Origin of the sequence: Pseudomonas sp. KSR10, assembly GCF_022355455.1 — a bacterium.
Classification (GTDB): Bacteria; Pseudomonadota; Gammaproteobacteria; order Pseudomonadales; family Pseudomonadaceae; genus Stutzerimonas; species Stutzerimonas stutzeri_E.
In genome coordinates this window covers 189-92,912 of the sequence record NZ_JAKOEN010000020.1, presented here as the reverse complement: position 1 = coordinate 92,912, position 92,724 = coordinate 189, and the positions used below count along the sequence as shown (strand labels likewise).

General features: G+C 61.3%; 81 protein-coding genes. 43 read left to right on the top strand and 38 right to left on the bottom strand.

Translation table 11 applies throughout. The features are described 5' to 3' along the window. Nucleotides 1–124: 124 nt before the first annotated feature. Nucleotides 125–3,610, bottom strand: coding sequence for an indolepyruvate ferredoxin oxidoreductase family protein (locus MCB86_RS17315; protein ID WP_045160706.1), 3,486 nt, complete (start codon nt 3,608–3,610; stop codon nt 125–127). A 239-nt stretch (nt 3,611–3,849) separates the two neighbouring features. Here MCB86_RS17315 and MCB86_RS17310 point away from each other — a divergent pair, with 239 nt between their 5' ends. Then, the gene (locus MCB86_RS17310; protein ID WP_019340442.1) at nt 3,850–4,317 is read left to right on the top strand and encodes an Lrp/AsnC family transcriptional regulator; all 468 of its coding nucleotides are present in this window, start codon (nt 3,850–3,852) and stop codon (nt 4,315–4,317) included. A 36-nt stretch (nt 4,318–4,353) separates the two neighbouring features. Here MCB86_RS17310 and phnN read toward each other — a convergent pair whose 3' ends face one another. The 6 genes from phnN to thiO form a co-directional block, all read right to left on the bottom strand. Beyond that, nucleotides 4,354–4,914, bottom strand: coding sequence for a phosphonate metabolism protein/1,5-bisphosphokinase (PRPP-forming) PhnN (gene phnN / locus MCB86_RS17305; protein WP_045160705.1), 561 nt, complete (start codon nt 4,912–4,914; stop codon nt 4,354–4,356). Between the two features lie 57 nt (nt 4,915–4,971). Further along, entirely contained in the window at nt 4,972–5,400 is a 429-nt protein-coding gene (locus MCB86_RS17300; RefSeq protein WP_045160704.1) for a DUF192 domain-containing protein, read from the bottom strand. A gap of 56 nt (nt 5,401–5,456) precedes the next feature. Then, nucleotides 5,457–6,233, bottom strand: coding sequence for a DNA-formamidopyrimidine glycosylase family protein (locus tag MCB86_RS17295; protein WP_045160703.1), 777 nt, complete (start codon nt 6,231–6,233; stop codon nt 5,457–5,459). Nucleotides 6,234–6,462: 229 nt separating this feature from the next. After that, nucleotides 6,463–8,376, bottom strand: coding sequence for an arginine decarboxylase (gene speA / locus MCB86_RS17290; protein ID WP_045160702.1), 1,914 nt, complete (start codon nt 8,374–8,376; stop codon nt 6,463–6,465). Nucleotides 8,377–8,497: 121 nt separating this feature from the next. Further along, nucleotides 8,498–8,869: a translation initiation factor Sui1 gene (locus MCB86_RS17285; protein WP_045160718.1), complete on the bottom strand. Its 372-nt coding sequence runs from the start codon at nt 8,867–8,869 to the stop codon at nt 8,498–8,500. Between the two features lie 134 nt (nt 8,870–9,003). After that, entirely contained in the window at nt 9,004–10,098 is a 1,095-nt protein-coding gene (gene thiO / locus MCB86_RS17280) for a glycine oxidase ThiO (RefSeq protein WP_239611643.1), read from the bottom strand. Between the two features lie 167 nt (nt 10,099–10,265). On the opposite strand from thiO, the gene MCB86_RS17275 reads away from it, so the two are divergent. From MCB86_RS17275 to MCB86_RS17240, 8 genes are all read left to right on the top strand, one after another. Then, nucleotides 10,266–10,775: a GspH/FimT family pseudopilin gene (locus MCB86_RS17275; RefSeq protein ID WP_239611642.1), complete on the top strand. Its 510-nt coding sequence runs from the start codon at nt 10,266–10,268 to the stop codon at nt 10,773–10,775. A gap of 79 nt (nt 10,776–10,854) precedes the next feature. Next, the gene (locus MCB86_RS17270; RefSeq protein WP_239611641.1) at nt 10,855–11,427 is read left to right on the top strand and encodes a GspH/FimT family pseudopilin; all 573 of its coding nucleotides are present in this window, start codon (nt 10,855–10,857) and stop codon (nt 11,425–11,427) included. Next, complete coding sequence (pilV, locus tag MCB86_RS17265) at nt 11,328–12,017, top strand: type IV pilus modification protein PilV (protein ID WP_345772245.1); 690 nt, start codon at nt 11,328–11,330, stop codon at nt 12,015–12,017. The genes MCB86_RS17270 and pilV overlap by 100 nt, the downstream gene beginning before the upstream one ends. Nucleotides 12,018–12,025: 8 nt before the next feature. After that, nucleotides 12,026–12,772: a PilW family protein gene (locus MCB86_RS17260; RefSeq protein WP_239611639.1), complete on the top strand. Its 747-nt coding sequence runs from the start codon at nt 12,026–12,028 to the stop codon at nt 12,770–12,772. Further along, nucleotides 12,769–13,323, top strand: coding sequence for a PilX N-terminal domain-containing pilus assembly protein (locus MCB86_RS17255; protein WP_239611638.1), 555 nt, complete (start codon nt 12,769–12,771; stop codon nt 13,321–13,323). Before MCB86_RS17260 ends, MCB86_RS17255 begins: the two co-directional genes overlap by 4 nt. 15 nt (nt 13,324–13,338) lie before the next feature. Further along, a complete protein-coding gene (locus MCB86_RS17250; RefSeq protein ID WP_239611637.1) occupies nt 13,339–16,848 on the top strand; it encodes a PilC/PilY family type IV pilus protein in 3,510 nt (1,169 codons plus the stop codon). A gap of 2 nt (nt 16,849–16,850) precedes the next feature. After that, nucleotides 16,851–17,189 carry a PilY2 family type 4a fimbrial biogenesis protein gene (locus tag MCB86_RS17245; RefSeq protein WP_239611636.1) on the top strand — a complete coding sequence of 113 codons (339 nt, stop codon included), beginning with the start codon at nt 16,851–16,853 and terminating at the stop codon, nt 17,187–17,189. Further along, nucleotides 17,176–17,592 (top strand): type IV pilin protein, encoded by a 417-nt coding sequence (locus MCB86_RS17240; RefSeq protein ID WP_239611635.1) that lies wholly within the window; start codon nt 17,176–17,178, stop codon nt 17,590–17,592. The genes MCB86_RS17245 and MCB86_RS17240 overlap by 14 nt, the downstream gene beginning before the upstream one ends. A gap of 239 nt (nt 17,593–17,831) precedes the next feature. On the opposite strand, the gene ispH is transcribed toward MCB86_RS17240, so the two are convergent. The 6 genes from ispH to murJ all read right to left on the bottom strand — a co-directional run bounded on the left by ispH (nt 17,832) and on the right by murJ (nt 25,369). Beyond that, a complete protein-coding gene (gene ispH / locus MCB86_RS17235; protein ID WP_239611634.1) occupies nt 17,832–18,776 on the bottom strand; it encodes a 4-hydroxy-3-methylbut-2-enyl diphosphate reductase in 945 nt (314 codons plus the stop codon). A 138-nt stretch (nt 18,777–18,914) separates the two neighbouring features. Continuing rightward, nucleotides 18,915–19,352 (bottom strand): FKBP-type peptidyl-prolyl cis-trans isomerase, encoded by a 438-nt coding sequence (fkpB, locus tag MCB86_RS17230; protein ID WP_239611633.1) that lies wholly within the window; start codon nt 19,350–19,352, stop codon nt 18,915–18,917. Further along, nucleotides 19,345–19,848, bottom strand: coding sequence for a signal peptidase II (lspA, locus tag MCB86_RS17225; protein WP_239611632.1), 504 nt, complete (start codon nt 19,846–19,848; stop codon nt 19,345–19,347). Before lspA ends, fkpB begins: the two co-directional genes overlap by 8 nt. Nucleotides 19,849–19,953: 105 nt before the next feature. After that, a complete protein-coding gene (gene ileS, locus MCB86_RS17220) occupies nt 19,954–22,785 on the bottom strand; it encodes an isoleucine--tRNA ligase (protein WP_239611631.1) in 2,832 nt (943 codons plus the stop codon). Between the two features lies 1 nt (nt 22,786). Next, complete coding sequence (gene ribF / locus MCB86_RS17215) at nt 22,787–23,737, bottom strand: bifunctional riboflavin kinase/FAD synthetase (RefSeq protein WP_045160689.1); 951 nt, start codon at nt 23,735–23,737, stop codon at nt 22,787–22,789. A gap of 84 nt (nt 23,738–23,821) precedes the next feature. After that, nucleotides 23,822–25,369: a murein biosynthesis integral membrane protein MurJ gene (gene murJ, locus MCB86_RS17210; protein WP_045160688.1), complete on the bottom strand. Its 1,548-nt coding sequence runs from the start codon at nt 25,367–25,369 to the stop codon at nt 23,822–23,824. Between the two features lie 216 nt (nt 25,370–25,585). Here murJ and rpsT point away from each other — a divergent pair, with 216 nt between their 5' ends. Continuing rightward, nucleotides 25,586–25,861, top strand: a complete 276-nt coding sequence (gene rpsT / locus MCB86_RS17205) for a 30S ribosomal protein S20 (RefSeq protein ID WP_025240452.1) — start codon at nt 25,586–25,588, stop codon at nt 25,859–25,861. Nucleotides 25,862–25,958: 97 nt separating this feature from the next. Here rpsT and MCB86_RS17200 read toward each other — a convergent pair whose 3' ends face one another. From MCB86_RS17200 to rplU, 5 genes are all read right to left on the bottom strand, one after another. After that, nucleotides 25,959–26,417, bottom strand: coding sequence for a CreA family protein (locus MCB86_RS17200; RefSeq protein ID WP_045160687.1), 459 nt, complete (start codon nt 26,415–26,417; stop codon nt 25,959–25,961). Nucleotides 26,418–26,425: 8 nt separating this feature from the next. Then, a complete protein-coding gene (gene proB, locus MCB86_RS17195) occupies nt 26,426–27,544 on the bottom strand; it encodes a glutamate 5-kinase (RefSeq protein ID WP_045160686.1) in 1,119 nt (372 codons plus the stop codon). A 105-nt stretch (nt 27,545–27,649) separates the two neighbouring features. Then, the gene (cgtA, locus tag MCB86_RS17190; RefSeq protein ID WP_045160685.1) at nt 27,650–28,867 is read right to left on the bottom strand and encodes an Obg family GTPase CgtA; all 1,218 of its coding nucleotides are present in this window, start codon (nt 28,865–28,867) and stop codon (nt 27,650–27,652) included. A 169-nt stretch (nt 28,868–29,036) separates the two neighbouring features. Continuing rightward, a complete protein-coding gene (gene rpmA, locus MCB86_RS17185; protein ID WP_003281574.1) occupies nt 29,037–29,294 on the bottom strand; it encodes a 50S ribosomal protein L27 in 258 nt (85 codons plus the stop codon). A 35-nt stretch (nt 29,295–29,329) separates the two neighbouring features. Beyond that, the gene (gene rplU, locus MCB86_RS17180; protein WP_003302133.1) at nt 29,330–29,641 is read right to left on the bottom strand and encodes a 50S ribosomal protein L21; all 312 of its coding nucleotides are present in this window, start codon (nt 29,639–29,641) and stop codon (nt 29,330–29,332) included. Between the two features lie 248 nt (nt 29,642–29,889). On the opposite strand from rplU, the gene MCB86_RS17175 reads away from it, so the two are divergent. Together MCB86_RS17175 and MCB86_RS17170 are read left to right on the top strand one after the other, a co-directional pair. Beyond that, nucleotides 29,890–30,858, top strand: a complete 969-nt coding sequence (locus MCB86_RS17175) for a polyprenyl synthetase family protein (RefSeq protein WP_239611630.1) — start codon at nt 29,890–29,892, stop codon at nt 30,856–30,858. A gap of 159 nt (nt 30,859–31,017) precedes the next feature. Continuing rightward, the gene (locus MCB86_RS17170) at nt 31,018–31,245 is read left to right on the top strand and encodes a hypothetical protein (protein ID WP_045160683.1); all 228 of its coding nucleotides are present in this window, start codon (nt 31,018–31,020) and stop codon (nt 31,243–31,245) included. Between the two features lie 8 nt (nt 31,246–31,253). Here the strand turns inward: MCB86_RS17170 and MCB86_RS17165 are convergent, their stop codons facing one another. The 5 genes from MCB86_RS17165 to mscL all read right to left on the bottom strand — a co-directional run bounded on the left by MCB86_RS17165 (nt 31,254) and on the right by mscL (nt 36,288). Continuing rightward, nucleotides 31,254–31,871 (bottom strand): FKBP-type peptidyl-prolyl cis-trans isomerase, encoded by a 618-nt coding sequence (locus MCB86_RS17165; protein WP_045160682.1) that lies wholly within the window; start codon nt 31,869–31,871, stop codon nt 31,254–31,256. Between the two features lie 146 nt (nt 31,872–32,017). Next, a complete protein-coding gene (locus tag MCB86_RS17160) occupies nt 32,018–32,506 on the bottom strand; it encodes a TIGR00645 family protein (protein ID WP_019339708.1) in 489 nt (162 codons plus the stop codon). Nucleotides 32,507–32,669: 163 nt separating this feature from the next. Then, nucleotides 32,670–33,005: a hypothetical protein gene (locus MCB86_RS17155; protein WP_239611629.1), complete on the bottom strand. Its 336-nt coding sequence runs from the start codon at nt 33,003–33,005 to the stop codon at nt 32,670–32,672. A 173-nt stretch (nt 33,006–33,178) separates the two neighbouring features. Then, nucleotides 33,179–35,632, bottom strand: coding sequence for an ATP-binding protein (locus tag MCB86_RS17150; protein WP_045160678.1), 2,454 nt, complete (start codon nt 35,630–35,632; stop codon nt 33,179–33,181). Between the two features lie 245 nt (nt 35,633–35,877). Then, nucleotides 35,878–36,288, bottom strand: a complete 411-nt coding sequence (mscL, locus tag MCB86_RS17145; RefSeq protein WP_045160677.1) for a large-conductance mechanosensitive channel protein MscL — start codon at nt 36,286–36,288, stop codon at nt 35,878–35,880. Nucleotides 36,289–36,499: 211 nt separating this feature from the next. Between mscL and MCB86_RS17140 the strand changes: the two genes are divergently transcribed. Then, entirely contained in the window at nt 36,500–36,769 is a 270-nt protein-coding gene (locus MCB86_RS17140; RefSeq protein ID WP_239611628.1) for a DUF465 domain-containing protein, read from the top strand. Between the two features lie 140 nt (nt 36,770–36,909). Here MCB86_RS17140 and MCB86_RS17135 read toward each other — a convergent pair whose 3' ends face one another. Further along, nucleotides 36,910–37,344: a CopD family protein gene (locus tag MCB86_RS17135; protein WP_045160675.1), complete on the bottom strand. Its 435-nt coding sequence runs from the start codon at nt 37,342–37,344 to the stop codon at nt 36,910–36,912. 116 nt (nt 37,345–37,460) lie between these two features. On the opposite strand from MCB86_RS17135, the gene radA reads away from it, so the two are divergent. Continuing rightward, nucleotides 37,461–38,822 (top strand): DNA repair protein RadA, encoded by a 1,362-nt coding sequence (radA, locus tag MCB86_RS17130; RefSeq protein WP_045160674.1) that lies wholly within the window; start codon nt 37,461–37,463, stop codon nt 38,820–38,822. Between the two features lie 10 nt (nt 38,823–38,832). Here the strand turns inward: radA and MCB86_RS17125 are convergent, their stop codons facing one another. The 6 genes from MCB86_RS17125 to MCB86_RS17100 all read right to left on the bottom strand — a co-directional run bounded on the left by MCB86_RS17125 (nt 38,833) and on the right by MCB86_RS17100 (nt 46,367). Beyond that, nucleotides 38,833–39,201 (bottom strand): PilZ domain-containing protein, encoded by a 369-nt coding sequence (locus MCB86_RS17125; protein WP_239611627.1) that lies wholly within the window; start codon nt 39,199–39,201, stop codon nt 38,833–38,835. 62 nt (nt 39,202–39,263) lie between these two features. Then, nucleotides 39,264–39,725 (bottom strand): isoprenylcysteine carboxylmethyltransferase family protein, encoded by a 462-nt coding sequence (locus tag MCB86_RS17120; protein WP_239611626.1) that lies wholly within the window; start codon nt 39,723–39,725, stop codon nt 39,264–39,266. A 123-nt stretch (nt 39,726–39,848) separates the two neighbouring features. Then, nucleotides 39,849–40,487 (bottom strand): response regulator transcription factor, encoded by a 639-nt coding sequence (locus MCB86_RS17115; protein WP_239611625.1) that lies wholly within the window; start codon nt 40,485–40,487, stop codon nt 39,849–39,851. 35 nt (nt 40,488–40,522) lie between these two features. Further along, complete coding sequence (locus tag MCB86_RS17110) at nt 40,523–41,875, bottom strand: cache domain-containing protein (protein WP_239611624.1); 1,353 nt, start codon at nt 41,873–41,875, stop codon at nt 40,523–40,525. 166 nt (nt 41,876–42,041) lie between these two features. Next, a complete protein-coding gene (glyA, locus tag MCB86_RS17105) occupies nt 42,042–43,295 on the bottom strand; it encodes a serine hydroxymethyltransferase (protein WP_045160669.1) in 1,254 nt (417 codons plus the stop codon). Between the two features lie 84 nt (nt 43,296–43,379). Continuing rightward, the gene (locus tag MCB86_RS17100) at nt 43,380–46,367 is read right to left on the bottom strand and encodes an EAL domain-containing protein (RefSeq protein ID WP_239611623.1); all 2,988 of its coding nucleotides are present in this window, start codon (nt 46,365–46,367) and stop codon (nt 43,380–43,382) included. Nucleotides 46,368–46,572: 205 nt separating this feature from the next. On the opposite strand from MCB86_RS17100, the gene ettA reads away from it, so the two are divergent. From ettA to siaD, 5 genes are all read left to right on the top strand, one after another. After that, complete coding sequence (gene ettA, locus MCB86_RS17095; protein WP_239611622.1) at nt 46,573–48,240, top strand: energy-dependent translational throttle protein EttA; 1,668 nt, start codon at nt 46,573–46,575, stop codon at nt 48,238–48,240. Nucleotides 48,241–48,398: 158 nt separating this feature from the next. Continuing rightward, a complete protein-coding gene (gene siaA / locus MCB86_RS17090; RefSeq protein ID WP_239611621.1) occupies nt 48,399–50,390 on the top strand; it encodes a biofilm regulation protein phosphatase SiaA in 1,992 nt (663 codons plus the stop codon). 28 nt (nt 50,391–50,418) lie between these two features. Beyond that, on the top strand, nt 50,419–50,964 hold the full coding sequence (siaB, locus tag MCB86_RS17085) for a biofilm regulation protein kinase SiaB (RefSeq protein ID WP_045160665.1): 546 nt from the start codon (nt 50,419–50,421) through the stop codon (nt 50,962–50,964). A gap of 20 nt (nt 50,965–50,984) precedes the next feature. After that, nucleotides 50,985–51,362, top strand: a complete 378-nt coding sequence (gene siaC, locus MCB86_RS17080) for a biofilm regulation phosphoprotein SiaC (protein ID WP_045160664.1) — start codon at nt 50,985–50,987, stop codon at nt 51,360–51,362. A gap of 9 nt (nt 51,363–51,371) precedes the next feature. Further along, a complete protein-coding gene (siaD, locus tag MCB86_RS17075) occupies nt 51,372–52,160 on the top strand; it encodes a biofilm regulation diguanylate cyclase SiaD (RefSeq protein WP_045160663.1) in 789 nt (262 codons plus the stop codon). Nucleotides 52,161–52,171: 11 nt separating this feature from the next. Here the strand turns inward: siaD and MCB86_RS17070 are convergent, their stop codons facing one another. Both MCB86_RS17070 and gbcA read right to left on the bottom strand, forming a co-directional pair. Continuing rightward, the gene (locus MCB86_RS17070) at nt 52,172–52,684 is read right to left on the bottom strand and encodes a gluconokinase (protein WP_345772244.1); all 513 of its coding nucleotides are present in this window, start codon (nt 52,682–52,684) and stop codon (nt 52,172–52,174) included. 261 nt (nt 52,685–52,945) lie between these two features. Then, on the bottom strand, nt 52,946–54,235 hold the full coding sequence (gbcA, locus tag MCB86_RS17065; RefSeq protein ID WP_045160662.1) for a glycine-betaine demethylase subunit GbcA: 1,290 nt from the start codon (nt 54,233–54,235) through the stop codon (nt 52,946–52,948). Between the two features lie 401 nt (nt 54,236–54,636). Here gbcA and gbcB point away from each other — a divergent pair, with 401 nt between their 5' ends. The 8 genes from gbcB to fdhA all read left to right on the top strand — a co-directional run bounded on the left by gbcB (nt 54,637) and on the right by fdhA (nt 65,302). Continuing rightward, nucleotides 54,637–55,737: a glycine-betaine demethylase subunit GbcB gene (gene gbcB / locus MCB86_RS17060; RefSeq protein ID WP_239611620.1), complete on the top strand. Its 1,101-nt coding sequence runs from the start codon at nt 54,637–54,639 to the stop codon at nt 55,735–55,737. 494 nt (nt 55,738–56,231) lie between these two features. Further along, a complete protein-coding gene (gene glyA / locus MCB86_RS17055) occupies nt 56,232–57,485 on the top strand; it encodes a serine hydroxymethyltransferase (RefSeq protein ID WP_045160659.1) in 1,254 nt (417 codons plus the stop codon). A 121-nt stretch (nt 57,486–57,606) separates the two neighbouring features. Continuing rightward, nucleotides 57,607–58,857, top strand: a complete 1,251-nt coding sequence (locus tag MCB86_RS17050) for a sarcosine oxidase subunit beta family protein (protein ID WP_045160658.1) — start codon at nt 57,607–57,609, stop codon at nt 58,855–58,857. Nucleotides 58,858–58,913: 56 nt separating this feature from the next. Next, a complete protein-coding gene (locus tag MCB86_RS17045; protein ID WP_045160657.1) occupies nt 58,914–59,240 on the top strand; it encodes a sarcosine oxidase subunit delta in 327 nt (108 codons plus the stop codon). Then, complete coding sequence (locus MCB86_RS17040; RefSeq protein ID WP_239611619.1) at nt 59,237–62,269, top strand: sarcosine oxidase subunit alpha; 3,033 nt, start codon at nt 59,237–59,239, stop codon at nt 62,267–62,269. The genes MCB86_RS17045 and MCB86_RS17040 overlap by 4 nt, the downstream gene beginning before the upstream one ends. A gap of 72 nt (nt 62,270–62,341) precedes the next feature. Further along, nucleotides 62,342–62,971: a sarcosine oxidase subunit gamma family protein gene (soxG, locus tag MCB86_RS17035; protein ID WP_045160655.1), complete on the top strand. Its 630-nt coding sequence runs from the start codon at nt 62,342–62,344 to the stop codon at nt 62,969–62,971. A 117-nt stretch (nt 62,972–63,088) separates the two neighbouring features. Next, nucleotides 63,089–63,946, top strand: coding sequence for a formyltetrahydrofolate deformylase (purU, locus tag MCB86_RS17030; protein ID WP_045160654.1), 858 nt, complete (start codon nt 63,089–63,091; stop codon nt 63,944–63,946). Nucleotides 63,947–64,102: 156 nt separating this feature from the next. After that, the gene (gene fdhA / locus MCB86_RS17025) at nt 64,103–65,302 is read left to right on the top strand and encodes a formaldehyde dehydrogenase, glutathione-independent (protein ID WP_239611618.1); all 1,200 of its coding nucleotides are present in this window, start codon (nt 64,103–64,105) and stop codon (nt 65,300–65,302) included. A gap of 224 nt (nt 65,303–65,526) precedes the next feature. Here the strand turns inward: fdhA and MCB86_RS17020 are convergent, their stop codons facing one another. From MCB86_RS17020 to choX, 4 genes are all read right to left on the bottom strand, one after another. Continuing rightward, nucleotides 65,527–65,994: a thioesterase family protein gene (locus MCB86_RS17020; RefSeq protein ID WP_045160653.1), complete on the bottom strand. Its 468-nt coding sequence runs from the start codon at nt 65,992–65,994 to the stop codon at nt 65,527–65,529. A 152-nt stretch (nt 65,995–66,146) separates the two neighbouring features. Further along, nucleotides 66,147–67,112, bottom strand: coding sequence for an L-carnitine dehydrogenase (locus tag MCB86_RS17015; RefSeq protein WP_045160652.1), 966 nt, complete (start codon nt 67,110–67,112; stop codon nt 66,147–66,149). Between the two features lie 109 nt (nt 67,113–67,221). Next, entirely contained in the window at nt 67,222–68,109 is an 888-nt protein-coding gene (locus MCB86_RS17010; protein ID WP_045160651.1) for a 3-keto-5-aminohexanoate cleavage protein, read from the bottom strand. Between the two features lie 83 nt (nt 68,110–68,192). After that, nucleotides 68,193–69,131 (bottom strand): choline ABC transporter substrate-binding protein, encoded by a 939-nt coding sequence (gene choX, locus MCB86_RS17005; protein ID WP_045160650.1) that lies wholly within the window; start codon nt 69,129–69,131, stop codon nt 68,193–68,195. A 290-nt stretch (nt 69,132–69,421) separates the two neighbouring features. Between choX and MCB86_RS17000 the strand changes: the two genes are divergently transcribed. The 8 genes from MCB86_RS17000 (at nt 69,422) to MCB86_RS16965 (ending at nt 78,898) form a co-directional block, all read left to right on the top strand. Next, nucleotides 69,422–70,375: a GlxA family transcriptional regulator gene (locus MCB86_RS17000; RefSeq protein WP_045160649.1), complete on the top strand. Its 954-nt coding sequence runs from the start codon at nt 69,422–69,424 to the stop codon at nt 70,373–70,375. A 190-nt stretch (nt 70,376–70,565) separates the two neighbouring features. Then, a complete protein-coding gene (locus MCB86_RS16995; protein ID WP_045160647.1) occupies nt 70,566–71,543 on the top strand; it encodes a dipeptidase in 978 nt (325 codons plus the stop codon). A gap of 122 nt (nt 71,544–71,665) precedes the next feature. Further along, nucleotides 71,666–72,196 carry a 4-vinyl reductase gene (locus MCB86_RS16990; RefSeq protein ID WP_045160646.1) on the top strand — a complete coding sequence of 177 codons (531 nt, stop codon included), beginning with the start codon at nt 71,666–71,668 and terminating at the stop codon, nt 72,194–72,196. Nucleotides 72,197–72,351: 155 nt separating this feature from the next. Then, nucleotides 72,352–74,412 (top strand): dimethylglycine demethylation protein DgcA, encoded by a 2,061-nt coding sequence (dgcA, locus tag MCB86_RS16985; protein WP_239611617.1) that lies wholly within the window; start codon nt 72,352–72,354, stop codon nt 74,410–74,412. 103 nt (nt 74,413–74,515) lie between these two features. After that, nucleotides 74,516–76,495 (top strand): dimethylglycine demethylation protein DgcB, encoded by a 1,980-nt coding sequence (gene dgcB, locus MCB86_RS16980; RefSeq protein WP_239611616.1) that lies wholly within the window; start codon nt 74,516–74,518, stop codon nt 76,493–76,495. Next, entirely contained in the window at nt 76,495–77,718 is a 1,224-nt protein-coding gene (locus tag MCB86_RS16975; RefSeq protein WP_239611615.1) for an electron transfer flavoprotein subunit alpha/FixB family protein, read from the top strand. The genes dgcB and MCB86_RS16975 overlap by 1 nt, the downstream gene beginning before the upstream one ends. A 113-nt stretch (nt 77,719–77,831) precedes the next feature. Continuing rightward, a complete protein-coding gene (locus MCB86_RS16970; RefSeq protein WP_045160642.1) occupies nt 77,832–78,605 on the top strand; it encodes an electron transfer flavoprotein subunit beta in 774 nt (257 codons plus the stop codon). A 44-nt stretch (nt 78,606–78,649) separates the two neighbouring features. After that, a complete protein-coding gene (locus MCB86_RS16965) occupies nt 78,650–78,898 on the top strand; it encodes a hypothetical protein (protein ID WP_045160641.1) in 249 nt (82 codons plus the stop codon). 150 nt (nt 78,899–79,048) lie between these two features. On the opposite strand, the gene MCB86_RS16960 is transcribed toward MCB86_RS16965, so the two are convergent. Together MCB86_RS16960 and MCB86_RS16955 are read right to left on the bottom strand one after the other, a co-directional pair. After that, nucleotides 79,049–80,146: a GlxA family transcriptional regulator gene (locus MCB86_RS16960; RefSeq protein WP_045160640.1), complete on the bottom strand. Its 1,098-nt coding sequence runs from the start codon at nt 80,144–80,146 to the stop codon at nt 79,049–79,051. Nucleotides 80,147–80,539: 393 nt separating this feature from the next. Further along, complete coding sequence (locus MCB86_RS16955) at nt 80,540–81,916, bottom strand: L-serine ammonia-lyase (protein ID WP_239611614.1); 1,377 nt, start codon at nt 81,914–81,916, stop codon at nt 80,540–80,542. 1,036 nt (nt 81,917–82,952) lie between these two features. On the opposite strand from MCB86_RS16955, the gene MCB86_RS16950 reads away from it, so the two are divergent. The 8 genes from MCB86_RS16950 (at nt 82,953) to betA (ending at nt 92,714) form a co-directional block, all read left to right on the top strand. Further along, nucleotides 82,953–84,149 carry a glycine betaine/L-proline ABC transporter ATP-binding protein gene (locus MCB86_RS16950; RefSeq protein WP_045160638.1) on the top strand — a complete coding sequence of 399 codons (1,197 nt, stop codon included), beginning with the start codon at nt 82,953–82,955 and terminating at the stop codon, nt 84,147–84,149. Nucleotides 84,150–84,151: 2 nt separating this feature from the next. Continuing rightward, nucleotides 84,152–85,039 (top strand): proline/glycine betaine ABC transporter permease, encoded by an 888-nt coding sequence (locus tag MCB86_RS16945; RefSeq protein ID WP_045160637.1) that lies wholly within the window; start codon nt 84,152–84,154, stop codon nt 85,037–85,039. A gap of 30 nt (nt 85,040–85,069) precedes the next feature. Continuing rightward, nucleotides 85,070–86,017 carry a choline ABC transporter substrate-binding protein gene (locus MCB86_RS16940; RefSeq protein WP_239611613.1) on the top strand — a complete coding sequence of 316 codons (948 nt, stop codon included), beginning with the start codon at nt 85,070–85,072 and terminating at the stop codon, nt 86,015–86,017. Nucleotides 86,018–86,279: 262 nt separating this feature from the next. Continuing rightward, nucleotides 86,280–87,134 carry a glycine betaine ABC transporter substrate-binding protein gene (locus MCB86_RS16935; RefSeq protein ID WP_239611612.1) on the top strand — a complete coding sequence of 285 codons (855 nt, stop codon included), beginning with the start codon at nt 86,280–86,282 and terminating at the stop codon, nt 87,132–87,134. Between the two features lie 78 nt (nt 87,135–87,212). Further along, nucleotides 87,213–88,523, top strand: coding sequence for an OprD family porin (locus tag MCB86_RS16930; protein ID WP_239611611.1), 1,311 nt, complete (start codon nt 87,213–87,215; stop codon nt 88,521–88,523). Nucleotides 88,524–88,790: 267 nt separating this feature from the next. Next, nucleotides 88,791–89,384, top strand: coding sequence for a transcriptional regulator BetI (gene betI, locus MCB86_RS16925; RefSeq protein WP_045160633.1), 594 nt, complete (start codon nt 88,791–88,793; stop codon nt 89,382–89,384). 34 nt (nt 89,385–89,418) lie between these two features. Beyond that, complete coding sequence (betB, locus tag MCB86_RS16920; protein ID WP_239611610.1) at nt 89,419–90,891, top strand: betaine-aldehyde dehydrogenase; 1,473 nt, start codon at nt 89,419–89,421, stop codon at nt 90,889–90,891. 83 nt (nt 90,892–90,974) lie between these two features. After that, nucleotides 90,975–92,714: a choline dehydrogenase gene (betA, locus tag MCB86_RS16915; protein ID WP_239611644.1), complete on the top strand. Its 1,740-nt coding sequence runs from the start codon at nt 90,975–90,977 to the stop codon at nt 92,712–92,714. Nucleotides 92,715–92,724: the final 10 nt, after the last annotated feature.

The following is a 92,724-nucleotide window of genomic DNA, read 5'->3' as shown; positions in this document are numbered from 1 at the left end:
TCTGTGCACGACGCTCCCCTTGTGGGAGGCGCGACCCGCGGCGAACGGCGACGGCTCGGCGCCCGAGAAGCTTCGCCCCGAGGGCGGGCCTCCCACGAAAGCAGACCGGACATGGCGGTCAACCTCAAGCCGCCGGCTCGAACAGCCGCACGGTCTGCACCTCGTCGCCGCGATTCAGCTGCTCCTTGAGCAACTTCTCCTGCTGGCGAGCCTTGGCGATGGAGCGCTCCTTCACCGGGCCGTAGCCACGGATCTGTTCCGGCAGCGCGGCTATCGCCACGGCGGTGCGGTAGTTGCTTGGCTTGAGTTGCGCCAGAAGCTCAGCGAGGTTGCGTTCGTACTCGCCGATCAGCTCGCGCTCGACCCGCCGATCATGGCCGTAACCGAATACGTCCAGCGGCGTCCCACGCAGGAACTTCAGCTTCGCGAGCACATTGAAGGCATTCAGCACCCATGGTCCGAGTTCACGCTTGCGCGGCTCGCCAGTGGCGCTGTCACGCTTGGCCAGCCAGGCGGGCGCCAGGTGGAACTGCAGTTTGTAGTCGCCTTCGAACTGGGCTTCGAGCTGCTGACGGAACTCGGGCTCGCTGTACAGTCGCGCCACCTCGTATTCATCCTTGTAAGCCAAAAGCTTGAAGTAGTAGCGCGCCACCGCTTTGGACAGGGCCAGGTCATCGGCCGTATCCACCTCACGCACGCGCTCGACCATCGCCCGATAGCGCTCGGCGTACGCCGCGTTCTGGTACTGGGTGAGGAAGTCCACCCGCCAGTCGACGATCTCTTCCAGGGTCTGGCAGATCGGTCCGGCCAGGCTTGGCTCGGCCACCTCGGCCGGGCGCGCCAGTTGCTCCACCACCTCGCGTTCGAGTACTGCACGACGGCCCCAGCGAAACGCCTGCAGGTTCAGCTCGGTGGATACGCCATTGATGGTGATGGCCTTTTCGATGGCCTCAGCCGACAGTGGCAGCAATCCCTGCTGGTACGCGAAACCGAGTAGGAAAAGATTGGTGGCGATGCTGTCGCCCAGCAGTCGGGTCGCCAGCCGCGTGGCGTCGATGAAGTGGGTCTTCTCCGCGCCCACCGCGTCGATCAGTGCCTCACGCATGGCCTTCCCTGGCACTTGGGCGTCGGGGTTGCGGGTGAATTCGGCGGTCGCCGACTCGTGACTGTTGATTACCGCATGGCTGATCTGGTCGTTGAGGCGGGTCAGCGAATCGTCGCCGGCCGCGACCACCAGATCGCAGCCCAGCAGCAAATCCGTTTCACCGGCGGCGATGCGCACGGCATAGATGTCGTCCTGCTTGGCGGCGATGCGGATGTGTGTCACCACCGGGCCGAACTTCTGCGCCAGCCCGGCCTGATCGAGCACCGTGCAGCCCTTGCCTTCCAGGTGCGCGGCCATGCCCAGCAGCGCGCCGAGGGTGGTCACGCCGCTGCCACCGACACCAGGAATCAGCACATTCCAGGGGCGCTCGAGGGTCGGATGCTGCGGCTCGGGCAGCTGCGCCGGATCGAGGCTGGCGCCAACGGCTTCCGGCTTGCGCAGTCCGCCGCCGTGCACGGTGACGAAGCTCGGGCAGAAGCCTTCGACGCAGGAGAAATCCTTGTTGCAGGCGTTCTGGTCGATCTCGCGCTTGCGCCCCAGCTCGGTTTCCAGCGGCAGGACCGCCAGGCAGTTGGACTTCTCGCCGCAGTCGCCGCAACCCTCGCACACAGCGGGGTTGATGAAGGCGCGCTTGGCCGGATCTTCCAGCTTGCCGCGCTTGCGCCGACGGCGCTTCTCGGTGGCGCAGGTCTGATCGTAGATGATCACCGAGACGCCCTTGAACTCACGCAGCTCGCGCTGCACGGCATCCAGATCACGGCGATGATGGAAACTGGTGATCGGCGCGAAGGTGTCGCGGGTCGGGTATTTGTCCGGCTCGTCGCTGACCAGGGCGATGCGCTTCACGCCTTCATCGGCGATCTGCCGGCTCAGTTGGTCGACGCGCAGCTCGCCATCGATGGGCTGGCCACCGGTCATGGCCACCGCATCGTTGTAGAGGATCTTGAAGGTGATGTTCACGCCCGCCGCCACCGCGGCACGCACGGCCAAACTGCCGGAGTGGAAATAGGTGCCGTCGCCGAGGTTCTGGAACATGTGCGGCGTGTCGGTGAACGGCGCCTGGCCGATCCAGTTGACGCCCTCGCCGCCCATCTGAGTGAAGGTCTCGGTACGCCGATCCATCCACTGCACCATGTAATGACAGCCGATGCCGGCGGCCGCGCGGCTGCCTTCGGGGACCTTGGTTGAGGTGTTGTGCGGGCAGCCAGAGCAGTAATGCGGCGTGCGCACCGTGTCGTAATTGCGTGCCGCCAGAGCCTTTTCCTTCGCGGCGAGAAAGGCCAGACGCGCCTGTATGCTGTCGCTGGTGTAGATCGGTGCGAGGCGCTTGGCGATCACTCGCGCGATCATCGCCGGGGTCAATTCGGACAGGTTCGGCAACAGCGAATTACCCTGTTCGTCGAACTCGCCGACTACCCGCGGTCGCTTGCTGACCGGCCAGTTATAGAGCTGCCCGGTGAGTTGATCTTCGAGAATGCTGCGCTTTTCCTCGACCACCAGGATCTCGTCCAGGCCCTGGGCGAACTCATGCACCGAGACCGGTTCGAGCGGCCAGCTCATGCCGACCTTGAGCACCCGCAAGCCGACCGATGCGCACAGCGCCTCGTCCAGGCCGAGATCGTCCAGCGCCTGGCGCACGTCGAGATAGGACTTACCGGTGGTGATGATGCCCAAGCGCGGATTTGGCGAGTCGAGCATCACCTGATTCAGGTTGTTGGCCCGGGCGAAGGCCCGCGCGGCGTAGATCTTGTAGAGGTTGAGACGTTTTTCCTGGGCCAATGGCGGGTCTGGCCAGCGGATGTGCACGCCGTCTTCGGGCAGCTCGAAATCATCGGGGATGCGCGTCTTGACGCGTAGCGGATCGACTTCCACCACAGCCGACGAATCGACGTTCTCGGCGATGGTCTTGAGCGCCACCCAGCAACCGGAATAGCGCGACAGCTCCCAGCCGATGATGCCGTAGTCGAGAATTTCCTGGACGTTGGCCGGATTCAACACCGGGATCGACGCGGCGATGAACGCGTGCTCGCTCTGGTGCGGCAAGGTCGATGACTTGCAGCCGTGGTCATCTCCAGCCAGCAGCAGCACGCCGCCATGGGGCGAGACACCCGCCGCGTTGCCGTGCTTGAAGACATCGCCTGAGCGGTCCACACCCGGGCCCTTGCCGTACCACATGGCGAATACGCCATCGTACTTGGCACCGGGAAACAGGTTGGTTTGCTGGCTGCCCCAGACCGCCGTCGCCGCCAGTTCCTCGTTGAGGCCCGGCTGAAAGTGGATGGCGTTCTGCTTGAGGAAATCGCGCGCCTCCCAGAGGCTCTTATCCAAGCCTCCCAGTGGCGAGCCGCGGTAGCCGGAAATGAAGCAACCGGTGCTTAACCCCTGCGCCTGGTCGCGCTGGTGCTGCAGCATGGGCAGACGGGTCAGCGCCTGGGTGCCGGTAAGGTACAGATGTCCGGTTGCGAGCCGGTACTTGTCATCCAGGCGGATCTCGGCCAGTGACATGTGGCGCTCCTATTTGTTTTTATCGGAGTCTGGACAGTGTTGTTCACTGTCCGCCTAAAAAGTCGTGGGCGGCTGCACGGCAAGCCGTCCCACGCCAGCGACCGGCAGGGGATCACCCCACCGTTGCGCGTTGGATAAGAGTCTGGCCGTGCCGAGGAGAGATTTTCTTTCTACTTTTGCGGTGTAAACGCCTTCAGGTGCATGATTCATCCACTTACAACAACAAAATAGGCACAACCATGCAGACCCCGCTGAGCAGCATCGACCGCAAGATTTTGCTGCTGCTGCAACACAACGCCGATTTGTCTGCTGCAGAGATCGCGGAAAAGGTGGAGCTATCGCAATCCCCCTGCTGGCGCCGCATCAACCGCATGCAGGAGGAAGGGCTGATCGAACGCAAGGTCGCCTTGCTCAATCCCAAGAAGCTCGGGCTGAACATGACGGTGTTCGTCAACATCAAGCTCTCCGCTCACGGGCGCAGCAACCTGGACGAATTCGAGCGCGCCGTGGTGGGTTATCCCGAAGTGCTGGAATGCCACACCATGGCCGGCGAGTCGGACTATCTGCTCAAGGTGGTGGCCAAGGACATCGACAGTTACGAACGCTTTCTGCGCGATCAGCTGTTGCAGCGCCCCCATGTGCAGGAAGCGCACAGTCATATCGCCATGAGTGAAGTGAAGCGGACGACCGAGCTGCCGCTGGATTAACGGCGTGGCAAGGGGATTTGGAGTGAACGAGGGCCGTCAAGAGCGCTCGCGACCCTCGTGGATCAGCTGCAACAGGCGCCGTACGGTCTGCTCCAGAGGGCCGGAATTGTCCAGTAGCAGCGCCTCATTCTGCTCCGCCGTCGAGCGAAACTGCTCATTTCGCGCCAAACGGGCTTCGATTTCCTCCAGCGGCTCACGCCCCCGAGCCAGCAACCGCTCACGCAGCACAGGCAATGCCACCGTAAGCAGCACCGCCTGTAGCTGTGGATAGCGTCTACGCGCTTCGGTCAGATAACCCCGCGACCCGTTGACCAGCACGTCCTCGCCAGCCGCCAGCCAGTCGTCGATCTGCGTGGAAATACCGTAATGCAGCCCGTGGGCTTGCCAATGCAGAGAGAAGGCACCGCGATGACGCAACTGCTCGAACTCCGCCTCGGTCACGGCGATGGCATCTTCCCCTGTGGCTTCGGCGGAACGGGTGATGACGCGTCGGGCGATTCGGCATCCGCGTGCCAGCAACGGCTCGCGGGCGGCTTGTAGCAGGCTGTCCTTGCCCACGCCGGAAGGGCCCATCAGATAGATCAATCGTCCCGTCATAAGAATTCCCTTCGTCATCGTCGCTGGGCCGGTCGGCTCATCGAATGGGTCTGTCCGTCAATCGAGCCCCGGGATACCCGTCACCCGGTCGCCCACCTCGAGCTGATGCTCGCGATACCAGCCCTGGTTGACCTCGAGCGCATAGCGCGCCGGCTCTTGCGAACAACGGATGGTCTTATCCAGCGGCGTCAGGTCGACGAGATCGACAATGCGCCCGTGTTCATCCATGAAGGCGGCCGACAGCGGCAGCGGCGTGTCCTTCATCCACAGGCAATGCCGGCGAAAATCGTCGAAGCGGAACAACATGCCGCGGTCCGCCGCCAACTCTGCGCGCCCCATCAGCCCACGCTCACGCTCGGCGGGGGAGCGCGCGTACTCCGCCTGCAAAGGTGCAACACCCACGCGTAAGTCGAGCAGCACCTCGCTGGCAGTAGCGGAGCCAATGCAAGCCAGGCTGGCCAGCGCTAACAGCAAAGCGGTGCGCATTGAAGGTTCGCCCTCAACCGGAAATTCAGGTCGGCGAAGCATACAACGTGGCGGCGTTATTCTTCGACGATCGATGCCTCGACCACCGCCCGGTCGCTGTCGCCGTACCGCTTCTGGCAACCCTCGCAATAGAAGCTGCGGCGTTTGCTGCGACCCAGCGACTTGGCTTTGACGAAGGGGACCTTGCAACGCGGGCAGATGGATTTGGTATGCGCCAGCCAGTGCGCTTTGAGCGTACCCTCGCGCTTCCATTGAAGAAATTCGAAGCTGTAGGTGCGAACCTCCCTGGCGAGCTCGCGCAGCTTGGTCGCCGGCAAATCACCAATAAGTGACAGCGGATGGATCCGGGTACGAAACAGCACTTCATTCTTGATGATGTTGCCAGAACCGGAGAACAGCGTCTGATCCAGCAGCGCGTCGCAGGCCAACAGGCGTGGCCGCGCGCGCAGCTTTTTCAACGTCGCGCGGCCATCCCAGGCGTCGCTCATGACGTCCGCGCTCCAGTCGTAGGCCTCGTCGAGCGAACCTTCGATGGGCTGCACCGAGCAGCCGTAGAAATTCAGCTCGCCATCGGCAAAACCCAGGCTCAGGCGCGGTGTGGAGTCCTTGCGCTCGTTGATCCGATAGCTGCCGAACAGAAGCAGATGAATGCGCAGCGAGACCTCGTCCAGCTCGATGAGAAAATGCTTGCCCCAGCTGCGAAACGATCGAACCGTCTGGCCCACCAGCCGCGCCTTGTCGAGCTTGGCGCTGCCCTCGGCGCGGTCGATGGTTTTGCCTTCAAATTCGGCGACTTCTTCTCGAAGAATGACGATGGATGGGCCTTCTGGCATGGCGATATCGCTTCGGCTGGTCGTTACCTATATCGACTGGAGCCCGGCGTGAAGGTGCGGCTGGAGCGACCAGGGGTGGGCTCATGAACGCTATTACCAGCGCAGGCCCCGCGCGACCGGAGGACGTTAAGGCTCCCGCGTGCCCGCTCGTGCGTGCGTACGGGAACGATCATTGCGCCCAAAACTGCTGCCCAGCCTAATCAACCAGCCCACCGGCGATGTCGCGCGATCAGGGCGTGAGATACGAGGAGCGAGTCAGCCCCAGCCGCAGCGCGTCGATGTACTGGGTGCGTTCTTTGGCGCTGAGCCGCGCACTGGACACTTTGTCGCGGTAGTAGGTCATCAGCTCCTCGGGCGACAGATGCACGTAGCGCAGCATGTCCTCGATAGTGTCGTGGGTTTCGATGCCCGCGTGGTAGAAGCTGCCGTCCTCGCGCTGATAGACGTTGACCGAATCGGTATCGCCGAACAGGTTGTGCATGTCGCCGAGGATTTCCTGGTAGGCACCCACCAGGAACACACCGAGGAAGTATTCCTCCCCCGCCTGGATCTCATGCACCGGCATGCTGTTCTCGATGCTCTGCTCGTCGACGTAGTGCTTGATCTTGCCATCGGAGTCGCAGGTCAGGTCCTGCAGCACGGCACGGCGCACCGGCTCTTCGGTCAGCCGTTGCAACGGCACGATTGGCAGAATCTGGTCGATCGCCCAAGTATCCGGCAGGCTCTGGAACACCGAGAAGTTGCAGATGTACTTGTCCGCAAGCTTGTCGTTGAGCTCGTCAAGCACAGCGCGGTGCGAGCGCTGGCGCGCCTTAAGCTGGTTATAGAGGCGACGACAAATGGCAAAGTAGCTCTGCTCGGACAGCGCCTTTTGCGCCAGACTCAGCTTGCCTGAGGCGTACTGGGCAGCGGCCTCGCTCATGTAGTGTGTCGCGCGCCAGTAGGTTTCGGTAACCATTTCAGGATCTGACGGCCCCAGCAAGTCGGCCAGCGACTGCACGATTTCGGGCAGCTCGTCATAGTTCTCTATCGTCGGCGCCTCGTCGTTGTGGCGCTCGAAATCGGTGACCTGCATCACCAGCACCGCATGGTGCGCCGTCATGGCCCGACCGCTCTCGGAGAAGATATGCGGGTGCGGCAATTCCTGCCGGTCGCAGAACTCCTTGAGCATGCCAACCACGGTGCCGGCATACTCATCGATGTCGTAGTTGATCGAACTGGCATTGCGCGAATGCGTGCCGTCGTAGTCCACACCCAATCCACCGCCCACATCGATGTGATCGACGGGCAAACCGAGCGCGCGCAATTCGGCGTAATAACGGATGGCTTCGCGAAAGCCGTCGCGATAGTCGGCCAGGTTGGCGATCTGCGAACCCATGTGGAAGTGCAGCAGCCGCACGCCCTGCTCCACGCCTGCCGCACGGAAGCGTTCGATGACGGTGAGCAGCTGAGCAGCTGACAGGCCGAACTTGGATTTCTCGCCGCCCGTGTCGGCCCACTTGCTCGATGCCAGGGAGGACAACCGTACGCGCAGTCCAACCTGCGGGAGGATCTTCAGCTCCGCGGCTTCTTCGATGACCATGCCCACTTCGGACATTTTCTCGATGACGATGAAAACGTTATGGCCGAGCTTCTGCCCCATCAGTGCCAGGCGGATGAACTCACGATCCTTGTAGCCGTTACAGACGATGGTGCCGCCCTTCGGCGCTAGTGCCAGCACGGCCATCAACTCGGGCTTGGAGCCGGCCTCGAGGCCAATGGCGACGTTCTGCGTGGCGATGATGTTCTCCACCACCGCTTCCTGCTGATTGACCTTGATCGGATACAGCGCAGTGTATTTGCTCTGATATTCGAGGCGCTCGATGTTGGCATCGAACGCGCCGGTCAGACGACGCACGCGGTCCTGCAAGATGTCCGGGAAGCGCACCAGCAACGGCAGCGTCAGTCCGGCATCACGCAACTGTTCGATCAGTCCGGTGAACTCGATCGCCTCGCCCGCGGGCCCCTGCGGGCGCACCTCGACATGGCCGTCGTCGCTGATCGAAAAGTAACCGGCGCCCCAGTGGCGAATGCCGTAAACGCTACGGCTGTCCGCTGCGGTCCATTGGCTGCCGTCATCTTTACGTGTGCGTCGTACGGGCATTTAAGCCTCCTGAGAAAAGGGTGAGTCTGCCGAGCCTAGAACACGACAGAAAGGCTATCCCGGTTGGACAGCCTGTGCGCAAAGAAATAAGCGCAAAACGTGATTGGGTAAGGTACTGACCTCAACCGCCGGATTTTTTTGCCTTGAATCCACGCTTGGTCAGTTCATCCAGTAGCAGCTGAACATGATCGCCCTGGATTTCTATGATCCCATCCTTGAGCGCGCCGCCCGTCCCGCAACGGCGCTTGAGCGCACCGGCAAGCTCCTTGAGCTCGGTTTCGGCAAGCGGTACGCCTGCAATGGTTGTCACGGTCTTGCCACCGCGGCCCTTACTCTCCCGGCGGACCCGGGCGATGCCGTCGCCTTGCGCAATGACCGACTGCTTGCAGATACAGGCGTCCAGCGGCTGGCTGCAATCGGGGCAGTGCCGCCCGGCATCGGTGGAAAACACCAGCCCACCAAGGCCTGAAAAGGAAGTGGTTTTCTTGGCCACATGAACCTCTTGAGCGAAGAAATCGGCGCGGTTATCCAGGCGCCGCAAAGCCGCGCAATTTAACAGCAAAACAGGCGGACTCGAAGGGTTGCGCACGCCATGGCCGCGAACGGGTTCCGAAACCGGTACGGATATCAGAGCCGGCCACTAGGCGCGTACGGTTGAGGATCGACGCATGGTCTGTTGCCAGTCATCAGATCGGCAAGCAGCTGGCACGAAGCGGGCGCCACCACCAGGCCGTTACGAAAGTGTCCGCAATTGAGCCAGAGCCCGTCATGACCAGGCACCGGGCCGATGTAAGGAACCCCCTCCGGCGATGCGGGCCGCAGCCCGGCCCAGTGCTTGATCACCTCAGCATCTGCCAGAGCAGGCAGCAAATCGATAGCGGTCGCTCTGAGGCTATCCAGAGCCTCTTCGGTAGGCGTTTTGTCGAAACCGACGTCTTCCAGCGTGCTGCCTACGAGGATATGACCGTCACGGCGCGGAATCGCATAACGCCGCTTGGCCAGCACCATGCTCGGCAGGAAGTCCTCGGCGCACTTGAAAAGGATCATCTGCCCTTTCATGGGCCTAACCGGCAGCTCCAACCCAAGCGTCGCCAGCAACTTGCCACTCCAGGCTCCAGCCGCGACGACGACGCGATCGGCACGCATTTCTCCTTGGGCCGTTCGCACACCTACGACCCTCTGCCCTTCACGAAGGAATCCAGTGACGGGGCAATGCTCAACGATGTCTACGTTTGGCAGCTGGCTCAGCGCCGCCCGCAATGCCTGTAGCAGCCGAGGGTTACGCACGTTGGCGACACCCGGCATGAACACGGCTTTTGAGAATCCTTCACCAAGCGAAGGAACCGCTGCATGCACCGCATCCATGTCAACGCGATGCAGCGAACGCCCTTCGCGCTCGGCCCAGGCCAGTGCATCGTCCTCATCCTCCAGGTCCAGCCAGTACAGCCCCGTCTCGTGAACCTCAGGATCGATGCCCGCCTGCTGCAGAAGCGTATTACCCAACTGCGGATAGTAATCCTGCGACCAATGCGCCAACGCCGTCACCGCCGAGGTGTAACGCCACGGGTACAACGGCGAAACGATACCGCCACCAGCCCAGGAGGCTTCGGTGCCCGTTTCGGACGCTTCTACCAACGTTACCGATGTGCCTGCAGCAGCCAGCTTGTAAGCCGTCAGCAGGCCGATAACGCCTCCCCCCACCACAATCACATGTTGCTTCACTCAGCCTCCCGGCACTCAGGTTCACATTTTTAGCCTTTCATCCTTGGACTCAGTCCAAGGGTGGATTAAAACGTCTTGGGTTGTGGTGCCTCGGGCCTAAAAAGCTTTGACACTCAATCAATAGAGGCCAGGACGGCCGCCAACATACATGCAAAGGGAATCGCATCATGCATCGTTCTTTCAGGCAGCACGCCTTCAGTCTAATTGACCTTCTCTGCTCACTCATCTTATTGAGCATACTTCTGGCTGTTGCCATCCCGAACTTACAGTTGCTCATTAAACGCCATGAGGAACGCTCAGTGCGCGAGATGTTAACGGCTTACCTGAATGACACTAGGGCTCGTGCAATCATCAGTCGTCGCGGGCATACGCTCTGCGGCTCAAGCGACGGCTCGACCTGCAATGGCGATTGGGCGAGTAATTGGCTAGTAACTGCAGCTGATGGCGAATTGCTTCAGCGCTACCAGCTGGCATCGTCCGCAGATCTTTGCTGGCGCGGCGCAAGGGAAAGCATCGAGTTCCACCCAAACGGCACTACCCTGCTGGGCAATGGTCGGTTCTCGTTTTGTCGAAGTGATGGGGTCGCTTGGCAGCTTGTGCTGAATCGCCAGGGCCGGCTGCGCCTCGCTGACAACGAAGGCAGTGGCTGCTGCTCGACCGGCGATACCACCACTTAGACCGGTCATCTCCGCGCTCGCGACAAGCGCAACGTCGGCAGGCACGATTTTCATTGCCTAACTGTAGGAAGACAGGGACATGATTGGCGACACGAATGAACCAGGGGAAAAGACGCTTGCATTGGCCTCACCTCCGTCGGGTTTCTCCCTGATCGAACTGTTGATCGTACTGGCACTGCTCGGCATCTTCGCAGCGATTGCCATGCCTAACTTTCAACGGTTGATCGCAAGCAACCGATTGGAAAGCGCAACTGACGAATTGATTAGCCAGCTCCAGTTTGCCAGGAGCGAGGCGGTGGTAAACAACCGTCTCGTCACGGTCGAGAACACATCGGGGCAAAGTCAGCGGTGGGATCTTGGCCTGCGCATCTATACGGCTGGTGACTTCACCGCTAACCGAACTTACAACGCCAGTACCGACACGCTAATTCGTGCGCACACCGGGTTCAACCAGCCCAAAGTGACCGCGAAAGCTTCCGGCGGCGCGACAAGCTGGTTGTCGTTCCGACCAAACGGGACCCTTGCCGTGACCAATACGCAGACGATCATAGTATGCGAAGACGACGACGCCACTCTCGCGCGTACTATCGAATTGCAAGCCAGCGGTCGGATCAGCAAATCCTCCACCGCGCCGACGACATGCTCGCCGTAAGGACAACCATGCGTAGAAAATCAAAGCAAAGCGGCTTCAGCATGATCGAAGTGCTAGTGGCGGTCATCATAATTAGCATCGGAGTGCTGGGCCTCGTCGCCATGCAGGGCAAAACAATCCAGTACACTCAGGATGCTTCGCAGCGAAACGTTGCCGCCATGCTGGCGAGCGACTTGATGGAACTGATACGCAGCAACCGAGACGCCGTGCTCGCTGCAAGTGGCGAGCTAAGCAGCACCTCGAACTATTATAAGGCGCTGAGCGGCTCATTCCCAACGGCTGGTGTCGCAGCATGCCGAACAGCAGCCGGCTGCACCTCTGCCCAAATGGCGACCGACCATCTGTTCCTTTGGACCCAGCAGGTGCGCAACAGCCTACCGATCGACAACAACACGTTAGCGACCTATCTCATCTGCCGAGACAGCACGCCAGAGTCGGAGGCCTGCGACAACGTTGGTTCGGCAATAAAGATCCGCACTGCTTGGTTAAGCCGAAACAGCGACTGCCCGGCCAACACACCATGTGCCGACGCTGGCGCCGTCGATAGTACTAATCGGCGTGAATTCTACCAGATCAGTTTCGAGCCATGAGGAACATCATGAAACGTTCGCCGTCATTGCAAGCGGGCCTCTCGATGATTGAATTGCTGATCGCCATGGCCATCAGCAGTTTTCTGATCCTTGGGATTACCCAGATCTTCATCGACAATAAACGCAACTATGCCTATCAGCAGAACCAGTCAGCAAATCAGGAGACGTCGCGCTTTGCTCAGCTGATGTTCGAACAGCAACTTTACAAGGCCGGCTATCGGCAGCAACCACAGGACGCCATGGTGGTTGCGTTCCCAGCCACAACCGTCACTGGTTGTCCAGCCTTTGCGGCCGGTGATGTAATCAAGCCAACAACCGATGGCCAAGGGGTCTGCTTCCGCTATCAGCGCGCGGCTGCAACCGAGCGGGATTGCCAAGGCAACTTGATTCCAAGCAGCGCTCCTATCACCGTTCGGATGCAGCGCTCGTCAACCGGAGATATTCAATGTGCCGTGAACGGCGGTGCGGCGACATCGCTGTTGTCGGGCGTCAATCAGATCCAGTTCCAGTACGGCGTCGACATTAATGCTGATCGCGCTGCAGACGCCTACGTTGCCTACAACGCTATCCCGACTAGCACCAGCGTCGTTTCCGTGCGCTATGCGACGCTGGTGGAGAGCACGTCCTCTTCCGTGGCGCTGGGTTCAGACGGCTACTACTTCCCCCTGTCGAGCACAACCGCCACTACCCCAACCGATAAGAAACTCTATCTCTCTGTGCAAGGCACAACGACGTTGAGGAATATTGCGCCATGAAACGCTTGCAGCCCTATCGAGAGCGTGGTGCCACATTAATTATTGCGCTAATCCTCCTGCTAGTCATTACGGTGCTGGCGATATCCAGCATTCGGGAAGCTGCGCTTGAAGAGCGGATCGTTGGCAATGTTCGCGACCAACAAGCTGCTTTCAAAGGAGCCGAATCAGCTCTGCGCGAAGCCGAAACGCGCCTTGCGAACAACGCGGGACCGCCATCCCCAGCGACACCCTGTGCGGCAACTCTGTGTGTGCTTCCAAGTCCGCCTACCTTCATAAGTTTTATGGACTGGCGCTGGTGGCAAAGCAACGCAATTACCTATCAGGGCGCAACAACTGACAGTACCGCCTTGGGTGTCGCATCAACGCCTCGCTGGCAGTCGGCGTTTATCGGGTTCGACCCGGCAGACAGCAACGGAACAGTTGAAGTGACCGACCCGGACCTGCGCAGCAAAGGCGTCGGACCTTATTACTACCAGGTAAACGCGGCCTCACAGGGCCGCTCGACACGGACGATGACCAGCCTGCAGTCCGTAACCGTGCAGCGCTACTGAGTCGGGAATAGACCAATGAATATTGCAAACATGAGCAAGACTGCATTGAGCAGCGCACTGGTATTAGGCATCGGTGCAACCGCTCAAATATCCTACGGAGCGGGCCTGACAATTGGCCAGGAACCGCTGTTTCTCACCGAGGGTGTCGCGCCCAACCTTTTCGTGACATTGGATGACTCGGGCTCGATGGAGCGCGCCTATGCGCCGGACAATATAGGCAACTTTGATGGACGCCGATATAAGTCAGCACATTACAATCCGCTCTACTACAATCCGAGCGCGACCTACACGCTACCTAAAAAAGTCACCTACAGTAGCTCCACTGGGCTAATAACCCTGAGCGAATATAGCACGAGCTATACCCAAGCCTATATCAACGGCTATCGGACAGACCGTGGAAGCGTCAATCTATCGAACAACTACCGACCCACGGAAACCTATGTAACGACCAGCACATCGCAGGGTTTTGCCAACAATCCATCGCTAGATTTCTCAAGGAACGATAGAACTAGCGGCGTCGCTGCCTATTACTACGTTTTCGATACTACGCAACAAGGTTGTACATCGACCACTGACGACCAACTCGAAGACGATGATTGCTATCGCAAGGTAAATGTCAGTAGTAGCGAACAGCAAAATTTCGCTAATTGGTATTCGTTCTATCGCACAAGAGCACTGGCAACGCAGTCAGCGGCCAATCTTGCGTTTCTCTCTCTACCAGAGAACGTACGCGTCACCTGGCAGATGCTGAACTCTTGCTACCTCGCGGGGAATGGTACGTGCTCAGGCGGATCAGGAACGACGTATGCCAATCCGCTTCGAAACTTTGCGGGCACTCATCGTCAACAATTCTTCGACTGGCTAGCGGATACACGAGTTAACGGGGGTACTCCGCTCAAAGCGGCAACTCAGCGAGTGGGGACTTTCTTGACCACCACCGGTCAAAATAGCCCTTGGGCATACAACCCTGGCGTAGCCTCCACGCCAGCCTATTCTTGCCGCCCCTCGTATCACATACTTATGACCGACGGCGTCTGGAATGAGACTACCAATTTAGGCATTGGCAATGTGGACGGCACAAATCGTACGCTGCCAGATGGCACGACGTACACAGCACAAACACCGTACCGCGATGGCGCCAATCGTAACTACGGCAGCACGCTCGCTGACTTGGCTTTCAAGTACTGGGCGGAAGACGCCAACAGTTCGCTATCAAATGACCAGAAGCCATTCATTCCCTACGCCAACTCGAATGCCAACACTCAATATTGGGATCCGCGAAATGATCCGGCAACGTGGCAGCATTTAGTTACGTTCACCCTAGGCCTTGGACTAACGCGCAGCCTTACCTCCCCTCAGTGGAGCGGGGATACTTACAGCGGTGATTACTCTAGGCTAATAAGCGGTGAAATCGAGTGGCCGGAACCTGGCAGCAACCAGTCCCAAAACGTTTACGAACTTTGGCACGCAGCTTTGAACTCTCGCGGAGAATTCTTCAGCGTCGACTCGCCCGAAGATATGGTTACTGCATTCAAAACCATTCTGAGCCGTATCGCTGATCGCGAGACATCAGCGTCCGCCGTATCTTTGGAATCGGCGGTCACCTCTTCTGGCAACGAAGCCTATTACGCTCGTTTTTCCAGCGATAATTGGAGCGGAGAGCTGCTCAAGTACGACGTAGATAGCAATGGCGCACTTACTCTTAGCTGGAATGCCCGAGATATCCTCGCGACGCAAGGCACCGCACGCACTATTAAATATAATCGGAACGGAGCGTTGGCCGACTTTACCTGGGCCAACTTGGATACGACTCAGCAGGCGCTCTTGAATAAGACGGCAGCAGGGGTTGCGGACACCCTCGGTAGCTCCCGAGTCGACTTCATACGTGGGAGTAGAGCCCAGGAAGGCACCACATTTCGGGAGCGAAGCTATGTACTCGGGGACATCGTCCACTCGAGCCCTGTGGTCGTGGGCGCGCCAGACCGCCTGGCCTACATGATGGATCAAGCCGCAAACCCTGGTAATGCCAGTGGTTATTCGAACTACGCGGCATTCCGAGCTGCCAACATCTCGCGAGCTAAGCGCATTTATGTTGGCGCGAACGACGGCATGCTGCATGCGTTCAATGAGAACGGAAGTGAGGTCTTTGCTTATATTCCTACTGCCGTCATTAGCAAACTGAACCAACTGACCGACAAGAGCTACAAGACTAGCCATCAATACTATGTCGACGGAACGCCGATCGTTAACGATGTATACGATAGCGTTGCAGGTCAATGGAAAACGATTCTGATCGGAACCTTGCGTGGCGGAGGCCGCTCACTATTCGCTCTCGATATTACCGATCCCAACACGCCATCGCTTCTCTGGGAGTTCAGTTCGACGACTGACCAAGATCTTGGATATACATTTCCCGAGCCAGTCATTACCAAACTGCATAATGGTAAATGGGGCGTGCTCGTGGCCAATGGTTATAACAGTACGAACGACAAAGCCGCTTTGTTCGTGCTCGACGCACTGGACGGCAGTGTGATTCGCAAGCTGGAAGTGGGCCAGACGGGCACTGTCAATGGTCTTTCCGCCCCCAAAGCGGTCGATATTAACGGCGACCTAGTGACCGACTACGTCTATGCAGGTGACCTGCTTGGCAATGTCTGGCGCTTCGATCTGTTTGATGCAAGCACCACGCCACGTTTCAACAATACCGGCACCGTGAGTGCCAGTACGTTCAGAGTGGCATTCAATGGCAACCCGCTCTATACGGCCATTGCCTCGAACGGAACGACTCGCCAGGCAATCACATCCGCTCCGGCCTTGATCCGCCACCCTAGCGGCACTGGCTATATCGTCAGCTTCGGCACGGGCAAATATATCGAGACGACTGACGCCCAGGCCAACACTACCGTTGCCCAATCAATGTATGGAATCTGGGATAGGCAGACGGCAGGCGAAAGCGCTACCAGTACGCCAAGCCTCAGCCGTAGCCAGCTCGTTCAGCAGACAATGGGAGCTGCACAGACCGATACGTTTAGCGAGTCGGATAATTCTGCTGCAAGAAGTCGAGAGTTCCGCCTGATCAGCCGCAATACAGTCCAGTGGATCGCCAATGACGGCAGCGTCAATAAATACGGCTGGTATCTCGATCTTCAGGAAGGAAACACGAGAAAAGGCGAGCTGATCGCAACAGCTATGACGTCTCGTGCCAATGTCCTGATCGCGGCGACAACCACGCCTAACTCAGACCCATGCAGCTCGGGTATCGATCGCTGGTTTATTGCAATCGACGGCTACACGGGAGGCGCCACTCTTTTCAACGTCCTGGATATGACTGGAAATAATTACGTTACCGCCATGGACGCGAAAAATGGCTCTGTAGTATCGAGTGTTCGCATCCCAGGCTTCGGCGCCCCCGCCCTAGTCGGTACCGACGCATTCTTTAACACTGAAACGGGCATCCAGAAGGAGGTCCTTGACTTCGGCCCAACGTCTCGAGGCCGGCAAACATGGCGCATGATGGGAGAATGACCATGATCAGGACAACAGGCGCAATCATGATCGCCCTAGCTATCGCCAGCTCGGCCGTCGCCGCCCCTTACGAAACAATAGGCATGGTTCAGTCGGTCGATTTAGGCGGCTCCATCATCCGCGTCAACGGAAATTTTTACCGGCTGCCCAATAGGGTTACCGAAAGCCTGCATCCTAATGGCGGGCCGGTGATCCACCAGCTTCAGCCAGGCACGACGGTGTCGTTCTCTGGGGACGACGCTGGCTCACCTCCGCTAATCGAATCTATGGCGATTTTGCGGCAACCAACCGTCGAAGATTTGGAAACACTGCAGCGAGCGATGACAGATGAAGAGCAATAAAAGCGGGGGCTTCACCCTTATCGAACTGATGATCGTGGTCATCATCGTTGGTGTGCTGGCGGCAATAGCGATTCCTAGCTACCAGAACTACGTAGTACGCTCGAACCGCACGGAAGGCCTTGCACTACTCAACGAAGCGGCTGCCCGCCAGGAACGCTTCTTTTCGCAAAACAACCGCTATGCAACGACTACCGCGGAACTGGGCTATACGAGCAATGCCTCAGCCAACAACCTGTATCAGCTGGCAATCGGTAACAGCGCGACGACAGTTCAGTACAGCATGACCGCTGTGCCTCAAGGTGCCCAGGCGAGCCGCGACACATTATGCGGCACGCTCGGCATCGATAATACCGGCGCCAAGTCCGAAACAGGTACGGGCACGATCACTGATTGCTGGAAATAGGATCAAGGATAACGGACTGCCTGGGAATCTAGCATATGGGTATCCCAAAGTAAGCCCGTCAGCAGAGCAGCCCGTTCACCGACAATTGGGATTCTGGTGCTGGCTATCCAGCCTCACGTGACTCGGCTGAACCTTCAGGCTTACCCCTTTGCGACGTGCGACTGGGTCGACTCATGATTCGCAGACTTGCACAAGCCCTGTGCTGGTAGGACTTATTTGCTTTCGACTAATCCCAGACATCAGACAGTCTTCACCCGCAACTCCTTCGGCATCGAGAACGTCACGTTCTCGGGCCGGCCATCCAGCTCGTCCATACCGGTCGCGCCCCATTCGCGCAGCCGATCTATTACACCGCGCACCAGCACCTCGGGTGCCGAGGCGCCGGCCGTAATGCCGATACGGTCGATGTTTTCGAACCACTCTTGCTTGAGGTCTTCCGCGCCATCAATTAAGTAGGCGGGCGTATCCATGCGCTCGGCCAGCTCGCGTAGGCGATTGGAGTTGGAGCTATTGGGACTGCCGACCACCAGTACCACATCGCACTCGCCGGCCAGCTGCTTGACGGCATCCTGACGATTTTGGGTGGCGTAGCAGATATCGTCCTTGCGTGGGCCGCCAATGCTGGGGAAGCGCGCGCGCAGCGCATCGATGACGCGACTGGTGTCGTCCATCGAAAGGGTCGTCTGGGTAACGAAGGCCAGTGCTTCCGGGTTCCGCACCTGTAGCTTGGCGACATCCTCCTCGTCTTCCACCAGATAGATCGAGCCGCCATTGGCCGTGTCGTATTGCCCCATAGTGCCTTCGACTTCGGGATGCCCTTGGTGGCCGATGAGGATGCATTCACGCCCTTCCCGGCTGTATTTGGTCACTTCCAGATGGACCTTGGTCACCAACGGGCAGGTAGCGTCGAATACCTTGAGGCCCCGCCTTTCCCCTTCCATCCGCACGGCCTGGGACACGCCATGGGCACTGAAAATGACGATGAAGCCATCCGGTACTTGGTCCAGCTCATCGACGAAAATCGCGCCCCGCTCCCGCAGGTCTTCCACCACGAACTTGTTATGTACGACCTCGTGACGCACGTAGATCGGAGGCCCGAATACCTCCAGCGCACGATTGACGATCTCAATGGCGCGATCGACACCGGCACAGAAGCCACGCGGATTAGCGAGTTTGATTTGCATGTGAATTCTCGGCACTCGAGGCGGTGGGTTGTGAGTGTAACGCCTGGTCAGCGCTATGACGCAAGGCCCGCCGCGGCGTGAAGCCCATCATCTAAGCGGGGGCTATGTGCTGTTGGTGGATGTACGCCGCTGGGTCTTTCAGACCGGCTTGACGTCAAATATCTCTACGTCGAAGGTCAGTGCCTTGCCGGCCAGAGGATGGTTGAAGTCAACGGTAACCTGCCGGTCGTCAAAGGCTTTGACGATGCCTGGCAGCTCCGTCTTGGCGGCATCGTTGAAAATCACCAGCAAGCCTTCAGACAGCTCCATATTTTCGAACTGACTGCGCGGCAAGGTTTGCACGTTCTGCGGGTTGTGCTGGCCGAAACCCTGTTCTGGCGCCATCTGGAAGGTGCGCTTGTCACCGGCCTTGAGCCCGAACAGCTGCTGTTCGAACCCTGGCAGCAGATTTCCGTCGCCAACCTTGAACGTCGCCGGCTGCTTGTCGAACGTGGTGTCGACCTGTTCTCCGTTTTCCAGACTTAGCGCGAAGTGCAAGGTGACCTGCATGTCCGGCCCGATGCGTTGTTCAGTCATTTACCGTTTCTCCCGTTTTACTGCTACGGAACATATCCAACGCCAGCATCACGGCGCCTATGGTGATGGCACTGTCGGCGATGTTGAATGCCGGGAAATACCAGCGGTTCTGCCAATGCACCAGAATGAAGTCGACGACATGACCCAACACCACGCGATCGTAAAGATTACCGAGCGCGCCACCCAGGACCAGTGCCAGAGCCACTGCGAGCCAGGTCTCGGCTGACTTCAAGCGTTTCATCCAAACCACCAGCACCGCGCTGACGCCGATGGCGATCACCGCGAACAGCCAGCGCTGCCAGCCGGAATGGTCGGCCAGGAAGCTGAAGGCGGCACCCGTGTTGTAGGCCAGCGTCCAGGCGAAGTAGTTCGGGATCACCTCGACCTTCTGGTACAGACTGAAGTTGGCCTCGAAGTAGTGCTTGGTCGCCTGATCCAGCGCAATGACCAGCACGCTGAGCCAAAGCCACGAGAGCTTGCCAAGGCGACCGGTCATGCTGCTGCCCTCGAATGACGGCGGCGAGCCGAAGCCCACCCTACGAGGCCGGCACTCGCAACAGACGGCAGAAATGCACGGAGGGTCGCGCAATCAGATGCGCTATCACGCATAGCGGCGAACCTCTCCAGCGCCTTCGATATTCTCAACACAGCGACCGCAGATTTCAGGATGCTCGGCGTGAGTGCCTACGTCGGGCAGATGGTGCCAGCAACGCCCACACTTCGGATTGGAAGTTTTTCCGACCTGCAGCTTGAGACCCGGCAGCTCGCTTTCAACCGCATCGGCGGGCGCCGCGGAGAGCGGAACGACCCGCACAGCCGACGTGATCAGCACGAAGCGCAGCTCATTATCCAGTTTGGCCAGATCGCTCACCAGTTCGTCTTCGGCGTAAAGCACGACCTCGGCTTGCAGGTTGCCGCCGATGGTCTTGGCGGCGCGCTGAGTTTCTAGCTCCTTGTTTACGGCAGCCTTGACTGCCATGACCTTATCCCAGAACTCCCGCCCCAGCTCGACATTCTCTGGCAGTTCGCTAAGCCCCTCGTACCAGGTGTTGAGCATCACCGATTCGTTCCGCTTGCCTGGCAGGTACTGCCAGATCTCATCGGCGGTGAACGACAGTATCGGTGCGATCCAGCGCACCAGTGCCTCGACGATGTGATACAGCGCGGTTTGGCAGGATCGCCGCGGCAGACTGTCGGCACCGGTGGTGTACTGACGATCCTTGATGATGTCGAGGTAGAAGCCGCCCAGTTCCTGCACGCAGAAGTTATGCACTTTCTGATACACGTTCCAGAATTTGTAGGTGCGGTAGGCTTCCTCGATTTCCCTCTGCAGCAGCAGGGCACGATCGATGGCCCAGCGGTCGAGTGCAATCAGCTGATCGACTGGAACCAGATGCTGTGCCGGGTCGAAACCGTCGAGGTTGCTCAGCAGGAAGCGCGCGGTGTTGCGGATGCGCCGATAGGAGTCCGCACTGCGCTGCAGGATGACCTTGGAAACCGCCATCTCGCCTGAGTAATCGGTGGAAGCGACCCACAGACGCAGAATGTCTGCACCCAGGCTATCGGTGACTTCCTGCGGCGCGACAACGTTGCCCAGCGACTTGGACATTTTGCGGCCGTTCTCGTCGACCACGAAACCGTGCGTCAGAAGCCCCTTGTACGGCGCATGGCCGTCGATAGCCGAACCGGTCAACAGCGATGAATGGAACCAGCCACGGTGCTGATCGGAGCCCTCCAGGTACAGATCAGCGCGAGGGCCGTTTTCATGCCCCATCGGATGCGAACCGCGCATCACATGCCAATGGGTGGTGCCTGAGTCGAACCAGACGTCCAGGGTGTCGCTGATTTTTTCGTATTGCGCCGCTTCCTCACCCAGCAACTCGGCTGCATCCAGCTTCGACCAAGCTTCGATGCCGCCCTGCTCCACGCGTTGCGCAACCGCCTCCATCAGTTCGACGGTGCGAGGATGCAGGTCGCCACTTTCTTTGTGCAGGAAGAACGGAATCGGCACGCCCCAGGTGCGCTGGCGCGAGATGCACCAGTCCGGACGCCCGGCGATCATGCCATGCAAACGCGCCTGCCCCCAGGCCGGAACGAATTCGGTCTGTTCAATGGCATCTAGCGCGCGCCGGCGCAGCGAGCTGCCATCGTGGGCGACCTTGTCCATTCCGACGAACCACTGAGCCGTGGCGCGGTAAATAAGTGGGGTTTTGTGCCGCCAGCAGTGCATGTAGCTGTGCTGGATCGCCTCGTGCTTGAGCAGCGCGCCGACTTCACGCAGCTTCTCGACGATGGCCGGATTGGCCTTCCAGATGAACTGACCGCCGAAAAACGGTAGGTCGGAGACGTAGACACCGTTGCTCTGCACCGGGCCGAGAATGTCATCGTTCTCCATGCCGTAATGCTTGCAGGAGCGGAAGTCGTCTTCACCATATGCTGGCGCGGAATGGACGATACCGGTACCGGCGCCGGTTTCGACATATTCGGCCAGATACACTGGAGCGAAGCGTTCGTAGAACGGATGGCGGAAGCGGATCAGCTCCAACGCCTTGCCTTCGCAACGGGCGATGATTTCACCCGATAGGCCGTAGCGCTGCAGGCAGGACTCGACCAGCTCCTCTGCCAGCACCAGTAGACGCTCGCCGGTATCGACCAGCGCATAGACGAATTCGGGATGGACATTGAGCGCCTGGTTGGCCGGAATGGTCCAGGGCGTGGTGGTCCAGATCACGATGCTGGCGGACTTGGCCAGATTCGGCAGGCCGAACGCAGCAGCCAGCTTGTCGGCGTCCTCGACCTCGAAGGCGACGTCGATGGCATCCGATTTCTTGTCCTGATACTCCACTTCCGCCTCGGCCAGCGCCGAGCCACAGTCGAAGCACCAGTTCACCGGCTTCAGGCCTTTGAAGACGAAACCGCCTTCGACCATTTTCGCCAACGCGCGGATTTCGCCGGCTTCGTTGGCGAAATCCATGGTGCGATAAGGGTTGCTCCAATCACCTAGAACGCCAAGACGGATGAAGTCGGCCTTCTGCCCCTCGATCTGCTCGGCCGCATAGGCACGGCAGCGCTCGCGGGTCAGGTCGGCCGGCTGGTTCTTGCCGTAGGTGATCTCGACCTTGTGCTCGATCGGCAAGCCATGGCAATCCCACCCGGGTACGTAAGGCGCGTCGAAACCAGCCAGGGTCTTGGAGCGAACGATGAAATCCTTGATGACCTTGTTGACCGCATGACCGATATGAATGCTGCCGTTGGCATAGGGCGGGCCGTCGTGCAGGACGAACTTCGGGCGACCTTCGCCGATCTGCCGCAGCTTCCCGTACAGGTCAATGCTGTTCCAGCGCTGCAGGGTCTCCGGCTCGCGCTGTGGCAGACCGGCCTTCATCGGAAATGCCGTGGACGGCAGATTGAGGGTCGCTTTGTAATCGGTCATTTCAGTCCTGACTCGTGGTAAAGGGTGAAGCCCGCCAGTATTCGCGAGCCGCGGCGATATCCGTTTCAATCGCCGTCTTGAGCGCCTCCAGCGAGGCGAAGCGCTGCTCATCACGCAGCTTGTGGTGGAAAGTTACGCGCAACAGACGACCATAGAGGTCACCCTTGTAATTGAGCAAATGCACTTCCAGATGCGGCTGGCCGTCGCTTTTGACCGACGGCCGCATGCCGATGTTGGCCACCGCTGGCTGTACAACGCCGTCAACATCCGTGCTGACCATGAACACACCGCTGAGCGGTGTGTTTCTGCGCTTGAGCTGAATGTTGGCAGTCGGTGCGCCAAGCTGACGCCCGAGCGCCTGTCCGTGCATGACTCGCCCGGTAATGCTGAACGGCCGCCCGAGCAGCTTCTGTGCCAATGCCAGATCGCCATCGGCGAGGACCTGGCGCAGCCGTGTACTGCTGACACGTTCACCACCCACCTCGATAGTGGTGGCAGCCTCGACCGTAAACCCTTCCGCGGCGCCCGCCTTCAATAGAAAATTGAAATCGCCGGCACGGTCACAACCGAAACGAAAATCGTCGCCCACTTCCAAGTGTCGGACGCCGAGACCTTCGACCAGCGTCGCGTGGACGAACTCGGCGGCGCTCAATTCGCGCAAACGGCGATTGAAGGCCAGGCACAGCACCAAGTCGACGCCATGCTCATCGAGCAACTGGAGCTTTTCACGCAGCCGGGTCAGCCGTGCTGGCGCTTTGTCCGGTGCAAAGTATTCGCGCGGCTGCGGTTCGAATATCACCACACAGCTGGGCAACCCGAGCTCGGCGGCACGCTCGCGCAGACGCGCCAGGATGGCTTGATGCCCCCGGTGAACCCCGTCGAAATTGCCGATGGTGGCGACGCAACCCCGATGCCGGGGCCGCAGGTTATGAAGACCTCGAACCAGCTGCATACCGCACTTCTTGCTTGAAAAGTCGTCGATTATACGCATGAGCCGGCGGTCCCGGACAGGTTTGCGGCGTACGCGAACTGCTGATCAGTGACGAAGATGGCGCGGCCGCAAACCGAGCAATACCAGCCCGGCTGCGAAAGCGCCTAGTCCCGCCGCCACCAGCAACCCCAACTGCAATGCGCGCCGTTGCCAATCCCAGGCGAACCACTCGACCGATGGCGCGTTGAGCCACCAGACCACCGCCACCATGGCGGCACAACCGCCGGTCAAACGCAGCAGGAAAAGCCCCCAGCCCGGCGCCAGCTGAAACACGCCGATCCGGTATAGCCCCCAGAACAGCAAACCGGCATTGAGCATCGACGACAGCGAGGTTGCCAGCGCCAGTCCGACATGTTTGAGCGGCCAGATGAGTATCAAATTCATGACCATGTTGGCGATCATGCAGGTGATTGCGACCCGCACCGGCGTCTTCAAATCCTGCCGCGCGAAGAAACCCGGCGCCAACACCTTGATCAGCATGAATGCCAGCACGCCCAGCGAGTAGGCCTCGAGCGCATTGGCCGACTGCACCACCGCTTCCTCGCTCATCGCGCCGTAAAAGAACAAGCTGGCGATTAGCGGCTCGGCCAGAATCCCCAAGGCCAGCGCTGCGGGTACCCCAACCAGTAGCACCATGCGCAGCGCCCAATTAAGTGTATTGGAAAAGGCCTTCGGGTCTTCGCCGGCGTGCTGACGCGACAGACTCGGAAGGATCACCGTACCGATGGCGATGCCAAACGCCCCGAGCGGCAATTCCGAAAGTCGGTCCGCATAGTAAAGCCACGACACACTACCGGTCTGCAGGAATGAAGCGAGCACCGTATCGAGCAGAAGGTTGATCTGACTCACCGACACGCCGAACAGGGCAGGAACCATCAGTAGCATGATCCGCCGCACGCCCTCGTCACCGAACTTTACCCGCGGCCGCGGCAACAACCCCAGCTTGGCAACATAGGGAAGCTGGAAGGCCAACTGAGCGAAGCCAGCGATGAACACGCCCCAGGCCAGGGCCATGATGGGCTGATCGAAATAGGGCGTAAGGAATATCGCCGAGGTGATCATGCAGACGTTGAGCAGCACCGGGGTAAAGCCCGGCACCGCGAAGTGCCCATAGGTATTGAGCACGCCGGAGGTAAATGCCGTCAGGGAAATCAACAACAGATAGGGAAAGGTGATCCGCAGCAGCTCGCCAGCCAGTTGCATCTTCGCCGGCTCGTCATGAAAACCCGGCGCGAACAACATCACCACGTAAGGCGAAGCCAGCACCCCGATGGCGGTAATACCCGTCAGAATCAACCCAAGCATGCCCGCCGTGCGATCGACCAGCAGTTTGACCTCAACCAATGTCCGTTTGGTTCGGTATTCCGATAGCACCGGCACGAACGCTTGGGCGAATGCGCCTTCGGCAAACAGACGGCGCAGGAAATTCGGGATTTTGAAGGCAATGAAAAAGGCGTCAGCCGACGCGCCGGAACCGAAGTAGCTCGCCACGACCATATCGCGTACCATGCCCAGCACCCGGGACAGCAGCGTCATCACACTGACTACCGCACTGGACCGCAGCAAGCCGCCTTTGCCGGATGTTTCGGACATTTGTCTTCCTAGAGTTGCAGCAGTTTGATTCCGACCAGGTACTGGTCAGCGAATCGATGGCCAGTTACGACAGTGGAAGAGGTCGCGAGTTTAGCGACACCCCATCTGTCCGGCCAGCGCCTTGAATGATCATGCACGCTTGACAAGACAACGCCGCATCGGCATGATTCGCGGCCTTATTTGCTTTGTAATCCCACGTTTTCGAGGAGTTCGACGGTGGCCAACAGCCCTTCCGCCAAAAAACGCGCAATTCAGGCTGAGAAGCGTCGCAGCCACAACGCCAGCTTGCGCTCCATGGTTCGTACCTACATCAAGAATGTGGTCAAAGCCATTGACGCAAAAGATCTGGATAAAGCTCGTACTGCTTACACCGCAGCCGTGCCTGTCATCGACCGCATGGCCGACAAAGGCATCATCCACAAGAACAAAGCCGCTCGTCACAAGAGCCGTCTGAACGGCCATATCAAGGCCCTCGGCGCTGTTGCTGCCTGAGCTGCACGTTCTTGAAAAAACCGGCCTTGAGCCGGTTTTTTTATGCCTGCGATCCACTGCTACCGATGAAAAGCTTAACGAGCATCGCCGCTCCTGATTACGGCTGCGCCCATGGCAGGATTGGAATAGCCGTCACTGCATTCTGCGGACTGCCTTCGATCACGCGATCGCTATAGACCAGATAGACAAGGGTGTTGCGCGCCTCGTCGAAAAAGCGCACCACCTGCATGGTTTTAAAAACCAGAGAAGTGCGCTCTTTGAACACAACCTCGCCGTCTTTGAACTTGTCGTTCATGCGAATAGGCCCGACCTGACGACAGGCAATCGACGCCTCGGCGCGATCTTCCGCCAACCCGAGCCCACCCTTGATGCCACCGGTTTTGGCCCTCGACAGATAACAGGTCACACCCTCGACCTTGGGGTCATCGAAGGCTTCCACCACGATTTTGTGGTTCGGCCCGAGCCACTTGAAAACCGTGTCGACCTCGCCCACTTCGCGCGCCACACCTATCGCCGGCCAAGCCAGCAGCACTACCAGCGCCTGCGCCAACCGCATCGAACACCTCATACCAGAATCATATTGTCACGATGGATGAGCTCAGGCTCGTCGACGTAACCGAGCAGCTTCTCGATTTCGTCCGAAGCATGCCCGAGAATCCGCTGAGTTTCAGCCGCACTGTAATTGACCAAACCTCGAGCGATTTCCCGCCCGTCCGGCCCCACGCAGACCACCATCTCTCCACGCCGGAACCCGCCCTGCGCCGCCTTGACACCGACCGGCAGCAAACTGCGATTACCTTGCTTGAGCGCATGCACCGCCCCAGCGTCCAACGTGACCGAGCCCCGAGTCTGAAGATGCCCCGCAAGCCATTGCTTGCGCGCCGCATGACGACTGCGCTCGGGCGCCAGCAAGGTCCCCAGCTGCTCACCGGCTTTCAACCGCGCCAGGACCTGCTCGATACGCCCACCGATGATCACCGTATGCGCGCCCGAGCGCGCCGCCAGACGCGCCGCACGCAGCTTGGTCTGCATGCCGCCACGCCCGAGCGCGCCACCCGTCGCGCCGGCCACGGCATCCAGAGCCGGGTCATCGGCACGCGCCTCGCTAATCAGGTTGGCGTCGGGATTGCTACGCGGATCCGCATCGAACATGCCATCGCGGTCCGTGAGGATCACCAGCAAGTCAGCCTCAACCAGATTGGCGACCAGGGCCGCAAGGGTATCGTTGTCACCGAATCGGATCTCATCGGTAACCACGGTGTCGTTTTCATTGATGACCGGCACCACGCCGAGATCGATCAACGTGCGCAGCGTGCTTCGCGCGTTGAGATAACGCTTGCGGTCAGACAGGTCGTCATGAGTCACCAGCACCTGCGCGGTCTGCTGATCACAGCGACCGAAGCTGGCCTCCCACGCGCGAATGAGCCCCATCTGCCCCACCGCAGCGGCTGCCTGCAATTCATGAACAGCCTTGGGCCGCACCGTCCAGCCGAGACGACTCATGCCAGCAGCCACCGCACCGGACGACACCAGCACCAGCTCAACCCCAGCCTGGCGCAGCGCAACCATCTGATCGACCCAGACCGCCATGGCATCCTGATCGAGGCCACGCCCATCGGCCGTCAGCAGTGCGCTGCCAATCTTCACCACCCAGCGCCGCGCGCCGCTCACCTTGTCCCGCATGGATCCCGCCTTCTATCCAGTATCCGGCCAAACCATTCGATGAGCTGCAGACGAAGCAGCCCAACGACCACCCAGCTATAGATGCGCAACTACGCGAACCAACGCTTAGCGTACGTAGAAGATTTCCGCACCGCCTTCGTCGTCATCGTCATCATCGAAGTCGTCGTCATCCGCATCGACCGCCGCCTTGACCCCGGTACGACGCAGCGCCCGCTGGTCATCCAGTTCCTGTAGGCGCGCCCGCGCCTCGTCCTCGATCTGCTGATCGAGCGCTGCGAGCGCTTCGGCGTATGCAGGCTCTTCGGCGATGCGCACGGTGCGCTCGTCCAAATAACGCATGATGGCCTGGCTCAGCGCCTCAGTGCCCTCACTCTCCAGCGCAGATATAACGAACACCGGCCCCGTCCACTCGAGACGCTCGACGACTTGACGAACCCGCTCCTCGCGATCCTCCTCAAGCAGCTGATCCGCCTTGTTCAGCACCAGCCAGCGATCACGCTGAGCCAGCGCTGGGCTGAATTTCTCCAGCTCGTTGAGAATGACCTCGGCCGCATCGGCTGGATCGCTCTCATCGAGCGGCGCCATGTCCACCAAATGCAGCAACAGACGCGTACGCGCCAGATGCTTGAGGAAGCGAATCCCCAGGCCGGCACCCTCGGATGCACCCTCGATCAGACCTGGGATATCCGCGATCACGAAGCTCTTGTAGCGCCCGACACTGACCACGCCAAGGTTCGGCACCAGCGTAGTGAAGGGGTAATCGGCGACTTTCGGCTTGGCCGCCGAGACCGAGCGGATGAAGGTGCTCTTGCCCGCGTTGGGCAATCCCAGCAGACCGACGTCAGCCAGCACCTTCAGCTCCAGCTTCAGATCACGTGCATCTCCCGGCTTGCCGGGCGTCGTCTGCCGCGGCGCACGGTTGGTACTGGACTTGAAGCGGGTATTACCCAGACCGTGCCAGCCGCCCTGAGCAACCAGCAAACGCTGACCGGCCTTGGTCAGATCACCTATTACATCCTGGGTGGCTGCATCGATTACGGTGGTGCCGACCGGCACCGGCAGAATCAGGTCTTCGCCCTTGGCACCGGTGCACTCGGTGCTGCCGCCCTTTTGGCCATTAGGTGCATTGAAGCGGCGGGTATAGCGATAGTCGACCAGTGTGTTGAGGTTTTCGTCAGCCTCCAGATAAACGGAGCCGCCATCTCCGCCGTCGCCACCATTGGGGCCGCCTTTCTCGATGAACTTCTCGCGACGAAAGCTCATCATGCCGTTGCCGCCGTCGCCGGCCTTTACAAAAATCGATACTTCATCGACGAATTTCATGGGAACGCCTCCCGTCGCAGGACGGGCTTAAGAAACAAGAAACGTAAGGGTCTTGCAAAAAACCCAGCGAAAACTGAATGAGCACCGAGCAGTTCTTTGCAAGAGCCTCACAGGATACAGAAACAAAAAAGCCCCGTCGCATGACAGGGCTTTTCCAGCAACGCCGCAGTTAAGCTGCGACGACGCTCACGTAGCGACGGCCGAAAGCGCCCTTCACTTCGAACTTGATCACGCCTTCCACTTTCGCGAACAGGGTGTGATCCTTGCCCATGCCAACGCCGTAACCGGCATGGAACTGGGTGCCGCGCTGACGCACGATGATGTTACCGGCCTTGATGGCCTGGCCGCCGTACATCTTCACGCCAAGACGTTTGGCTTCTGAGTCGCGGCCGTTGCGGGTAGAACCGCCAGCTTTTTTGTGTGCCATGAGTTCAATACTCCTATAAGGGGATTCAGGCCCGATTAGCCCTGAATACCGGTGATTTTGACCTCAGTGAACCACTGACGGTGGCCCTGACGCTTCATGTGGTGCTTACGACGGCGGAATTTGATGATGGTGACCTTGTCGTGACGACCTTGGGCAATCACTTCAGCTGTGACCTTGGCACCATCAACCACCGGAGCGCCGATTTTGACATCGTCGCCGTTGCCGATCAGCAGAACGCGGTCAAAAGTGACTGCTTCACCAGTGGCAACTTCGAGTTTTTCAATCTTGAGGTATTCGCCTTCGGCGACCTTGTATTGCTTGCCGCCGGTAACGATAACTGCGTACATCTGTGTATCTCCGTTAATCCTGCTCACCCAGCGCTTAAGTGAAATAGTTGGTGGCTGGCATGGCTGCTCGGGGCCGGAAGGGACGCCCTTGCAATTGCGTAAGGCAGGGAAATGCCCAGGGGGAAAGTTCAGGGTCCGCGATTGTACGCATCCACCCATGCCGGCGCAATAGCCGGCGGGCCTTGCCTTGACAGTGTCTGACCTGCCCCATAGCATGCCGCGCAATCTCCGAGGAGTACTCGTCCCCGATGCAACCCCAGTCCTTTTACCAAGTAGTGGCTGAAGATTTTGCCGCCGTTGACGGCATCATCCGCAACCAACTGACTTCCCGCGTACCGCTGGTGGAAAAGATCGGGGACTACATCACCTCGGCCGGCGGTAAACGCCTGCGCCCCCTGCTGGTTCTGCTAAGCGGTAACGCACTGGGACTCAAGGGCGAGCAGCTGCGCCTGCTGGCCGCCATCATCGAATTCCTGCACACCTCGACGCTGCTGCATGACGACGTGGTCGACATGTCGGGCATGCGCCGTGGCCGCTCCACGGCCAACGCCCTGTGGGGCAACGCCCCCAGCGTGCTGGTCGGCGATTTTCTTTATGCACGCTCGTTCGAAATGATGGTTGACCTGGGCTCGATGCCGGTCATGCGCATCATTTCCCAGGCCACGCGGGTGATCGCCGAAGGCGAAGTGCTGCAACTGTCCAAGGTGCGCGACGCTAGCACCACGGAAGAGATTTACATGGAGGTCATCCGCGGCAAGACAGCCATGCTTTTCGAAGCCTCTGCGCATAGCGCCGCCACCCTGGCGGGCGCCAGTGACAAGCAGCGCGAGGCGCTCCGCACCTTCGGCGACTACCTGGGCATCGCCTTTCAGCTCGTCGACGATCTGCTGGATTACCAAGGGGACGCTGAAACCCTGGGCAAGAACGTCGGTGATGACCTGGCCGAAGGCAAACCGACCTTGCCGCTGATCTACACCATGCGCGAGGGCACCACAGAACAGGCCGCACTGGTGCGCAAGGCTATTCAGAAGGGCGGCATCGAAGATCTCGAAAGCATTCGTAACGCGGTGGAAACCTCGGGCGCCCTTGCGTACACCGCCCGCCTGGCGCGTGACTATGCTGATCGGGCCATTGCCTGCCTCGAAATTCTCCCCGCCAGCGACTATCGGGACGCCTTGGTGGAACTCAGCCGCTTCGCTGTCGCCCGCACCCACTGAATCAGCCCATCAGCGAGCGCGTCTGGGCACCCTTTTCAAACGCCCCGCCCCTCGATCTGCACGAATACCAGCCCACCATTGATCGACGCTGAGGATTTTTGCGCTTGCATGTTTGCAAATAGCAATTATTCTCATTAAGGAAATCAACTGGAGGTGAACATGACTTATCTGATCGATGCCTGGCTGGACCGACCACACCCCTACCTGAGGATTCTCGACCGCCACACCGGAGCGATATGCGTTTCACTGGAGGGAGACGCCCTGGAGGAGCTTCGTGACCAGGGCGATCTTGACCTGCAGGAGTTGAGCACCAGCGAACCCTGTGTGCTCAAGGAGCAGGTGCGCAACCTGTTCCTGTTCTCCTACGCCCGGGCGTTGCGCCCGTAGCCTTTGGTCTACAGAACGGCCAGCAACTCGACGTCAAATACCAGCACGCTGTGCGGAGGAATGCTGCCGACACCCTGGGCGCCGTAAGCCAGGTCGCTCGGCACATAGAGACGCCACTTGCTGCCAACGCCCATCAGTTGCAGCGCTTCGGTCCAACCGGCGATCACACCGCCAACCGGAAACTCGGCCGGCTGACCGCGTTGGTAGGAACTGTCGAATACGGTGCCGTCGATCAGGGTGCCATGGTAATGAGTACGCACCTGATCTGCAGCACTGGGTTTGGCGCCTTCGCCTGCAGTCAGCACTTCGTACTGCAGACCCGACGCCAGCGTGGTAACGCCGTCGCGCTTGGCATTCTCGGCCAGGAAAGCCTTTCCTTCACCCGCAGCAGCTTCTGCCTTGCGCTGTGCTTCGGCCTGCATGCGCTCGCGAATCACAGCAAAGCTGGCGTTCAGATCTTCCGGGCTGACCTGACTGGCGGCCCCGCCAAAGGCGTCACGAATGCCAGCGATCACCGCATCCAGACTGATGCCCGGCGGCGGGTTCTCGCGCAACTGGTCGCCCAGCTGACGACCGATGCCGTAGCTCACGCGCGTTTCGTCGGTGGTAAGGTTGAGATCGGTCATGCCTGGGCTCCGCAGAAAAAAGGGCCGACAGCCTAGCACAGCTCGCGGCCGGGCTTTGTCTTGGCAGCATTGGCGCGCTCACGGCGTCTGCCGCTTAAATCCGGGTGCGAAGCCAAAGCGCATCGCTTCGCGGAGCCGCATGGGCGTCAGTGTTTGGTGAGCTTGTCCAGATAGCCCATGGCGAAGGCGGAAAAGACAAACGTCAGGTGAATGATCACGTACCACATCAACTGCTCGCTCTCGAGCTGCTGGGCGTCCATGAACATACGCAACAGATGGATCGACGAAATCGCTACGATCGAGGCGGCGACTTTCATCTTCAGCGATCCGGAGTCCATCTTGCCCAGCCAATCGAGCTTCTCCTTGCCTTCGTCGACATTCAGCTGCGAGACGAAGTTTTCGTAGCCGGAAAGCATCACCATCACCAGCAAGCCGCCGACCAGTGCCATGTCGATCAACGAGAGCAGTTTGAGAATCAGATCGCCTTCGCTCAGCGATAGCACGGCCGGGAGGATGTGCCAGATTTCCTGAAAGAACTTGATCGCCAGTGCGAGCAGGGCGAACGCCAGGCCAAAGTAGATAGGCGCCAGCAACCAGCGGGCGGCGTACATGGTGTTCTCGATCAATCGTTCCATCTGTTCTCACTGCGGGCAGATACCGGCAAGCGAGTATACGCAGCGCGACAGAGTCTTCAAGAAGGCGCTGTGCCCAGGTATTTCTCTTGTGGATAGAAATCCAACAAAGTGGCGTTCTATCGAAAACGCCGCTTGCCAAGACACGGACTAGCCGGACCGAAAATCAGGTCCTGGATTCCCAACCGCCCAGATAGCGGGCCTGATTGGCGTTGATCTTGCGCAGCTCCGCGTGCATGTGCAGTTGCCAGATGGAGGGCGAAACGGATTCGCTATAACCCTGCCCATGGAGATTGCTCGCAATCGCCTTTAGCACCGATTCAGCCTCGCGAGGGCCATGGAATGGGCCTTGCGCCTTGATCGCGGTAGGTTGACCGGCATCGATGCCGGCCGCACAAAGCAACGTCCACAAGCCGTTGCCTCCAGCCAGTGGGCGGATAATGCATTCGATACGGGTAACCAGGCCCAGGCACTGGCGATTCAGACAGAGCGTGTGAGACATGACGGCGATCCTCGCGCTAGGTTGCGCGCCGCCATCCTGGACGAATGGGCGGCCAACCTGTTTATCCCCAAAAGTTGTGGATAACCATGTGGACAGAGAGTGGGAACTCTCCTCCACTGCAGACCCGTCGCCGCCCGTATCGTTCCGTCCAGTTATTAGCCAAATCGCGAGGCTTACTCGCTCCGCTCAGTTCCCTTCGCCTGTGCCGTCGCCAGAGCCGGCTCCGAGGCGGCCGCGTCGCCCTTGTTGTCGTCTTCCAACTCGATTTCGGCGATATCGCGCAGACGCTCCACCACCCGGGCGTTGACACTGCCTTTTGGAAACTGCCCGTCCTCGTCTGCGGCACCTACCGGCTCGCCCACCAGCAGCGATAGCGCCTCGTCCACATGACGGACCGCATAAATATGGAACCGCTCCTGGCGCACCGCCTCCAGCACGCGCTCATCGAGCATCAACGTGGTGACGTTGGCGAAGGGAATGATCGCGCCCTGCTCACCGGTCAATCCACGCGCCTCGCAAAGACGGAAGAACCCCTCGATCTTTTCGTTGACGCCGCCAACCGCCTGCACCTCGCCGAACTGGTTGATCGATCCGGTGATGGCGAAACACTGCTTGAGCGGCGTACGCGAGATGGCCGAGATCAGCGCGCAGCACTCGCCGAGCGAAGCGCTGTCGCCGTCGACATAGCCGTAGGATTGTTCCAGAGCGATGCTGGCGGAAATCTCCAAAGGGAATTCCTGCGCATAGCGACTGCCGAGAAAACCGGTCAGGATCATCACACCCTTGGAGTGAATCGGCTGGCCGAGATTGACCTCGCGCTCGATGTCGACGATACCCGAGCCACCCGGATAGACGGTGGCGGAAATGCGCGCCGGCATGCCGAACGCCGAATCGCCGACTTCCAGTACGGTCAGGCCGTTGCACTTGCCGATCGCCGCGCCTTCGCTGTCGATCAGAATGACGCCTGCAAGTATGTCTTCGAGGATGCGCGCCGATACGCGGCCAGTGCGGGTGGCCTTAGCCTTCAGAGCACGCTCGATGTGTCCGACATCGGTCACCTCATCTTTGGCCAGCTGGCGGATGAAATCGGCCTCGCTGACCAACTGGAACAAATCGCCGATGCGCGCCGACAAGCGCCCCTGATGTTCAGCCAGCCGCGCACTGTAAGTGGCCAGGCGCGCCACCGCAGCCGCCGTCAGCGGCGCCATGCCCTCTTCCGAAGTCCGCGTCTTCATCAACTGCGCGAACTGCTCGAGGCTGTCCTCGGCCAGGGGAATCTCCTCATCGAAGTCCACCAGCACGCGGAACATTTCTTGAAAGTCCGGATCGAGATCCTGCAGCGTGTAGTACAGCTGCCTCGAACCGATGATCACCACCTTGACGTTGAGCGGGATGACCGCTGGATTCAATGTCACCGTAGCCAGACGCCCCAGCTCAGCCAGTGGCGACTCCATCTTCAGCTTGCGCGACTGCAAGGCACGCTTGAGCGCCTCCCAGACGAAGGGCTCGCTGAGCATTTTTTCCGCTTCAAGCATCAGGAACCCGCCATTGGCGCGGTGCAGTGCCCCGGGCCGCAGCTGGCGATAGCTGGTGTAGAGCGCGCCCTGATCAGTGCTGTACTCGATCCGGCCGAACAGATTGTCGTAGGTCGGATGTGGTTCGAATACTACCGGTGCACCGCCGTCCAGCGGATGTCCGACCACTAGGCTCGGACTGTATTGTTCCTCTAGCAACTGACGGGTCTGCGCGTCGGGACGATTCTCGTCGACCAGTTGCTCGACCACGGTCTTCAGCAGGTTGACCTGCACGGCCTGCAAATAGGACTCGATGCCGGCGTTTTCGCTGTACTTCTCCGACAGTGGTGCGAGCAGCGGCTGCAGGGCCTGACTGATAGTCTCGTCGTTGAGCTGACGCAGCTGATTGCTCGATTCACGTTTCCACTGCGGCAGGCTGGCAAGCCCTTCGTTCAGATGGACTTCCAGCGCGGAAATGTCTTCGTGGTAGCGTTCGCGCTCAGCTTCAGGCAGCTGGGCAAATTCCGCCTCGTCCATCGATTTGCCGTCTTTCATCGGCGTGAAGGCGATGTTGCTACTGTCGCGGTAGAGCGCGATTTCCTTTTCCAGCGCGAGCTTCTCGATGACGTCCAGCGCCTTGTCGTAGCGCTGATTGAACGCACGATCGATGGCGCTCTTCTTTTGCTGAAAGCTCGGGTGCTCGAACACCGCCGGAAACGTCGCCATCAGATTGTCGATCAACTGTCCGATGTCGGCGATGAACTCCGCGGCACCGCCCTGCGGCAGCTCCACCACGCGCGGCTCGCGTGGCTCATCGAAATTGTTCACATAGACCCAGTCCGAAGGCGTATCCAGACGCTTGCCCTCAGCCTTGAGATAGCGCCGCACGAATGAGAAGCGCCCCGTGCCCGGCTCGCCCATCACATAGACGTTGTAGCCAGGGCGCGGCATCGCCACCCCGAATTGCAGGGCCTCGACCGCACGCTCCTGGCCGAGCACGCCGAGAAAAGGCTCCAGCTCATCGGTAGTCTTGAAGTCGAATTGGCTGGGTTCGAAGGGACGGGTCAGCGCTTCGGGCGCCAGGCGCAGGCCGGCAGCGACAGTTTCGGGCATTGGGAATCCTTGCTGGAGGTGACCTGATGGCCACGATTGATGCCGCCATTCTGGCGATGCCTCCGGCTGGCCGCAAGGTTCAGCAGCGCTTGTTAGGTGATGTCTGCCTGCCGGCACATGCGCCGTATGTGCGCCTCAGTCCTGGGCAACCTTTTCACTCCGGCACAAGCGACACTCCGACCCTGCCAGCACTATCGGGCCGGCACACCGGAGCCCGGTGAGCGGCCGCGTACTGGCTTCCGTGCTCAGGTGCGGTTCTGCGCACGCAACGCATCGCGAATTTCGGTCAGCAAGATCTCTTCCTTGCTCGGTGCCGGCGGGGCAGAAGGCGCTTCCGCCTCCTTGCGCTTGAGATGATTGATTCCCTTGACCGCCAGGAAGATCGCGAAGGCCACGATCGTGAAGTCGAATACCGTCTGGATGAAACGCCCATAGCTCAGAGTGACCGCCGGCGTATCGCCTACGGCCTGCTTGAGCACGATTGCCAGATCGGAAAAATCCACACCGCCAATCAACATGCCCAATGGAGGCGTCACCACATCGGCGACGAACGACGAGACGATCTTGGTAAACGCCGCGCCGATGATGATGCCCACCGCCATGTCGATGACGTTGCCCCTGACTGCAAACGCTTTGAATTCGCTGATCATGCCCATCTGAATCTGTCCCGTTCGAGTGAGAATATGCCGTCGGTACGACCGCCGTAGCGCTTCGACCCTTTGCAGCATAGGTTGGGTTCAACCGCCGGGCCAGACAGTTTCACGACAAACGGAAACGAGGCATTGACCGCGTCTTGATCGCCGTCAAAAGCGATGCGAAGGGGCACAGCTAATGTACGAGCCCTCAGACACGACCCGGAGCGGCACCATGCACATCGAACATCACCCACTGATCAAGGATTTTCCCGAGAAGCGCGAGCAGCTGCACCAGCTGCGCCAGCAAGACCCTGCGTTCGCTCGCAAAGCAGACACCTACGAGGCTCTGGACAAGCAGATCTGCCGCGTCGAAGGCGGTGCGGAAACCCTGGATGACGAGGTGCTCAACGCACTCAAGCAGGAGCGTGTAGCACTCAAGGACGACATCGCCCGCGACCTGAAGCGTGCCAGCGGCAGCTGCTGTGGCGGCTGCTGCGGTTGATCGATGCGTCTCGCTACCGCACCCGTGCGCTCAGGCCCGCCTGACGCGACGGGTGCGGCCATGAACTACCGCGCCGCACGGCCTTGCCGGCAATCTCGCCCTCACCCTTCCTCCCACCAACCGGCCGACCATTCGTTCGACTAGAACAGCCCACCAAATCTGAAGCCTGACCCGACCCACACGAACGCTACGGCTGTGAGCGTGATAAGGACGATATGCACGCCCAGCTGCGGCAGGCGCTGCGCGTCCAGTTTGGGTATCAGCGCCAGTCGCGCATGCACGCCCAGCACGGCAGTGAAGCCCAGTAGCACCAGCTTGGCCTGGACCAGATGAGCGATGGGCGAGTCACCCAGCCATTGGGAGTATGGCAACCATGATCCGGCCAACCAGATGCCGGTGACGATCTGCAACAGTAAGGCCGGAATGCCGACCCGCTCGTAGAGCTGCTCGAATGCGCGCACTGGCTGCACATCGCGACCACGCAGTGCGCCGGGCAATACGCTGCACAACAACACCAGATGGCCACCTACCCAGACGCTGGCACCCAGCAAATGCAGAAATAACAGATGGCGCATGGCGCTGACTCCTGTTCGATTTGTTTACAGTCTGGCGGCTATGACGGCACTTGTGGCTGATGGCGATCAAGTCAGTCGCTATCATGCGACTCCATTCATCCGACGCGGAGTTTCCCATGGCAAAGGCCAAGCGCATGTATGGCTGCACCGAATGCGGCTCGACCTTCCCCAAATGGGCCGGCCAGTGCGGTGACTGTGGCGCCTGGAATACCTTGGTGGAAACCGTCATCGACGGCGCCGCACCACCCTCGGGTCGCGCTGGCTGGGCGGGTGATCAGGCCAATATCAAGACGCTGGCCGAAGTCAGCGTCGAGGAAGTGCCGCGTTTCTCCACGGCTTCCGGCGAGCTGGACCGCGTACTCGGCGGCGGCCTGGTCGACGGTTCGGTGGTGCTCATCGGTGGTGACCCCGGCATCGGCAAGTCGACCATCCTGCTGCAGACGCTGTGCAATATCGCCCGACAATTCCCGGCCTTGTATGTCACGGGCGAGGAATCGCAGCAGCAGGTGGCCATGCGCGCGCGTCGCCTGGACCTGCCGCAGGACCGGCTCAAGGTGATGACCGAGACTTGCATCGAATCGATCATCGCCACCGCGCGGCTGGAGAAGCCCAAGGTGATGGTGATCGACTCGATCCAGACGATCTTCACCGAGCAATTGCAGTCGGCCCCCGGCGGGGTCGCCCAGGTGCGTGAGAGCGCGGCGTTGTTGGTGCGTTTCGCCAAGCAAAGCGGCACCGCGATCTTTCTGGTCGGCCACGTCACCAAGGAGGGGGCGCTGGCCGGCCCGCGCGTATTGGAGCACATGGTCGACACCGTGCTGTATTTCGAAGGCGAATCGGATGGTCGCCTGCGTCTGCTGCGCGCAGTGAAGAACCGCTTCGGCGCGATCAACGAACTGGGTGTGTTCGGCATGACCGACAAGGGCCTCAAGGAAGTCACCAACCCCTCGGCGATCTTCCTTACTCGCGCCCAGGAAGCGGTGCCCGGCAGCGTGGTCATGGCCACCTGGGAAGGCACTCGACCGATGCTGGTGGAAGTCCAGGCGCTGGTCGACACCAGCCATATGGCCAACCCACGCCGCGTCACGCTGGGCCTCGACCAGAATCGTCTGGCCATGCTGCTGGCGGTGCTGCACCGCCACGGCGGCATTCCTACCTACGACCAGGACGTGTTCATCAATGTGGTCGGTGGCGTCAAGGTGCTGGAGACCGCATCGGATCTGGCGCTGATGGCTGCAGTGATCTCCAGCCTGCGCAACCGCCCGCTGGACACTGACCTACTGGTATTCGGTGAGGTGGGGTTATCCGGTGAGATCAGACCGGTGCCGAGCGGCCAGGAACGATTGAAAGAGGCCGCCAAGCACGGGTTCAAGCGTGCCATAGTGCCCAAGGGCAACGCGCCGAAGGAGGCGCCCGCCGGGCTGCAGGTCATCGCCGTGACACGGCTCGAACAGGCGCTGGACGCCTTGTTCGAATAAGACCAACGCCTCAGGACTCGCCGAGCGCCGCCAGTTCACGTTCCAGCAGCGCTTCGTCACCCAGATTGAGCTCCACCAGCCGCCGCAGATGGCTGATGGAATCGACGTCGATGTGCCGGCAGACCAGGCCAATCAGCTCACCCTCGTCATGAGTCGTCTCCACCTCCATGCGCACCTCGGCGTCATCGGCGAGCCGTATCCGTGCCTCGAACGGCTGGGCGGGATCGGCATCCCAACCCGCTGGTCGATGCACCAGCAAGCCCTTCAGCGAAAGGTCATGCAACTCGACCGACCAGCGGCGCTGTCCCTGCACCAGCTCCGTTTCGGCATCGAAGGCGAAGCGCTGAAAGCGCCGACGGTCGCTGCTTGTTTCATTCATCAGAACCACTCCCGAGAATTCTCGTTTAACTATAGGTCAGCCTCACGGCCTTGAGGTCATGCTCAGAGCCAGCGTCGCACGCGCCGCCGATAGGCCCGATACTCATCGCCGAAGGTTCGCGTCAGCAGATGTTCTTCGTGAACGATCACGGTGCGCTGCATGCAGCGAATCAGCAAGGGCAGCAGCAACCAGGGCCAGAGGCTGTTGAGCAATAGGCCGATCCCACAATAGATCAGCGTATCGGCGAGATAGATGGGATTGCGCGAAAGGCGAAACGGGCCGATCTGCAGCAGGCTGCTGGGTTTACCGTAAGGATTGATGGTGGTGCGCTGACGAAACATCGTCAGCGCCGCCCAGAGCATCAGGACGATGCCGACGGCAATCGAAACCCAACCGGCGTAACGCGACAGCTCATGCTCCGGTAGCGCCAGCGGCATCCATTGCGCCAATCCCCAAGCGCAAGCTACGAAGAACAGATAAATCAGCGGCGGCGGCAACATCACGCCAGAAGGGATGACAGTCATGGGGCGCCCAAAGGTATTCGATGGCGCCATCCTACAGAACAGGGAGGCACAGCGCCCGCGCTGGCCAGGGTATCGGCCGAGCGGCGTTGCGCTCATCGCCTCGGTGGACGCTCGGAGGAAGCGCTAGTGCTGACCCGGTAGCCAGCCATGCACCATGGCGTGCTTCATCAGGTCCGCGGGGCGATCGATATCGAGCTTGCGGCGGATGCTCAGCCGATGGGTTTCCACCGTCCGCACGCTGATCTGCAGCGCACGCGCCATGGTCTTGTTGTTGTGCCCCTGAGCCAGCATCAGCAGTACCTCCCGCTCACGCGGGGTGAGCTCCCGCTCCTCGGCGCCGCTGCTGGCCAGCTTCTCGGCGATGCCTCTGCTGTAGTAAGTGCCACCTGCGGCAATCGCCTCGATGGCGACGATGATTTCCCGCGACGGCGCATCCTTGAGCACATAACCACTGGCACCGACTTTCACCGAGGTGTTCACGTACTCCTGATTGTCGTACATGCTCAGGATTAGCACGCGAATGTCGGGAAATTCGTTGCGTAGCGATTGAGTCAGCTCGAGTCCGTTGATGTCCTTCAGACCGATATCCATCAACACCACATCCGCCGGAACCCGACGCAGCAGCTCGATCGCCTCGGTGCCGGAGCCGGCTTCCCCGACGACATCCAGTTCGGGCACGGCCATCAGCAATGCGCGGATGCCGTCCCGAACCAAGACATGGTCGTCGATCAGTACCACCTTGATGCAAGCTTGCGGGTTCATTGAGCGAGCCTCTTATTATTCGAGAAGTCGAGGATTCAACCGGCCCGAGCCGGCAAGGTCACGTCCAGCTCGGTGCCGCCGGCGGCCGATAGCAGGCTGAAACGCCCACCGAAGTGTTCCACCCGTTCGCGGATGTTACGCAAACCGATACCGCCGCCTTTGATGCTGTCGAGCCGACGTGGATTGAAACCAACACCGTCGTCCCGCACCCGCAGGCGCACCGACGCGTCATCGCCGTCCAGGCTGATATGCACTGATTGCGCTGCAGCATGACGTTCGATGTTGGTCAGCGCCTCCTGCAGCACTCTGAACAACGCGACCGCTACCGAATCATCCGGATCGCTGTCGCCGAGGCCGTTGTTGTATAGCATTTTCAACCCACTGCGCTGTTCGAACTCTGCCACAAGCTGGCCAATCGCCGCCGGCAAACCCAGGGTATCCAGTAATGACGGGTGTAGATCGTGAGAGATGCGCCGTACTTCACCGATCGCCCCGGCTAGCCGCTCGACGCCGGCATCCAGCGTGATCAGCGCCTTGGGGCTGTTGATGGAGAACTCATGACTGGCCAGCTCGAACTGAAACTTGATAGATACCAGCAACTGACTGATGCCGTCGTGCAATTCACGAGACACCCGCGAGCGCTCCTCCTCCTGCAGGCTGACTATGCGCTGAGTCAGCGCCTGCAGTTTGCGGTCGGCCAACCGCCGTTCGCTGACGTTTAGCGTCAGCCCGCTGGCAAAAACCAGCAGCACCGCCACCAGCGCGACCCCGGCGATCGCCAGCATGGTGGTATGAATACCGGCCGACACCTCGGTACGCACCGTCTGGATGGCTTGCTCGACATCTTCGAGATAGATGCCGGTGCCGAGCATCCAGCCCCAGCGCTCGAGCATTACCACGTAGGCAAGCTTGTCGGCGAACTGGCCGGTGGAAGGCTTCTGCCAGGCATAGCGCTGAAAGCCATTGCCAGTTTCCGCGCTGCGCATCAGCGCCTGGATCACCTTCAGGCCGTTGGGGTCGGTCATCTCCCATAGATCCTGGCCGACCAGCTCGCGTTGGCGAGGATGCATCAGGTTAAGGCCGCTGCGGTCGTAGACGAAGAAGTAACCATCGCTGCCGAAACTGAATCGCCCCAGCGCCGCGAGCACCTTCTGCTTGGTCTCTGCATCATCCAGGCCGCCGTCGTAGAGCGGCGCAATGGTGCTCAGTGCCATCTCTACGTAGTTCTTCAGCTCAGCCTGCTTGCTGGCCAGAATGCTGCTTTCGATGAGCTGCGCCTGCTGCTCGCCGAGACGCTGGTTCTGTACCAGCACTAGCGCGCAGACCACCGCCACGGCCAGCAGCAGCGGCAGGATGCTCAGCGCGGCGATCTTGTGCTTGAGCTGCATCACACCTCTCCGAGGACCCGAATCCGGGCGTTGGGGACTGCACGTTAACCCAGCCGGTGCGTGACGCCCAGGGCCGACTGGCACTTCGCTACCGGTGGCTTGGCGGACGGACGGCCCCGAACAAAAAAGCCCGGCAATAGCCGGGCTTTCGCTGCAACTGTCGTGCTTAGTTACCGTAGACCGGGAACTTGGCGCAGACCGCTTCGACCTTGCCGCGCACGGTCTCGATCACCGACTCGTCGCCCATGTTGTCGAGGATGTCGCAGATCCAGCCGGCCAGATCGCGACATTCGGTCTCGCCGAAGCCACGGGTGGTTACCGCTGGCGTACCGATACGCAGACCAGAGGTAACGAACGGCGAGCGCGGATCGTTCGGCACGCTGTTCTTGTTCACAGTGATATGAGCGCGACCCAAAGCGGCGTCGGCGTCTTTACCGGTGACGTCCTGCTTGATCAGGCTAAGCAGGAACAGGTGATTCTGGGTACCGCCGGAAACCACGTCGAAGCCGCGCTGGATGAACACCTCGGCCATCGCCTGGGCGTTTTTCACCACCTGCTGCTGGTATGCCTTGAACTCGGGCTGCAGCGCTTCCTTGAAGCACACCGCCTTGGCGGCGATCACGTGCTCCAGCGGGCCACCCTGGGCGCCTGGGAATACGGCGGAGTTGAGCTTCTTCTCGATCTCGGCGTTGGCACGCGCCAGGATCAGGCCACCGCGCGGGCCGCGCAGGGTCTTATGAGTGGTGGTGGTCACCACGTCGGCGAACGGCACCGGGTTCGGATAGACACCCGCGGCGACCAAACCGGCCACGTGAGCCATGTCGACAAACAGGTAGGCACCGACCTTGTCGGCGATTTCGCGGAAACGGGCGAAATCGAGTTGTTGAGAATAGGCGGAGAAGCCTGCGACGACCATCTTCGGCTTGTGTTCGAGGGCCAGACGCTCGACTTCGTCGTAATCGATGAGCCCCTGGTCGTTGATGCCGTACTGCACGGCGTTGTACAGCTTGCCGGAGGAGGAAACGCTGGCGCCGTGAGTCAGGTGGCCGCCGTGGGCCAGGCTCATACCGAGAATGGTGTCACCGGCGTTGAGCAGCGCCAGGTAGACGGCGCTGTTGGCCTGGGAGCCGGCGTGCGGCTGGACGTTGGCGTAGTCGGCGCCGAACAGCTCCTTGGCGCGGTCGATGGCCAGCTGCTCCACCACGTCGACGTACTCGCAGCCACCGTAGTAGCGCTTGCCCGGATAGCCTTCGGCGTACTTGTTGGTGAGCACCGAACCCTGGGCTTCCATCACCGCCGGGCTGGTGTAGTTCTCCGAGGCGATCAGCTCGATGTGGTCTTCCTGACGCTTGGCTTCCTGCTGCATGGCAGCGAAGAGATCGGCGTCGAAACGGGCGAGGGTCAAATCACGGCTGAACATGGCAGTCCTCTGAGAATCAGCTGGCGGTAGTAAAGAGAGGCGCGGATTCTAACCCATCCGCCGGAGCGCGGGTATGAGCCTTGATCATGTGCAACATGAATCGGCCCAGCCTTGATGCTCGGCCAGGACGCTGGCGGAAACAGGTCTGCCGAGGAAGAACCCCTGCACCTCATCGCAGCCGTGCTCACGCAGGAAATCCAGCTGGGCCTGGTTCTCAACGCCTTCGGCAATCACCGACATGCCCAGGCTGTGCGCCATGGCGATGATGGCTCGGGCGATCTGGCCATCCTGCTCGCCCTCTGGCAGACCATCGACGAAGCTGCGGTCGATCTTGAGCACATCAATGGGGAACTGCTTCAGGTAGTTAAGCGAGGAGTACCCCGTACCGAAATCGTCGATGGCAATGGAAGGCCCGAGCTGCTTCAACGAGTCGAGCATGCGCATGGCCTCGCCCACGTCCTGCATCAGGATGCTCTCGGTCAACTCCAGCTCAAGGCAACCCGGGGCGATGCCGCTCGCCTCCAATAGCGTGGCGATCCGCTGCGCGAGCTTGCCGTCGGCGAACTGTCGCGCCGACAGATTGACCGATACCTTCGGTACCGCCCTGCCCTGCGCCTGCCATTGAGAAACCTGTCGGCAGACTTCACCGATTACCCAGTCGCCGACTTCAACCACCAGCCCCAGTTCCTCCAGCGCGGGAATGAAGTCGCAGGGTGACACCAGACCACGCACCGGATGCTGCCAGCGCAACAAGGCTTCGACGCCAGTGAGCGTCCGCCCCTCAGCGAGAAATTGCGGCTGATAATGCAACACGAACTGTTCCTGCTCGAGCGCATGGCGCAAGTCACTTTCCAGCTCCAGACGCTCTAGCGCACGGGCGTTCATTTCAGCCTGATAGAACTGGAAGTTGTTCTTGCCACGCTCCTTCGCGTGATACATGGCAGTGTCGGCGTTCTTCATCAGTTGGCTGATGTCATCGCCGTCCTGTGGGCTAAGGGCGATGCCGATGCTGGCGGTGACGAAGAATTCGCGCCCGGACAACACGAACGGTTCGGTGAGGCTGGCCAGAATGCGCTCGCCGACATGGATCGCCCGAGTCAGGGCCTCGTCCCGCTCCGGGCATGGACGCAGAAGAAAGGTGAACTCGTCCCCGCCCATGCGTGCGACCGTGTCGTCTTCCTCCACGCAGGAAGCCAGGCGCATGGCTACCTCCTTCAGCATGCGATCCCCGGCGGCATGACCGAGAGAATCGTTGATCGGCTTGAAGCGGTCGAGATCCAAGAACATCAGTGCGACCCAGGCGCCGCGCCGCGAGGACAGCTGCAGACTGCTGTGCAGACGATCCTGAAATAGTGTCCGGTTCGGCAATTGGGTCAAGCTGTCGTAGTAGGCCAGGCGGTGAATACGCTTTTCGCTGGCCTTGCGCTCGCTCATGTCACTGAAAAAACACACGTAGCTGACCAGATCATCCTCGGCGTCGCGCACGGCCGTGATACCGATCCAGCACGGATAGGTGTCGCCGTCCTTGCGTTTGAGCCAGAGCTCGCCTTCCCATTTGCCCACCCTGAGGATCTGATCACGCACAAAGGTCATCTGATTGGCCTGCTGTCGATCCGCGCTCAGTGCAGTCGGCCACAGCCCCATCACTTCCTCGCCGCTGTAGCCGGTTATTCGCTGGAAGGCATCGTTGACCTGCACGATCCTTCCGGCCGGATCGGTCACAACGATGGCGGCCGAGGAGTGCTCGAATACCGTCGCCGCGCGGCGCAGCTCCTTTTCCGCCTGGCGCTGCTTGCTGATGTCGCGGCCCACGCACAGGGCGCCGTCGAAGCGGTTGTTCTCGTTCCAGAGCAGCGTGATGCGCAGTTCGATGGCTACCGGCCGCCCGTCGGCGGAAATGCAGTCGAAATACAGCGTCTGGCGCTGCAGGCTTTGCCCAAGCTCGGCAAGAGTCGTCGGATTGAAAGACGCCTTGCGCACCTTGCGCATCAGCTCATAGAAGCGCGCCGCCTGGCGTGGCTTAGTCACAACTCGATCCAGGCCATGCTTCATCGTCCACTCGGCGCTATAACCAAGCACCGTTTGTACTGACGGACTCACGTAGTCGATCTGGACCGCGCTGTCAGTGGTGAAAATGACGTCCTGCAGACTACCCGCCAGCATGCGATAACGACGCTCGCTGTCGCGCAGCGAATGACTGTGCTCGATTTTTGCGGTCACATCGCGGGCCACGCCGATCAGGCGCCAGATCCGTCCGTGGTCATCACGCGAGAGCACTTGCTCGCGAATGCTGAACCAGCGCCAGCTGCCATCGTGATGTCGCCATCGCAGCAGCGCCTCCTGGCCGGCCTCCTCGGTCATCGAGCCGCGCAGAGCCAATAGTCGCCAGATGTATTCCTGATCGTCCGGATGACTAATGCGGCGCCAGAACGCATTGCCATCATCGCCACGATCCTCTTCGCTGTAGCCCAGCCGCGACGCCAGATTATTGTTGCTGAATAGCAATTTGCCGCTCTGAACGTCCTGTACATAGAGCGTGTCGGGCACGGCCCGCAGCACCTCCGACCAGAAGCGTTCGCGCTCTGCCAGCGCCGTCTGCGCCTGCTGCTCGCAGGTGATGTCGCGCATGACCCAAACGAAACCGGAGGGTTGCGCATCGCCCTCCAGGCGCAATGCCCGGCGGGTCATGGAAAAGAGCCGGGGCTCCCCACTCTGCAGCAGGCGTACGGGTTTCAGGCAGATATCGGCATGGCCGTTGCTGGCATCGAAGGCCTGCGCATCGAGCATGGGCAGCAGCTTCTGCAGCCGATAACGCGACACGTCTCGATTGCTCAGGCCGAACATGACCGCCGCCTGACCGTTGAGGTACTGCAACCGACCGGAAAAATCGCTGATCAGGATGCGCTCTTCGATGGCATCCAGTGCGGTAATGGAATAGCGCAGCGCCTGCCAGCGAGGCGCGAAACGTCGAGGCACCAGAAAACGGCCGCAGGCCCGGGCCAAGCGTAGGCCAAGCCCAGCAAGCCACTCGGGACGGGACGCCGGCGACTGAGAGAGATCGGTGTCGGTCACACGTATCGAACCTATCTGGTGAAGCAGCAATAGCCATACAACGGGTGCGGAATGCGAAGAATGCCTTGCTATAAGGCAAAACGCCATCACTCAAAAGGATTGACCGCTGGTTTGCCCTGCCTGGAGCATTCCGGTAGCTTCTGTTTTCGCCCGTCCGCCGCGACGGGCTTTTATCCTTCTTTTCCTGTCACGGGCATTCGTCTCCATGGCTCAATACGTCTACACCATGCACCGGCTGAGCAAAGTCGTTCCGCCGAAGCGTGAAATTCTCAAGAATATTTCCCTGTCATTCTTTCCTGGCGCCAAGATCGGCGTGCTCGGCCTCAACGGCGCGGGTAAATCTACGCTGTTGCGGATCATGGCCGGCGTCGACAAGGAGTTCGACGGCGAAGCCCGGGCAATGCCCGACCTGAACGTCGGCTACCTGCCGCAAGAGCCCCTGCTCGACCCGAGCAAGACCGTTCGAGAAATCGTCGAAGAGGCGGTCAGCAGCATCAAGGATGCCCAGGCCCGCCTCGATGAGGTCTATGCCGCCTACGCCGAGCCGGATGCAGACTTTGACAGGCTGGCCGCCGAACAGGCCAAGCTCGAAGCGATCCTGCAGGCTAGCGATGGCCACAACCTCGAGCGTCAGCTGGAAGTTGCCGCCGACGCCCTGCGCCTGCCTCCATGGGATGCCAAAGTCGAACACCTGTCCGGTGGCGAAAAGCGCCGCGTGGCGCTTTGCCGCCTGCTGCTGTCGGCACCCGACATGCTCCTGCTGGACGAACCGACCAACCACCTGGACGCCGACTCGGTGGCCTGGCTGGAACACTTCCTTCACGATTTCCCTGGCACCGTGGTGGCGATCACTCACGATCGCTACTTCCTGGACAACGTGGCCGGCTGGATTCTCGAACTCGACCGCGGCGCGGGCATCCCTTACGAGGGCAACTACTCCGGTTGGCTGGAGGCCAAATCCAACCGTCTGGCACAGGAATCCAAGCAGCAGTCGGCCCATGAAAAGGCCATGAAGGAAGAGCTGGAGTGGGTGCGCAAGGGCGCCAAGGCCCGTCAGGCCAAATCCAAGGCACGCCTGCAGCGCTTCGAGGAGTTGCAGTCGCAGGAATTCCAGAAGCGCAGCGAGACCAACGAAATCTATATCCCGGCCGGTCCGCGTCTGGGCGACAAGGTCATCGACTTCAAGAACGTGACCAAAGGCTACGGCGATCGGGTACTGATCGAAGATCTTTCCTTCAGCATGCCCAAGGGCGCCATCGTCGGCGTGATCGGCGGCAATGGTGCGGGCAAGTCGACCCTGTTCCGCATGATCATGGGCAAGGAGCAGCCAGATTCGGGCAGCATCGAAATCGGCGACACGGTGCAGGTGGCCTGCGTCGACCAGAGCCGCGAGGACCTGGACGGCAGCAAGACGGTATGGGAAGCGGTGTCCGATGGCTCCGACATGATCCGCATCGGCAATTATGAAGTTCCGTCGCGCACTTACGTGGGACGCTTCAACTTCAAGGGCGGCGACCAGCAGAAATTCGTCAAGGACTTGTCCGGCGGTGAGCGTGGCCGCCTGCACCTGGCGCTGACGCTCAAGGAAGGCGCCAATGTGCTGCTGCTCGACGAACCGTCCAACGACCTCGACGTGGAAACCCTGCGCTCGCTGGAAGAAGCGCTGCTGGACTTCCCCGGCGCGGCCATCGTGATCTCTCACGATCGCTGGTTCCTTGACCGGGTCGCCACCCACATCCTCTCCTATGAGGACGACGGCGATATCGTCTTCTTCGAAGGTAACTACACCGAGTACGAAGCCGATCGCAAGAAACGCCTGGGCGACGCTGCGGCGCAGCCGCATCGGGTCAAGTACAAGAAGCTGGCCCAGTAGCACAAAAAATAAAAACGGAGTCGATAGGCTCCGTTTTTACGTGGCGAACCGCCACTGGTGGCAACTGGCCTGATACCTGATAATCACCGCCTTATCGCCGCCTGGCATGCTCTGCGACGCCAGGTTCAGCAGCAATCGCGAAGGAAGACGGGGTCAACATGGCGGCACTGGGATTACGCGGCAAGTCGCTGCTGGCGCTATTGCTGACTTTCCTGCTCGCGATCGGCGTGGCCGCGCTGGTCGGCCGCGAAGCGCTCAAAGGCGTACAGAACCGTTTCGGCGAAGCCTACGCGCGCAACGCGGTACAGCTCAACCGCGAACGCCTGTTCGCCCCGGTCACCCGTGAACTGGCGTTGGCGCAACGCCTGGCCGAATCGCAAATCACCCGTGCCTGGCTGCTCGATGAAGAGGATGGCGACAAACGTGCCCTGTTTTTCAACGAAGCGGCCGGTTATCAACGGGCACTAAGCGACCACGCCTACTTCGCTGCGTCAGCGAGCAGCAACAACTACTATTCCAACAGCGACAAACTGAGCCCCAGCGAAGCCCCTCGCTATCAGATGACGCCCGACGCCGATGATGACGAGTGGTTCTACACCACGCTGCGTTCGGATGCGCCTTATCACCTCAACGTAGACCGCTCCGTCGTCACCCAGGACCTCAAGATCTGGTTCAACATCGTCGTGCGGGACGGCGACAAGCCATTGGGGGTGGTTGGTTCGGGCATCGGCCTGAACGCCTTCATCAGCGATTTCATCGAGGTCGACAGGACCGGTGTCGAATCCATGGTGCTCGACAGCTATGGCTCGATCCTGATCCACCCCAACCAGAGCCTGGTGACACTCAATGCCGACACTTCGCAAGGTCGGTCGTTGGCCACCAACGTGCTGGGGTTGCTGGACAACATCGAGCAAGCCACCGCGCTGCGGGAAGCCATGACCTTCAGCCGGGAACACCCCGGCGATACCGCCACTTTACAAGTCACGCTGGACGGTGAGCCGCGCCTGCTGGCGATGAGCTGGGTACCCGAGCTGAACTGGTTCGTCGCCAGCGCGGTCGATCTGCGTACTGCCCAGGTCATCGAGATCAAACCGCTGTTGCCTGCCATCGGCGCCGTGCTGATGCTCTTCTTGCTGCTGATCGTCAGCGGCGTCTGGTTGGTCGACAAGCGCGTGCTACGTCCCCTGCGGCAACTGCGCAAGAGCGCCCAGGCGATCGCCGCCGGGCACTACGACGCGGCCCTGCCAAGCCATCGCGGCGACGAGATCGGCGAGCTGAGCGCCGCATTCGGCAGCATGGCGCAGAAGGTTCGCAGCCATACCAGCGAGCTGGAAAGCCGCGTCCAGGACCGCACGCGCGAGTTGGAGCAGGCCAACCGCGAAATGGCGGCGGCACACAAGAAAATCGACGATTCCATCGATTACGCCAGCCTCATCCAGCACGCCATCCTACCCAAGCGCCAGTTGATCGCCGACCTCGACGACCGTCACGCGGTGCTCTGGCATCCACGCGACGTGGTCGGCGGCGACTTCTATGTCTATCGCGCGACCGCCCAGGGCTGCCTGCTCGGCGTGGTCGACTGCGCAGGCCACGGCGTGCCCGGTGCGCTGATGACCATGCTCGCCCACGCCGCGATCGAGCAGGCCATCGCCGACGCCGGTTTGCACGATCCGGCCGCCATCCTTGCGCGGACAGACGGCATCGTGCGCCGAATGCTGCGCGACGACACCACCCAACACGCCTTGGCCACCAACATGGACGTGGGGCTCGCGTATGTCGACTTCGACCGCCACAAGGTGACCTATGCCGGCGCCAAGATCGCGCTGTACTACAGCGACGGCGAAACCCTCGACGAACTGCCGGCCGGCCGCCGCGCGATCGGTGATCGTCGCCCCGGTGAATACCAGAACGCCGAACTCGAACTGACGCCTGGTCGTACCTTCTACCTCGCCACCGATGGCTTCCTCGATCAGGCAGGCGGTGAGCTAGGCTATGGCTTCGGTAACAGTCGCTTCGCCGAGATGATCCTGCGTCACGCGCGCCTGCCCTTGGCCGAACAAGGTGCCGCGTTCATAGCGACCCTGGCCGAGTATCAGGGCGATTATCCGCAGCGTGACGACATCACGATGCTGTGTTTCCGTTTCGATTGAGCGCCATCCACCGGAGTCGAGTTGCCCCATGGAAACCCTTGACCTGTTCGCCATGCGCGAAAGCTACAACCGACAGCAGATCATGCTGTGCTTCAACGGCCCGATCTCACGCAGCCTGATCGAGGAAATCGGCAATGCGTTGCGCAACTACCTGGCTGCCGATCATGCCAACCCGTCATCGGCCATGGACGTGTTCGCCGTGTATATCGAGATGACCCAGAACATTCGACATTACGCCAAAGTGCGCAACTGGGCCGACCAGGAAGCCGGCGCCACGGTGGTGGTAGCGCGCAACGATAGCGACGGCCGCTATGTCGTTTCCGCAGGCAACCTGATCGAGACCGCCGACGGCGAAGCACTGCTCGCCACCATTGAAGAGCTGGCAGGCCTGAACAAAGCCCAGCTCAAAGTCCGCTACAAGGAACAATTGCGCAAACCGCGTGAAGACAACACCGCCAGCGGTGCCGGATTGGGCCTGATCGACATCGCCCGTAAATCCAGCGAGCCGCTGAAAGCATCACTGCAAACCGTTGCCAACGGCCGCTCGTTCATCAGCCTGAGCGCGGTCATCTGACTCATAAGAGCACAATGCACATGAATGATTTCTCCATCGTCGGCAGCCAGTCATCGCCAGCCATTCAGTCCGACTGGGAAAACGGCGTGCTTGCCATGCAAGGCGACTCCTACCCGGAAAACTCCTACGAGCTTTTCCACCAAGTCATCGAGTGGATCGAGCGCTATCTGGCCGAAGCCGGACGACCGTTGCGCCTGGAGTTGCACCTCCTGTACCTGAACACCAGCAGCATCAAGGCGGTGATGGACATATTCGACCTACTCGAAGCGGCTCATCAGGACGGCAAGCCGGTTGCAGTCAATTGGCACTATGATCGACGCAACGAGCGGGTGGTGGAGCTGGCCGAGGAATTCAAGGAAGACTGCACCTTTCCCTTCATGATCCTCAGCGACGAATAGAAGGTCTGTATGCGCGGCCAAAAGCCTCTGGAAAGCCAGGTCCTGGAGTCCTTGTCCGACCCCCGGAATCAGGATCATCCGCTGCATGAAGCGCTGAGCCAGCTGTGGGAAGCGCATCACGCCCTGCTCAACCGGATCGAGCGGATCGCCCGTGTCTCCGACGGCTATCAGAGCATTGTCCGGGACCGCGAAATGACGCTTTCGGCGCGCTTCGAGAAACAGCTGCGGCAGCTGGAAAAGGTCGCGCGCATCTCCGACCGCTACCAGATGATGATGCGCGACCTGAATATCGCGCTGAAAGAGGCCTCCACCCACGACGCGCTGACCGGGATCGCCAATCGCCGCCTGCTCACCGAGCGCCTGCGCGACGAAACCGAGCGGGCCAAGCGTTATTCGCGCCCGCTGTGCATCGTCATGATCGATATCGACCGCTTCAAGGTCATCAACGATGAATATGGCCACGAAGTGGGCGACCATGTGCTGATGGATGTAGTGCGGGTGATGGAAGCGGAAGTCCGCGAGCACGATCTGTGCGGCCGCTGGGGCGGGGAAGAGTTCCTGGTGATGATGCCGGAAACCACAAGCGAACAGGCCGTTCGGGTAATGGAGCGCCTGCGCCAGGCGGTTGCCAAGCTGCGCGTTCGAGTCAACGACGACTCGCTATCGGTCACCGTGAGCCTGGGCCTTGCGCAGTTGCGCGCCGACGAGAACTATTCCAGCACCATCAACCGCGCCGACGTGGCGCTGCTGAGGGCCAAGCGCAATGGCCGCGATCGTTATGAGCTGGCCGACGACTGATTCTGTTTCCCCTAGTCGCTCGCCTCGGCGTGCGACAGGCGCTCGATAATCGTCTCGACGATCTGTTCGGGCGAATGGGTGATATCCACCCTTATCGCCTCTTCCTCGCTGGGTTTTTCCAGCGCTTGCAGCTGGCTGCACAGCAGGCTGGGGTCGAAGAAATGCCCGGAGCGCCGCCGCAGCCGCTCTAACAACAGTGCCTGCGAACCGTCCAGATAAACCCAGACGACCCCCTCGTGGCCTCCGCTGAGCAACTGACGATAACTTCGTTTGAGAGCCGAACAGGCGAACACCCAGTCGTGACCCTGCTCGTGCCGCGTTTCGATCGCATCGCGCATCGCCTGGAGCCAGGGCCGCCGATCCTCGTCATCCAGCGCGATGCCACTGGCCATCTTGCGCTTGTTAGCCTCGCTGTGGAATTCGTCGGCATCGGAGAAACCACATCCCAGGCGAGCAGCCAGCTTCTCGCCGATGGTCGTTTTCCCGCTACCCGCTACCCCCATGATGATGACAATCACTGGCATCCTCGTCGTTGCGGCAATTGTGGCTTCGGAAAAAAGATGGCGCGCGTGCTCGGCAGCGACGCCATCGGCTCCCATGCGGGAGCACTTCCACTCTTCGGTCACAGGGGCGTACCGAAGTTCCTCGTATCGCGAGGTGCCTGCCGGAGCGAGCGAACCGCCAAGGCCCGCGTCGGCATGAGCGGCTTGTCTGCCGCTGGGGAAAACGCTGGCGGCGCACCCGCTGCATACGGGTACGCCACCGACGTCGAGCGGCCTATCGGATCACTGGTTGATCTGTCGCAGATAGTTCGCTGGCTCCGCGCCAAGGTTGTGCAGCATGCGCTCGCTGTACCAATCGACGAAGTTGACCACACCGAACTCGTAGGTCTTCGAGTAGGGCCCGGGCTGGTAGGCAGTGGAATTGATCCCGCGCTGGTTTTCCTCGGCGAGGCGACGGTCCTGGTCGTTGGTGGCATCCCAGACCTGGCGCAGGCGCGCCACGTCGTAATCGACGCCTTCTACTGCATCCTTGTGGACGATCCACTTGGTAGTGACCATGGTTTCCTGCGCGCTGATCGGCCACACGGTAAAGACGATGATGTGATCGCCCATGCAATGGTTCCAAGAGTGCGGCAGGTGCAGGATGCGCATCGAGCCGAGCTCGGGGTTCTTGATCCGCCCCATCAGCTTCTGGCATCCCTGTTTACCATCCATGGTCATGGACACGGTGCCCTTGAGTAGCGGCATGCGCACAATACGGTTGCGCAGGCCGAAGCTGGCATGGGCATAGGGAATCTTCTCGGCGTCCCACTTGGCTGCAGATTCGGCAACGTGGTCCTTGAATGCCTGGCTGGCACGTGGATCAGTGACGTCGTCCCATTCCAGCAGCGAATTGAGCAGTTCAGGGTGCGCACCATTGCAGTGGTAGCACTCGCGATTGTTCTCCAGCACCAGCTTCCAGTTGGCCTTTTCCACCAGGGTGCTCTGCACAGCCACCTTGGCGTTCTCCATGTCGTACGGCTCCATGTAGTGCGACAGAGTGGCCAGGAAATCGTCGATCGCTGGCGGGTTCTCTGCCAGAGAAATGAAGATGTAGCCGCCCGCCGTCTTGCACTGCACCGGCTTGAGCCCGTACTGGTTCATGTCGAAGTCGGCGCCCATTTCGGTGCCGGCGAACAGTAGACGGCCGTCCAGCTCGTAGGTCCACTGATGGTAGGGGCACACCAGCTTGGCGACCTTGCCCTTGTCGCTTGTGCACAGCCGCGAACCGCGATGGCGACAGACGTTATGGAAAGCGTGCACAGTGCCTTCGGCGCCGCGGATGACCAGGATCGGGTTATTGCCGATCTGCAACGTCAGGAAGTTGCCCTTCGCGGGAATCTCGCAGGTCATGCCTGCGATCAGCCATTCCTTGTGGAAAATTTCCTGCATGTCGAGCTGGAATAGCCGCTCATCGTTGTAGAACGGCTGCGGCAGCGAAAACGTCCGTTCACGCGTCTGCAGCATTTCGGCAGTAGCCTTACGCGCGGGTTCGAGCGGATCGCCCAGGCTCAGGTTGGAAGTGACATCCATCGGTTGCTCCTCAAGCCGGCCGCGCCTTGCAGGCGTCTGTGGCTGGCGACAAAAGTGGCTATTCGGTTACTACGCAAGGCGGCGAGCCGGACCGCATCCATATAGTCAATAAGGAAAGCGACTCCGGCGAGACCGCCTTCCCTAGCTCGGCTGCGACCGAGTGTGTCGCGGCGCCAGAGGGAAACCTTATCCATGGGCGACAGGCACACATCCGTTTCCGACTCCCGAACCCCCGTGACACCGGGCTGGTCGCGATAAGCATGCCGATGTCGCGGATAGGTAAGTGACGCCGCAGCGCGTTGCGCACAATTCTGCGCCAGAAGGGCCATGCGTCGTGGCAGTCGCAGCCCTGGAAAAGGGCCTGAATAGGCCGTTGTAGCCAGCGCGCAATCGAGGTGAGCATGTCCAGCAATTTCCTCAATCCGGTCAATACCCAGACCTGGACCAACGGCCGCCATCTGGTGCGCTGCGTAAAGGTGATCCAGGAAACCTGGGACGTTCGCACCTTTTGCTTCATGTCCGATCAGCCGATCATGTTCTTCTTCAAGCCCGGCCAGTTCGTTACCCTGGAATTGGAGATCGATGGCGAACAGGTGATGCGCTCGTACACCATCGCCAGCTCACCTTCTGTGCCCTACAGTTTTTCCCTGACGATCAAACGTATCCCGGGCGGTAAGGTTTCCAATTGGCTGCACGACAACCTCAGCGAAGGCGATCTGCTGCCGGTGCACGGTCCGGTCGGGCTGTTCAACTCTATCGATTTCCCCACCGACAAAGCCTTGTTTCTGTCCGGCGGCGTCGGCATCACGCCGGTCATGTCGATGGCGCGCTGGTTCTTCGACACCAACGCCAACGTCGATATGGTGTTCGTCCACAGCGCCCGCTCGCCCAAGGACATTATTTTCCACCGCGAGCTGGAGCACATGGCGTCGCGGGTCAACAACTTCAGCCTGCACATCATTTGCGAGAAGCACGGCATGGGCGAGGCCTGGGCCGGCTATCGCGGCTACCTCGACCAGCGCATGCTGGAGCTGATCGCACCGGACTTCGCCGACCGGGAAATCTTCTGTTGCGGGCCGACCCCGTACATGAACGCCGTCAAGCGCCTGCTGACCGCCAACGGCTTCGACATGCAGCGCTATCACGAGGAGTCGTTCGGCGCGACGCCGGCCGACGTGCGTGAAGACGTCAAGGAGCTGGCCGAGCAGGCCGCCGAAGCGCCCGATGTGCCGCTGGCCGACCTCAATCAGGTGGAATTCACCGCAACCGGCAAGAGCATCCGCGTCGGCCCGCGCGATACGGTCCATTCGGCGGCCGCTCAGCTCGGCCTGCACATCCCCAAGGCGTGCGGCATGGGCATTTGCGGCACCTGCAAGGTCATGAAGACTGCCGGCGAGGTGACCATGGAGCATAACGGCGGGATCACCGACGAAGATATCGCTGAGGGTTATATCCTCTCCTGCTGCAGCGTGCCCCAGGGCGACGTGGTCATCGACTACTGAGCCACCCCTCCTCAGGGCGGCCCGCCCTTCACTGCAGGTCTGGCCGCCCGGCCGGGCCTGCTTAGCACGCCTCACGCAGTCAACGATTCACGCACGAGGCGAGCGGCAGCGAGACAGCCCGCAGATTGACCAAGCAGCCAAGCCAGACACGCGAGCCTGATACGGCAGCGCCAAATCGTCGCGTGACTGCCGCCACCCACTGAAGCATTACCCTGCCCACTCGCTCAGCCCCCTGCATTCTTCTCGACGCCGCCTGGTTCATGACTCGACCGTTATCACGAGGGCGATGCCCTGCGTCTGCGTGACCGGCAATTTGACGCAGGCAGGCGGGGGCCTGCGCGAGGTTTCCGAGAACGACGGAGCATGTCGCAAACGAACTCCCACAAGACGCAGGCAGGCATCTTCGCGCCAAGGCCCAGCCCTACCATCGCATCCAGACAGACAAAAGCCTTCACCGAGGCGAATGGCGCCGTTGCGCCTTTAGGAGATCCGCGATGTTCAGCAAGCAAGACAAAATTCAAGGCTATGACGACGAACTTCTGGCGGCGATGGATGCCGAGGAACTGCGTCAGGAACATCACATCGAGCTGATCGCCTCGGAGAATTACACCAGTAAGCGGGTGATGCAGGCACAGGGCAGCGGCCTGACCAACAAGTACGCCGAAGGCTATCCGGGCAAGCGCTACTACGGTGGCTGTGAGCATGTCGATAAGGTCGAGCAACTGGCGATTGACCGTGCCAAGCAGCTGTTCGGTGCCGACTACGCCAACGTCCAGCCGCATTCTGGTTCCTCGGCCAACAGCGCCGTCTACCTTGCCCTGCTCAACGCCGGCGACACCATCCTCGGCATGAGCCTGGCCCACGGCGGCCACCTGACCCACGGCGCCAAGGTCAGCAGCTCCGGCAAGCTCTATAACGCCGTTCAGTACGGGATCGACACCGACACCGGTCTGATCGATTACGACGAGGTCGAGCGCCTGGCCGTCGAAAGCAAGCCGAAGATGATCGTCGCCGGCTTCTCCGCCTACTCGAAGACGCTGGACTTCCCACGCTTCCGCGCCATCGCCGACAAGGTCGGTGCACTGCTCTTCGTCGACATGGCCCACGTAGCAGGCCTGGTCGCCGCCGGCCTGTATCCCAACCCGATCCCGTTTGCCGACGTGGTCACCACGACCACGCACAAGACCCTGCGCGGTCCGCGTGGCGGCCTGATCCTGGCCAAGGCCAATCCCGAAATCGAGAAGAAGCTCAACGCAGCGGTATTCCCCGGTGCCCAGGGCGGTCCGTTGATGCACGTAATCGCGGGCAAGGCGGTGTGCTTCAAGGAAGCCATGGAGCCGGATTTCAAGGAATACCAAGCCCAGGTCATCAAGAACGCCCAGGCCATGGCCAAGGTATTCGTCGATCGCGGTTTCGACGTGGTCTCTGGCGGCACCGACAACCATCTGTTCCTGGTCAGCCTGATCAAGCAGGGCCTGACCGGTAAAGACGCCGATGCCGCTTTGGGTCGTGCAGGCATCACCGTCAACAAGAACGCCGTACCCAACGATCCGCAGTCGCCTTTCGTGACGTCCGGTCTGCGTATCGGTACACCGGCCATTACTACACGCGGGCTCAAGGAAGATCAGAGTGTCGAGCTCGCGGGCTGGATCTGCGACATCCTCGATCACCTCGGTGATGACGATGTCGAGGCACAAGTTGCCCGACAAGTCGCTGGGCTGTGCGCCGACTATCCGGTGTACCGCTGATTCGTAGGGTGGGAGGCGCTGTTGCCTTCCACCGCAACTCGGTGGATCGATAACCGGCGATCCACTTTGCGAATCGCATTGCGTCACCGCTTCGAGGCGGTCGTTTTTCAGGAGCATCGACATGCAACGTTATTCCGGCTTCGGCCTGCTCAAGCACTCCTTCAGCCATCATGAAAACTGGCAGCGCATGTGGCGCAACCCCAAGCCCAAGCCGGTCTACGACGTGGTCATCGTCGGCGGCGGCGGCCACGGCCTCGCCACCGCTTATTACCTGGCGAAAGAGTTCGGCGTTAAGAACGTCGCGGTGATCGAGAAGGGCTGGCTGGGCGGCGGTAACACCGCGCGCAACACCACCATCGTGCGTTCCAACTATCTCTGGGACGAATCGGCGCAGCTCTACGAGCACGCGATGAAGCTGTGGGAAGGCCTGTCCCAGGACATCAATTACAACGTCATGTTCTCCCAGCGCGGCGTGTTCAACCTCGGCCACACCCTGCAGGACATGCGCGACATCGAGCGCCGCGTCAGTGCCAACCGCCTCAACGGTATCGACGGCGAAGTGGTGGATGCCAAGCAGGTGGCGGAGATGATTCCTTACCTGGATTGCTCGAAGAACACCCGTTACCCGATTCTCGGTGCCTCGCTACAGCGCCGCGGCGGCGTCGCCCGTCACGATGCGGTGGCCTGGGGCTATGCCCGCGCCGCCGACGCCTTGGGCGTCGACCTGATCCAGCAGACCGAGGTGACCGGCTTCCGCAAGGAAAACGGCGTGTGCATCGGCGTGGAAACCACCAAGGGCTTCATCGGCGGTAAGCGTGTCGGTGTAGTCACCGCCGGTAACTCCGGGCATATGGCCAAGCTCGCCGGCTTCCGCCTGCCGCTCGAGTCCCATCCACTGCAGGCACTGGTATCCGAGCCGATCAAGCCGATCATCGACACCGTGATCATGTCCAACGCCGTGCATGGCTATATCAGCCAGTCGGACAAGGGCGACCTGGTCATCGGCGCCGGCATCGACAGCTATGTCGGTTACGGTCAGCGTGGCTCCTACCCCACCATCGAACACACGCTGCAGGCGATCGTCGAGATGTTCCCGATCCTCTCGCGGGTGCGCATGAATCGCCAATGGGGCGGCATCGTCGATACCACCCCGGACGCCTGCCCGATCATTGCCAAGACCCCGGTGAAGAACCTGTTCTTCAACTGCGGTTGGGGCACCGGTGGCTTCAAGGCCACACCGGGTTCGGGCCACGTGTTCGCCGCCAGCCTGGCCAAGGGCGAGATGCACCCGCTGGCCAAGGCGTTTTCGATCGAACGTTTCCACAACGGCGCCTTGATCGACGAACACGGCGCGGCTGGGGTCGCACACTGATTTAGTGCCCCCTCCGCCGACGGCGGAGGGAGGAAGGTTTTCTGGAGGTACCGACCATGCTGCACATCTTCTGCCCTCACTGTGGCGAACTGCGCTCCGAAGAAGAGTTCCACGCGGGTGGCCAGGCGCACATTCCCCGTCCGCTGGACCCGAACGCCTGCACCGACGAGGAATGGGGCGAGTACCTGTTCTTCCGTGATAACCCGCGCGGCATCCACCACGAACTGTGGATTCACGCGGCGGGCTGCCGTCAGTACTTCAACGTCACCCGTCATACGGTGAGCTACGAAATTCTCGAGACCTACAAGATCGGCGAACGGCCCAGCGTGACTGAGGCTGCGCTCGCTGCGAAGAAGGCTGTCGACCAAGGAGTAACGGCATGAGCCAGGTCAATCGTCTTTCCCAAGGTGGCCGCATCGACCGCAGCCAGCCCCTGACCTTCAGCTTCAACGGCGAAACCTATCAGGGTTACGCCGGCGACACCCTGGCCGCAGCACTGCTGGCCAACGGTGTCGATGTGGTCGGTCGCAGCTTCAAGTACTCGCGCCCACGCGGCATCGTCGCCGCCGGGGCCGAAGAGCCCAATGCCGTGCTGCAGATCGGTGGTACCGAAGCAGCGCAGATCCCCAACGTGCGTGCCACTCAGCAAGCGCTGTACGCCGGCCTGACCGCCAACAGCGTGAACGGCTGGCCGAGTGTCAACACCGACCTCATGGGGATTCTCGGCAAGGTCGGCGGCGGAATGATGCCGCCCGGTTTCTACTACAAGACCTTCATGTATCCGCAGAACCTCTGGCTGACCTACGAAAAGTACATTCGTAAGGCCGCAGGCCTTGGCCGCGCGCCCACGGAGAATGACCCGGACAGCTACGACCACGTGAACCAACATTGCGACGTCTTGGTAGTCGGTGCTGGCCCTGCTGGTCTGGCAGCGGCCCTGGCCGCCGGCCGCAGTGGTGCCCGGGTGATCCTGGCCGATGAGCAGGAAGAGTTCGGCGGCAGCCTGCTCAGTACACGCGAGAAGCTCGATGGCAAACCCGCCGCCGACTGGGCCGCGAGCGCCATCGCAGAGCTGGAGAAAATGCCGGAAGTGACATTGCTACCGCGGGCTACCGTGAACGGCTACCACGACCACAACTTTCTCACCATTCATCAACGCCTGGCCGACCACCTCGGTGAGGTAGCACCCATGGGTGCGTTCAACCAGCGAATCGTGCGTCAACGCATGCACCGCGTGAGAGCCAAGCGTGTGGTGCTGGCGACCGGCGCTCACGAGCGCCCACTGGTCTATTCGAACAACGATGTGCCCGGCAACATGCTGGCCGATGCGGTTTCCACTTATGTACGCCGCTACGGCGTGGCACCGGGCCGTCAGTTGGTACTGTCGACAAACAACGACTATGCCTACCGCGCGGTGCTCGACTGGCTGGACGCCGGCCATCAGGTGGTGGCGGTTGCCGATGCCCGTAGTAATCCACGTGGCGCCTGGGTCGAGGAAGCGCGCAAGCGCGGCGTACGTGTCCTCACCGGCAGTGCAGTGGTCGAGGCACGCGGCAGCAAGCGAGTCACCGGCGCACGGATCTGCTCCATCGACATCGCCAACCATAAAGTCACCAGCTCTGGCGAGGTGATTGACTGCGACCTGATCGCCAGCTCCGGCGGCTACAGTCCGGTGGTCCACCTGGCCTCACACCTCGGTGGCCGTCCGATCTGGCGCGAAGATATTCTCGCCTTCGTCCCCGGCGAGGGCTTCCAGCAGCGCAGCTGCGCTGGTGCGGTGAACGGCGTGTTCGCCCTCGGCGACGCCCTCGCCGACGGCTTCGAGGCTGGTGCCAAAGCGGCCGTCGAGACTGGTTTCAAGGTAGTCACCGGCAGCGTGCCGAGGGTCGAACAGCGCGCCGAGGAAGCCAGCGTCGCGCTGTTCCATGTGCCGCATGACAAGCCCACCGAGCGTGCGCCCAAGCAATTCGTCGACTTGCAAAACGACGTCACTGCGGCCGGCATCAAACTCGCCACTCGCGAAGGGTTCGAGTCGGTCGAGCACGTCAAGCGCTACACCGCACTGGGCTTCGGCACCGACCAGGGCAAGCTCGGCAACATCAACGGCCTGGCCATCGCTGCGCATTCGATGGGCATCGGCATCGCCGAAATGGGCACCACGATGTTCCGCCCGAACTACACGCCGGTGACTTTCGGCGCCGTAGCCGGTGCTCACTGCGGCGAGCTGTTCGAGCCCAAGCGCTATACCGCCATGCAGAAGTGGCACCTGCAGAACGGCGCCGAATTCGAGGACGTCGGCCAGTGGAAGCGTCCCTGGTACTTCCCCAAGAAGGGCGAAGATCTGCACGCCGCCGTGGCCCGCGAGTGTCTGGCCGTGCGTAATGCGGTGGGCATCCTCGACGCATCGACCCTCGGCAAGATCGATATCCAAGGCCCGGATGCACGCGAGTTCCTCAACCGCGTCTACACCAATGCCTGGACCAAGCTGGACGTGGGCAAGGCCCGCTACGGCCTGATGTGCAAGGAAGACGGCATGGTTTTCGACGACGGCGTGACCGCCTGTCTGGCCGACAACCACTTCCTGATGACCACCACCACTGGCGGCGCGGCACGGGTAATGGAATGGCTGGAGATCTATCACCAGACCGAATGGCCGGAACTGAAGGTGTACTTCACCTCGGTCACCGACCACTGGGCGACCATGACCCTGTCCGGTCCCAACAGCCGCAAGCTGCTGGCCGAGGTCACCGACATCGACCTGGACAAGGACGCCTTCCCGTTCATGACCTGGAAGGAAGGCAAGGTCGGCGGCGTACCTGCGCGGGTGTTCCGCATCTCCTTCACCGGTGAGCTGAGCTACGAAGTCAACGTCCAGGCCGACTACGCTCTGGGTGTATGGGAGCAGATCATCGAGGCGGGCAAGAAGCACGGCCTGACGCCTTACGGCACCGAGACCATGCACGTACTGCGTGCCGAGAAAGGCTTCATCATCGTTGGCCAGGACACCGATGGATCCGTGACCCCGGATGATCTGAACATGGGCTGGTGCGTAGGCCGTACCAAACCCTTCTCCTGGATCGGCTGGCGCGGTATGAACCGCGAGGATTGCCTCAAGGAAAACCGCAAGCAGCTGGTTGGCCTCAAGCCGGTGGACCCGAAAAAGGTACTGCCCGAGGGCGCGCAGCTGGTATTCGACCCGAAACAGCCCGTACCCATGACCATGGTGGGTCACGTCACCTCCAGCTACATGAGCGCGGCCATGGGTTACAGCTTCGCCATGGCACTGGTCAAGGGCGGCCTCAAGCGCATCGGCGAGCGAGTCTTCGCACCGCTGGTCGATGGCAGCGTGATCGAGGCCGAGATTGTCAGCTCGGTGTTCTACGACCCGAAAGGCGAGCGGCAGAACGTGTGAGGTGAGCGTGAGGCTGGCTCGCCACCTCACCCCGGAATTCAACGGCGCCTAGCGGCGCCAGGCAGGTAAACCATGACCGCAGTGAACGTTTACAAACAACGCCCGGACAATCTCGAGGGGCAATCGCCGTTGCACCATGCCGGCCTCGCCGAGTTGGTCGGCAAGGGCCGCGCCGGGGCCGGCATCCGCCTGCGTGAAAAGAAGCTGCGCGGTCACCTGACCCTGCGCGGCGACGCCCACGACCCAGCCTTTGCCAACGGCGTGCAGCAGGCCCTCGGACTCCCGTTGCCGGTCGCGCTGACGCTGGTGGCCGAAGGCGAGACCTCGCTGCAGTGGATGGGCCCGGACGAATGGCTGCTGATCGTGCCGCAGGGCGAGGAATTCGCCACCGAACAGCGGCTGCGCGACGCGCTGTCCGGGCAGCACATCCAGGTGGTCAATGTCAGCGGCGGACAAACCCTGCTCGAACTCTCCGGAGAAAAGGTGCGTGAGTTGCTGATGAAATCGACGCCCTATGACGTGCATCCGGGCAACTTCCCGGTGGGCAAGGCGGTAGGGACCCATTTCGCCAAGAGCCAGCTAGTGATTCGCCACACCGCCGAGCATGTATGGGAATTGGTGGTGCGGCGCAGCTTCGCCGACTACATCTGGCTCTGGCTGCAGGATGCCAGCGCCGAGTACGGGCTGGCGATCGAGGCGTGAGCGCAGGGTGGGCGATGCCTTTTTCGTCCACCGTGGTACAGCAAAGGTAAATGGGTGGAGGGACAGCTGCACGCCCCATCCACCCTACGCCTGGCAACGATTACCGGGAGCCTGACAATGAGCCGCACGCCCGATACCTGGATTCTCACCGCACACAGCCCGAGCTTGCTCGGCACCGTCGATGTGGTGACCCGCTACCTGTTCGAACAGGGCTGCTACGTCACCGAGCACCACAGCTTCGATGATCGCCTGGTCAACCGCTTCTTCATCCGGGTCGAATTTCGCGCGCCAGACGGCTTCGACGAGGCCGACTTCCGCACCGGCCTGATCGACCGCGTCACGCCCTTCGAAATGCATACCGAGCTGACACCACCGGGTTACCGGGCCAAGGTGGTGATCATGGTGTCCAAGTCCGATCACTGCCTGAACGATCTGCTGTACCGCCAGCGCATCGGCCAGCTGCCGATGGACATCGCCGCCGTGGTTTCCAACCACCCGGATCTGGAACCCCTGGCACGCTGGCACGGCATTCCCTATCACCATTTCCCGCTCGATCCGCGCGACAAACCGGCCCAAGAGCGCCGGGTGCTGCAAGTGATCGAGGACAGCGGCGCGGAGCTGGTGGTGCTCGCACGCTATATGCAGGTGCTCTCGCCCGAGCTGTGCCGGACGCTCGACGGACGCGCCATCAACATTCACCACTCGTTGCTGCCCGGCTTCAAGGGTGCCAAGCCCTACCACCAGGCCTACCAGAAAGGCGTCAAGCTGGTCGGCGCCACCGCGCACTTCATCAACAACGACCTCGACGAAGGGCCGATCATCGCCCAGGGCGTCGAGGCGGTGGACCACACCCACTATCCGGAAGACCTGATCGCCAAGGGCCGCGACATTGAATGTCTGACGCTGGCCAAGGCGGTCGGCTATTTCCTCGAACGACGCGTGTTCCTGCATGCCAACCGCACAGTAGTGCTGTAAGGCTCGGACACCATGGAACTGCGATCCGCGAAGCGGCGAGCAGATCCGCAATAGACAACTGCCGGCTGACCCAGGCGGCAACTGAAAGCTCCACTACAAGCCCGCGCGGCCTCCCGTCGCGCCTTGTATTCACAAAAACACAAAGGAGAAAGGCAGATGGCTGACAATCGTGGCGTCGTTTACCTCGGCGCAGGCAAGGTCGAAGTCCAGAAAATCGACTATCCCAAGATGCAGGACCCCCGCGGGCGCAAGATCGAACACGGTGTGATCCTGCGTGTCGTTTCCACCAACATCTGCGGCTCTGACCAGCACATGGTGCGCGGCCGCACCACCGCCCAGGTCGGCTTGGTGCTCGGTCACGAGATCACCGGGGAAGTCATCGAGAAAGGCAGCGATGTCGAGAACCTGCAGATCGGCGACCTGGTCTCGGTACCGTTCAACGTCGCCTGCGGCCGTTGCCGTTCCTGTAAGGAACAGCACACAGGCGTCTGCCTGACCGTCAACCCGGCGCGTGCCGGCGGCGCTTACGGCTACGTCGACATGGGCGACTGGACCGGCGGTCAGGCCGAATACGTGCTGGTGCCCTACGCCGACTTCAACCTGCTCAAGCTGCCCAACCGCGACAAGGCGATGGAGAAGATCCGCGACCTGACCTGCCTGTCGGATATCCTGCCCACCGGCTCCCACGGCGCGGTCACCGCCGGTGTCGGCCCAGGCAGCTCGGTGTACATCGCCGGCGCCGGCCCGGTCGGTCTGGCGGCTGCCGCCTCGGCACGCCTGCTGGGCGCCGCGGTGGTGATCGTCGGGGACCTCAACCCCGCCCGCCTGGCCCACGCCAAGGCCCAGGGTTTCGAGATCGCCGACCTGTCGTTGGACACCCCGTTGCACGAACAGATCGCCGCCCTGCTGGGCGAGCCGGAAGTCGATTGTGCGGTCGATTGCGTGGGCTTCGAGGCTCGCGGCCATGGTCATGAAGGCGCCAAGCACGAGGCGCCAGCCACCGTGCTCAACTCGCTGATGGGCGTGGTTCGAGTCGCCGGCAAGATCGGTATTCCCGGTCTGTACGTGACCGAGGATCCGGGTGCGGTGGACGCCGCAGCGAAAATGGGCAGCCTGAGCATCCGCTTCGGTCTGGGCTGGGCCAAGTCGCACAGTTTCCATACTGGTCAGACGCCGGTGATGAAATACAACCGCGCGCTGATGCAGGCGATCATGTGGGACCGCATCAATATCGCCGAGGTTGTCGGCGTGCAAGTGATCAGCCTGGACCAGGCACCCCAGGGCTACGGCGAGTTCGATGCCGGCGTGCCGAAGAAATTCGTCATCGACCCGCACAAGATGTTCAGCGCAGCCTGATTCGCCGCCTGCTCGGTCGCCGGCAGGTAACTCTCCCTGCGGATCGCTTCCGCAGGCCCCTGACATGAAGCACTTTGGGGAGCCTTACGGCTCCTCTTTTTTTGGCGAGCGCCTATCGACTCGCTGTTCGGGCGCTGCCCGCTAGATACAGTCGAAACGCCACGCCTGGTTGCGGGAGCGCCGGCTTAGAGCATGCACACCCGGCGACCCGATGCGAACACCACTTAGCCTGGCAGACCGATGACCCGTCCGATATGGATGGGCCTGGGCAGGTCCCGCTGCGCCTCGTGCAGCGCCTGCACCAGCGCCAGCACCTCCTCGTCGAACGGCGCCGAACGCGCAACGCCGCGATCGACATTCATCAACATCTGCTCGCTGGCCGCCAGCAACTGCTCGTCACCGGGACGATAGAGACCCAGATGAACGTGTAACCGCTTGTGATCGTATGCCAGCAGGTGGGTACGTACCTCGACTTCGCTGCCGAGCTTCACCTCGTTCAGGTAGTTGAGATGACATTCCAGGGTGTACAGCGTATGCCCCGTGCGCTCACGCCCGGCTGCATCCAGGCCGATGCGATCCATGAGCGCATCCGTGGCGTAGCTGAAGATCAGCAGGTAGAAGGCATCACGCAGGTGGTCGTTGTAGTCCACCCATTCGGCCGGGATGACGGTGCGGTAGCTGGTCAGAAGCATGGTGATCCTCGGAGACGGAAGTCGAGTGGCAAGAGCCCGTTGCGGCGGACTCGAAGACCGAACGGGCAATCTAGCAGCGAACGGCGTATGGCTTCATCCTCTACGCCATTGCGGCTAGGCACGCGGCATGAAGCACTGCCCGTATGGCGTAGTCAGTCTGCAAAATCGAAACCGTGGCGTGCCTTGGTTTGCTTGATCGCAGCCATTACGGCCAATAGACAATCGTCACGATAGCGCTCCAGCTCGGCGATGCCGCGGGCGCCCTGCTGTTCGGTCGTGCCTTCGACCACCTTGTCGATCAACGCGTCGGTCAATTCCGGCGCCTCCAGATAGGTCCATGGCAACTGCAAGGCCGGCCCGAACTGAGCCATGAAATGGCGCATACCGGCGTCACCGCCCGCCAGGGTATAGGTGAGAAATGTCCCCATGAACGACCATCGCAGGCCGGCACCGAAGCGAATCGCATCATCGATTTCTCCGGTGGTGGCGACACCGTCGTTGACCAGATGCAAGGCTTCGCGCCACAGCGCTTCGAGCAAGCGGTCGGCAATGAAGCCAGGCACTTCCTTGCGCACATGCAGCGGGCGCATTCCCAATGCTTCATAGATGTCGACAGCGGCTTGTACGGCCTCCGGTGCGGTCCGCTCGCCTCCAACCACTTCTACCAGGGGCAGCAGGTACACCGGATTGAACGGGTGCCCGACCAGGCAGCGCTCGGGCTGTACGGCGTCGGCGTAGAACGCGCTGGGTAACAAGCCCGACGTGCTGGACGCGATCAGTACGTTTGGACGGGCCGCGGCGCTGATCTTCGCGTGCAGCTCACATTTGAGTGCGAGACGCTCCGGAGCGCTTTCCTGGATGAAGTCGGCATCCGCCACACAGGCCTCGATGGTTTCGACCAAGCGCAGCCGGGCCTGGTTGGCTCCCGGCGCCAAGCCTTGCGCTTCGAGCGCCGGCCAGGCATTGGCAATGCGCGTACGCAAAGCCGCTTCGGCACCCGGTGCCGGATCCCAGGCGAGCACATCCAGGCCATGGGCCAGCGCTCGGGCAATCCATCCTGCGCCGATCACGCCGGTTCCGATGGCGGCGAAGGTCTTTATTTCGGTGACAAAGGCCATAGCGGCTCCTGCTTGTGTGTCCCGGCAATCCCGGGGCTTCGATTGGCAGCCGAGGCGCCAGGCGCGACGGCGTAATGCCGGCACGTCGGGCTCGGTGCCTACGGGCGTTTCAACCGCGCTTCTTGAGGTTCATCCGGTCGCGGCCTTCGGCGGGAGTCAAGGCTCGTCCACCCATGCGCTCGATGATCTCGATGGCTCGCTCGACCAGCTGGCCGTTACTGGCATGCACACCACGGTCGAGCCATAGGTTGTCCTCCAGGCCGACCCGCACGTTGCCGCCCAGCAGCACGGCCTGGGCAACCATCGGCATCTGCGAGCGGCCGATGCCGAAACCGGCCCAGATCGCGCCTGCCGGCAGGTTGTCGGCCATGGCTTTCATGGTGGTGGTGTCCGCGGGTGCGCCCCAAGGAATGCCCAGACAGATCTGGAACAGGGGATCATCGAGCAGGCCTTCCTTGAGCATCTGTTTGGCGAACCACAGGTGACCGGTGTCGAAGATCTCCAGCTCAGCCTTCACGCCCAGCTCGGTGATGCGTTTGGCGCCCGCGCGCAGCTGGGACGGTGTGGAGACGTAAATGAAGTCACCATCACCGAAATTCAGCGTGCCGCAATCCAGCGTGCAGATCTCCGGCAGCAGCTCTTGCACATGCTTGAGACGCTCCAGCGGACCGACCAGATCGGTACCGCTACCGAATTCCAGCGGCTGCTCGCCCCGCCCGATCTCCAGATCGCCGCCCATGCCGGCGGTCAGATTGATGATCACATCGGTATCGCTTTCGCGGATGCGCTCGACCAGCTCCCGGTACAACGCCACATCACGGCTCGGCTTGCCGGTCCGCGGGTCGCGGACATGGCAATGGGCGACCGTGGCGCCAGCCCTGGCCGCCTCGATGGCGGCGGCGGCGATCTCTTTGGGCGTGACAGGGATGGCCGGATGCTTGCCGACGGTATCGCCAGCACCGGTCACCGCACAGGTGACGATGACTTCGTAGTTCACGGTTAGGTCCTTGTTTCAGGCGATGGGAGGCCGTACGCGGTGGGCCGCGCACGGGTGTATCAGTTTGCGTTCGGGACGGTCGTCTATTGGAGCGAGGCGATCACCGCATCGGCACCGCTCTTGCCATCGAAACTGGTGACACCGGCCAGCCAGGCCTTGACCACCTCGGGGTTGGCCTTGAGCCAGGCGCGGGCCACCTGATCGGGCGCCTGGCGGTCCATGATCGGCGCCATCAGTTCGGCCTCCTGGGCACTGGTGAAGCGCAAGCCAGTCAGCAGCCGATCGGCATTCGGGCAACGCTGGGCGAAGTCCGGCGCCGTGACCGTGGAAACCGTTGCGGCGCCGTCGTTGGGGCCAAACACATTTTCGCTGCCGGTCAGGTAGGTGATCGACAGCTGAATGTTCATCGGATGCGGTTTCCAACCGAAGAACAGCACCGGCTTCTCCGCCCTCACCGCTCGCTTGACCGCTGTCAGCATGGCGCCCTCGCTGGACTCGACCAAGGTGAACTCGCCCAGGCCGAACTGATCTTCGTCGATCATTTTCTGGATGGCAGTGTTGGCGCCGGAGCCGGACTCGATGCCGTAGATCTTGCCATCGAGCTGATCCTTGAACCGGGCGATATCGGCGAAGGTCTTCAGGCCCGCCTCGGCGGTGTAGGTCGGCACGGCGAGTATCGCGATGGCGTCATCGAGCGATGGCTCGGGCGCGACCTTGACCGCGTCACGGTCCAGGAACGGCTTTATGTTGTCGTCCATGATCGGCTTCCAATAGCCGAGAAATGCATCGATCTGGTTTTTCTGAATGCCGGCGAAAATGATCTGTTGCGATGCCTGGGTCTGGGTGGTTTCGTAGCCAAGGCGGCCCAACAGCTCGCTGGCGACCGCCGTGGTGGCGACCACGTCGGTCCAGCCGACCGCACCCAGGCGGATCTCCTGGCAACTGGCGTCGTCTGCGGCCAGCAGGGGTGAACTGAACAGGCTGAGTAAACAGCAGCCGGCGATTGTGCTAAGACCTTTCATTGGCGCTCCCCTGAAGGGTTCGATTTATCAGGACGCTCGCGCCCTGTTTGTTGTCGTGCAGAGGCCTCTGTTCCCTGTCGGAGCAGATAATCCGCTCATGCGGGGTGCAATGGCGCCCCGTGAACGGTATCTACTGCGCCCGATGTGGCCACAGTACGCAGCGGCGCGCGCTGAAAAACGAACTAAAGCGACTGTCTGTTGAACTGAAGCGACCACTTGCTGTGAACTGCAGCGAACACTTGCCAGCAACGCCAACCGCTGCTTTTAGCGTCATCAGAACGGGATTTCCGATGCCTCAAACCCTATGGTTTCTCCTGCTTCCGGGCTTTTCCATGATGGGCCTTATGTCGGCCATAGAGCCGCTGCGTGTGGCCAATCGGTTTCGCGGCGAGCTGTATCGCTGGCGTCTGCTAAGCCAGGATGGCGCAGCAGTCGCCAGCAGCAATGGGATGTCGCTCAACGTCGATGGTGCGCTGGAAGCACCGAACGCATGCCACACGCTATTCGTGGTGGCCGGCTTCGACCCGCTGGCGACCTTCGATACGCGCCTCGCTCATTGGCTGCATCGAATCGAACGCGAGGGGGCGATGCTCGGTGGCATCGACACCGGCAGCTTCGTTCTGGCACAAGCCGAATTGTTCGGCACGCAACGCCTGACGCTGCATTGGGAAGCCATCGGCGCCTTTCAGGAGCGCTACCCCCACCTGAACGTGACCCAGGAACTGTTCGAAGTCGACGGCAGGCGCATCACCAGTGCAGGCGGAACGGCCAGCCTGGACCTGATGTTGACGCTGATCGGCCGCGACCATGGCGAAACCCTGGCGGTGGCCGTCTCGGAACAGTTCGTGGTTGGCCGCATCCGCTCGCGCCAGGACCACCAACGGATGCAGATCGCCAGCCGCTACGGCATACATAACAAGAAGCTGGTGCAGGTGATCAGCGAGATGGAGCGCCATAGCGAACAGCCGCTCTGCTCCCAGGAACTCGCCGAACTGGTCAATGTGACGCCACGGCAACTGGAACGCCTGTTTCGCCAGCACCTCAGCGAAACGCCGTCGGCCTTCTATCTGGCCCTGCGCCTGGACAAAGCCCGGCAGCTGCTGCGCCAGACCGACATGAGCGTACTGGAGATCGGGGTGGCCTGCGGTTTCGAATCGCCCTCCTATTTCTCCCGCTGCTACCGTTCGCGCTTTGCTGCCAGCCCCAGCCAGGATCGCCACGAGCTGCTCGCGACGGCGCGCTGAGCAAGCCTGGCCAGAATGCTCCGGCTCCCAGCCTGAGGTCCACGGTCGGACCTGTCCATTCGCGACCGTCCTTTGACGTTTTCGGCAATACCCCAGTCGCTTTTGCACCGGGTCGCCCCGCCCCCCAGGGATATGCTCCCCCCAAAGCGCCGACAAAAGATTCGCTGCGCCACACCGGGGAAGTGACCTGATGAACCCAACCGAACTGCACGCCGACAGCATCGTCATCGATGGCCTGATTATCGCCAAATGGAACCGCGAGCTCTTCGAGGATATGCGCAAGGGTGGCCTGACCGCCGCAAACTGCACCGTCTCGGTATGGGAAGGGTTCCAGGCCACGGTAAACAACATCGCTGCCAGCCAGAAGCTGATCCGCGAGAACAGCGACCTGGTGATGCCGGTGCGGACCACTGCTGACATCCGCAAAGCCAAGGAACTGGGTAAGACCGGCATCCTGTTCGGCTTCCAGAACGCTCATGCCTTCGAGGACCAGATCGGCTACGTCGAGGTGTTCAAGCAGCTCGGCGTGGGCATCGTACAGATGTGCTACAACACCCAGAATCTGGTCGGCACCGGCTGCTACGAGCGCGACGGCGGCCTGTCCGGCTTCGGTCGCGAGATCGTCGCCGAGATGAACCGCGTCGGCATCATGTGCGACCTGTCCCATGTCGGTTCCAAGACCAGCGAGGAAGTCATCCTCGAGTCGAAGAAGCCGGTCTGCTACTCCCACTGCCTGCCATCGGGCCTGAAAGAGCATCCGCGCAACAAGTCCGATGAGGAACTGAAGTTCATCGCCGACCACGGCGGCTTCGTCGGCGTGACCATGTTCGCGCCTTTCCTGGCCAAAGGCATCGACTCGACCATCGACGACTACGCCGAGGCCATCGAGTACGTGATGAACCTGGTCGGCGAAGACGCCATCGGCATCGGTACCGACTTCACCCAGGGCCATGGCCAGGACTTCTTCGAGTACCTGACCCATGACAAGGGCTACGCCCGTCGCCTGACCAGCTTCGGCAAGATCGTCAACCCGCTGGGCATCCGCACTGTGGGCGAGTTCCCCAACCTCACCGAGACCCTGCTCAAGCGCGGCATGTCCGAACGCACCGTGCGCAAGGTGATGGGCGAGAACTGGGTGCGCGTGCTCAAAGACGTCTGGGGCGAGTAAACGAACGTAGGGTGGATGACGCGTTTTTCATCCACCAATCATCTTTGCGGTGGATAGACAAGGCGCCAACTGCGCGTCCCGATCCACCCTACACCTGACTTTTGAATTCGGAGTTGATCCACATGTCCACACATGCCCCCGAGATGCCCATCCAGGTCGACGACGAAACCGGCGTCTGGACCACCGATGCCCTGCCCATGCTCTATGTGCCCCGGCACTTCTTCGTCAATAACCACATGGGTATCGAAGAAGTCCTGGGCGCCGACAAGTACGCTGAGATTCTCTACAAGGCCGGCTACAAATCGGCCTGGCACTGGTGCGAAAAGGAAGCCGAGTGCCACGGCCTGGTCGGCGTTGAAGTCTTCGAACACTACATGAAGCGCTTGTCGCAGCGCGGTTGGGGGCTGTTCAAGATCCAGGCGATCGACCTGGACGCTGGTACCTGCGAGGTGCGCCTGGACCACTCGGCCTTCGTGTACGTCTACGGCAAATGCGGTCGCCCGGTGGACTACATGTTCACCGGCTGGTTCGCCGGCGCCATGGACCAGATTCTACAGGCGCAGGGCAGCAGCATCCGCACCGTCGCCGAACAGGTCTATGGCGCCTCGCAGGAAGGCCACGACCACGGGCTGTTCCGCGTCAAACCACTCTAAAAACAACTTTCAACCGTGATCGAAAACGTAGCGAGCGAAGGGTAGGCAAGGCGGAGGCAGAAGCGAAGAGCGGAGTTTACTGTTGTAAATGAGCATTTTCGCTTCTGCCTCCAACGCCGCATAACCGAGCGCAGTAGTTTTCAGAGGATGCCGCCATGGCTTTCGAAGCAATGTTCCAACCCATCCAGATCGGCAAACTGACCATCCGCAACCGTGTGATCAGCACCGCCCACGCAGAGGTCTATGCCACCGACGGCGGCATGACCACCGAGCGCTACGTGAAGTATTACGAAGAGAAGGCCAAGGGCGGCATCGGCCTGGCCATCTGCGGCGGTTCCTCGGTGGTCGCCATCGACAGCCCGCAGGAATGGTGGAGCTCGGTCAACCTGGCCACCGACCGGATCATTCCGCATTTTCAGAACCTTGCCGACGCCATGCACAAGCATGGCGCCAAGATCATGATTCAGATTACCCACATGGGTCGTCGCTCGCGCTGGGACGGCTTCAACTGGCCGACCCTGATGTCGCCGTCGGGTATTCGCGAACCCGTACACCGCGCCACCTGCAAGACCATCGAGCCGGAAGAGATCTGGCGCATCATCGGCAACTATGCCCAGGCCGCACGCCGCGCCAAGGAAGGCGGCCTGGACGGCGTCGAGCTGTCCGCCGTGCACCAGCACTTGATCGACCAGTTCTGGTCGCCGCGCGTGAACAAGCGTACCGACGAATGGGGTGGCACCTTCGAGGGGCGCATGAAATTCGGCCTGGAAGTCCTCAAGGCCGTGCGAGCCGAGGTGGGCGACGATTTCTGCGTCGGCATGCGCATCACCGGCGACGAGTTCCACCCGGACGGCCTCACCCATGAGGACATGAAAGAGATCGCCAAGTACTACGATGCCACCGGCATGGTCGACTTCTTCGGCGTGATCGGCTCGGGTTGTGATACTCACAACACTCTGGCCAACGTTATTCCGAACATGAGCTATCCGCCGGAGCCGTTCCTGCACTTGGCCGCCGGGATCAAGGAAGTGGTCAATGTCCCCGTGCTGCATGCGCAGAACATCAAGGACCCGAACCAGGCCCAGCGCATCCTCGAAGGCGGTTACGTGGACATGGTTGGCATGACCCGCGCGCACATCGCCGACCCGCACCTGATCGCCAAGATCAAGATGGGCCAGGTAGACCAGATCAAACAGTGTGTCGGCGCCAACTACTGCATCGACCGTCAGTACCAGGGCCTGGACGTGCTCTGCATCCAGAACGCCGCCACCAGCCGCGAGTATATGGGCCTGCCGCACATCATCGAGAAATCCACCGGGCCCAAGCGCAAGGTGGTGATCGTCGGCGGCGGCCCAGCAGGCATGGAGGCGGCACGCGTGGCGGCGGAACGCGGCCATGACGTCACCCTGTTCGAGAAGAAGGACAGCCTCGGAGGACAGATCAGCCTGGCCGCCAAGGCGCCGCAACGTGATCAGATGGCCGGCATCACCCGCTGGTACCAGCTGGAGATCGCTCGCCTCGGCGTCGACCTTCGCCTGGGCACCGGTGCGGATGTCGAAACCATTCTCGATCTGCGTCCGGACATCGTGGTGCTGGCCAACGGCGGCCATCCGTTCATCGAGCAGAACGAGCACTGGGGCGCGGAAGAAGGCCTGGTGGTCAGCAGCTGGGACATCCTCGACGGCAAGGTGGCGCCCGGCAACAACGTGCTGGTCTACGACACCATCTGCGAGTTCACCGGCATGTCGGTGGCTGACTTCATGGCCGAGAAAGGTGCCAAGGTGGAGATCGTCACCGACGACATCAAACCCGGCGTGGCCGTCGGCGGCACCAGCTTCCCCACCTACTACCGCAGCCTGTACCCGAAGGAAGTGATCATGACCGGCGACCTGATGCTGGAAAAGGTCTACCGCGAGGGCGACAAGGTGGTGGCGGTCCTGGAAAACGAATACACCGGCGCGCAAGAAGAGCGGGTGGTCGACCAAGTGGTGGTGGAAAACGGCGTGCGCCCGGACGAAACCTTGTATTACGCGCTCAAGGAAGGTTCGCGCAACAAGGGCCAGATCGACGTCGAGGCGCTGTTCGCCATCCAACCGCAACCTTGTCTTTCGCAGAGCGGCGACGGCTATCTGCTGTTCCGCATCGGTGACTGCGTAGCCCAGCGCAATACCCACGCAGCGATCTATGACGCGCTGCGGCTGTGCAAAGACTTCTAAGAAAAGCTTGAAGCTGGAAGCCAGAAGCTAGAAGTAAAAAAGCGGCCCGAACCGCTTCCAGCTTCTTGCTTGCTGCTTCCAGCTCCCCACAGGGTGAGCTGCAATGCTGAATACAATTCTTCCCATCCTGCTGTTCGCCGCCCTCGGGCTTGCCGTACTCGGCGCAGGCAGGCGCTTCGCCATGTGGCGCCGTGGTCGCCCTTCGAAGGTCAACTGGTTCGGCGGTCTCATGGCCATGCCGCGGCGCTACCTGGTCGATCTGCACCATGTGGTTGAGCGCGACAAATACATGTCCAAGACTCACGTTGCCACGGCTGGCGGCTTTGTCCTGGCAGCTTTGCTGGCGATCGTCGTGCATGGCTTCGGTCTGCAGAGCCGGATTCTCGGCTTCGCCCTACTCGCCGCGTGCGTGCTGATGTTCGTCGGCGCGCTGTTCGTCGCCAAACGCCGCCGGAACCCGCCGGCACGGCTGTCGAAAGGCCCCTGGATGCGCCTTCCGAAGAGCTTGCTGATGTTCTCGTTCAGCTTCTTCATCGCCACCCTGCCGGTGGCTGGCATCCTGCCGGAAGATTTCGGCGGCTGGATCCTGGCTGCCGTGCTGGCGCTGGGCGTGGCCTGGGGCGTGTCCGAGATGTTCTTCGGCATGACCTGGGGCGGGCCGATGAAGCATGCCTTCGCCGGTGCCCTGCACCTGGCCTGGCATCGCCGTCCTGAGCGTTTCCGCACCCCGCACAATGCCAGTGCGGCTCGCTCCAGCGGCCTGAAGGCACTTGATCTGACTGATCCGAACGCACCGTTGGGCGTGGAAAAACCCAAGGATTTCACCTGGAACCAGCTGCTCGGCTTTGATGCATGCGTGCAGTGCGGTCGCTGCGAGGCAGCTTGCCCGGCCTTCGCCGCCGGCCAGCCGCTGAACCCGAAGAAGCTGATCCAGGACATGGTCGTCGGCCTCGCCGGTGGCAGTGACAAGGGTTACTTCGGCAGCCCTTATCCGGGCATTCCGGTCGGTGAACACGGCGGCAATCCACATCAGCCCATCGTGTTCGCCGAGGGCAAGGGCCTGGTCGAGGCGGAAACGCTGTGGTCCTGCACCACCTGCCGCGCCTGCGTCGAGGAGTGCCCGATGATGATCGAGCACGTCGATGCCATCGTCGACATGCGCCGCCACCTTACCCTGGAAAAAGGTGCCACGCCGAACAAGGGCGCCGAGGTGCTGGACAACCTCATCGCCACCGACAACCCGGGCGGCTTCGCCCCAGGTGGTCGCCTCAACTGGGCTGCCGACCTGAACCTGCCGTTGATGAGCGAGAAGAAACAGGCCGACGTGCTGTTCTGGGTGGGCGATGGTGCCTTCGACATGCGCAACCAGCGCACCCTGCGCGCCTTCGTCAAGGTACTCAAAGCCGCCGAAGTCGACTTCGCCGTGCTCGGCCTGGAAGAGCGTGACAGCGGTGACGTGGCACGCCGTCTCGGTGACGAGGCGACCTTCCAGACATTGGCCAAACGCAACATCGAGACCCTGACCAAGTACCGCTTCAACAAGATTGTCAGCTGCGATCCGCACAGCTTCCACGTGCTGAAGAACGAATACGGCGCACTGGGCGGCGAATATCTGGTGTTGCACCACAGCACCTACATGGAAGAGCTGATCAGCGGACAGAAACTCAACCTGGGTCAGCACAAGGGCGGCAGCGTGACTTATCACGATCCCTGCTACCTGGGCCGCTACAACGGCGAGTACGAAGCACCGCGCAGCGTCCTCAAAGCCATCGGCATCGAGGTCAAGGAAATGGAACGCTCCGGCTTCCGTTCACGCTGCTGCGGCGGTGGCGGCGGTGCGCCGATCACTGACATTCCCGGCAAGCAGCGGATTCCCGATATGCGCATGGTCGACATCAAGGAAACCGGCGCCGAACTGGTGGCCGTGGGCTGCCCCCAATGCACCGCGATGCTCGAAGGCGTGGTCGAACCGCGGCCGCAGATCAAGGACATCGCCGAGCTGGTCGCGGACGTATTGCTGGAGACACCCGCCCCGGCAAAAAAGGCCGCGGCAGCCAAGCCTGAAGCCCTGGAGGTGCACTGATGAGCGACATCATCCGCCGCGACCCTCGCGCCGAGTGGATCGCCCGCAACCGCTTGCATCCGTTGCACGCCGCCATGCAGAAGGCCGAAACCAGCTGGATGGGCCCCAACGGCATCATCCGCAAGAACCCTAATGCGGTCGGCTTCATCGGACCCAACGGGCTCAAGCGCATCGATCGCAGCGGTGCCCAGCAAGGCGGCAGCGCCAAACGCAGCGCTGCCAGCACAGTGGTTCAACTGCCGTTGCATGTGGTTGAACAACCAGCCTTTTACATCGCCGTGGTACCGGACATGGTCGGTGGTCGCCTGAGCAGCCACGACAAGGACGTGCTCGGCCTGGCCAACAAGCTGGCCGGTGAAGCGGGCGCTGTGGTTGCCGTGGTCTTCGGTGATTACAAGGAAACCGCCTTCGACACCGCCGGTGTCGATCGCCTGGTGCACATCGAGGGCGAGGCCTTCGACGGCTACGCACCGGAAGCGCGGGTACTGGCCCTCAGCGCGGTGGAAAGCCAACTGGCGCCACGTTACTGGTTGCTACCGGACAGCCGCACCGGTGGTGGCGAGCTCGGCAGACGCCTCGGTGCCAAACTCGGCGAGCGCCCTGCCACCCGCGTCTGGCAGGTCGCCGACGGACAGTGCATCGGCCGCGCCGGTGCCGGCCAGCAGGATCTGGTACGCAAGGCGCCGCGTCTGATTCTGGCCGCCGTCGAGTGCGCCGATCCGGTCAGCGATACCCGCCATGAAGTGCGCGCATTGCCGCTGGAAACCGATATCACCCGCTGCCTGCCACGCATCGAAGACCTCGGCGCGGTGGCCGTAGATCCGGCCCTGATCCCAATGGCCGAAGCCGAGTTCATTCTCTCCGGCGGCAACGGGGTCAAGGACTGGGCCCAGTTCCATCAGGCCGCCGAAGCACTCGGCGCCACCGAGGGCGCCTCGCGGGTGGCGGTGGATGACGGCTTCATGCCGCGCGACCGCCAGGTCGGTGCCACCGGCACCTGGGTCACCGCGCGGGTCTATATGGCCGTGGGGATCTCCGGTGCCATCCAGCATCTGCAGGGTATCGGCGCCTGCGACAAGGTGGTGGCGGTGAACATGGATCCTGGCTGCGACATGATCAAACGCGCCGACTTGGCGGTCATCGGTGACTCCACCGAGATCCTCGCCGCGCTGATCGAGCTGGTCACGCAATATCGCCAAGGAGGCGCACGCGATGCGGCATAAACGGCTGGCCGGTAAAAGCCCCGCAAGTTGGATGGCGCTTCACCCATTCACCGCGGAAGGCCGCACATTGATGGCGGAAGAGAAAAGCGTCTTCCACCCTACGGAGTCGCGCCATGACTGACTTGAACATCATCACCCTGGTCTCGGTCGGCGCTCACCCGACCTCGGGCCGCGCCCGCCGCGCCGAGCAGGACGCCCGCGCCGTCGAGCTCGGCCTGCGGCTGGCCGGCGATCGGCTGCAGCTGCTGCACGCCGGCAACCCACAGGAGCAGGCGTTGCGCGCCTATCTGGGCATGGGCCTGAGCGAGATGACCGTGCTCGAGCAGCCCAGCCACTGCGATGCGCTGCCGCTGTTGAACAACTATTTGCGGGATGCTGGCGCCCACTTGGTGCTGACTGGCAGCCAGGCGGAAACCGGTGAAGGTTCAGGGCTCTTGCCCTATCTGCTGGCCGAACGTCTGGGCTGGCCCCTGGTGGTCGGTCTGGCAGAGGTAGAGAAGGTCGACAACGGCGTAGCCCAGGTGCTGCAGGCCCTGCCCCGCGGCCAGCGACGCCGGCTAAAGGTGCGGCTACCGTTTGTCGCCAGCGTCGACAACGCTGCGCCGACGGCGCGCCAGAACGCCTTCGGTCCGGCCCGCCGTGGCCAGCTGCTCGCCGAGGATGTCGCCGTGATCGAAGACAGCCTGCTGGACGAATCGCAACTGCAACCGGCACGACCACGTCCCAAACGGCTGAAGGTTATCAAGGCCAAGACCGGCGCCGAACGGATGAAGGCGGCCACCGCCAAGGCCTCAGGGGGCGGCGGACAGGTTCTCCAAGACGTGTCGCCGCAAGCAGGTGCCGAGGCTATCTTCAAGTTACTACTGGACGAGGGTGTGCTGCGCTGAGCGCAGCGCCACCTCAAATATCGAAGCCAAAGGAGCAAAACACGATGATGCATGCCGATCTGATTGACCAAGAAGATTTCCGTGATCGCCTCGTGGCACTGGGCTTTGAAATTCCCAGCGGCGCAACGGCCGAACAGGCCTGTGAACGTGCTGTCGTTGGCCTATCCAAGGAGCGCGCGCAGGCGCTACGCCGCTTGGTAGAGGAACTGTTGGGCGGCTCCGCGACCCTGCTGCCTGCGGTGCGTGAGGCCATCAGCCGGAATTTGCTTCCAGCACTGGTACGGGCCAATTAGAGCTTGCTGGCCACCTGTGGAGTCGCGCGGCGGAGTCACTGCTGCCATAGCCACAGTGTCGAAGCACAGCGGAGCGCAGCTGCCGCCAAAAGCTAAGAAAAAGGTGGATGACGCCGTCATCCACCGTTATGGGACAGGACGTGGGCTACGTCAGACGCGCACGCTGGCGAAGGTCGACTCGCCTTGGGCTCGTTGCAACGCAGCCATGGTGGCGGGATTTCGGCTGCCATCATCGGGACGAGGTATCAGAGCGACCACCTGCGCCGATTGCTGACCAGAACGCTCGTCGCGCGGCGGAATGCCGAAGAACTCGCGATAGCACTTGGAAAAATGCGGCGTGGAGACGAAGCCGCAGACCGAGGCCACCTCGATGATCGACATCGGCGTCTGCTTGAGCAGCTGACGGGCACGTATCAGCCGCAACTTGAGGTAATAGCGCGACGGTGAGCAATGCAGGTATTTCTGGAACAATCGCTCGAGCTGACGTCGCGACACGTTGACATAGCAGGCCAGCTCGTCAAGATCGATCAACTCCTCCAGGTTGGCCTCCATCAGCGCCACGATTTCCAGCAACTTCGGCTGGTTGGTGCCGAGCATGTGCTTGAGCGGCACACGCTGCAGATCTTGTTCACTGCGAATGCGCTCATACATGAACATATCGGAGATTGCCGCAGCCAGTTCACGCCCATGCTGGGCGCCGATCAGTTGCAGCATCAGATCCATGGGCGCGGTACCACCTGAGGCGGTATGGCGATTGCGATCGATGGAGAACAGCCGGGGGGTGACCGAGGTGCGAGGGAAAGCTTCCTGCATCGCGGCCAGACACTCCCAATGCACGCTGCAATCATAACCATCGAGCAAGCCAGCCTTGGCCAGCGCCCAACTGCCCGTGCAAACCGCACCGAGCTGACGCCCGTGACGAGCTTGAACCTGCAACCAGTGCAGATGCTCGCGAGTCACGCTGTGCTGGATGTCCACGCCGCCGCATACGATCACGCTATCCAGGCTGGGTGCAGTATCAAAGCCGGCATCCGGCGTGATCTGCAGCCCGTCGCTGGCGGTCACCGGCTGTCCCGTCTGGGTCAGGGTAAACCAACGGTAGAGCTCCTTGCCCGATAGCTGATTGGCCATCCGCAAAGGCTCCACGGCCGAGGCCAGGGAGATGAGAGTGAAGTTATCCAACAGCAGGAAGCCGATGGTCTGTGGGAGCCGATTCGGGGGCTGCAACCCGGGGTTGATCTGTGACAATGACGGATCCTCACGCTAGGCATTTCTCGTGAGCCTTCGACGAGACTCTTTTTTGTGTTCCGACGCTCGACGGCGCCGGCTCTTGCAATTATCAAGGCAAACTGTATGCCTAATTTGAATGCGCGTTCAATAAAACTGCGGAAGCTGCTGAAAGGCCCGTACTACAAGGCTCGACGGAAGCGGAGCGAACATCGGGAAGGCGGGGGCGTTACCCGCTGTGAGCACTTTCGTAGCAGTGTCGGCGATACCCATCGGCATAATCCGCGCACTGTCACAGCCTGGTAACAGGACCGGGTAACGGCCAGCGCGAGAGATGGCCAAATACCATCTCGCGCACTCGGCGAAAACGCACCACAGAAGGACATCGCGGTGCTCCCGGTGCTCGCCTTCGGCTCAGCACTCGATCGCACTGACCGCCAGGCCGCCACGAGAGGTTTCCTTGTATTTGTCGTGCATATCGGCGCCCGTATCGCGCATCGTGCGGATAACGCGATCCAGCGAGATGAAATGCTCACCGTCGCCACGCAGCGCCATCTGCGCCGCATTGATTGCCTTCATGGCGGCAATGGCGTTGCGTTCGATGCAGGGCACCTGCACCAGGCCGCCGACGGGGTCGCAGGTCAGCCCCAGGTTATGCTCGAGGCCTATTTCCGCGGCATTTTCCAACTGCTCCGGCGTCGCGCCGAGCAGTTCGGCCAGGCCGGCTGCCGCCATCGCGCAGGCGGAACCCACCTCGCCCTGGCAGCCCACCTCAGCGCCAGAGATCGATGCATTCTTCTTGCACAGGATGCCGATCGATGCAGCGGCGAGCAGGTAGTTGACCACGTCGTCGTCGGACGCTTCGGGATGGAACTTCATGTAGTAATGCAGCACCGCGGGGATGATGCCCGCCGCGCCGTTGGTGGGCGCCGTAACCATGCGCCCTCCCGCCGCGTTTTCCTCATTGACCGCCAGGGCGAACAGGTTCACCCACTCCATCGCGCTCATGGTCGAACCGATGACGTTCGGCTTACCCAGCTCCAACAGACTCTGGTGCAGTTTGGCGGCACGCCGCCGCACCTTCAGCCCGCCGGGCAGTATGCCTTCGTGACGCAAGCCATTGGCGACACATAGCTTCATCGCCTCCCACAGGCGCAACAGCCCCTGGCGAATCTCAGCCTCGCTGCGCCAAGCCATCTCGTTGGCCATCATCAGCTGACTGACGCGCAGGCCGTGGCGCTTGCACAGCTGCAGCAGTTCGACGGCATTGGAGAAATCGTACGGCAGCACGGTGTGGTCCTGGTCCAGCTGCCCGGCCGCAGCCTGCTCGGCGTTGACCACAAAGCCGCCGCCGACGGAATAGTAGGTGTCCTCGTGCAGCACACCGGAATGCCCGTGCGCGATAAAGGTGACGGCATTGGGGTGATAAGGCAGGTTTTCCTCGAGCAGCAGCAGGTCCTTCGACCAGTCGAATGCGACCGGCCAATGTCCGTCGAGCCGTAGCTGCCCGCAGGACCGCAGCGCCGCGATGCGCGGTGCGATCTGCTCCGGATCGATGAGGTCAGGCCGCTCGCCCATCAACCCCATTATCACGGCGTTGTCGGTGCCATGCCCGACCCCGGTGGCCGACAGCGAGCCATAAAGGCGCACCTCGATACGCCAGACCTGCTCCAGCAGCGTACGCTCGCGCAGGGAGCCGACGAATAACGCACCGGCGAGCATGGGGCCAACGGTATGCGAGCTGGACGGCCCGATGCCGATTTTGAAAAGGTCGAATACGCTGATCGCCACGCTGCACGCTCCACGGGATGCCTCAAAGACAGGCGCCATCATGGTGGTTTTGCGGGCGAATAGACGTCTGGCACCGACGTAGTCATGTCCAAATCCGCCAGATTGCCTCCTAAATGACCCGCGAGTCTTGTCACCCGCTCCGCTCGAACAGTAGTAGCGCAGTCGTCACCCAGCCATCGAGATGGGGCCATCGGTGGGCCTTATTGGCGAGTCGCGCGAGCGCATTTTTGGAAGGAATGGGCCGGGCCGTCGCGGCCAGCCGACGCCTACCACGAAACCGTAACGGTTTGATGAATGAAGGGGCTGAAGAACGCTCTTCGCACCTCGTGCCGCAGGCGCAACAAGGCTGGCGTTATGACGTCAAGAGCACTTGGAAATGCGGCGAAAAACCGCCAAGGGACGGCCCCAGGCGGATAAAACCAACCGGGGCAGTGAATTTTTTTCATAATGACAAGGGCCGCTACAAGCCACGCCATTGCAGACCATCAGCAAAATCGAGGCTTAACCCATTGAACGGCTTGAAAGCCCAGCGATGCCATGATGAATTTTTTTCTGTTATGGTTTTTAAGGCAGTGCATGTCGCCGTTCAGTATGCAAGCGTCGTAACTCGACAATTGCCGCCGCCAGAGGGGGATATCGTTAAGCCATATCCCTCAGCCGCCAGCCATAGCGTTGGCCACTGGATGCCTTGCGCGACTATAGCTACAGCCGTCCCAAACGGGTGTGCACATAACAATAATGGGTACCGGTTCCGCTCCGTACGGAGCGTACGAACCACGATGAGCTTACTAGCACTGCCAAAGGATGGAAGCGGTTACGACACCACGGTGAATGCACAACGATACCGAGCCAGCCGATGCTCGAGATGACCACCATCTCGCCTGCACAGCTGCGGCCCGTCGAGCCACCGCGACACCGCTTCCGTCCAAGAACATGTCAACCCAAAAGCCATAGCAGTTGGCACTAGCCGACGGCGTCGCAAGGCGCTTTCGACTCCGTTTAGCTGATCTGGATGTCTACTGAGGGGAACCATCCCATGCAGTCTGGAAAAATCGTCGTCGAGAACCTGTACAAGGTATTCGGCCCACAAGAACAAGAAGCCATCGCCTTGCTCAAGCAAGGCTGGAGCAAGGACAAGATTCTCGCCGAGCGCGGCGCCGTCATCGGCGTAAGTGATGTTTCGTTCAGTGTCGAGGAAGGGGAGATTTTCGTGCTGATGGGCCTGTCCGGCTCCGGCAAATCCACGCTGATACGACTGATCAACCGCCTGATCGAACCCAGCGCCGGTGACGTCTTCATCGACGGGCAGAACGTGGCGAAACTGCCCCACGCCCAACTCATCGACTTGCGCCGCCGCGACATGAGCATGGTCTTCCAGTCCTTCGCGCTGATGCCGTCGCGCACGGTGCTGGACAATGCGGCTTTCGGGCTGGAGGTCGCCGGCATCGGGCGCAAGGAGCGTGAGGAGCGCGCCATGGCGGTGCTCACACAGGTCGGTCTCGACACCTTCGCGCAGAAGTATCCCCACGAACTGTCCGGTGGCATGCAACAACGGGTCGGCCTCGCCCGAGCGCTGGCGGTCAACCCTTCGATGATCATCATGGACGAAGCCTTTTCCGCCCTCGATCCGCTCAAGCGCCGGGAAATGCAGGACGTACTGCTGGAACTGCAGAAGACTCACCGACGCACCATCATCTTCGTCTCCCATGACATCGAAGAGGCCATGCGCATCGGCAACCGCATCGGCATCATGGAAGGCGGCAAGCTGATTCAAGTCGGTACGCCGCAGGAACTGATCGATAACCCCGCCAACAACTACGTGCGCAATTTCTTCGACACCGTCAACACCAGCCGCTACCTCACCGCCGGCCAGCTCAAGTCCGATAGCGTTCCGCTCTATGTGCACAACGGTAAAGCGCCGGATGCCCTGCAGGTCTGCCAGGAACTGCAGGCGATGGACAAGCATTACGCCTTCATCGTCGACGAAGACAAACGATTCCGCGGCTCCATCAGCCTGGAGCGGATCGCCCTGCTGGTCGAGAACGGCCAGACCTGCGCCCTCGAGGCGGACGTGTTGAAACAGATCGATCCTCTTACCGAAGACCAGCCACTCGATCAGGTGATCGAACGCTTAGTGGACAACGAGGGACCGATGCCCGTGGTGGACAGCCAAGGGTTCTACGCGGGCGCCATCAGCAAAGGCCGCCTTCTGACTCGCCTGCAGGAGGACTGAACATGAGCAAAGATCTGGATCTGGGGAGTTGGGTCAACGACGTCGTCCAGCATCTGTTGGAAAACTACAGCGGCGCCTTCGACAGCCTCGGTGGCGTGGTCAGCGGGTTTTCCGAGGGCGTCGAAGCGCTGCTGATGCTGCCGCCGGCCTGGCTGCTCATCGCCATTTTCGTCGGCCTCGGTTTGTGGCGCATCGGTGCCCGGTTCGCCGTCTTCACCGCTGTGTCCTTCATTCTCATCGTGCTCACCGGTTTCTGGGAACAGACCGTAGTGACCCTCGGCCTGACCTTCTCCGCCACGCTGATCAGCCTGCTGCTGGGGATTCCGCTGGGCATCTGGTCGGCGCGCAGTGAGCGGGTCGCCATGATCATCCGTCCGATTCTGGACTTCATGCAGACCATGCCGGCATTCGTCTACCTGATCCCGGCCGCGATGCTATTCGGCCTCGGCCGTGTGCCCGGCATCATCGCCACGGTGATCTTCGCCATGCCGCCAGCGGTACGCCTGACCAACCTCGGCATCCGCCAGGTCAACAAAGAGATCGTCGAGGCTGGGCAATCCTTCGGCTGCAACGGCAGGCAGCTGTTGTTCAAGGTGCAGCTGCCCAACGCCATGCCCTCGATCATGGCGGGGGTCAACCAGACCATCATGATGGCGCTGTCGATGGTGATCATCGCCTCGATGGTAGGTGCTGGAGGCCTGGGCAACGACGTGTTGGCCAGTATTCAGCGACTGGACATCGGTCTCGGCTTCGAAAGCGGCATGGCCGTGGTACTGCTGGCAATCATCCTCGATCGCATCACCGAGAGCTTCGGCAGCACCAAGCGGGCCACGCAAAAGGCCACCTGGTACACCTGGGTGAGCACCAAGCTCAAGTTGCAGCGCCAATAGCACCACGAACCGCAGACACGGGAAATCAGGATGAATACTTTCAAGACGATAACGACTGCCGTCGGCCTGCTCACCTGCGCAGCGATGCAGGGAGCTTGGGCACAGGAGCCAGCGAGCTGCGAAAAGGTGCGTTTCGCCGAAATCGGCTGGGCCGACATCGCCGCGACCACGGGCGTGGCAATGGTTCTGACCGAGGGTCTGGGCTACCAGCCGAGCAAGGTAATGGCTTCGGTGCCGATCGCCTTCACCGGCGTGAAGAACAAGCAGATCGATGCCTTTCTCGGTTATTGGTCGCCGTCCATGGATGCGGTCATCGAACCGTTTACCAAGGACGGCGGCGTCAAGGTGCTCGAGTCGCCCAATTTGGTGGGCGCCAAGTACACCCTGGCGGTACCGACCTATGCGGCTGAGGCGGGACTGAAAAGCTTCCAGGACATCGCCAAGTTCAAGGACGAGCTGGGCGGCCGAATCTACGCGATCGAACCGGGTAACGACGGCAACCTGCTGATCGAGAAGATGATCAAGAACGATCAGTTCGGCCTCGGCGACTTCCGCATGATCGAGTCCAGCGAAGCCGGCATGCTGGTTCAGGTGCAACGTGCGATTCGCAAGAAAGAACCGGTGGTCTTCCTCGGCTGGGCTCCGCACCCGATGAATACCCAGTACGACCTGACCTACCTGGCAGGCGGTGACGAAGTGTTTGGCCCCGACTTCGGTGCGGCCAAGGTGTTTACCGTCGTGCCGCCGGACTATGTGGAGCGCTGCGCAAACGTAGGAAAGCTGCTACAGAACCTGCAGTTCACCGTCCCCATCGAAAGCGAGCTGATGGAAATGGCGCTCGAACGAGACGATCCGCAAACCGTGGCGAAGAAGTGGATCAAAGCCAACCCGGGCGCGCTCGATCAGTGGCTGGCCGGAGTGACCACCTACGACGGCCAGGACGCGGTCGCTGCGGTGAAAAAGTTCGTCGGCCTCTGACTGCCTGAACGCCATCGCGCAGAACAGGGCCAGGCAACAGTAGCCAGCAGGCCCGTCCCGGCTCAGGTGCCGAGACGAGCCTGCTCCGCAGCCACAACACAACCGATCACCTTTCATTTCGCCGGTGCGCAAGCAGAACCAGCGCGCCGAACCGTGCACGGGACCTCGCTCAATCGCTGAGATCCCTGCAACAAAACCGCAGTCCCTCGCAGAACGGGACCACGGTGGCATCACTGCCATATTCCTACATGGAGCTAAACGCATGAATCTAATCAAGCACCTTCTTTGTGGTCTCGGCGCCGCCAGCATGGCGCTCGGCATGGCCACCAGCATGGCGGCGGACAAGCCCGAGCTGAAGATCGGCTACGTCAACGGCTGGGACGACAGCGTCGCCGCCACGCACGTGGCGGGTGAAATCCTCGGGAGCAACCTGGGTTACCCGGTCAAGCTGCAGCCGGTCGAGCCGGCCATCATGTGGCAGGGCGTCGCACGCGGTGATCTCGACGCCACCCTCTCCGCCTGGCTGCCCGCCACACACGGTGAGTACTTCGAGAAATTGAAGGACAAGGTCGTGGTCCTCGGCACCAACTATGAAGGCGCGAAGATCGGCTTGATCGTGCCGGACTATGTCGAGGCCAAGAGCATCGAGGATCTCAACAAGTACAGCGACGCATTCGACGGCAAGATCACTGGCATCGATGCCGGCGCCGGTGTCATGCGCCGCACCGAAGACGCCATAAAACAATACGACCTGAACATCCGACTGATGCCCAGCTCCGGGCCAGCGATGACCACCGCCCTGACCCGCGCGGAAAAAGCGCAGAAGCCGATCGTCGTTACCGGCTGGATCCCGCACTGGATGTTCGCCAAGTGGAAACTGCGCTTCCTGGAAGATCCGAAGAAGGTCTTCGGTGACGACGAGCACGTCGATACGGTCGCCAACCCAGCGCTCGCCAGCAAGGCTCCCGAGGCCGAAGCCTTCCTGAAGAAGTTCAACTGGGGTCCTGAAGAAGTCGGTGAAGTGATGCTGGCGATACGTGATGGCGCCAAGCCGGACGCTGCCGCCCGTGAGTGGGTGAAGAACCACCCGGAACGCGTCGCCAGCTGGCTCGAATAATCGGATCTCGCAATCCCCTATACCCAACCCCGACCGGCGCCCTGAACGAGCGCCGCTCGAAGCAATGGAGTCGTGTGCATGCACGCAATCAAATGGACCACCCTGGCGCTGGCCGTCACCACCGCGGTCAGCCAGCTGGCCGTAGCCAGCGAACAGTCGGAAGCCACCGGCTTCGTCGAAGGCAGTGACCTGACGCTGCTGAACAAGAACTACTACTTCGCCCGCGACAACCACGCGCCTGGCGCCGCCCAGAGCCGCCGGGAAGAATGGGCCCACGGCCTGCTGCTCGCCTATCAATCCGGCTTCACCCAGGGCACCGTCGGCTTCGGCGTCGACCTTCATGCCGGTGGTGCGATCAAGCTCGACAGCGGTCGAGGCACCAGCGGCACTGGCCTGCTGCCAGTGGACAGCGACGGCCGTGCCGCCGACGACTTCGGCTTCGCTGGCGGCGCGGTCAAGGTACGTGTTTCCAACACGACCCTGAAGTATGGCGACCTGACGCCCACCGCCCCGGTCTTCTCCCCAGGCACCGGGCGCATCTTCGCCAGCACCGCCACTGGCTTCCAGCTGACGTCCAACGAGCTCGATCAGTTGACCGTCGACGCGGGCTATTTCACCTCGATTCGCGATCGCAACCGCTCGCTCAACCACGACGGCGAGATCACCCTGGTCTATGCCGGTGCCATCGACTCGGAAACCGTCAGTTATCTGGGCGGCACGTACCAGCTGACCGACAGCCTCAGCGCGACCCTCTACGGTTCCAAGTACGAGGACGTCTGGAGCCAGTACTACGGCAACCTGAACTACGCGCTGCCGCTCTCCGAAGGTCAGGCACTGTCGTTCGACTTCAACGTCTATGACACCCGTGACGAAGGGTCCGCCCTGGCGGGGGACATCGACACCACAGCCTGGTCGCTGGCCGCCGGCTATTCGATCGGCGCGCATAGCTTCACCCTCGCCCATCAGCAGGTGAACGGCAACGCGCCCATGGATTACATCAGCATGGACGGCACCAACGCCGGCGACTCCATCTATCTGGCCAACTCTTCGCAGTGGTCGGACTTCAACGCGCCCGGCGAGAAGTCGGTACAGGCCCGCTACGATCTCAACATGGCGACCTACGGCGTGCCGGGTCTGAGCCTGATGGCCAGGTACATCAAGGGAGACATTGATGGCGCGAGCGTCGATCCCGATGGCGCCTACGCTTACTACGCCGGAGCCGCCGGCAAGGGCAAGGAATGGGAGCGCGACCTCGAAGCCAAGTACGTGGTCCAGGACGGCGACCTCAAAGACCTCTCCTTGCGTGTGCGTTACGCCACCGCGCGCGGCTTCGCCGGCGACATCGACGAACTGCGCGTGATCACCGAGTACCCACTGGACATCCTGTAAGCAGCACCCGTACGGGCGCTCACGCGCCCGCACCTTACCCCCGAACGCCGTCGTGGCAGTGCCCGGCGGCCTTCGATTGGGGCGCAGGCAACACTGCCATCGGGAAAACCGGCTAGCTGTCCCAACCCGCCTTTGGGCTCGTTCACATCTGCGTCTGCGACGCACGACATAGTCATATCCATTCCCGACAGCCCTTTGTTTTTTTATTGATCGATCAATCAATAAAAACTAGGGTGTACAGCATTCATCATCCTCCCGGAGCCTCCAATGCCCAAGGTTGGAATGCAGCCCATCCGACGCAAACAGCTGATCCATGCCACCCTCGCGGCCGTGGACCAGGTCGGTATGAGTGACGCCAGCATCGCCATGATTGCGCGACTGGCGGGCGTCTCGAACGGCATCATCAGTCATTATTTCCAGGATAAGAACGGCCTGCTCGAAGCCACCATGCGGCACCTCATGAAGGCGCTGAATCAGGCCGTCCGTATACGCCGCGAGGCGCTGACCGACGACAGCCCGCGCGCGCACCTGAAAGCGATCATCGAGGGCAACTTCGACGACAGCCAGGTGAACGGACCCGCGATGAAAACCTGGCTGGCGTTCTGGGCGTTCAGCATGCATCAACCCGCCCTGCACCGATTGCAGCGGATCAACGACTGCCGCCTGTATTCCAATCTCTGCTGCGAGTTCCGCCGCGTTCTGCCAAAGGAGCAAGCACGCTCGGCCGCGCGAGGCATGGCGGCATTGATCGACGGCCTGTGGCTGCGCGGCGCGTTGGCCAGCGACGACTTCGATATCGAACAGGCACTGCAACTGGCCTATGACTACCTGGATCAGCTACTGACCAAGCAGGTGCACTGATCCCCCTCCTTCACTATGCACCGCGAGGATGACCATGCCCCGTTTCGAACAACAGAAACTCTACATCGATGGCCGCTATACCGAGGCCACTAGCGGCGACACCTTCGAGACCGTCAATCCAGCGACCGGCGAAGTGCTTGCCGAGCTCCAGCGCGCGTCGCGGGACGATGTCGATAAAGCTGTCGCCAGCGCCACCGCGGGACAGAAGGTCTGGGCCGCGATGACCGCCATGCAGCGCTCGCGCATCTTGCGTCGGGCAGTGGATATCCTGCGCGAACGCAACGATGAACTGGCCGAGCTGGAGACCCTCGATACCGGCAAGCCTCTAGCGGAAACCCGGGCGGTGGACATCGTGACCGGTGCCGATGTGCTCGAGTACTACGCCGGGCTGATCCCCGCCATCGAAGGCGAGCAGATCCCGTTGCGCGACACCAGCTTCGTCTATACCCGCCGCGAGCCGCTGGGTGTAGTAGCAGGCATCGGTGCCTGGAACTACCCGATCCAGATCGCCCTGTGGAAATCCGCGCCAGCATTGGCAGCCGGCAACGCGATGATCTTCAAGCCCAGCGAGATGACGTCCCTGAGCGCCCTGAAACTGGGCGAGGTCTATACCGAGGCCGGCGTACCGGACGGTGTGTTCAACGTACTCACCGGCAGCGGCCGGGAAGTCGGCACCTGGCTCACAGAGCACCCGGGCATCGCGAAGATTTCCTTCACCGGCGGCACCAGCACCGGCAAGAAGGTCATGGCCAGCGCGTCCAGCTCCTCGCTCAAGGACGTGACCATGGAGCTGGGTGGCAAGTCGCCGCTGATCATCTTCGAGGACGCGAACCTCAACCGTGCCGCTGACATCGCGGTCATGGCCAATTTCTTCAGCTCGGGCCAGGTCTGCACCAACGGCACCCGCGTGTTCGTCCATCGCTCGCTGCAAGCGCGGTTCGAAGCCAAGGTGCTCGAACGCGTCAAGCGCATCCGACTGGGCGACCCGCTGGACGAGGCGACCAACTTCGGTCCGCTGGTGGGCTATGCGCACATGGACAGCGTGCTCGACTACATCGAGTCGGGTCGGGCCGAAGGCGCGCGCCTGCTCTGCGGCGGAACGCGGGTGACCGAGGGCGAGTACGCTAAGGGCGCCTACGTCGCGCCGACCGTGTTCAGCGACTGCCGGGACGACATGCGCATCGTGCGCGAGGAAATCTTCGGCCCGGTGATGAGCATCTTGGTCTTTGACGACGAAGCGGAGGTGATTCGCCGCGCCAACGACACTGATTACGGACTGGCCGCCGGCGTGGTGACCCACGACCTGGCCCGCGCCCACCGGGTGATCCACAGCCTGGAAGCGGGTATCTGCTGGATCAACACCTGGGGCGAATCGCCAGCCGAAATGCCGGTCGGCGGTTACAAGCAATCCGGCGTGGGCCGCGAGAACGGGCTGATGACCCTGGCCCATTACACCCGCACCAAGTCGATCCAGGTCGAACTGGGCGATTTCGCCTCGGTGTTCTAAACCGTTGCCAGCCACACGCTTCAGGCAGGACAGCGCTCACTGTTGCTCGCGGCTTCAGGCCTGAAGCGTCCATCCCAAGGACGCTGCTCATGGAATACGACTACATCATCATCGGTGCCGGTTCGGCCGGTAACGTTCTGGCGACTCGCCTGACCGAGGACGCTGATGTCAGCGTGCTGCTGCTCGAAGCCGGAGGTCCCGACTACCGGATGGATTTCCGTACCCAGATGCCCGCCGCGCTGGCCTTTCCGCTGCAGGGGCGGCGCTATAACTGGGCCTACGAGACCGATCCCGAGCCGCACATGAACAATCGCCGCATGGAGTGCGGTCGAGGCAAGGGCCTGGGCGGCTCGTCGCTGATCAACGGCATGTGCTACATCCGAGGCAACGCCATGGACTACGATGGCTGGGCCAAGGCGCCCGGTCTGGAAGACTGGACTTATCTCGACTGCCTGCCCTATTTCCGTAAAGCCGAGACACGTGACATCGGCCCCAACGACTACCATGGCGGCGACGGCCCGGTGAGCGTGACCACGCCCAAGCCCGGCAACAATCCCTTGTTCCGCGCCATGATCGAGGCCGGCGTACAGGCCGGCTATCCGGAAACCGACGACCTCAACGGTTATCGCCAGGAAGGCTTCGGCCCGATGGATCGCACGGTCACGCCCAAGGGGCGTCGCGCCAGCACCGCGCGTGGGTATCTGGACATGGCCCGTGGCCGACCGAACCTGACCATCGTGACCCATGCGCTGACCGATCGCATCCTGTTCAGCGGCAAGCGGGCCATCGGTGCGGCTTACCTGCATGGCAGCAGCGACACGCCAGTGATCGTCCATGCCCGGCGTGAAGTGCTGCTGTGCAGTGGCGCCATCGCCTCGCCACAGATCCTGCAGCGCTCTGGCGTCGGCCCGGGCGCGCTGCTGCGCGAACTGGGCATCCCGATCGTCCACGATCTTCCAGGCGTCGGGGCCAACCTGCAGGATCACCTGGAGATGTACCTGCAGTACGCCTGCAAACAACCGGTTTCGCTCTACCCTGCGCTGCAGTTGCATAACCAGCCTCTGATCGGCGCCGAGTGGCTGTTCCTGGGCAAGGGCATCGGCGCCAGCAACCAGTTCGAGGCGGGCGGGGTCATTCGCTCGCGCGCCGAGTTCGAGTGGCCGAACATCCAGTACCACTTCCTGCCGGTGGCGATCAATTACAACGGCAGCAACGCGGTAAAGGAGCACGGCTTCCAGGCCCACGTCGGTTCCATGCGCTCGCCCAGCCGCGGGCGTGTACATGCCCGCTCGCGGGACCCGCGCCAGCACCCGAGCATCCTGTTCAACTACATGTCGTGCGAGCAGGATTGGCAGGAGTTCCGCGACGGCATCCGGATCACCCGGGAGATCATGGCGCAATCGGCACTGGATCCCTATCGCGGCCGAGAACTGAGTCCTGGCGCCAACATCGACAGCGATGCCGAGCTGGATGAGTTCGTCCGCCAGCACGCCGAAACCGCCTTCCATCCGTCCTGCTCCTGCAAGATGGGCGAAGACGAGATGGCCGTGGTCGACGGCCAGGGCCGGGTGCACGGCCTCGACGGGCTACGGGTGATCGATGCCTCCATCATGCCGCTGATTACTACCGGCAACCTCAACGCGCCGACCATCATGATGGCCGAGAAGCTCGCCGACCGGATTCGCGGGCGCACGCCGTTGCCGCGCAGCACCGCGCCGTATTACGTCGCGGGATCCGACCCGGTGCGCAACGCGGCGCAGACACAGCCGGCAGCCGCGCAGAAGGCGCAGAAGGCGCAGAAGGCGCAAAGCGTTCAAGTCTAGGGGGCCGATA

What these genes read in the sequence shown, in the direction of transcription:
- MCB86_RS17315 (WP_045160706.1), bottom strand. Translation starts at nt 3,610, where the DNA reads ATGTCACTGGCCGAGATCCGCCTGGATGACAAGTACCGGCTCGCAACC.
- MCB86_RS17310 (WP_019340442.1), top strand. Translation starts at nt 3,850, where the DNA reads ATGCAGACCCCGCTGAGCAGCATCGACCGCAAGATTTTGCTGCTGCTG.
- phnN (WP_045160705.1), bottom strand. Translation starts at nt 4,914, where the DNA reads ATGACGGGACGATTGATCTATCTGATGGGCCCTTCCGGCGTGGGCAAG.
- MCB86_RS17300 (WP_045160704.1), bottom strand. Translation starts at nt 5,400, where the DNA reads ATGCGCACCGCTTTGCTGTTAGCGCTGGCCAGCCTGGCTTGCATTGGC.
- MCB86_RS17295 (WP_045160703.1), bottom strand. Translation starts at nt 6,233, where the DNA reads ATGCCAGAAGGCCCATCCATCGTCATTCTTCGAGAAGAAGTCGCCGAA.
- speA (WP_045160702.1), bottom strand. Translation starts at nt 8,376, where the DNA reads ATGCCCGTACGACGCACACGTAAAGATGACGGCAGCCAATGGACCGCA.
- MCB86_RS17275 (WP_239611642.1), top strand. Translation starts at nt 10,266, where the DNA reads ATGCATCGTTCTTTCAGGCAGCACGCCTTCAGTCTAATTGACCTTCTC.
- MCB86_RS17270 (WP_239611641.1), top strand. Translation starts at nt 10,855, where the DNA reads ATGATTGGCGACACGAATGAACCAGGGGAAAAGACGCTTGCATTGGCC.
- pilV (WP_345772245.1), top strand. Translation starts at nt 11,328, where the DNA reads ATGCGAAGACGACGACGCCACTCTCGCGCGTACTATCGAATTGCAAGC.
- MCB86_RS17260 (WP_239611639.1), top strand. Translation starts at nt 12,026, where the DNA reads ATGAAACGTTCGCCGTCATTGCAAGCGGGCCTCTCGATGATTGAATTG.
- MCB86_RS17255 (WP_239611638.1), top strand. Translation starts at nt 12,769, where the DNA reads ATGAAACGCTTGCAGCCCTATCGAGAGCGTGGTGCCACATTAATTATT.
- MCB86_RS17250 (WP_239611637.1), top strand. Translation starts at nt 13,339, where the DNA reads ATGAATATTGCAAACATGAGCAAGACTGCATTGAGCAGCGCACTGGTA.
- MCB86_RS17245 (WP_239611636.1), top strand. Translation starts at nt 16,851, where the DNA reads ATGATCAGGACAACAGGCGCAATCATGATCGCCCTAGCTATCGCCAGC.
- MCB86_RS17240 (WP_239611635.1), top strand. Translation starts at nt 17,176, where the DNA reads ATGAAGAGCAATAAAAGCGGGGGCTTCACCCTTATCGAACTGATGATC.
- ispH (WP_239611634.1), bottom strand. Translation starts at nt 18,776, where the DNA reads ATGCAAATCAAACTCGCTAATCCGCGTGGCTTCTGTGCCGGTGTCGAT.
- fkpB (WP_239611633.1), bottom strand. Translation starts at nt 19,352, where the DNA reads ATGACTGAACAACGCATCGGGCCGGACATGCAGGTCACCTTGCACTTC.
- lspA (WP_239611632.1), bottom strand. Translation starts at nt 19,848, where the DNA reads ATGACCGGTCGCCTTGGCAAGCTCTCGTGGCTTTGGCTCAGCGTGCTG.
- ileS (WP_239611631.1), bottom strand. Translation starts at nt 22,785, where the DNA reads ATGACCGATTACAAAGCGACCCTCAATCTGCCGTCCACGGCATTTCCG.
- ribF (WP_045160689.1), bottom strand. Translation starts at nt 23,737, where the DNA reads ATGCAGCTGGTTCGAGGTCTTCATAACCTGCGGCCCCGGCATCGGGGT.
- murJ (WP_045160688.1), bottom strand. Translation starts at nt 25,369, where the DNA reads ATGTCCGAAACATCCGGCAAAGGCGGCTTGCTGCGGTCCAGTGCGGTA.
- MCB86_RS17200 (WP_045160687.1), bottom strand. Translation starts at nt 26,417, where the DNA reads ATGCGGTTGGCGCAGGCGCTGGTAGTGCTGCTGGCTTGGCCGGCGATA.
- proB (WP_045160686.1), bottom strand. Translation starts at nt 27,544, where the DNA reads ATGCGGGACAAGGTGAGCGGCGCGCGGCGCTGGGTGGTGAAGATTGGC.
- cgtA (WP_045160685.1), bottom strand. Translation starts at nt 28,867, where the DNA reads ATGAAATTCGTCGATGAAGTATCGATTTTTGTAAAGGCCGGCGACGGC.
- rpmA (WP_003281574.1), bottom strand. Translation starts at nt 29,294, where the DNA reads ATGGCACACAAAAAAGCTGGCGGTTCTACCCGCAACGGCCGCGACTCA.
- rplU (WP_003302133.1), bottom strand. Translation starts at nt 29,641, where the DNA reads ATGTACGCAGTTATCGTTACCGGCGGCAAGCAATACAAGGTCGCCGAA.
- MCB86_RS17175 (WP_239611630.1), top strand. Translation starts at nt 29,890, where the DNA reads ATGCAACCCCAGTCCTTTTACCAAGTAGTGGCTGAAGATTTTGCCGCC.
- MCB86_RS17170 (WP_045160683.1), top strand. Translation starts at nt 31,018, where the DNA reads ATGACTTATCTGATCGATGCCTGGCTGGACCGACCACACCCCTACCTG.
- MCB86_RS17165 (WP_045160682.1), bottom strand. Translation starts at nt 31,871, where the DNA reads ATGACCGATCTCAACCTTACCACCGACGAAACGCGCGTGAGCTACGGC.
- MCB86_RS17160 (WP_019339708.1), bottom strand. Translation starts at nt 32,506, where the DNA reads ATGGAACGATTGATCGAGAACACCATGTACGCCGCCCGCTGGTTGCTG.
- MCB86_RS17155 (WP_239611629.1), bottom strand. Translation starts at nt 33,005, where the DNA reads ATGTCTCACACGCTCTGTCTGAATCGCCAGTGCCTGGGCCTGGTTACC.
- MCB86_RS17150 (WP_045160678.1), bottom strand. Translation starts at nt 35,632, where the DNA reads ATGCCCGAAACTGTCGCTGCCGGCCTGCGCCTGGCGCCCGAAGCGCTG.
- mscL (WP_045160677.1), bottom strand. Translation starts at nt 36,288, where the DNA reads ATGGGCATGATCAGCGAATTCAAAGCGTTTGCAGTCAGGGGCAACGTC.
- MCB86_RS17140 (WP_239611628.1), top strand. Translation starts at nt 36,500, where the DNA reads ATGCACATCGAACATCACCCACTGATCAAGGATTTTCCCGAGAAGCGC.
- MCB86_RS17135 (WP_045160675.1), bottom strand. Translation starts at nt 37,344, where the DNA reads ATGCGCCATCTGTTATTTCTGCATTTGCTGGGTGCCAGCGTCTGGGTA.
- radA (WP_045160674.1), top strand. Translation starts at nt 37,461, where the DNA reads ATGGCAAAGGCCAAGCGCATGTATGGCTGCACCGAATGCGGCTCGACC.
- MCB86_RS17125 (WP_239611627.1), bottom strand. Translation starts at nt 39,201, where the DNA reads ATGAATGAAACAAGCAGCGACCGTCGGCGCTTTCAGCGCTTCGCCTTC.
- MCB86_RS17120 (WP_239611626.1), bottom strand. Translation starts at nt 39,725, where the DNA reads ATGACTGTCATCCCTTCTGGCGTGATGTTGCCGCCGCCGCTGATTTAT.
- MCB86_RS17115 (WP_239611625.1), bottom strand. Translation starts at nt 40,487, where the DNA reads ATGAACCCGCAAGCTTGCATCAAGGTGGTACTGATCGACGACCATGTC.
- MCB86_RS17110 (WP_239611624.1), bottom strand. Translation starts at nt 41,875, where the DNA reads ATGCAGCTCAAGCACAAGATCGCCGCGCTGAGCATCCTGCCGCTGCTG.
- glyA (WP_045160669.1), bottom strand. Translation starts at nt 43,295, where the DNA reads ATGTTCAGCCGTGATTTGACCCTCGCCCGTTTCGACGCCGATCTCTTC.
- ettA (WP_239611622.1), top strand. Translation starts at nt 46,573, where the DNA reads ATGGCTCAATACGTCTACACCATGCACCGGCTGAGCAAAGTCGTTCCG.
- siaA (WP_239611621.1), top strand. Translation starts at nt 48,399, where the DNA reads ATGGCGGCACTGGGATTACGCGGCAAGTCGCTGCTGGCGCTATTGCTG.
- siaB (WP_045160665.1), top strand. Translation starts at nt 50,419, where the DNA reads ATGGAAACCCTTGACCTGTTCGCCATGCGCGAAAGCTACAACCGACAG.
- siaC (WP_045160664.1), top strand. Translation starts at nt 50,985, where the DNA reads ATGAATGATTTCTCCATCGTCGGCAGCCAGTCATCGCCAGCCATTCAG.
- siaD (WP_045160663.1), top strand. Translation starts at nt 51,372, where the DNA reads ATGCGCGGCCAAAAGCCTCTGGAAAGCCAGGTCCTGGAGTCCTTGTCC.
- MCB86_RS17070 (WP_345772244.1), bottom strand. Translation starts at nt 52,684, where the DNA reads ATGCCAGTGATTGTCATCATCATGGGGGTAGCGGGTAGCGGGAAAACG.
- gbcA (WP_045160662.1), bottom strand. Translation starts at nt 54,235, where the DNA reads ATGGATGTCACTTCCAACCTGAGCCTGGGCGATCCGCTCGAACCCGCG.
- gbcB (WP_239611620.1), top strand. Translation starts at nt 54,637, where the DNA reads ATGTCCAGCAATTTCCTCAATCCGGTCAATACCCAGACCTGGACCAAC.
- glyA (WP_045160659.1), top strand. Translation starts at nt 56,232, where the DNA reads ATGTTCAGCAAGCAAGACAAAATTCAAGGCTATGACGACGAACTTCTG.
- MCB86_RS17050 (WP_045160658.1), top strand. Translation starts at nt 57,607, where the DNA reads ATGCAACGTTATTCCGGCTTCGGCCTGCTCAAGCACTCCTTCAGCCAT.
- MCB86_RS17045 (WP_045160657.1), top strand. Translation starts at nt 58,914, where the DNA reads ATGCTGCACATCTTCTGCCCTCACTGTGGCGAACTGCGCTCCGAAGAA.
- MCB86_RS17040 (WP_239611619.1), top strand. Translation starts at nt 59,237, where the DNA reads ATGAGCCAGGTCAATCGTCTTTCCCAAGGTGGCCGCATCGACCGCAGC.
- soxG (WP_045160655.1), top strand. Translation starts at nt 62,342, where the DNA reads ATGACCGCAGTGAACGTTTACAAACAACGCCCGGACAATCTCGAGGGG.
- purU (WP_045160654.1), top strand. Translation starts at nt 63,089, where the DNA reads ATGAGCCGCACGCCCGATACCTGGATTCTCACCGCACACAGCCCGAGC.
- fdhA (WP_239611618.1), top strand. Translation starts at nt 64,103, where the DNA reads ATGGCTGACAATCGTGGCGTCGTTTACCTCGGCGCAGGCAAGGTCGAA.
- MCB86_RS17020 (WP_045160653.1), bottom strand. Translation starts at nt 65,994, where the DNA reads ATGCTTCTGACCAGCTACCGCACCGTCATCCCGGCCGAATGGGTGGAC.
- MCB86_RS17015 (WP_045160652.1), bottom strand. Translation starts at nt 67,112, where the DNA reads ATGGCCTTTGTCACCGAAATAAAGACCTTCGCCGCCATCGGAACCGGC.
- choX (WP_045160650.1), bottom strand. Translation starts at nt 69,131, where the DNA reads ATGAAAGGTCTTAGCACAATCGCCGGCTGCTGTTTACTCAGCCTGTTC.
- MCB86_RS17000 (WP_045160649.1), top strand. Translation starts at nt 69,422, where the DNA reads ATGCCTCAAACCCTATGGTTTCTCCTGCTTCCGGGCTTTTCCATGATG.
- MCB86_RS16995 (WP_045160647.1), top strand. Translation starts at nt 70,566, where the DNA reads ATGAACCCAACCGAACTGCACGCCGACAGCATCGTCATCGATGGCCTG.
- MCB86_RS16990 (WP_045160646.1), top strand. Translation starts at nt 71,666, where the DNA reads ATGTCCACACATGCCCCCGAGATGCCCATCCAGGTCGACGACGAAACC.
- dgcA (WP_239611617.1), top strand. Translation starts at nt 72,352, where the DNA reads ATGGCTTTCGAAGCAATGTTCCAACCCATCCAGATCGGCAAACTGACC.
- dgcB (WP_239611616.1), top strand. Translation starts at nt 74,516, where the DNA reads ATGCTGAATACAATTCTTCCCATCCTGCTGTTCGCCGCCCTCGGGCTT.
- MCB86_RS16975 (WP_239611615.1), top strand. Translation starts at nt 76,495, where the DNA reads ATGAGCGACATCATCCGCCGCGACCCTCGCGCCGAGTGGATCGCCCGC.
- MCB86_RS16970 (WP_045160642.1), top strand. Translation starts at nt 77,832, where the DNA reads ATGACTGACTTGAACATCATCACCCTGGTCTCGGTCGGCGCTCACCCG.
- MCB86_RS16965 (WP_045160641.1), top strand. Translation starts at nt 78,650, where the DNA reads ATGATGCATGCCGATCTGATTGACCAAGAAGATTTCCGTGATCGCCTC.
- MCB86_RS16950 (WP_045160638.1), top strand. Translation starts at nt 82,953, where the DNA reads ATGCAGTCTGGAAAAATCGTCGTCGAGAACCTGTACAAGGTATTCGGC.
- MCB86_RS16945 (WP_045160637.1), top strand. Translation starts at nt 84,152, where the DNA reads ATGAGCAAAGATCTGGATCTGGGGAGTTGGGTCAACGACGTCGTCCAG.
- MCB86_RS16940 (WP_239611613.1), top strand. Translation starts at nt 85,070, where the DNA reads ATGAATACTTTCAAGACGATAACGACTGCCGTCGGCCTGCTCACCTGC.
- MCB86_RS16935 (WP_239611612.1), top strand. Translation starts at nt 86,280, where the DNA reads ATGAATCTAATCAAGCACCTTCTTTGTGGTCTCGGCGCCGCCAGCATG.
- MCB86_RS16930 (WP_239611611.1), top strand. Translation starts at nt 87,213, where the DNA reads ATGCACGCAATCAAATGGACCACCCTGGCGCTGGCCGTCACCACCGCG.
- betI (WP_045160633.1), top strand. Translation starts at nt 88,791, where the DNA reads ATGCCCAAGGTTGGAATGCAGCCCATCCGACGCAAACAGCTGATCCAT.
- betB (WP_239611610.1), top strand. Translation starts at nt 89,419, where the DNA reads ATGCCCCGTTTCGAACAACAGAAACTCTACATCGATGGCCGCTATACC.